Origin of the sequence: Rathayibacter sp. AY1E3 (assembly GCF_002932235.1) — a bacterium.
Lineage (GTDB): Bacteria > Actinomycetota > Actinomycetes > Actinomycetales > Microbacteriaceae > Rathayibacter.
Genome location: NZ_PSVN01000012.1, coordinates 1 through 92,531, shown reverse-complemented (window position 1 = coordinate 92,531; position 92,531 = coordinate 1). Strand labels below are relative to the sequence as shown.

Genomic DNA, 92,531 nt, shown 5'->3' with positions numbered 1-92,531 from the left:
GGGTGGGGAAACACGGGCGTCACACGGGTGGGGTTCACTGGGGGGAGACGCCCGACGGGCGCGGGACGGAGGCGCGGCATGGACCTGAACACGATCCAGCGCGTCCGGGTGGTGCGCGAGCGCTCCGAGCTGGCGGGCCGCGGGCCGCGCTCAGCGGTCATCGGAGGCGGCTCCTGGGTGTTCTCCCTCCCCCACGACCACCTCGACGAGCTCCTCGACCTGCAGGGATTCGCGTGGGAGCCGATCGTGCGCACGGACGCCGGGCTCTCGATCGCGGCGACCTGCACGCTCAGCGAGCTCGCCGCGATGCCCGACGCGGGCGACACCGCCCATCCGCTCTTCTTCCAGTGCTGCACGGCACTGCTGGGCTCCTTCAAGATCTGGAACGTCGCCACTGTCGGCGGCAACATCGCCAACGCCCTGCCCGCAGGACCGATGATCAGCCTCGCCGCCGCGCTCGACGCCACCGCCCTCGTCTGGCGGGCCGACGGCTCGGACGTCGCCGTGCCGGTCGCCGAGCTCGTGACCGGCGACATGACCACTTCCCTGGCCCGGGACGACGTCATCCGCTCGATCGAGTTCCCGCTCTCCTCCCTCCGGGCGCGCACCGCGTTCCGCAAGACGGCGCTCTCCCCTCTCGGACGCTCCGGCGCCGTCGTCATCGGCCGCCTCGACACCGACGGCGCGTTCCTCCTCACGATCACCGCGGCGACCGTCCGGCCGGAGCTGCTCCGCTTCGCCGCCGTTCCCTCCTCGGCCGAGCTCGCCGCGGCCGTCGACGGCGTCGCGACCTGGTTCACCGACCCGCACGGAGCCGCCGACTGGCGCCACGCCGTCGTCCGCGTGCTCGCCGAGGAGATCCGCACCGAGCTGACCGGAGGCGCCCGATGAGGTTCACCGTCAACGGAGAGCCGGTCGATGCCTCCCCCCGCCCCGGCCAGGTGCTGCGCACCCTCCTCCGCGACCACGAGCACTTCGAGGTGAAGAAGGGGTGCGACGCCGGTGACTGCGGCGCCTGCTCCGTCCTCGTCGACGGGACGCCGTTCCACTCCTGCCTCTACCCCGCCCACCGCGTCGAGGGGCGCGAGGTGACGACAGCGGCCGGCCTTGGCACGCCCGAGGAGCCGAGCGCGGTGCAGGAGGCGTTCGTCGAGGCCGGCGCGTTCCAGTGCGGCTTCTGCACGGCCGGCATGGTGGTCACGGCCACGGCGCTCGACGGAGTCCGCGCCGAGGACGTGCCGCGGCTGATGAAGGGCAACCTTTGCCGGTGCACGGGCTACCGTCCCATCCGCGAGGCCGTGACGGGCGCCTGCGCGTCCGGGCACGGCGCGCACGCGGCCGAGCCGTCCGGAGCGGATCGCACGGAGGCCCCGGTCCGCGGACGGCACGCGGCCCCGCCGTCGGGTCTCACCCCCGTCCGCCGCACCGGTCGCCCGTCGGCCGAGGAGTCCCGGGTCGGCCGCTCGCTCGGCGCGCCCGCCGGCCGGCGGATCGTCCAGGGCCGCGAGCCGTTCACCCTCGACGTCGCTGTCCCCGGCCTGCTGCACCTGAAGGTCGTCCAGAGCCCGCACGCCCACGCGCGCATCCGCTCGATCGATACGACCGCCGCCCGCGCGATGCGGGGCGTCGTCGCGGTCCTCACCGCCGAGGACGTCCCGGACGTCCTCTACTCCACCGCCCGCCACGAGTCCCGGCTCGACGACCCGGACGACACCCGCATGCTCGACACGGTCGTCCGGTTCCGCGGGCAGCGCGTGGCCGTGGTGGTCGCGGAGTCGGTGGCCGAGGCGGAGGCGGCCTGCCGCGCCGTCGAGGTCGACTACGAGGTGCTGCCCGCCGTCTTCGACCCGGAGGAGGCGCGCTCGGCCGGCGCGCCGCTCCTGCACGCCGACAAGGATCCGATCGCCTCGCGCATCGCCCGGCCGGAGGCGAACGTCGTCGCGGAGCTCCACGGAGAGTACGGGGACGTGGCCGCCGGACTCGCGGAGGCCGACGTGGTCGTCGAGGGCCGGTACTCGACCTCGCGGGTCGCGCACACGGCGCTCGAGACCCACGGCACCATCGGCTGGCTCGAGGGCGGAGAGCTGGTGCTGCGGACCTCAACGCAGGTGCCCTTCCTCGTGCGCGACGAGATCGCGCGCCTGTTCGACCGCGATCCGTCGACCGTCCGCGTCTTCACGGCACGGGTGGGCGGCGGCTTCGGCGGCAAGCAGGAGATCCTGACGGAGGACGTCGTCGCCCTCGCCGTGCTCGCCACCGGCCGGCCCGTGCAGTTCGAGTTCACCCGGAGCGACGAGTTCACGATGGCCCCCTGCCGACACCCGATGCGGGTCGGCGTCACGCTCGGCGCCCGGCGCGACGGACGGCTGACCGCCCTCGCCGTGGACGTGCTCTCGGACACCGGCGCCTACGGCAACCACGGACCCGGCGTGATGTTCCACGGCACCTCGGAGTCGGTCGCCGTCTACAGCGCGCCCAGCAAGCGCGTCGACGCGCAGGCCGTCTACACGAACAACCTCCCCTCGGGGGCGTTCCGCGGCTACGGCCTCGGGCAGGTGATCTTCGGCATCGAGTCGGCGATGGACGATCTCGCCCGCGAGCTCGGGATCGACCCGTTCGAGCTGCGGCGGATCAACGCGGTGCGCCCGGGCGAGCCGCTGGTGGTCACGCACGTCGAGGGCGACGACATCGGCTTCGCCTCCTACGGGCTCGACCAGTGCCTCGACCTCACCGAGGCGGCACTGGCCGGCGGCGGCGGCTCCCCCGCCCCCGACGGACCGGGGTGGCGGACAGGGCAGGGCACGGCACTGGCGATGATCGCCACCATCCCACCGCGGGGCCACTTCTCGGAGGCGACCGTAACCGTCGACGCCGAGGGAGTGCTGACCATCGGCGTCGGCACGGCCGAGTTCGGCAACGGGACGACCACCGTGCACACGCAGCTGGTCGCGAGCGCCTTCCGCGCCTCGGCCGACCGGGTGCGGATCCGCCAGTCCGACACGGACGCGGCCCGCTACGACACCGGAGCATTCGGCAGCGCCGGCACGGTGGTCGCGGGCAAGGCCGTCCACTCGGCCGCGACGCGCCTCCTCGCCGAGCTGCAGGCGCTCGCGAAGCGGCTGACCGGGCACGACGAGACCTTCGAGCCCGACGACGAGGGCCTGCTCGCTCCGGACGGCACCCGGGTCGCGTTCGCCGATCTGGTCCGCGCGGCCGGCGGACCGGTCACCGCGACCGGGAGCGAGGACGGCGCTCAGCGCTCGCTCGCGTTCAACGTCCAGGGCTTCCGCGTCGCGGTGCACGAGCCGACGGGCGAGGTGCGGATCCTGCAGTCGGTCCAGGCGGCCGACGCCGGCTTCGTGATCAACCCGGCGCAGTGCCGCGGGCAGGTCGAGGGCGGAGTGGCGCAGGCGATCGGCTCGGCGCTGTACGAGGAGGTGATCCTCGACGGCGAGGGCACCGTGACCACGGCGATCCTCCGGAACTACCACATCCCGCAGATGGCGGACGTGCCTGAGACCGAGGTGCTCTTCGCGGACACCGCCGACGAGCTCGGGCCGTTCGGCGCGAAGTCGATGAGCGAGGCGCCCTACAACCCGGTCGCCCCCGCACTCGCCAACGCCGTCCGCGACGCGATCGGCGTGCGGCCGACCGAGCTGCCGCTCTCCCGCGACCGGGTCTGGCGGCTCCTGCACCCGGACGCCGCCCCGGTCGCGTCCGTCGAGGCGGAGGCGCCGCCCGGTTGAACGACGACGGGCTGAGCGCCGATCGGCTGCCGCAGCTCAGACGCGCGACGCCAGCTCCGTGCTCGCCCGGGCGACCTCGCGGGCGATCCTGTCCTCGTCCGCGTTCACCAGCCGTCCCTCCCGCACCGTCGGGCGACCCTGCACCAGGAGCAGGCTCAGCGGGGGCTGCGCTCCGAGCGCGAGGGCCGCGACCGGGTCCGCGATGCCCGCGTGCTCGATCCCGTCGATCCGCCAGAGCGCGAGGTCGGCGAGCTTGCCGACCTCGATCGAGCCGATCTCGTCCTGCCGGCCGAGCACCCGGGCCCCGCCGATGGTGGCGACCGAGAGCGCCTGCCGGGCGCTCATCCGGTCGGCGCCGGCGCGCAGGCGGTTCATCAGCACCGCGGCGCGGATCTCGGAGCCGAGCTGACCGGACTCGTTCGACGCCGCGCCGTCCACGCCGAGGCCGACCGGGGCTCCCGCAGCCAGCAGCTGCGGGATCGGCGCGATGCCCGCCGCGAGCCGGCCGTTCGAGGACGGGCAGTGCGCGACTCCGGTGCCCGTGGCCGCGAACTTCGCGATCGCGTCGGCGTCGAGGTGGACGCAGTGCGCCATCCAGACGTCGTCGCCGAGCCAGCCGAGCGACTCCAGGTGGTCGGTGGGCGAGAGATCGAACGCCTCCCGCGTGTAGGCGTCCTCCTCCACGGTCTCGGAGCCGTGGGTGTGCAGCCGGACCCCGAGCTGACGGGCGAGGACGGCCGACTCGCGCAGCAGGTCGGTGGTCACCGAGAAGGGCGAGCACGGGGCGATCGCGACCCGCACCATCGCGTCGGCGGAGGCGTCGTGGTACCGCTGGACCGTCTCTCCACTGGCCTGGAGCGCGGCCGCCGTGGTCTCGACGGCGAAGTCCGGCGGGAGGCCGCCCCGGGACTCGCCGAGGTCCATCGACCCGCGGGTCGCGTGCAGCCGGAGGCCGAGGGTGCCGGCCGCGTCGACGATGCCGCCGACGATGTCGCCGGAGCCCCGTGGGAAGACGTAGTGGTGGTCGGCGACCGTGCTGCAGCCGGACCGGGCGAGGACGCCCATCGCGCCGAGGGCGGCGGAGCGGGTCAGGTCGGCGTCGATGCGGGACCAGGCGGGGTAGAGCGCGACGAGCCAGTCGAAGAGGATCGAGTCCTGCGCCCAGCCGCGGGTGAGCCACTGGTAGAGGTGGTGGTGCGTGTTGACGAGCCCGGGAGTGAGCAGGTGGCCGCGGCCGTCGACCCGCGTGCGCGCGATCGCCTCCTGCGCCGGCAGGCCCGTCGGGGACCGTCCGTCGAGGGCCCACGCCGGAGGGTCCCCGGCTCCGACGGCGACGATGCGGGAGTCGTCGACGACGACGTGGCCGACGGGGTGCTCGGTCCCGTGCGCGTCGACGGTGGCGACGTGGGCTCCGGTGAGGACGTGGCGCTGCATGCCCCGAGCATGGCAGCGCGGTGTTTCGCGGCCGTTTCCCGCCGGAGTGCGAGCAGGCCGGCGCGATCAGGACGGCGCGCCGTCAGGGGAGGACGTGCGGCTCAGCGCGCCGCGTGGATCGGGCCCGAGCGCCCCGCGAGCGGCTCCCCGGACGTCCCCGTGCGCGCGGCGAGGACCTCCGCGAGGATCGACACGGCCGTCTCCTCCGGCGTCGACGCGCCGATGTCCAGGCCGATCGGCGAGTGCAGGCGGGCGAGCGCCTCCTCCGTCACTCCCGCCTCGCGCAACAGCCGCAGCCGCCGCTCGTGGGTGCGCCGCGATCCCATCGCGCCGACGTAGACGACCGGGAGCGCGAGCGCGGTCTCGAGCAGCGGGATGTCGAACTTCTCGTCGTGCGTGAGCACCGCGATCACGGTGCGCGAGTCGACCTCGGCGCGGGCGAGGTGGTCGGACGGCCACTCGACGAGGACCTCGTCGGCGCCGGGGAAGCGCTCGGCGGTCGCGAACACCGGACGCGCGTCGCAGACGGTCACGCGGTAGCCGAGCAGGGCGCCGGCGGAGCAGAGCGCGGCGGAGAAGTCGACGGCGCCGTAGATCAGCAGGCGCGGCCGCTCGGCGTGCACGATGTAGGCGATCTCGAGCTCGGCGCTCCGGCAGGCGGTCTCGACCGTGGCCGAGCGGCCGGAGGCCAGGCGCGCCTCGCGCTCGGCGAGGATGCGGCGGGCGGTGTCCTCGTCCAGGTGCGGGCCGACGACGTCCTGGAGGCGCGTCGCTCCGGTGAGGACGAGGCCGATCAGCTCCTCCGGGCCGCCGACGACGATCGCCAGCGCGGCCGAGCGGCCGGCGCGGGCGGCGCGCAGCTCGGCGAGGACCGCGGTGGAGCCGGAGTCGACGACCTGGCCGAACACGCGCAGCTGCCCCCCGCAGGACAGGCCCGCGGCGAAGGCCGCCTCGTCGTCGAAGCCGAAGTGCTCGGACGCGCTGCCCGAGGTGCCGAGCACCTCCTGGGCCAGCGCGTACGCCTGCGCCTCGACGCAGCCGCCGGAGATCGAGCCGATCGCGCGCCCCTCCGCGTCCACCGCCATCGAGGAGCCGAGAGCGCGGGGAGCCGAACCGAAGACGTGCGTGACCGTGACGACCGCGACGCTCCCGCCCGCCTCGACGCGCTCGAGCAGGGGGTCGGCGATGTCGAGCACGACGGCCTCCTCTTCTCGGACGGGAGGCGACGGCGCCGGGGCTGCGGGGAGGCCGGGCGGAGCCGCCGACGGGCGCTCACACGCAGGAAACATGCCGAGTATAGGGTCGATCCATGCCTGACGACGCTCCCTTCCTCGACCTCGTGATCCGCGCCTCCGACGTGCTGACCGAGAACGGCCGGCGTCCGGCCAGCATCGCGATCGCCGAGGGCCTGATCGTCGCGGTCGGCGAGCGGGACGCCCCCTGGCGGACCACGGAGGAGATCGTCCTCCCCGAGGGCCAGGTCCTGATCCCGGGGATCGTCGACACCCACGTGCACGTCAACGAGCCCGGCCGCACGGAGTGGGAGGGCTTCGCCTCCGCCACCCGCGCGGCCGCCGCCGGGGGCGTCACCACGATCATCGACATGCCGCTGAACTCGATCCCGCCGACCACGACGGTGGCGGGGCTCGAGGCCAAGCGCGCGGCCGCCGGGCCGCAGGCGCAGGTGGACGTCGGCTTCTGGGGCGGGGCGATCCCCTCGAACCTCGGCACGCTGAGCGAGCTCCACGACGCGGGCGTCTTCGGCTTCAAGTGCTTCCTCTCGCCGAGCGGCGTGGACGAGTTCCCGCACCTGAGCCGGGAGCAGCTCGTCGAGGCGATGCGCGAGATCGCCGCCTTCGACGGACTGCTGATCGTGCACGCCGAGGACCCGGCCGAGCTGGAGGCGAGCGCGCTGGAGCCCGGCGCCTCCTACGGCGCGTTCGTCGACTCCCGCCCGCCCGCCTCCGAGCGCAGCGCGATCCTGCACGTGATCGAGGCCGTCCGCGAGACCGGCTGCCGCGCGCACATCCTGCACCTCTCCTCCGCCGACGCGCTGCCGCTCCTGCGCGAGGCCAAGGCCGAGGGGCTGCCGATCACCGCCGAGACCTGCCCGCACTACCTCACCTTCGACGCCGGCTCGATCCCCGACGGCGGCACGCAGTTCAAGTGCTGCCCGCCGATCCGCGACGAGCGCAATCGCGAGCTGCTCTGGAAGGGGCTGCTCGACGGGACGATCGACATCATCGCCTCGGACCACTCCCCCGCCACCGCCGAGCTGAAGCTCCCCGCCGGCGGCGACTTCGGCGTCGCCTGGGGCGGGATCTCGGGACTCGAGCTGAGCTTCCGCGCGGTCTGGACCGGGGCCCGCGAGCGGGGCATCCCGCTCGAGCAGGTCGTCGTCTGGATGTCCACGGCGACCGCCGCGTTCGCCGGGCTCGGCCAGAAGGGCCTGCTGCACGCGGGGTCCGACGCCGACCTGGTCGCGTTCGACCCGGAGGCGCAGTGGCGCGTAGACGTCGACGCCCTCTCGCACCGGAACCCCGTCTCGGCCTACGAGGGCCGCGTCCTCCGCGGCGCCGTCGCCGCCACCTGGGTCGGCGGCCGACGCGTCACCGCCGCGACGGTCCCGCCCGCCGGGCGCCTCCTCAGCCGCCCCTGACCTCGACCCGCCGATGCCCCGCCTCCCTGACGACACCTCGGGGAGCTCCCCCGCTCACGCCGAGCGCCGCCGTGTCATCGGCAGGTTTCGAGTGTGTGAACGGAGGCGGGTCGGAGCCGCGGAGCGGGCGGATCGCACAAGACTCGGAGTCCCGGCGGCGGCTCCTCGGGATGCTCCGCCGGTGCGCGGAGCCCCCGGCAGGCGCGAGGCTGGCAGACGGGCTCGCAGGAGCCGCGAGCAGGACGGGCACCACCGCGTGACCGGGCCCGGCCGCACGGAACGGACAGGAGCGGACATGTCGATCATCCTCGGGGACCACCAGTACGGGAAGGCCGAGAACCGCGTCGTGCGGATCTACCGCGAGACCCCGCGGCACGAGATCCACGACGTCAACGTCTCCACGGCCCTCCGCGGCGACTTCGAGGCCGCGCACCGAGAGGGCGACCAGTCGGCCGTCCTGCCCACGGACACGCAGAAGCAGACGGCGTACGCCTTCGCCAAGGAGAAGGGCCTGCGCTCGATCGAGCCCTACGGCCTCGAGCTGGCCCGCCACTTCGTCGACGGCTACGAGCCCGTCCACGGCGCCCGCATCGAGATCGAGGAGTTCGCCTGGGAGCGCGTGCTGGTGGACGGGCGCGAGCACGACCACACCTGGGTCCGGAAGGGCCAGGAGACGCGGATCGCGTCGGTCACGGTCGAGGGCTCGGGCGAGGAGCGGCGGATCTGGATCACCGGCGGCTTCAAGGACCTCACGATCCTGAAGTCCACGGGGAGCGAGTTCCACGGCTTCCTCACCGACCCGTACACGGTCCTGCAGCCGACGAACGACCGGGTGATGGCGACCTCGCTGGTCGCGAGGTGGCGCTTCGCCCTGAGCGAGGACGAGATCGCGGCGATGGACTGGGAGGCGGTCTACGCGGGCGTCAAGGCGCTCACGACGAGCCGCTTCGCGACCGTGCACTCCCTCGCCCTCCAGCAGACGCTCTTCGAGATGGGGAAGGCGGTCCTGGAGGAGTACCCGCAGATCGTCGAGATCCGTCTCTCCGCGCCGAACAAGCACCACTTCGTCTACGACCTCTCGCCCTTCGGCGTCGAGAACGACAACGAGGTCTTCCACGCCGCCGACCGCCCCTACGGGCTGATCCAGGCGAGCGTCACCCGCGACGACGCGCCGCCCGCGGGATCCGCCTGGACCGCCTACACGGGCCTGGTGTGACCGGCGCCGGGGGCGTCCACCGGGGGCACGTGCTGCACGTCGCCGGGGGTGCGACGCTCACGACCGCGCGGGAGTCGCTGGTGTCGATCCCGGACGGCGCTCTCGCCGTGGACGAGGACGGCACGATCGCCTGGGTCGGTCCGTACCGCGAGCTGCCGGACCGCTTCGCGCTCCTGCCGGTCTCCGGCGACGCCGCGTCGATCCTGCTGCCCGGCTTCGTCGACGCGCACGTGCACTTCCCCCAGACGTTCTCGACCGACGGCTTCGGCGGCGGCCAGCTGCTCGAGTGGCTCGACCGGACGGTGTTCCCCGCGGAGGCGCGGCTCGCCGACCCGGAGTTCGCCGACGTCGTCGCGCACGCCTTCACCCGGCGGCGGGTGGCCGCGGGCACGACCGCCGCGATGGTCTTCGGCTCCGCGTTCCCGGCCGCGCAGGACGCCCTCTTCGAGCGCAGCCGCGAGGCGGGGCTGCGGATCGTGTCGGGGCGCGGCATCCAGACCACGGGCCCGGCCTCGGCGGCTCCCCTGATCACCTCCGAGGAGAAGGCGCTGACGCTCGCGTCGGAGGAGATCGACCGCTGGCACGGGAGGGACCAGCTCCTGCAGGTCGCGCTCGTCCCGCGGTTCTCGCTGTCCGTCACTCCCCGGACCCTCGGAGCCCTCGGCGACCTCTACGACGACGTCCGCGGACGCGGCGTCTACGTGCACAGCCACCTCAACGAGAACGACCGGCCCGGCGACGGCGAGATCGCCGCCGTGCTCGGCGCGTACGGCACCCGCAGCTACCTCGACACCTACGACGGGCTCTTCCTGCCCGGCTCCGCGCGCGGCGGCTCCTCCCTCCTCGGGCCGCGCACGATCCTCGCTCACGCCGTGCACTGCCAGGACGCGGAGCTGCACCGGATGGAGGAGACCGGCACCTCGATCGCCCACTGCCCGACCTCGCAGCAGTTCCTCGGCTCCGGCACCATGCCCTGGCGCCGGACCGTCGCCTCGGGGGTCACCGTCGCCCTCGGTTCGGACGTGGGCGCGGGCGACGAGTGGCTGCTGGCGCGAGTGGCGAACGACGCCTTCAAGGTGCACCTCTCGGAGCCCGGCGACGCGGCCGTCGCCCTGCATCCGGCCGAGCTCCTGTTCACGGCGACGCTCGCCGGCGCGCGGGCGCTCGACCAGGAGGAGCGGTTCGGCAGCCTCGACCCCGGGAAGGACGCGGACTTCCTCCGCATCGAGCCCGACCGGTGGGAGCCGCTCGCCGACGTCCTCGCCCACGGGATCCGCGCGGACGACGAGGAGGAGGCGACGGCCCAGCTGCTCTTCGCCCTGCTGATGACCCTGCGCGAGCCGGCGATCGCCGCGGTGCACGTCCGGGGCAGGCGGATCGTGGCTCCGGAGTGACGGGGCCGGCCCGGGCGGCGCGGTGCGGACCGCGCGCACCCGGCCGTCAGCGCAGGCGCAGCGCCAGGAACAGGTCGGCGCGGTCCGCGGTGTCCGACAGGTCGCGCTGCGTCAGCTCCTCCACCCTCGCGATGCGGTACCGCACCGTGTTCAGGTGCAGGTGCGTCTGCTCCGCCGTGCGCACCCACGAGCCGCCGCAGTCGAGGAACGCCGCGAGCGTGGCGACCAGCTGCGAGCCGTAGCGCGCGTCGTGCTCGACGAGCCGCCCGAGCACCAGCTCGACGAACACCGAGCGCAGGTGGTCGGGGACCGCGCTCAGCAGCTGCACGGCGGAGGTGACCTCCCCGGAGTCGCTGACCCGCACCGGAGCGTCGTCGCCAGGAGAGCCCGGCAGCAGCATCCCGTAGCGTGCCGAGCGGAGGGCGCCGCCGAGCGCGGGCAGCGGAGTCGCGGCGCTCGTCCCGACGCGCAGCACGGCGCCCGGCCACGCGGCTCCCGCTCGTCGCAGCGCCGAGGTGACGACGGCGAGCGGATCCGCGCCGGTGGGGATCGCATCGGTCGCCTCGGTGGGCAGCACCGCCACCGCGCAGCCCTGGGCGTCGCGTCCGACCACGGCGCGGCCCAGGTGCGCGGCGGCGTCGACCAGGACACGGCGCGCCAGGTCCGGGGGCGCGTCGCCCTCGAACTCGGCGGCGACCAGGGCGCACCGCCCGGCGCCGCCGAGTCCGAGCTGCCGCAGGTACACCGCGGCCTCGGGCTGCTCGCTGTCCTCCTCCACGAGCTCGAGCAGGCGGTCGGCGAGAGCGGAGTCGGCCGAGAGCGCCGCCTCCCGCTGCAGCCGGTAGACCCCCACGACTCCGGCGAGCTCCGTCACGGCGTCGAGTACTGCGGCGGGCCAGTCGTTCCAGTCGCCCCCGACGACGACCAGCCAGGAGGTGGCGCGGTGCTCGCCCGCGCCTGCGACGGTGAGGACCGACAGGGCGCCGCCGCGGGCGTCCGCGACCACGACCGGGCTGCGCCGGGCCGTGAGCGCCGCGTGCACGACCCGCTCGATCTCCCCCAGCCCCAGGGGCGAGGCGGAGGCCGCGGTCCGGCCGGTCGCGGTCAGCACCGACACGGGGAGTCCGAGCTCGCGCGAGGTGCGCGTGACGAGCTCGTCGAGCTGCTGCCCCCGGTAGACCTCGGTCAGCAGCTCCCGCTGGCGGGCGAGGGCGGCCGTCAGCCGGGCCACGCGGTCGCCGGCGAGGGCGTTCGACAGGTGCGCCGTGATCGCGCCGAACGACACATCGGCCGGCACGGCGATCAGCGGGACGTCGTGCTCGCGGCAGGCGACGACGAGGTCGTCCGGCACGAAGCCCAGCAGCCCCTCGCCGGCGAGCAGAGCGCTGGCACCCGAGTCCGCGACCGCGGCGACGAAGGCCGCGCTGTCCTGGGCGTCCCGACGCCAGACCAGACCGGTCAGCACCAGCTGGTCGCGCGAGATGTAGCGGCGCGGATCGAGCAGATCGGTCGTGAAGATGCCGTCGACCGGCCGCGCGAGCGCCCCGTCGCCGGCGACCAGCACGCGCAGCCGCAGCTGCGGCGCGTCGAGGACGTCCTGCAGCTGCATCAGCTGCCCCGGTAGGTCGAGTAGGCGAAGGGACTGAGCAGGAGCGGGATGTGGAAGTGCGCCTCCTCGTCGTCGAGGCGGAAGGCGACGACGACCTCGGGGTAGAACGACTCGGTGCCCGAGGCGGCGAACCAGGCGCCGGTGTCGAAGACGACCCGGTGGACCCCGGAGGCCAGGCGCTCCGGCCCGAAGGCCGCCACGCGGCCGTCGTCGTCGGTGCGGGCCTCGGCGAGGCGCTCCCAGCCGGAGCCGACGCGGGCGTCGAGAGCCACCGGGACCCCGCGCGCGGGGCGGCCGCGGACGGCGTCGAGCACGTGGGTGGTGACGTGGCTGGCGTGCCCGCTCATCGTGCGGCGTCCGCCCGGATGAGGCGCCCGTCGTCGAGGCCGCGGACCCGCAGCACCGTGATCTCCCGCAGCTGCTCCGCGACGATGCGGGCCTCCGTCTCGTCGTCGAGCCCGAGCCTCCGCTCCAGCTCCGCGACGACCTCGGCCCGGTCGCGGCCGGCCGCGCGGAGGAGGAACACGCGCCCGAACCGCTCCTCGTAGGCGCGGTTGCCGGCCAGCAGCCGCCGGGTCAGCTCCTCGTCGCCCGTGCGGCTCGCCGCCTGCTCCGCGGCCGAGAACGCGGAGGAGCGCCCCGCGCCCGCGTGCCGCTCGCCGATCCGGGGGTGGTCGGCCAGCGCCGCCTCCACCTCCTCCTCGGTGAGCGTGCGCGCGGCCCGCTCGGCCGCGTCGGCGAGCGCGTCGGCCGACGGGTAGGGCGCGCCGGAGGCGACCTCGTCGGCCCAGCGGGGGACGGCGAGGCACGCGAGCAGCACGTCGCGGGCGGTCTCGGATCGGGTGTCGGTCATGCGGTCTCCTTCGTCCGGCGGAGCAGGGGCTCGGCCTGCGGCACGATGGTCGGATGGATCTGGTCGGGAGTCGGGACCTCGTCGGGCTGGTGCTCGCGGCGGGTGCGGGGCGCCGGGCGGGCGGCCCGAAGGCGCTGCGGTGCGACGCGGCGGGAGTTCCCTGGGTGGAGCGGGCCGTCGAGAGGCTCCGCGCGGTGGGCTGCGAGCGGGTGCTCGTGGTCCTGGGCGCGGAGGCCGGACGGGCGCGCCTCCTGGTGCCGCCGTCCGCGGACGTGGTCGTCGCGGCGGAGTGGGAGAGCGGCCTCTCGGCGTCGCTCCGCGCGGGTCTCGCCGCGGCCGAGGGCGTCGCCGCGCTGGTCGCCCTGGTCGACCTGCCCGAGGAGCCGCCGAGCGTGGGGGCCCGGCTGCTCGCGGAGGCGCCGGTCGCGCCGGACGTGCTCGCCCGCGCGGTCTTCCGCGGTCGGCCCGGTCATCCGGTGCTGCTGGGACGGGACCACTGGCCGGAGCTCCTCGAGGGCGTGCACGGCGACTCCGGCGCGCGCGACCTGCTCCGCGCGAGGGGCGCGCGCGGGGTGGAGTGCGGCGATCTGTGGTCGGGAGCCGACCGCGACGGGCCGGACTGAGCGGTTCACGCCAGGCCCGCGTCGTCGAGGGCGGCGGCCAGCGCCCGCCAGGCCAGCGTCGCGCAGACGGAGCGGACGGGGTTGCCCGCCACCGCGAGCAGCGCCTGCTCCTCGCCTGCGAGTGCACCCTCCCGGTGCGCCATCGCCGCGAGGAACGCGTCGGTCCGCTCCCGCATGTCCGACGCCGGCAGCCCGTCGAGACCGTCCGCGAGCAGCGACGCGGATCCCCGCGAGACCTCGCACCCCCGCCCGCTCCAGGCGAGGCGCACCTGCTCCGCGCCGCCGTCGACGCGCAGCTCGATCCGGTCGCCGCAGGTGGGGGTGATCAGCTCGGCCCGGCCGAGGGCCGGAGTCGGGTCGGCCTGCCCGACGGGGTCCTTGGCGTGCGCGCGGATCAGCTCCGCCGCCTCGCTCACGGCCGGTCCTCCAGCTCGGCGAGCTCCGCGTAGGCCGTGCTGATCCCGGCGATCCGCTCGCGCGACTCCCTCGGCGACGCCCCGAGCACTCCGGAGGCCACGAGCGCGACCGCGCTCATCGCCGATGCGTAGCTGTCCAGCGCCGTGCCGCTGTCGACCGGGCACTCCAGCCAGACCGCCGCGTGCTCCGCGTAGCGCCGGGCGGGCGGATCCGCGAGGAGCACCACGGGCACCTCGCGCGCGGCGAGCGTCCCGATCAGGGCCGCGAAGGAGGCGGGGCGGCGGCGGAAGCCGACCAGCACCACGACGTCCTCGGCTCCGAGCCCCTCGAGCTCCTCACCGAGCGACTGGCCGGGCTGCGGGGCGATCCGGACGCGTCCGCGCGCCTGCGCGAGCTGCTGGCGCAGGTGCAGCGCCACCGGGTAGCTGTTGCGCAGTCCGATCACGACGACCTCGCGCGCTCCCGCGATCAGCCGCACCGCCTCCTCCAGCCGCCCGTCGCCGAACGCGGCGGCCAGCCGGGCCAGGTTCGCCCGCTCGCTCTCGAGGTGCGCGGCGAGCGGATCCCCCTGCCCCTGCGCGGGACCGACCGGCACACCGGAGGACCGCAGCGCCCGGGCGTGCTCGCGCACCTCCTGCGAGTTCGAGAACCCCAGGCGGCGGAACAGCCGCGAGACCGTGGCCTTGGACACTCCGCTGTGCTGGGCGAGCTCGGTCGCCGTGTAGACGGCCAGGTCGCCGAGGTGGTCGAGGATGAAGTCGGCCGCCCGCTGCTCCTGCCGCGACAGCGCGGCGTAGCCGGCATCGATGCGGTGACCGATGCTCGTCGAGGGGGCCGGGGCGGGGGTCACGCGGTCGGCGTCCCGTCGGCGAGCGCCAGCACGGCCGCCTCGAACGCGTCGAGCGCGGTCGCGACGTCGGCCTCGGTCACGTTCTCGTCCGGGTGGTGGCTGACGCCGCCCTCGCAGCGGAGGAAGAGCATCGCGTACTCGGCGAGGTCGGCGACCGCCATCGCGTCGTGGCCGGCCTTGGAGAACAGCACCATCGGCTCCGCGTCCCCGGTCGCGCGGATGCCCGCGCGCACGACGTCCTGCAGCCGAGAGGAGGCGACGACCGCGGGGGCCGAATGGGTCTCCTCCACCGTCAGCGCGAGACGGCGGCGCGACGCCGACTCCGACATCGCGTGCTCGATGGCGTCCCACGCCGCGTCGCGCTGGGCGTCGGTCTCGGCGCGGAGGTCGAGGCTGAACTCGACCCGGCCGGGGATGACGTTGACCGCGCCCGGGAAGGTCTCGAGCCGGCCGACCGTGGCGATCACGCCCTGCTCCCGCGCGATGCGCTCCACCGCGAGCACGGCCTCGGCCGCTCCGGTGAGCGCGTCGCGGCGGCGGTCGAGCGGAACTCCGCCCGCGTGCCCGGCCTTGCCGGTGAGGGTGAGTGCGAAGCGGCGGGCGCCCGCGATCGAGGAGACCACGGCGAGGGCGCGGTCCGCCTCCTCCAGGTAGGGGCCCTGCTCGATGTGCGCCTCGAGGTAGGCGAGGACGTCCTGCGCGTCGCGCGCGGCGGTGCGGATGCGCGAGGGGTCCAGCCCGAACTCGTGGAACGCCTCGACGAGCGTCGTCCCGTCGGCGTCCTCTAGCTCCCACCAGTGCTCGTCCCAGGTGCCGGCGAGGGCGCGGGAGCCGAGGAGCGCCGTGCCGAAGCGGGTGCCCTCCTCGTCGCCGAACGCGACGACCTCGACGGCGAACGGCAGGCGCCGGCCCGCCCCGTGCAGGCGCGACACCACGGCGATCGCGAGCATCACGCCGAGGATCCCGTCGTAGCGGCCCGCGTCGGGGACCGTGTCGAGGTGGGAGCCGAGCAGGAGCGCCGGGAGTCCCGGAGTCGCGCCCTCGTAGCGGCCGCACTGGTTGCCGGCCGCGTCCTGCCAGGTGCGCATGCCGGCCTCGGTCATCCAGCGCGCGGCCATCGCGTTCACCCGGGCGTGCTCGGGCGAGAGGTAGACCCGCTCGATGCCGTCGCGGCTGGAGGAGACCGCGGCGAGCTCGTCGCAGCGGGCCATGATCGCGGCGGCGTCGAGGGCGGGGGCGGCGGTGGCGGCGGCGGGCGCGGTGGCGGGGTCCGTGGTGGTGCCGGTCATGCGCGTGCCGCCCCGTAGACCTCGTAGGCCCCCGCGACTCCGCCGCCCACCGGCACGGAGGCGCCCGCGCGGCGCAGCACCGCCTCCAGCGCCGCCAGGGTGGTCAGCACCGCGTCCGTCCGGGCGTTGTAGCCCATCGTGCCGATGCGCCAGACCTTCCCGTGCAGCGGCCCGAAGGACGTGCCGATCTCGATGCCGAAGTCGGCGAGCATCTCCCCGCGCACCGCGTCCCCGTTCACGCCCTGCGGAATGCGCACCGCGACGACGTTCGTCATCTTGTGCCCGACGTCGCCGAACACCTCGAGGTCGAGGCCGCGGACTCCGGCGAGCATCGCCGACCCGTGCAGCGCGTGGCGGGCGACCGTCTCGTCCAGGCCCTCCTCGACGACGATGCGGGCGCACTCGCGCGCGCCGTAGAGCATCGTGGTCGCCTCGGTGTGGTGGTTGAGGCGGCGCGGCCCCCAGTAGTCGAAGATCATCCCGAGGTCGAAGTAGTTGGAGCGGACGCGGCGGGCGCTGACAGTGTCGCCCTCGTCGCGGATCCCCGCCTCGATGCTCCTGCGCGACTCGATCACCGCGACGGCCTTCTCCGAGAAGGTGACGGGAGCCGATCCGGACGGGCCGCCCAGGCACTTCTGGAGCCCCGCGGTGACCGCGTCGAGCCCGAGCTCGTCGGTCGCGAAGGCGTTGCCCGCGAGGGAGGCGGTGACATCGGTGTAGAAAAGGGCGCCGTGCTTCTCGCAGAGGGCGCCGAGCTCCTCCAGCGGCTGCGCCATGGTGGTCGACGTGTCGCCGTGGACCACGGCCAGCATCTTCGGCTTCACCCGGGCCAGGGCCTCGGCGATCGCCGAGACGGGGAAGACCTGCCCCCACTCGGCCTCGATCACGTGCACCTCCGCGCCGCAGCGCTCCGCGATCTCCCGGAGGAGGTGCCCGAACCGCCCGAAGACCGGCACGAGCACGCGGTCGCCCGGCTCCAGCATCGAGACCAGCGCCGCCTCGATGCCCGCACGGCTCGTGCCGTCGACGAGCATCGTCTTCTCGTTGCGGGTGCGGAACACCTGCCGGTACAGCTCCTGCGTCTCCGTCATCGTCGCCGTCATGAACGGGTCGTACTGCCCGACCAGCTGCGCCGACATCGCACGCAGGACGCGCGGATCCGCGTTGATCGGGCCCGGCCCCATCAGCAGGCGCGGCGGCGGATCGACGGGGAGGAACGGTGCGGGCGCGGTCATGGGCCACCTCTTCACGAGCGGGAGAGAAACAGTCGTTTCACCCGGAGAGCCTATGCGACGGACGTTTCGCCGGTGTTTCGCGGTGTGGCGGGGGTCGTCGGGGAGGGTCGCGAGGCGCTGGTCGGCAGGAGGGCCGTGAGGGAGGGAAGGGCCTCCGGACGGTGATCGAGGACCGGATCGTCGCCCCCACCTAGGCGTCGATCGCGATCATCTTCGGTGTGGTGTTCATCACTCAGAGCGAGCGGATCTCTGCGCGGGCCCGGGATCAGCTGCGGAAGCACGGGCAACGGGCCCGGCCTTCGGGGCAGTCGCCGTTCCTGACGGCCGCGGGCGGAGCTCTCCTCGTCGTCATCGGCGTCCTCGTGGTCCTGCTGACGGCGACGTCGGACCTGTGCGGATCGTCCTGATCCGGTTGATCGGAGCCGGCTCGACGTCCGCTGGTGCGGCGAGCCTCCTCCACAGGGCCGTCCGGCGAGCGGGTTCTCCCGATCGGACGCACCTGCGGCCCGCATGTCGGTGGTCACTGGTTCAATACGCGTATGGCGGATGGGATGCGGCAGGGACTCGAGGAGGTCCGCGCCCTCGGCGACCGTGCGGCGCTGCTCGCCCGGTCCGCGGCTCCGCTCCACCTCGCCTCCGCCGAGGCGCTGCACGAGGCGTACAGGGCTGCGCTCCGCCGCCCCGAGGCGTTCGCTCGCGGCGGGTCACCCAGCGAGTCGCGCGACCTCGTGGAGCGCTCGGTGCGGGCCGAGCTCGCCGTAGCGCTGGCCGTGTCCGAGCGCGTGGCCGCCCGGGAGCTCGAGCACGCCCGCCTGCTGGTCGCGCACCTCCCGTGCACGCGCGCCGCGCTGGCCGAGGCGCGGCTGCGCTGGGAGGCGGGGCAGATCATCTGCGGAGTCGCCGCGACCCTGCCGCCGGCCTCCCTCCGGGAGTTCGACGAGCGCGCTGCGGGACTCGCCGCCTCGATGACGCCGACCCAGCTGCGGGGACGCCTCGTCCGACTGCGCGACGAACTGCACGACGTGCCCCTCGCCGATCGCCACGCTCGCGCCCGGGAGGACCGGGCCGTCTGGGTCTCACCCGAGCAGGACGGCATGGCCACGCTCTGCGCGACCCTCCCCGCTCCGGCCGCGATGGGCGCGCTCGCGCGGCTCGACCGGATCGCCCGCACCCTCCGCGACGGGAACGGCGACAGGACGGGCGGCGGGAGCGGTCCGGCGCAGGAGCGCACGCTCGCGCAGCTGCGGGCCGACGCGCTCGTCGACCTGCTCTGCGACGGCGACGTGTCCGGTACGGCGCCAGGCGACGAGAGGCCGCGGACGTATGCTCGCGGCATCCGGGCCGAGGTGCGTCTGACCGTGGCCGCGAGCACCGCGGCCGGGCAGGACGAGACGCCGGCAGAACTGGACGGCTACGGCCTCGTCCCGGCCGGCGTCGCGCGCGAGCTCCTCGGACCCTGCTCGGCCGTCACCCCGGTGCTCATCCACCCGGGGTCGGGTGCCGTCGTCTCGGTCGGCAGGACGCACCGCCTCCCTCCCCCGCGGATGCGCCTCGCACTCCAGCTGCGCGACCGGACCTGCCGCTTTCCCGGCTGCACCCGGCCGGCGGCGACGGCCGAGGCCGACCACACGCTGGAGTGGCGCCACGGAGGCGACACCGCACTCCACAACCTGGCGTCGCTCTGCGTCGGCCACCACCACGTCCGCCACGGGGACCGCTGGACCTACACGCTCCACCCCGACGGTTCGGCCGACTGGACCACTCCCACCGGCCGCCGCGTGGTCACCCGTCCCCCCGATCCGCCCGCGCCACCGCGGCCACCGCGCAGGCCGAGCTTCAGCGATGCGCCGCCGCCGTTCTGACCGCGGGACATGCTGCGCTCCTGCGGGCGCGGGATGCCCCCCACCCGCACTCGGAGCGCGCCCTCAGAGCGCGCCGGCCAGCTCCAGGAGCGCGAGGTCCGATCCGCGTGGCCCGACCAGGCAGAGCCCCACCGGAGCACCGTCGACGCTCAGCCGCGGCACCGACAGCGCCGGATACCCGCCGATCCCCGCGACGCAGGTCAGGCCGAGCGTCGCCGACCGTGCCGCGTCGATCGTCTCGGCCGACGCGTCGAGGGTCGGCGCGACCGACGACGCCGACGGCAGGAGCAGCACCCGCCCGTCGAGCGCGCTGTCGAGCGCCTGCCGGAAACCCGCGACCCGCGCCCGCGCGGCCGCCTCCGTCTGCTCGTCGACGAGCGCCGCCGCGTCGAACCGCGCCTGCACGTCCGCCGCCAGCACTCCCGGATGCGCCGCGACCCACGCGCCGCTCGACCGCCACGCCTCCGCGGCCTGCACCAGCCGGAACGCCTCGAGCATCTCCGCCACGGGTGGCAGCTCGACCTCGTCGGCGCTCATCCTCCCGACCGCCGATCGGAACGCCGCCCGAACGGCCGCGTCCACTCCGCCCAGCAGTGCCGGCGCCACCGCGAGACTCCGGACCGGCGGGCCGGACGGCAGGCAGACCTCGGCCACCCTCCTCAGCGTGCCGATTTCCCGCGTCAGCCACCCGACGGTGTCGAAGCTCGGCGCCAGCGGCAGCAGCCCCTCGACGGGCACTGCACCGTGGGTCGTCCTCAGCCCCCACAGGCCCTGGTAGGAGGCGGGTACCCGGATCGATCCCGCGGTGTCGGTCGCCAGCCCGACGGCGGCCTGCCCGAGCGACACGGCAGTCGCCGGTCCGCTCGACGATCCGCCCGGGATCGCTCCGGGCACGGCCGGATTGGGCGGCGTCCCGTAGCCGGAGTTCCGGCCGGCGATGCTGTAGGCGAACTCGTCGGTCTGAGCGATCCCGCGCACCGACGCTCCCGCTGCGAGCAGCTGCGCGACGGCCGGAGCGGTCGCCGCCTCGATCGGCGCGGAAGCGAGGCGGGCCGGCACTCCCGCGCCGATCCGCTGGCCCTCGATCGCGAAGAGGTCCTTGACCGCGACGTCCAGTCCGTCGAGGGTCCCGGAGCCGGCGGCCGGCACGAGCGGCGCGCCGACGGCCCGCCAGACGCGGGGGTCCAGCGCGGGCGAGGGCGCCTGCACCTGCGCGGCGCGCACCCGCCAGGTCCCGCCCTCCCGCGACCACAGCTGCGTGACGAGCCCGCGCCCGCCACGTGCCGGAGCGTTCACGCTGACCACGAGCGCCGTGCCCGCATCGACCGCCCGCACGTGCAGCTCCACCAGCTCCCGCACCGGTGCCCCGCCGCGACGACCCCGGAAGCCGGTGATCACCGCGTGGCCGACGAGCAGCCCGGAGGCGTCGCCGCGGAGCGTCGTCGGCGCGTCGACGAACGCGTCGGCGAGCGCCGCGACGTCGTCAGCCCCGAGCGCCGCCTCGTACGCCAGGACCGCGTCCACCAGCCCGTCCGGCAGGTCGCCCTCGAGCGTCGTCACCCGCGGGTCAGTCATCGAAGTCGGCCGTCCGGACGCGGGCGTGCACGCCCTTCACCAGGTCGACGACCTGCGAGATGTCGAAGTCGGTCGCCGCGCTGAGGTAGGCGTAGGCGTGAGCCGGGTCCATCCCGTAGCGGGCCGCCAGCAGCGCGATGGCCGCGCGGACGCACTTCTGCACGGCGACGTCCAGGTCCTCGTCCATCCCGGTGGGCACGAGGAACTCGCCGGTCTCCCCCATCGGCCCGAGCAGCTCCCCGAACGCCGCGATCGCCTCGGCGCGCGGGACGACCTCCAGGCGCACCCGGACGCGCAGGCTCGCCTCCATCGCCGTCAGCGCCACCTCGCCGTCGCCCTGCGCGAAGTGGGGATCGCCGACGTACGCGAGCGCGCCCGGGACCTGCACGGGAAGGTAGAGGCTGGTTCCGGCGGTCAGCAGTGCGATGTCGATGTTGCCCCCGTGCGCACCGGGCGGCACGGAGTGCGGGCGCTCCTCCCCTGCGACGGCGACGCCCATGATCCCGAGGAACGGCCGGAGCGGGAACCGGGCGGCCCGCTCTCCTCCCGGCACCAGCGGGATCACGCCGCGGAGACCGCCCTGCGCGTCCTCGTCGACGCGCGCGAAGACGCTGAACGGCCCCTCCTGCAGCGGGTACTCGCCCGGCAGCGCCCCGCGGCCGTGCCGGTTCGAGACGACTCCGTACGGCACGCGCGGCTCGGCCTCGAGGAGGGTCATCCGGAGCAGGTCCCCCGGCAGCGCTCCCCGGACGGCGATCGGCCCCGTGACCACGTGCGGCCCGTCCGTCTCGCCGTCGCGGAACGGCCCGTCCGCGGCGAGCGCGACCGCGTCGCGCAGCACCCCCTCCGGAGCGACTCCGTGGCGGCCGAAGAAGGCGACCGGATCGCGGCCCTGATCCTCCAGCACGCCCTCGTGGCTGAGCGTGTCGATGACGACCTCGGCCCCCGAGTCGACGGTGAGCACGGGCGCGTCCGCCGCGCACGGCAGGCGCCCCCACAGCACCGAACCCGGCTCGGCCGGCAGGTAGTCGACCCCCGGCGGCACTCCCTCACCGGGCTGCACCGCCCACTCCGTCCACCGCATGCGCGTCCGCCTCCCGCGCGGCCCGTCCGCGCCGTCCGACCCTAACCGCGCCGTGTTTCGAGCATGTGCACGCGTGTGCCACGATTCTCCAGACCCGCCCCCGACGACAGGACTCCCGTGTTCCGACGCCTGCGCACCCGCTCCGAGGGCGCGACCCTCGGCCTGATGCTCGCCCTCACCTTCTCGACCGGCATCATCGACGCCGTCGGGTACCTCGGGCTCGACCGCGTCTTCGCCGGCAACATGACCGGCAACGTCGTCATCCTCGGCATGGCCCTCTCCGGCGCGGCCGACCTGCCCGTGGTCGGGCCCCTGATCGCGCTGGGCGCCTTCATGATCGGCGCCGTGATCGGCGGCCGGGTGCTCCGCCCGGTGAAGAAGGGCTGGACCTCGCGCTCGACCTGGCTCTTCGCGGTGGTCGGCATCCTGCTCGGCGTCCTGGCGATCGTGCTCGCGGTCGTGCCTGAGCACCCCGAGCCGCTCGCCTTCACCGTCACCGGCGTGCTGGGCGGGGCGATGGGCCTCCAGGCCGCGACCGCCCGCCACCTCGCCGTCAAGGACGTCACGACGGTCGTCGTCACCTCGACGATCACCGGCCTCGCTGCGGACTCCCGCCTGGCGGGTGGTTCCGGTCAGCCGTGGTTCCGCCGCGCGGCGGCGATCGTCCTGATCGCCGCGGGTGCCGGAGTCGGCGCGCTCGCCCTGCTGGTCGGACTCTGGCTCGGCCTGGCGATCGCCGCGGTCATCACGCTCGTCGCGACGCTGCTGGGCGAGCTCGTCGTCCACTCCCGGTACGCTCCGGCGCCCGCCGACGCCGCCGCCTGAGGCGGCGCCTCCCGGCGCGTCAGCGCGGCAGTTGCTGGCAGTGCGGGCAGAGGTGCGAGGAGCGGTTCATGAACGGCACCCGCACGATCGCCGCGCCGCACCGGGCGCAGGGCTTCCCCGTCTGCCCGTAGGCGTGCAGGCTGTGCGAGAAGTAGCCGGAGGCACCGTTCACGTTCACGTACTGCGCATCGAAGCTGGTGCCGCCCTCGGCCAGCGCCCGTTCGAGCACCGAGCGCACCTCGGCGAAGAGGCGGCGGATGCGCGCCTCGCCGAGCGACGAGCTCGGCCGCTCCGGGTGCAGCTCCGCCGCCCACAGCGACTCGTCCGCGTAGATGTTCCCGATGCCGCTCACGAGCGTCTGGTCGAGCAGCGCCCGCTTGATCCCGCTGCTCCTCCTCGCCAGCGACGCGACGACCGAGCCCAGGTCGAAGGAGGGGTCGAGCGGATCGCGGGCGATGTGCGCGACCTGCGAGGGCACGGCGCGCAGCCAGCCGCCTCCGCGGACCTCCTCGCCCGCGTAGCCGCCCGGCTCTCCGTCCGGGGTCGGCACCAGAGCGTCGACCGCCATCGAGCCGAAGATCCGCTGGTCGACGAAGTGCAGGGCGAGCTCGCCGTGCTCGGGGTGCTCGATCCCGATCCGGATGCGCGCCAGCCGCGGCAGCGCCGCATCCGCCGTGCGCAGCAGCACCTGGCCGCTCATGCCGAGGTGCACCAGCAGCGCCTCGTCGCGGCCCGCGGGCAGCCAGAGGAACTTCCCGCGCCGCACCGCCGCTTCGAGCCGGCGTCCGACGAGCAGGCGCTCGAAGGTCCCGTGCGGATGCACGTGCCGCTTCAGCGAGCGCTCGTCGACGATCTCGACGCCGGTCACCAGGGAGCCGGTGACCGCGGGAGCGAGACCCGCCCGCACCACCTCGACCTCGGGCAGCTCGGGCACGGTCAGTCCGAGACCGCGGGAGCGGCGGGTGCGCCGGGGGCCGCCAGACGCGTCCACGCGTCGAGCGCGGCGGCCATCTCGGCCGCCTTCTTGCTCGTCCCCTCGCCGCGGGCGGTGACGAGTCCGCCGACGATCACGGTAGCGACGAACACCTTGTTGTGGTCGGGGCCGGTGGCGGCGATCTCGTAGCGCGGGGCCGGCGCACCGCGCTCGGCGGCCGCCTCCTGGAGGCTCGTCTTCGGGTCCATCGAGACGCCGAAGCGGAGCGGATCGGCCCGGAGGGGGGCGATCAGGCGCAGCACCAGGTCGCGGGCCGCGTCGGGCCCGGTGCCCAGGTAGACGGCGCCGATGATGGCCTCGACGGTGTCGGCGAGGATCGACGCCTTGTCGCGGCCGCCGGTCAGCTCCTCGCCGCGTCCGAGGCGGAGGAACTCGCCCAGGCCGATGCCGCGGGCGATCTCGGCGAGAGCGACGGTCGAGACGAGGCTCGCCCGGCGCTTGGCCAGGTCGCCCTCGCTGAGGGCGGGGTACTCGGTGTAGAGCATGACGGTCACGGCCTGCCCGAGGATCGAGTCGCCGAGGAACTCGAGGCGCTCGTTGTGCGGGATGCCGCCGTGCTCGAAAGCGAACGACCGGTGCGTCAGGGCGAGCTCGAAGAGCTCACCGTCGAGGCTCACGCCGAGCGTGGCCTCCAGACGCGACCGGTCGTCGCTGGAGGGTCGTGCGGAGGTCTGGTTCACCATGGACCGCGGTCCGTTCGTCGAGGGGCGGTGCGCCCCGCGCCGTGCGGACCAGGAGCGGGATCAGACGTCGGCGACCTTGCGGCCCTTGTACTCGAGGAACAGCGCGGTGCCCGCGGAGTCCTCGACGACCTTGGCACGGTGGGGAAGGCTGTAGACGACCTTGCCGTTCTCGATGGTCTTGACGAGGGTGGGGACCTCGGCCTTCCACTGCGAACGACGGGCGTGGGTGTTCGCGCGGGACTTCTTCCTCTTGGGAACAGCCATGATTCTCTCTTCTCTACCTCTAGTCGGATTCGGTGCGGGCGGTCGCGCCCTCACCGCTGTCTGCGGAAGCTCTGTCGGTGGAAGCTCCGGGCGCTGCGGCCCCGCCGTCCCCCTCGCTCAACCCTGCGAGCGCGGCCCACCGGGAGTCGCGCGGCGCCTCGGGTTCGGGCGTGGAGGAATCGGCCAGCCGCTCCCCCGTGACGGGGTCGAGGCCCGGACAGTCCGGCCGGCAGACCGGCTGGAACGGCAGCGACAGAACCACCGCATCCCTGACCAGAGGTTCAAGATCCACGTGGTCGTCGTGAACCTCATAGTCGAAAGCTTCGTCAGAAGAGTACGCGAAAAGTTCCTGGAACTCGACATCGACAGGCAGGGAGATGTCGGTCAGGCACCGGCTGCACTCGCCGTCGGCCCTCGCCGACACCTCGACACTGGCCAGGATCCCCTCGTGCACGGACTCGAGTCGGACGTCGAGATCGACGGCCGATCCCTTGCGGACCGCGACGATCCCCTCGCCGAACTGCTCCGGCGCCTCGAGCTCGAGGCGGTGCTCGCGCATCTCGCCCGGTCGCCTCACGAGGTCGCGCACGTTCACGGTGAACGGCGTCTTCTTGAAAGTAGTCACGGGGGTCCAGCCTACCCCTCCCGGCCCCCTCCGGGGCCGGAGGGGCCGGGAGAAGCCGGGAGGGGCGGAGTCCGGGCTCAGGCGCCGCCGGCCTCCAGCGTCACGTCGATCGGCGCGTAGTCGGCACCGCTCGTGTCCACTCCCTCGTCGGCGAGCTCCGCGAGCGCCTTCTCGACGTACTCGTTCGAGTAGGCGGTGGCGGGCGGGTCCGCGCTGATGATCGTCGCGCCCGTCTCGTTCTCCGTCTCCTTCGCGATGTCGACCGTCTGCTGCCACGCGGCCTCGTCGATCATCCCGACGCCGCTCGTCGAGGGCCAGATCAGCTTGTTGACCTCGTTGGTCATCCAGAGCTGGTGGCTGGTGCCGAGCGTGGATCCGGCCGCGGTGACGATGTCGGCCGCCGCCTGCGGATCGTCCTTCGCGAAGATCCAACCCTTGATCGAGGCCTTGATGAAGGCGACCGTCTGCTCGGCGTACGCGTCGTCGTCGGCGAGCCTGCCCGCGTCCGCCCAGATCGCGTCCTGGAGCATCGCGGTGCCCACGTCGTTCCAGCTGATGACGTTCAGATCGTCCGGCTGGTACAGCTCGCCTGTGGCGGGATTCACGGTCTCCAGGACCTGGGCGTACTCGTTGTAGGTCATCGCCTGGGCCGCGTCGATGTCGCCCGCGAGGAAGCCGTTCATGTCGAACTGCTGCTGCACCAGCGAGATGTCGTCGAGGGAGACGCCGTCCTTCTGCATGCCGGCGAACAGCTCCCACTCGTTGCCGTAGCCCCAGCTGCCCACGCTCTTCCCGGCGAGGTCGGCGGGCGAGGTGATCCCCTTGTCCTTGAAGGAGATCTGCGTGGTGGCGCTGCGCTCGAAGATCTGCGCGACGTCGGTGATCCCGGCCCCCTGCTCGATCGAGCCGAGGACCTTGGGCACCCAGGAGATCGCGTAGTCCGCGTCGCCCGAGGCGAGCACGTCCTGAGGGACGATGTCGCCGCCTCCCTCGGCGATCGTCACGTCGAGGCCTTCGTCCTCGTAGTAGCCCTGGTCGAGCGCGTCGTAGTACCCGGCGAACTGCGCCTGGGCCACCCACTGCAGCTGCAGGGTGACCGGCGTGAGGCCGCCGGAGCCGGAGTCCGACCCCGGGTCGGAGCCGCCGGAGGCGCTGCAGCCGGTGAGCGCGAGGCCCACGGCCGCGAAGGCGGCGGTCGTCGTCAGGGTGATGCGGGTGCGTCTGGTCACGGGTCCTCCTGGTGCGGTCTGCGGGGTCGCCGGTGCGGCGCGCCCCGTGGTGCGGCGGTGCAGGTGGTGCTGTGGTGCAGGTGGCGCTGATGATGCGGGCGGTGCGGATGGTGCGTCGGGTGGAGTCGGGAATCGGGAGTCGGGAATCGGGAGGACCGAGGAGGGTGCGGGGACGCGCGGCGCCGCGCTCAGCGCAGCCGGCTGCGGCGCAGCGCGAACGCCTCGAGCGCGGCCGTCACGCAGTAGAACGCGAGGCCGACGAGCACGGCGCCCAGGACGTAGGCGTAGGCGAGCGCGTAGTCGCTGCCCGAGGACGCCGTCGTGATCGACTTGCCGAGCCCGCCCACGGGTCCGCCGAAGTACTCGGCGACCAGCGCCGAGATCACCGCGAGCGAGGAGGCGATGCGGAGCCCCGTGAAGACGTAGGGCACCGCTCCCGGCAGCGTGATCGTGCGGGCGGTCTGCCAGGGGGTCGCCGCGTAGGCCTTCAGCAGGTCGCGGTGCACCGGAGCGGCCTGCCGCAGCCCGCGCAGCGTCGTCACGTACACCGGCACGAACACGGCGAGCGCCGCGACGAGCTGCCTCGCGGTCTCGGCGTTCGCTCCGAACATCGTGTAGAGCACCGGAGCGAGGGCGACGATCGGCACGACGGCGGCCGCGGCCACGATCGGCGCGACCAGTCCGTCGAAGACCCGCGCGAGCGCCGAGAGTCCGGCGACCACGACCGCCAGCACTGCGCCGACCAGCAGGCCGACCAGCGCGTTGCGGCCGGTCACCGCGCTGCCCTCGGCGACGGAGCCGAGGTTCGTGGCGAACTCCCGTCCGATCGCCAGCGGCGACGGGAGCACGAACGGCTGGATCGCCAGAGCGGTGACCCCGGCCTGCCAGAGCAGGACCGCGGCGATCCCGAGCACGACCGGCGCGAGCACGCTGCGCGCCAGCGCCGTCGTGCTCACCGGTTCTCCACTCCGCGCGGCACGGCGGCGGGATCGCCGTGCAGCAGCTCGCGCACGGCGCTCACGTCGCGGAAGAACGCCGTGTCCTCCCTGACCGCCGCGTCGCGCTCGGATGCTCCGGGGAGTCCGACCGGGAGGACGTCGCGGATCCTTCCCGGCCGCGGCGACATCACCACGACGCGGTCCGAGAGGAACACCGCCTCCGGGATCGAGTGGGTGACGAAGACGACGGCGGCGCCGGTCTCGCGCCGGATCCGCAGCAGCTCCGTCTGCATCCGCTCGCGGGTCATCTCGTCGAGCGCCCCGAACGGCTCGTCCATGAGGAGCAGGCGCGGGCTCTCGGCGAGCGCCCGCGCGATGGCGACGCGCTGCTGCATCCCGCCGGAGAGCTGGTCCGGGTAGGAGTCGGCGAAGTCGCCGAGCCCGACCAGCGCCAGCAGCTCGTCGACGCGCGAGCGCCGGGCGGTCGCGGCGACGCCGTGCAGCTCCAGCGGCAGGGCGATGTTCGCCCGGATCGTGCGCCACGGCAGGAGGCCCGCCTGCTGGAACGCGATCCCGTAGTCCTGGTCGAGCCTCGCCTGCCGGGCCGTCTTGCCGAACACGGCGATCGAGCCGGAGTCCGGCTCGTCGAGGTCGGCGATCAGCCGCAGCAGCGTCGACTTGCCGCAGCCGGACGGGCCGATCAGCGAGACGAACTCCCCCGCGGCCACCTCGAGCGAGACGTCCTGGAGCGCCGTGACGCTCGCGGCGCGAGCGGTGGTGAAGGTCCTCGTGACGGAGTCGACGACGACCGCGGATCCTGCAGGGCTCATGCGGGCTGCTCCCCTCGGCGGTACGGACGGAGGAGGGTGCCGAGCAGAGCGACGGCGCCGGCGGCCGCGAGGCCCACCAGCACCGCCCCGAGGATCGGCGCCCAGGGCTTGGCGGGGTCGCCTCCGGCAGCGGAGGCGAACTCGATGATCATGCGGCCGATCCCGCCGCGCAGGCCGATCGAGACCTCGGCGACGATCGTGCCGACGACGGCGCTGACCGCTCCGAGCCGGAGGGCCGGCAGCAGGTAGGGCACGCTCGCCGGCAGCCTCAGGCGCACCAGCGTCTTCCACCAGCCGACGCCGTAGACGTGCATCAGCTCGACCTGGTGGGCCGTCGGCGAGCCGAGCCCGCGGAGCGCCCCGATCGAGACGGGGAAGAACGCGAGGTAGGAGGCGATCAGGGCCACCGACATCCAGTTCTCCCAGGTCACCGGTCCGAGCTCGAGCTGCGACCCCCAGCGCCGCACCAGTGGGGCGATCGCGATCAGGGGCACCGTCTGGCTCAGCACGATCCAGGGCAGCACCGCCGACTCCGCCGTGCGGAACCGCTGCATCAGGAGAGCCAGGAGCAGCCCCACGACCGTGCCGACGACCCAGCCGACCGCGGCGATCCCGAGCGAGAAGGCGCTCGCCCCCAGGACGGCCGACCAGAGCGCCGGGGCGTTCCGCGCTCCGGTGACCGGCTCGCCGAGCCGGGCCGCGATCTCCCAGAGGTGGGGCATCGCGATGGCGCTCGTGCGCGGGAGCACCGTGACTCCTCCGACGACCACCCCGGCCTCGGGCCCGAGCGCCTTCCAGCCCTCCCACACGAGCGCGAGCAGGAGGAGCCCGCCGGCGCCGAGCACGAGCCCGCGCGCGAGGGCCGGTCTCATGCGCGGGCCACGATGTGCTCGCGCAGCTCCGGGATGACCCGCTCGCCGTACACGCGCAGCGTCTCCTCCTTGTTGTCGTGCTGGAGGTATCCCGCGAACTGCGTCACGCCGATGTCGGCGAGCGCCCGGAGCTTCTCGACGTGCTCGTCCGCCGTGCCCAGCACGCAGAAGCGCTCCACGATCTCGTCCGGCACGAAGGCGGTGTGGCTGTTGCCCGCGCGGCCGTGCTCGTTGTAGTCGTAGCCCTCGCGCCCGGCGATGTAGTCCGTCAGCGCCTGCGGCACCGCTCCGGAGGCGCCGTAGCGGCCCACGATGTCGGCCACGTGGTTGCCGACCATCCCGCCGAACCAGCGGCACTGGTCGCGCATGTGCTCCCGGTCGATGCCGATGTACATCGGCGCCGCGACGCAGAACTGCAGCGACTCGGGATCCCGGCCGGCGTTCGCCGCCGCCTCCTTGACGGCGCCGATCATCCAGCGCGCGATGTCCACGTCGGCCAGCTGCAGGATGAAGCCGTCGCCGACCTCGCCCGCGAGCTTCAGGGCGAGCGGGCCGTAGGCGGCCACCCACATCTCCAGGGACGAGCCCCGGCTCCACGGGAACTGCAGCGTCTGGCCGTTGTACTCGACCGGACGGCTGTTGGCGAGCTCGCGGATGACGTGGATCGACTCCCGCAGCGTCTTGAGCGTCGTCGGAGCTCCTCCGGTCACCCTCACCGCCGAGTCGCCGCGTCCGATCCCGCACACCGTGCGGTTCCCGTACATCTCGTTGAGCGTCGCGTGCAGCGAGGCGATGACCGTCCAGTCGCGCGTGGCGGGGTTGGTGACCATCGGGCCGACCGTGATCCGGTGCGTCCTCTCGAGGATCTGCGAGTAGATCACGTAGGGCTCCTGCCAGAGCAGGTGCGAGTCGAAGGTCCACGCGTAGTCGAAGCCGTGCGTCTCCGCGAGGACGGCGAGCGCGACGGTGCGCGAGGCGGGCGGGTTGGTCTGGAGGACGACTCCGAAGTCCATGGGGTTCCTTCTGCTCGATCAGGTGCTGGCTCGGATCGGGTGCCGGCTCAGATCAGGTACTGGCTCAGACCGCGCGGGATGTACGCCCCGTCGCCCTTCGTGCCGACGTAGGAGCCGTCGTCGACGACGACCCTGCCGCGGGAGATCACCGTGTCGACGTGGCCGTCGATCTCGAAGCCCTCCCAGGCGGAGTAGTCCATGTTCATGTGGTGGCTGCGGCCCTGGCCGATCCCGATCGAGGTGTGCCCGCTCGGGTCGTAGACGACGACGTCGCCGTCGGCCCCGGGCTGGATGACGCCCTTCCTCCCGTACATCCCGAACATCCGCGCCGGGGTGGTCGAGGTCAGCTCGACCCAGCGCGGCAGGGAGATCTGCCCCGACACCACGCCCTGGTACATCAGGTCCATCCGGTGCTCCACCGAGCCGATGCCGTTGGGGATCTTCGAGAAGTCGCCGATCCCCATGTCCTTCTGGCCCTTCATGCAGAAGGGGCAGTGATCGGTCGAGACCATCTGGATGTCGTTGGTGCGCAGCGACTGCCACATGTGGTGCTGATGCCCCTCCGCCTTCGAGCGCAGCGGCGTGGAGCACACCCACTTCGCGCCCTCGAAGCCCGGCGCGCCGAGCTGCTCCTCGAGCGAGAGGTAGAGGTACTGCGGGCAGGTCTCCCCGAAGACGTTCATGCCGCGGTCGCGGGCCTGGGCGATCTGCTCCACCGCCTGCTTCGCGGAGACGTGCACCACGTACAGCGGCGCGCCGGTGAGGTCGGCGATCATGATCGCCCGGTGCGTCGCCTCCTCCTCCGCCTGCCAGGGGCGAGAGGTGCCGTGGAAGTACGGCGCGGTGTTCCCGGCGGCGAGGGTCTGCTTCACCAGTTCGTCGATGAGGGCGCCGTTCTCGGCGTGCATCATCATCATCGCGCCGTTCTCCGCGCCCTTCTGGAACGCCCGGAGGATCTGCCCGTCGTCCGAGAGGAACACGCCCTTGTAGGCCATGAACAGCTTGAAGCTGGTCACCCCCTCGCGCATCAGCTCGTCCATCGCGACGAGCGAGGAGTCCTGCACGTCCGAGAGGATCTGGTGGAAGCCGTAATCGATCGCGCAGTTGCCGGCCGCCTTCTCCTGCCACGCCTGGAACCGGTCGACGACGCTCTCGCCCGGGTACTGCACCACGAAGTCGACGATCGACGTCGTGCCGCCCCAGGCCGCGGCGCGCGTGCCGGTCTCGAAGGTGTCCGAGGCGGAGGTGCCGCCGAACGGCATCTCCATGTGCGTGTGCGCGTCGACCCCGCCCGGGATGACGTACTTGCCGCGCGCGTCGATCACCCGGTCGACGTGGGCCGCCAGGTCGAAGCCCATCAGCGTGGAGCCGGGGGCGAGGACGGCGGCGATGGTCTCGCCGTCGATCAGGACGTCTGCGGCTCCGGTGCCGGTCGCGTTGACGACCGTCCCGCCGGTGATGAGGGTCTTCATCGGTCTTCCCCGTCTCGGTCTGCGGTCACGGCTTCGGGATGCTGGTGTACGACTCCGGCCGGCGGTCCCGGTAGAACTGCCAGTCGTCGCGCATCTCCTGCACCATGTCCATCTCGAGGTCGCGGATCAGGATCTCCTCGGCCTCGCCCGAGCCCCGCTCGCCGACGAACTCCCCGCGCGGATCGATGATCTGGCTGGTGCCGTAGAAGTCGACCGCGAGGTCGCCGTACTCGTTGTCCTCCCGGCCGACGCGGTTGGGCTGCAGCACGAAGTAGCCGTTCGCCACCGCGGCCGCCGGGCCCTCGACCTCCCAGAGGCGGTTCGACAGGCCGGGCTTGGTGGCGTTGGGGTTGAAGACGAGGTGGGCGCCGTTCAGGCCCAGCTCCCGCCAGCCCTCCGGGAAGTGGCGGTCGTAGCAGATGTGGACGCCGACCTTGCCGACGGCGGTGTCGAAGACCGGGTAGCCGAGGTTCCCGGGCCGGAAGTAGAACTTCTCCCAGAAGCGGTCCAGGTGCGGGATGTGGTGCTTGCGGTACTTGCCGAGGATCGTCCCGTCGGCGTCGACCACGACCGCGGTGTTGTAGTAGACGCCGGTCTGCTCCTCCTCGTAGATCGGGAGAATCATCACCACGCCCAGCTCCTTCGCGAGGGCCGCGAAGCGCTGCACGATCGGCCCGTCGGCGGGCTCGGCGTAGCGGTAGTACTTCTTGTCCTGGGTGATGCCGAAGTACGGGCCGTAGAACAGCTCCTGGAAGCAGACGATCTGCGCGCCGTCGGCTGCGGCGTCCCGGGCCATCCGCTCGTGCTTGTCGAGCATCGACTCCTTGTCGCCGGTCCAGGTCGTCTGGGTGATCGCTGCGCGGACGATGGTCATCGGTACCTCCATGCTCGGGCGTCCCTGTCCGGCTCCGGTCGTGCTCCGCCGGGCGGTGCGGAGCCGGGGACGTGGACCCACTGTGGTCCCCGCCGGGCCCGAAGGCAATGACGGACCGTCCGGCTCCGGGGACAGGGCTTCATCGTCGGGGTTCGACGTTTCCCCGGTGTTTCCGGCGCGGATCCGCAGCATTAAGGCTCGCCGGGGGAGGAATCCGTCGGTGCCGCTAGCGTGGGCGGATGCGCATCACGATCCTGGCCGGAGGCGTCGGCGGCGCCCGCTTCACCTCGGCGGTCCGCGAGCACCTCCGCGATCTCGAGGCCGCCGGCGGCGAGGCGAGCGAGATCACCGTCGTCGTCAACACCGGCGACGACATGTGGCTCACCGGCCTCAAGGTCTGCCCCGACCTCGACTCGATCACCTACGCGCTCGGCGGAGTGAACGACACGGAGCGCGGCTGGGGGCGGGCCGGCGAGAGCGAGCGGGTCTCGGCCGAGCTCACCGCCTTCGGCGTCGGCTGGCCGTGGTTCACCCTGGGCGACCTCGACCTCGGCACCCACATCGCCCGCAGCTCGATGCTGCGCGACGGCCTCACCCTCTCGGAGGCGACCGCGCGGATCACCGCCCGCTGGCCGCTGGGGGTCCGCCTGCTGCCGATGTCGGACCAGGACGTCGAGACCCACGTCGAGGTCGACCTTCCCGGCGAGGGCGTGCGGCTCCTCCACTTCGAGGAGTGGTGGGTGCGGCTTCGGGCGTCAGCGCCCGCGCGCCGCTTCGTCCAGCAGGGGGTGGAGAGCGCCCGCCCCGCCCCGGGCGTGCTGGAGGCGATCGCCGACACCGACGCGGTGCTCGTCGCGCCCTCCAATCCCGTCGTCTCGATCGGCACGATCCTCGGAGTGCCCGGGATCGCGGACGCCCTCCGCCGGACCTCCGCACCCGTCGTGGGCGTCTCCCCCGTCATCGGAGGCGCGGTGGTGCGCGGCATGGCCGACGCCTGCCTCGCCGCGATCGGCGTCGAGACCTCCGCCGAGGCCGTCGGCCGGCACTACGGAGCCCGGAGCGGGGGCGGCCTCCTCGACGCCTGGCTCGTCGGCGAGGAGGACGCGGACGCGGTCCCGGCGCTCGAGTCGGCGGGGCTCCGCGCCCGCTCCGTGCCGCTCTGGCTGACCGGCCGGGACGCCTCCGTGCGGCTCGCCGCCGACGCTCTCGCCGCCGCGAGGGGCTGAGCGGAGCCTCCTCCCGGGGCCGCGGACCGCGTGTCGCAGCGCGGATGCGGTCACGCCTCCCACGGGGCGCCCCGTTCCCTTGTACGGTCGGAGGCGGACGAACTCCCCGATTCACCCCCGCACCGGACCCGGAATCCCTCGGTCGCGCCCCCGACCGCGTCCTCACCACGTCTCCGAGCCCTGCGGAACCGCGTGCCGTCCCGTCAGGAGGAAACCATGGAGCCCAGCTCGAGGATCAGCACCGAGCGGATCGAGCCCGACATCGTGGTGATCCGCCCCGTCGGCCGGCTCGACCTGTCCACTGCGTGGGAGCTCGAAGCGGTCCTCCAGCGTGCGCTCGAGGCGGGAGAGGTCCGCGTGGTCGTCGACCTGGCGGCCGTCGAGTTCCTCGACTCGTCCGGGCTCGGCGTCCTCGTCGCCGGACTCAAGGAGGCGCGGAAGGCGGGCGGCGAGCTGCGCGTGGCCGCCGCCGGCGAGCAGCCCGCCATGGTGCTCGGCCTGTCCAACCTCGACCGCCTGCTCGGGAGCGCCGAGACCGTCGAGGAGGCCTATCGTGCCTGAGCGCTCCTTCGTCGTGCGGACGCCGCCCGAGGACGGCGTCACCGCCGTCCACGAGGCGCTCGAGGAGCTGTGGCTCGAGGAGCCGGGCGTCGCGCCGGTCGACCGGATGTCGTTCGAGACCGCGCTGGTCGAGCTGACCTCGAACATCGTCCAGCACGCCCGGTCGTACCGGCACATCATCTGCCTGGTCGAGATCCGCGTCGACGCGACCGAGCTGCGCGCCTCGCTCAACGACTCCGCCGAGGAGGCGCCCGCCGAGGTCGCCGACCCCCGCGACATGCCGGACGAGTGGGACGAGGCAGGCCGCGGGATCCCGTTCATCCACGCCCTCGTCACCGAGTTCTCCTACCGCCGTGTCGACGGGCAGAACCTCTGGGCACTCGCCCGGACCCGCACGTGAGCGAGCCGACCGAGCGCGCCCGCCTCGCCGCGATCGCCGAGCTCGGGATCGGCCTGAGCACCCCCCAGGAGCGCTTCGACAGGATCACCCGCATCGCCCGCCGGCTCCTGCGCGTCCCCCTCGCCGAGATCAACATCCTCGAGGAGTCGACGCAGTTCACGAAGTCGCCCCAGCGCTCGGCGCGGGCGAGCAGGATGCTGCGCGCCGACTCGATGTGCGACGTCACGGTCCAGCAGGGCGACATCCTCGTCGTCGAGGACGCCACCGCCGATCCGCGGTTCGCCGACCGCGGAGTCGTCACCGGATCCCCTCACGTGCGCTTCTACGCGGGCCGCCCGCTCGTCGTCGGGGACGGCCTCCGCGTCGGCACGATCTGCATCATCGACAGCGAGGTGCGCGGCTTCTCGGAGGAGGAGCGCGAGATCCTCGAGGACCTCGGCCGGTGGGCCGAGCGGGAGCTGCGCGAGATCGCCTTCTCCGGACGCGCGAGCGAGACGCAGGAGCGGCTCCGGCCCCAGCGCCTCGACCTCGGCGAGTGGAGCCTCGACTCGCTGACCACGCCGCTGCACGACGTCGCCGGCGACTACACGGCGTGGCGCCGCAGCGGGGACGACCTCTCCCTCGAGCTGGTCGACGTGATGGGCAAGGGGGTCTCGGCGGCGATCGTCGCCTCCGCGATCCGCTCCGCGTTCCAGGCGCGGCCGGAGCTCCCTCCCGCGGCAGCCGTCGAGGCCGTCAACCGCCAGCTCCTGCCCGACCTGACCGCGACCGGGATGTTCGCGACCGCACTGATCGCCCGGGTCGACCTCGCGAGCGGCGCCGTCGCGTTCGTGGACAGCGGCCACGGCCTCACCCTCCTGCTGCGCGCCGACGGCACCTCGGAGCGGCTCGCCTCCACCGGCGTCCCGCTCGGCATCGCCGCCGACGTCTCCTGGGAGGAGGAGCAGCGCGTGCTCGCCCCCGGCGACGCGCTCTTCTCCTGCAGCGACGGCCTGCTCGACGTCTTCGGCGGGCGCCTCGACGCGCTCGACCGTCTCGCCGAGCTGGTGCGGAGCAACGACGACCCCGCTCTCTTCGAGCGTCTGCATGCTCTCGCAGACGACGCGCACGACGATGTGACAGCGTTGGTGCTGCGGCGCTCCGCAGCGCCCGCCCCCTCCTGATCCTGATCGAAAGGACCTCCCCCATGCCTGGTGCACTCGTCCTCGCCGGCGGCGGCCTCGCCGGAATCGCCTGGGAGCTCGGCGTCCTCCGCGGCCTCGCCGACGCCTCCCCCGAGGCGGCCCGCCTCCTACTCGATCCGTCGACGACCTTCATCGGCACCTCCGCGGGCTCCGCGGTCGCCGCGCAGCTGAGCACCGGCACCGGCCTCGACGAGTCGTACGAGGCCCAGCTCCAGGAGGAGTCCGCCGAGATCGGAGCGGACGTCGACGGTGAGCGCCTCCAGGCCCTCTTCGCCGCGGCCGTCGAGGGCGCGACCTCGCCCCAGGACGCGCGGCGCCGCATCGGCACCCTCGCGCTCGAGGCCGAGACGCTCCCCGAGGACACGCGCCGGGCCGTCATCTCGGCCCGCGTGGGCGACGCCGACTGGCCCGAGCAGCGTCTGCTCATCACCGCGGTCGACACGGCCACCGGCGAGCTGCGCGTGTTCGACCGCGAGAGCGGTGTCGGCCTCGTCGACGCGATCTCCGCCAGCTGCGCCGTCCCCGGGGTCTGGCCACCCGTCAGCATCGACGGCGTGCGCTACATGGACGGCGGCGTGCGCTCCGGCAGCAACGCCGACCTCGCCGCGGGAGCCGACTGGGTCCTGATCGTCACTCCGCTGCCGGGAGTCGGCACGCCCGGCGCGGGCCTGATCCCGACCGGCGAGCTCGACGCCCTCGCGGACTCGCGGGTCGAGGTGCTCTACGCCGACGAGGAGTCGGTGCGCGCCTTCGGCCCGAACTCGCTCGACCCGGCCGTCCGCGCCGCCTCCGCCCGCGCCGGACGTGCTCAGGGCGCCCGTCTCGCCTCTCGGATCGCCGCGCTGGTCGGCGCCGAGTAGCCGGTCTCAGCGCCGCACGCTATAGCGCGTGAAGACCGTGCCGTCGGCGAAGCGGTGCTCCTCGCGCAGGTCGAGGCGCGCGTGGAACCCGCACGGGAGGAAGTGGGTCCCGCCGCCCACCGCCACCGGCACCGTGTAGACCTGCACCTCGTCGACGATCCCGGCGAGCAGCGCGTGCCGGGCGAGGGTCGGCCCGCCGATCGAGACGTCGTGGTCGGCGGCGCTGACCTGCGCGGCGACGACGACCGGGTCGAACCCGCCCTCGACGCGGGTGCGGCGGGTCTCGGCCGACTCCAGCGTCGTCGAGTACACGACCTTGTCGGCCGCCCGCCACATCTCCTGGAAGTCGCGGATGAACGCGAACTCCTCCGCCAGTGCCCAGGTCTGCTCCCACGCGCGCATGACCTCGTACATGCGCCGCCCGTACAGGTACGTGCGCACCCGCCCGTCGCGCTCCGTGATGAAGCGGTGCACGGCGGGTCGCGGCTCCGCCCAGGCGAATCCGCCGTCCGCGTCGTTCACGTAGCCGTCGAGCGACGCGATCGAGCTGTAGATGAGCGCGCCCACGTCGGCCTCTCTCCGTGGCCGGCTTCGGGACCGCCCACGGGCGCGACCGTAGGCCTCCCGCCTCCGTCCGGCAATGTCCGCCGGGTCCTCTGGCGCGGATCGACGGACCGATGCCGCTCCCGACGGCGCTCCCGGCGGTCGGCGCCCCCTCCCGGACCGCGTACCGTGGTCGTGCCGCAGGGAGCGGCCGTGAAGGGTTCGGGATGAAGATCAGCCAGCTGCGCCACTTCGTGGCGGTCGCCGAGGAGCTGCACTTCGTGCGCGCCGCCGAGCGCCTCGGCATCTCGCGGCAGAAGCTCGACTCCTCCGTCGCCGCCGTCGAGCTCGACCTCGGCAAGCCGCTCTTCGAGCCCGGTGCCGCCGCCACGACCCTCACCGCGGCCGGGCGGCAGCGCCTCGCCTCGGCCCGCGAGGAGCTCGCCGCGCTCGGCGACGAGCCGGAGGCGGCCCCGAAGTCGGGAGGCAAGGCCAAGGCCTCCAAGGGGACCGGGCGCGCGCCGATCGTCAAGGGCCAGCCCAAGCCCTACAAGCGCCGGCAGTCCCGCTGACGCGCAGTGTCCGATCGCCGGAGGTGGTGGGCCCTACCGGGCTCGAACCGATGACATCCACGGTGTAAACGTGGCGCTCTACCAACTGAGCTAAAGGCCCCCGCCGCGGGCGCACCCGCGGACGATCGACTCGATCCTACGGCAGGCGGAGCGGCCCCCTGCGGGCACTAGCCTCGGCACATGACCGCCGACAGCGACTCCCGGGCGAGGCGGCGCGCCGAGAGCCGCTGGCCCGCCTCCGCCGCGATCCTGGTGGCCGTCGCCCTGAACGTGGCCGGCCACAGCGCCGACACCTCGGTGGTCCGCCTCGTCGCCGCCGGCATCACGCTCGCGCTGCTCGTGCCGCTGTTCGTCGTCAACCCGCACCGGCTCGACAGCGAGACGCGCTGGTCGCGCGGGGTCTCCATCGCCCTGGCGGTCGTGCTCGCCGTGGCGAACCAGGTGAACGTGGTCGCCGTGGTGATCGACCTCGTCGACGGGACGGCCGACGGCCCGCCGCTGCTGCTCACCGCACTCCAGGTCTGGGTCACCAACGTCGTCGCGTACGCGCTGCTGTTCTGGGAGCTCGACCGCGGCGGTCCGGTCGCCCGCGGAACGCTTCCCCGCACCGAGCTGCCGGCGGCCGACTTCGCCTTCCCGCAGGACACCTACCGCGACACCGCGCCCGAGGTCGCCGCGACCTCCTCCGAGCGCGCCGACTGGCGGCCCGGCTTCGTGGACTACCTCTCGGTCTCGACGACGAACACCATGGCGTTCAGCCCGACCGACACGATGCCGCTGTCGAGCCGGATGAAGCTCCTGATGATCGCCGAGGCGTTCACCGGATTCGTCCTGCTGGCCCTCGTGATCTCCCGGGCCGTCAACATCCTCAGCTGACGACCGGGGCGGTCCGCCTCCGGAGGGTCAGACGTGCGCGGGGGCGAGCGCGTCGATGGCGGCGCGGTAGGCGTCGATCGAGCGAGGCTCGCCCGGGGCGGTCATGAACGTGTCCCGGATGACGCCGGCCTTGTCGATGAGGAAGGTCGCGCGGGTCGCGTAGCCCTTCGCCTCGGTGAACACGCCGTACTGCTTGGCGACGTCGCCGTGCGGCCAGAAGTCGGAGAGGAGCGTGAAGTCGTAGCCCTGCTTCTCGCCCCAGGCGCGCAGTGTGTGCTTGGAGTCGACCGAGATGCCGATCAGCTCCACGTCGGCGTGCTCGAAGAGGGAGAGGTTCTCGCGCAGCGCGCAGAACTCGCCCGTGCAGGTGCCGGAGAAGGCGAGGGGGAAGAACACCAGGGCGACGTTGCGCCGCCCGTGGAAGTCGCCCAGCTGGATGCGCTCGCCGTACTGGTTCGCGAGTTCGAAGTCGGGAGCCAGGGTCAGCTTCTCGAGAGCCATCGGTCCGATGTCCTTCCGTGCGCACGAGAGTCGCGCGAGCACGAGGGGCAATGCTAGACCCGCTCCGCGCAGACTCCAAGGAACGGCCCGTCTCCCCCGATCACGGGCCGGTCGACGCGTCCCGTCTGGCGCTCTCCTACAGTCGTCGGCGCCCATTCCTCGTGGATCACCACAGTGCGATTCCAGGTTCGGGGCACAGGAATCGCTAGGCTGACGGAGGTGCCCGCGCGCGGCTCGTCATCCGAGCCCCGGATCCGCGGATCCGCACCGCTTCATGAGAGTGATGTCTCGGGCACGATCTGCCCCCAGAGAGAGGTCGAGGGTGACTGTTAACGATCAGGACCCGTATTCCGTCGGTCACGTGGACTCGGACCCCGAGGAAACGTCGGAGTGGAACGAGTCGCTCGATGCGCTCGTCGAGGAGCGGGGCCGGGGTCGCGGGCGCGACGTCATGCTCAGCCTCCTCAAGCGCTCCAAGGAGCTCCACCTCGGCGTGCCGATGGTGCCCACCACGGACTACATCAACACCATCGCGCCCGAGAACGAGCCCGACTTCCCGGGCGACGAGGACGTCGAGCGCCGCTACCGCGCGTGGATCCGCTGGAACGCGGCCATCCTCGTGCACCGCGCGCAGCGTCCCGGCATCGGGGTCGGCGGCCACATCTCGACGTACGCGTCGAGCGCCTCGCTGTACGAGGTCGGCTTCAACCACTTCTTCCGCGGCCAGGACCACCCGGGCGGCGGCGACCAGATCTTCATCCAGGGCCACGCCTCCCCCGGCCCGTACGCGCGCGCCTTCCTCGAGGGACGCCTGAGCGAGCACCAGCTCGACGGATTCCGCCAGGAGAAGTCGCACCGGGGCGGCGGGCTCTCCAGCTACCCGCACCCGCGGCTCATGCCGGAGTTCTGGCAGTTCCCGACCGTGTCGATGGGCCTCGGCCCGATCAACGCCATCTACCAGGCGCAGGCGAACAAGTACCTCACCAACCGCGGCATCAAGGACGCCTCCGACCAGCAGGTCTGGGCGTTCCTCGGCGACGGCGAGATGGACGAGGTCGAGTCGCGTGGTCAGCTCCAGGTCGCCGCGAACGACGGCCTCGACAACCTGAACTTCATCGTCAACTGCAACCTCCAGCGCCTCGACGGACCCGTCCGCGGCAACGGCAAGATCGTGCAGGAGCTCGAGTCGTACTTCCGCGGCGCAGGCTGGAACGTCATCAAGCTCATCTGGGGCCGCGAGTGGGACGACCTGCTCGCCCGCGACACCGAGGGCGCGCTGCTCGACCTGATGAACAAGACGCCCGACGGCGACTTCCAGACCTACAAGACGGAGGACGGCGCCTACGTCCGCGAGAACTTCTTCGGCCGCGACCCGCGCGCCAAGAAGCTCGTCGAGGGCTACTCCGACGAGCAGATCTGGGGCCTGCGCCGCGGCGGCCACGACTACCGCAAGATCTACGCGGCCATGAAGGCCGCGACGGAGCACAAGGGCCAGCCCACCGTCATCCTCGCCCACACCATCAAGGGCTACGGTCTCGGCCGCAGCTTCGAGGGCCGCAACGCGACCCACCAGATGAAGAAGATGACGCTGGACAACCTCAAGTCGTTCCGCGACACCATGCGCATCCCGATCACGGACGCGCAGCTCGAGGAGAACCCCTACCTCCCGCCGTACTACCACCCCGGTCAGAACGACGAGGCGATCGAGTACCTGCAGGAGCGCCGCCGCGCGCTCGGCGGCTACCTCCCCGAGCGCCGCTCGAAGTACACGCAGCTGAACCTTCCCGAGGACTCGGCCTACGCGGTCGGCAAGAAGGGCTCCGGGACTCAGGAGATCGCCACCACCATGGCGTTCGTCCGCATCCTGAAGGACATCCTCCGCTCGAAGGACTTCGGCAACCGCGTCGTCCCGATCATCCCGGACGAGGCGCGCACCTTCGGCATGGACGCGTTCTTCCCGAACGCGAAGATCTACAACCCGCGCGGCCAGCACTACACGTCGGTCGACCGCGAGCTCCTCCTGGCCTACAAGGAGAGCCCGCAGGGCCAGATCCTCCACGTCGGCATCAACGAGGCGGGCGCCCTCGCGGCGTTCACCGCGATCGGCACCTCGTACTCGACGCAGGGCGAGCCGCTCATCCCGGTCTACGTCTTCTACTCGATGTTCGGGTTCCAGCGCACGGGCGACGCGATCTGGGCGGCCGGCGACATGATGTCGCGCGGCTTCATGATCGGCGCCACCGCGGGACGCACCACGCTGACCGGCGAGGGCCTCCAGCACGCGGACGGGCACTCCCCGATCCTCGCGGCGACCAACCCCGCCGTCGTGAGCTACGACCCGGCCTACGGGTACGAGATCGCGCACATCGTGCAGTCCGGACTCGAGCGCATGTACGGCGGGAAGCACACCGACCCGAACGTCATGTACTACATCACGGTCTACAACGAGCCGATCGTGCAGCCGAAGGAGCCGGAGGACGTCGACGTCGAGGGCATCGTCCGCGGCATCCACCGCATCTCCTGGGGCCAGTGGGACGGGCCGAAGGCCCAGCTCCTCGCCTCGGGCGTCGCGGTGCCGTGGGCGATCGAGGCGCAGAAGCTCCTCGCTGAGGACTGGGGCGTCTCGGCGGACGTCTGGTCGGTCACCTCGTGGAACGAGCTGCGCCGCGACGGCATCAAGGCCGAGCAGCACAACTTCCTCCACCCCGAGGACGCCGAGCAGGTGCCGTACGTGACGCAGAAGCTGGCCGACGCGAAGGGCCCCTTCGTCGCCGTCTCGGACTTCTCGCACCAGGTCCCCGACCAGCTGCGCCAGTTCATCCCGGGCGACTTCGCGACGCTCGGCGCGGACGACTTCGGCTTCTCGGACACCCGTGCGGCGGCGCGGCGCTACTTCCAGATCGACGGCCCCTCGGTCGTCGTGCGGACGCTGCAGCTGCTCGCCAAGCGCGGCGAGGTCGACCCCTCGCTCGCCGTCCAGGCGATCGAGAAGTACCGCCTCCTCGACGTCAACGCCGGCACCACCGGCAACGCGGGCGGCGAGAGCTGACGGACGAGTCCGTGCTCTCGCAGGAACCCGCACCGTCGAGTGCGCGGGGTCCTGCTCCTGCGGCGGAGCGTCCGGCCACCCGGCCGGGCGCTCCCCGCACGAAGGAGCAGACCCTCGCCTGGCTGCGCACCCTCGCCGGTGAGCTCTCGACGCAGACGATCAAGCGACTCGAGGACACGCTGCCCTGGTACGGCAGCATGCCCCCCGGTCGGCGCTCGGCGGTCGGCCTCGTCGCCCAGGCCGGCATCACCTCGTTCATCTCGTGGTTCGACGACCCGTCGGCCACGCCGTGGATCGCGGCGGACGTGTTCGGAGCCGCTCCCCGCGAGCTGCTGCGCTCCGTCTCGCTGACGCAGACGCTGCAGCTGATCAAGGTGACGGTCGAGGTCGTCGAGGACCGGATCAAGAACGGCGGGGAGGACCTCCGCGAGGCGATCCTCCTCTACTCGCGCGAGATCGCCTTCGCCGCGGCCGACGTCTACGCGCGCGCCGCCGAGGCCCGAGGTCTCTGGGACGCGCGCCTGGAGGCGCTGGTCGTCGACTCGATCCTCACGGGCGAGGCCGACGACGAGCTGCCCAGCCGGATCGCCGCCCTCGGCTGGCACGGCCACGGCGAGGTCGCCGTCCTGGTGGGCACCGCCCCCAAGATGCTCGACGTCGACCAGCTGCGCCGCACGGCCCGGCACATGGACGCCGACGTGCTGATCGGCGTGCAGGGCAGCCGGCTCGTCCTGGTCATCGGCCGCGCCGAGCCGAGCGAGAACGCCACGGAGGAGACCGGCCCGCCGGTCGCGTTCCTCGAGATCGCGGAGGCGCTCGAGCCCGGCTTCGGGACGGGCCACCTCGTCCTCGGCCACGAGGTGCCGACCCTGGTCGAGGCGTCCCGCAGCGCCCGCGCGGCCCTCGCCGGCTTCGCGGTCGCCCGCTCCTGGCGGAACGCGCCGCGACCGGTCAACGCCGACGACCTCCTTCCCGAGCGCGCCCTCGCCGGCGACCCGCTCGCCCGGCAGAGCCTCATCACGCAGATCTACCGGCCCCTGCAGAAGCACTCGACCGAGCTTCTGACCACGCTGTGGGCCTACCTCGACAACGGCCGCTCCCTCGAGGCGACCGCCCGCGAGCTGTTCGTGCACCCGAACACGGTGCGCTACCGCCTCAAGCGGGTCGCCGAGGTGATCGGCTGGGACGCGACGGGCGCCCGCGAGGCGCTCATCCTCCAGTCCGCCCTCATCCTCGGCTCCATGAGCGACCCGGACGGCGCCGTCCGCCGGAAGCCGTCCCGACGCTGAGGCCCTCCGCTCGCCGAACCCCTCCCGCCCCTGAACACTTGTAGACCCGCGACAAGCTCTTTGTGCTTTGTCAGTGGCTCCACGCGCCGCACGTGCGAGCGCAGATCGGAAGACTGGATACCGTGATCGTCGTCGTCGCCCCGGGTCAGGGCTCCCAGACCCCCGGATTCCTCGCCCCCTGGCTCGAGATCCCCTCCGTGGCCGAGCAGGTCGCCGCGCACTCGGAGGCGGTCGGCATCGACCTCGCCGCGCACGGCACCGTCTCGGACGCGGACACCATCCGCGACACCGCGGTCGCTCAGCCCCTGATCGTCTCCGCGGGACTCGTGAGCCTCGCCGCCCTCCTCGAGGGTGGACGGCGCGATCGCATCGCGGGCATCGCCGGCCACTCCGTCGGCGAGATCACCGCGGCCGCCGGAGCCGGAGTCCTCACCGAGGCCGACGCGCTGGTGTTCGTCCGCGAGCGCGCCCGTGCCATGGCCGCTGCGGCCGCCGCCGAGCCGACCGCGATGAGCGCGGTCCTCGGCGGCGACGAGCAGGCCCTGATCGCCCGTCTCGACGAGCTCGGCCTCGAGCCGGCCAACTACAACGGCGGCGGTCAGATCGTCGTCGCCGGCGCGGTCGACGCGCTCGAGGCACTCAAGGCGGAGCCGCTCCGCGGGACACGCGTGATCCCCCTGCAGGTGGCCGGCGCCTTCCACACCCGCTACATGGCGCCCGCCCGCGACTCCCTCGCCGGCGTCGCCGCCGGGCTGACCCCCTCCGACCCGACGCTCCGGCTCTGGACGAACCGCGACGGGTCGGTCGTCGACTCCGGTGCCGCGTTCCTCGAACTGCTCGTCGGCCAGGTCGCCTCCCCCGTCCGCTGGGACCTCTGCATGGCGGCCTTCGCCGACGCGGGCGTCACCGGGATCATCGAGCTGGCACCCGCCGGCGCGCTGGTCGGCCTCGCCAAGCGCGGCCTCAAGGGCGTGCCGAGCATCGCCATCACGACCCCCGACGACGTGGACGCCGCCCGCGCCTTCCTCGACGAGCACGCCGCCTAGCAGGAGAGACCCCATGACGACCCCTTCCCTCACCCAGTCCAGCGGCAGCGCGTACACCCGGATCCTCGGCATCGGCGCGGCACGCGGCGACCTCGTCGTCCCGAACGACGACCTGATCGAGCCGATCAACTCCTCCGACGAGTGGATCCGCCAGCGCACCGGCATCATCGAGCGCCGCAGGGCCTCCGCCGACATCCACGCGGTCGACCTCGCGACCACCGCCTCCCTCGAGGCGATCGAGAAGGCGGGCATCCGCCCGGACCAGATCGGCATCGTGCTCGTCTCCACGATCAGCAACACCGTGCAGACCCCGTCGCTGGCCGCGCTCCTCGCCGACCGCATCGGCGCGAACCCCGCCCCGGCGTACGACATCTCGGCCGCCTGCGCCGGCTACACCTACGGCATCGCCCAGGCCGACTCCTTCATCCGCTCCGGCCTGGCCGAGTACGTGCTCGTCGTCGGAGCCGAGAAGCTGTCCGAGCTGGTCAAGTCGACCGACCGCAGCATCTCCTTCCTCCTGGGCGACGGCGCGGGCGCCGCGGTCGTCGGCCCCAGCGACACCGCCGGCATCTCGAAGACCGTCTGGGGATCCGACGGCTCCAAGTGGGACACCGTCGGCATGGACAACCCGCTCGCGGCCTACCGCGACGGCACCGCCGAATGGCCCACCCTCCGCCAGGACGGCCCGTCGGTCTTCCGCTGGGCGGTCTGGGAGATGGCCAAGGTCGCCAAGCAGGCGCTCGCGGAGGCGGGCGTCCAGCCCGAGGACCTCGCCGCGTTCATTCCCCACCAGGCGAACATGCGCATCATCGACGAGCTCGCGAAGCAGCTGAAGCTGCCCGAGACCGTCGCTGTCGGCCGCGACATCGAGACCACCGGCAACACCTCCGCCGCGTCGATCCCGCTCGCCACCCACCGCCTGCTCGAGGAGCACCCGGAGCTGCACGGCGGACTCGCGCTGCAGATCGGCTTCGGCGCCGGACTGGTGTTCGGCGCGCAGGTCGTGGTGCTCCCGTGACCGGCGCGACCCCACCCCTAAACTGACCTACGGTCACTGACGAACACCCGAAGAACCCCCAAGGAGAGAACCATGGCACTGTCCAACGAAGAAGTCCTCGCCGGCCTGGCCGAGCTTGTCAACGACGAGACGGGCATCGCCACCGACTCCGTCGAGATGGACAAGTCGTTCACCGACGACCTCGACATCGACTCCATCTCGATGATGACCATCGTCGTCAACGCCGAGGAGAAGTTCGACGTGAAGATCCCCGACGACGAGGTCAAGAACCTCAAGACGGTCGGCGACGCGGTCCGCTTCATCGTCAAGGCGTCCGAGTAGTCGTCGCCCGCGCACCCCGTCCTCGTGGCGGACACCCCGGCCGGCGATCGTCGGCCGGGGTGAGCCCGGCACCCACCCACACGGAACAGAGAAGCTCGTCATGACCAAGAAGATCGTCGTCACCGGAATCGGTGCCAGCACTCCCCTCGGCGGGACCGCCCGGGAGTCCTGGAACGCACTCCTCGCCGGCGAATCAGGCGTCCGCTCCCTCGAGCAGGACTGGGTCGCCCAGTACGACATCCCGGTCACCTTCGCCGCCCAGGCCAAGGTCCGCCCGGAGGAGGTGCTCTCCCGCCCCGAGGCGAAGCGCCTCGACCCCTCCAGCCAGTTCGCGCTCATCTCGGCCCGCGAGGCCTGGGCCGACTCCGGCATCACCGACGTCGACCCGCTCCGCGTGGGCGTCGACTACTCGACCGGCATCGGCGGCCTCTGGACCCTCGTCGACGCGTGGGACACCCTCCGCGAGCGCGGACCCCGCCGGGTCCTCCCGATGACCATCCCGATGCTCATGCCCAACGCTGCCGCCGCCGCCATCAGCATGGCCATCCCCTCCCGCGCCTACGCCCGCACCGACGTGTCGGCCTGCGCCTCCAGCACCGAGGCCCTCGCCAACGCCTACGAGCACATGCAGCTCGGCCTCGCCGACGTGGTCGTCGCCGGCGGCACGGAGTCGGTCGTCCACCCGCTCCCGATCGCCGCCTTCGCGTCGATGCAGGCCCTCTCGCGCCGCAACGACGACCCGGCGACCGCCTCGCGCCCCTACGACGTCTCCCGCGACGGCTTCGTCCTCGGAGAAGGCGCCGCGACGCTCATCCTCGAGACCGAGGAGCACGCCCTCGCCCGCGGAGCCCGCATCTACGCGGAGCTCGCCGGCGGCGCCGTCACCAGCGACTCGTACCACATCACGGCGCCGGACCCCGAGGGCTCCGCCGCCGCCCGCGCCATGATCGGCGCCCTCGAGCAGGCCGGAGCCGCGCTCACCGACGTCACCCACGTCAACGCCCACGCGACGAGCACCCCGGTCGGCGACATCGCCGAGTACCGCGCCCTGCTGCGCGTCTTCGGCGACCACCTCCCGAACATCGCCGTCTCCGCGACCAAGGCGTCCACCGGCCACCTCCTCGGCGGCACCGGCGCGCTCGAGGCCATCTTCACCGTGCTCGCCCTCCACGAGCGCACCGCACCCCCCACCATCAACCTCTTCGAGCAGGACCCCCAGATCCCCCTCGACGTCGTCACCAGCCCCCGCGCCCTCGGCGACGGACCGCTGGTCGCCATCTCGAACTCGTTCGGGTTCGGGGGGCACAATGCTGTTGCCGCTTTCCGGACGGTGTAGCGGGGCGTAGCCCCGCTCCACCGTCCGGAAAGCGGGCTGCGCCGCTCCTTGCGCGGCGCAGGCGCGTCCGCTGGGGAGGGGGGCGGGGTTCCCGAGGGCCGGTGCGGTGCGGCGACGGTGATCCGCTGGAACGCGGATCCCCGGATACGCCTCGTGCCGCGAGGGATCTGCGCCGCCGTCTGGTGCGGGCTGGTGAGCACGCGGTGCTGGTGGGGAGCGCGGGCTTCGCCGCGGCTCGGGTCGGATGCTCGGATCAACGAAGCTGTCCGGGTGGGAGCGCGGGCTTCGCCGCGACTCGCGTCGGATACTCCGATCGCGGAAGCTGTCCGGGTGGGAGCGCGGGCTTCGCCGCGACTCGGGTCGAAAGCTTCGGTTCAAGCAGCTGTGCTCGAGGGGAGCGCGGGCTTCGCCGCGACTCGGGTCGGATGCTCGGATCAGGGCGGCTGCGCTCGTGGGGAGCGTGCGACTCGCCATTACTCGGGCCGTCGGCGTCGTGCGCGACAGAGGTGCGGGCGGGTCCACGAGTCTTCCGACGCCCTCCGCCGGAACGCGGTGCTCCGCCGACCGTCTGGTCGACGTGCCAGCGAGCGGCAACCGCGAGGTGACGACGCGACTTCGAGGCGGGCCTCTGCCGGAACGGGGGTCCGCTGGCCGCCTGGTTCAGGGAGGCGGGAGCGAGCGGCCCCCGCGAGGCGTATCCGCCGATCCGCGTGCCAGCGGATCGGCGTCGCCGGACGCCGGCCGCTCCACGGAACCCGACCACCTCCCCGAGCCGACTGCGCGACGCCGCGCGAGGAGCGGCGTCGAATGAACTCAGCCGACCCCGTGCATCCAGACGACGGGGGCGAAGTCGCCGCCGTAGCGGAAGGGCTCGAGCTCGTCCTCCCATGCCTGGCCGAGGGCGAGGCGCAGCTCGCGGTGCAGCTCGATGGGGTCGGCGCCGGCGAGCTCCATGGCGGAGCGGATGCGGTCCTCGGGCACGACGGTGTTGCCCGCGCTGTCGGTCTGGGCGTAGAAGATGCCGAGCTCGGGCGTGTGCATCCAGCGGCCGCCGTCGACGCCGGGCGAGGGCTCCTCGGTGACCTCGTAGCGGACGTCGGCCCAGCCGCGGAGAGCGGAGGCGATGACGGCACCGGTTCCGACCGGGCCCTCCCAGGCGAACTCGGCGCGCAGTGTGCTGCGGAGCACGGGCTGCTCGATCCAGGCGAAGTTCACGGCACGACCAAGGGCGCGACCTGTCCCCCACTCGAGGTGGGGGCAGAGCGCGCGGGGGGCGGAGTGCACGAAGAGCACACCCCGAGTCTGCTGCGCCACCATGGTGTCCTCCGTTCGTCCCGGTGCGTCTTCCCCAACGACCCGGACCACGGAACACTCTGCGGTGCGCCTTCTTCGATTATGACGGTGGACGTGCCACCACGCCCGATCATGCAGGAGCGGCGGACCTCCGTCAAGGCGGCTCGCCGCGCCTGCTCGACCGGCCGTAGGCGGCTCCTGCCTATACTCAGGTCGTCCGCGCCGCCGGACGCCGCACACCGCCAGACGCCCGCCGGGAGGAGCACCGTGTCCGTCCGCGACGGCCTGCTCGCCCTGCTCACGCTCGGCCCCGCCTACGGCCTCCAGCTGCACGCCGAGCTCCTCGACCGTGCCGCGCACCGGCCCCGGGTCAACGTCGGCCAGATCTACTCGACGCTCGAGCGCCTGCGCGAGCGGGGCCTCGTCGTCTCGGCCGGGTCCACCGACGACGGCCTCCCCCTGCACGCGCTCACCGACGAGGGCCGCGCGGAGGCGGCCGCCTGGCTGACGGGTGACGGAGCGTCCCCGGAGGAGGACTGGGACGACGTCCTCGACCGGGTGCTGCTGGCCTCGAGCCTGTCCGGTGCCGACCTCGCCGCCGTCCTCGACGCGTACGAGAGCTCGCTGCCCGCCACCGCCGACGAGCAGGCGGAGGAGGAGGACGCGCACCCGCAGCGCCGCCTCGCCGCGATCGCCGCCGGCGTGCGGGAGGAGGCCCTGCGGCGCCTCCTCGAGGCGGCCCGCGACGTGCTCACGGGCGACGGGCCTGGACGGGGCGTCCGCGGATACGCTCTCGAGCGTCCCCGTCGGGGCCGTCGAGCCTCGAGCTAGGACGAGACAGGCGCGGGTGCCGTCGCCTAGGGTGGTTCGCATGTCCCGCACCCCCCTCGGTCTCCGCGTCCCCTCCCGGGCGCGCCGGCGCCTCGTCGCCGCCGGAGCGGGCACGGTCCTCGTCCTGTGCGCCGCCCTCGCCGCTCCGCTCTCCGCGTCCGCCGCCTACGACCCGTCCGACTACCCCTCGTGGTCCGATGTGGAGGCCGCGAAGTCGAGCGAGAGCGCCACCGCCGCCGAGGTCGACCGCATCACCGCCTTCCTCGCCGACCTGCGCGACCAGGCCGCCGCCCTCACCGACGCCGCCATCAGCCGGGCCGCCGAGGCGGACGCCGCGCAGAGCGCTCTCGACGAGGCGACTCAGCGCGTGAGCGCCCTGGAGGAGCGCGCCTCCGCCGCCCGGTCGGACGCCGACGCCGCGAAGGAGCAGGCCGGCCGTCTCGCCGCGCAGCTCTACCGCAACGGCGGGACCGATGCGACGCTCAACCTCCTCATCGGCGGCGATGAGTCGAGCGAGCTGCTCTACCGCCTCGGCACCATGACGCAGCTCACCCAGCAGACCAGCCGGCTCCAGACCGCGGCGCAGTCGACCGAGAACCAGGCCGTCTCCCTCGCCGCGCAGGCCGAGCAGGCCCGGGGCGAGCGCGTCTCCCTCGCCACCGCCGCGGCCGACGCGCTCTCGGCCGCCCGCTCCGCGCAGGCCGAGGCCGACGCCAAGGTCGCCGACCAGGAGAAGTACAGCCAGGAGCTCTACACCCAGCTCGCCTCGCTCAAGAACACCACCGCCGAGATCGAGCGGGAGTACGCCGACGGCCAGGACGCGAAGTCGGCGTTCGAGGAGCAGCAGCGCCTCTCCCGCCTCGCCGCCGAGGCCGAGGCCGCCCGCCAGCGCGCCGCGTCGGCTCCCGCCGCGGCCGCTGCTCCGGCAGCGCCCTCCAACAGCGGAGGTGGCGGAGGCGGCCCGGTCGAGCTCGGCGACGACGACCCGACCGGCGCGCGCAACAGCTCCGCCAAGACCATCGCCGCCCTCGGCACCTACGCCGGACGCACGGACGGCCTCTCCCCCGCGCAGGCCCAGGCCTACGCCCGCACCGCTGTCGGCCGCTTCGGCTGGGGCGCCGACCAGGTCGACCGGTGCCTCATCCCGCTGTGGAACGGCGAGTCGGGGTGGCGCTGGAACGCGCTGAACCGCTCCTCCGGCGCCTACGGCATCCCGCAGGCCCTCCCGGCGAGCAAGATGGCCAACTCGGGAGCCGACTACCAGACGAACGCGGCGACGCAGGTCGACTGGGGGCTCTCGTACATCAAGAGCGCCTACGGCTCGCCCTGCAACGCGTGGTCGAGCTGGAACAACCGCTCGCCGCACTGGTACTGATCCCGCGTCTCACTTCGCCTGGTCGTAGGAGTCGACGACGGCGACGGTGACCGGGAAGTCGACCTCGCCCTCTCCGAAGAGCGAGCGTCCGGCGCGCACCGCCGCCTCGCGGACGATCGCGGCGACCCGCTCGCCGACGTCGGCGGGAGCGTGCACGATCACCTCGTCGTGCAGGAAGTAGACGAGGTGCGCCCGGCCGACCGCGCCGCCCTCGGCGCGCAGTCGCGCCCGCAGCTCGCCCATCCAGCAGAGCGCCCACTCGGCCGCGGTCCCCTGCACCACGAAGTTGCGGGTGAAGCGTCCCCATTCGCGCGCTCGCGCCGCATCCGCCGAGAGCCCCTCGGGGCCGGGAGGCGAGCTGCGCCCGAGCCACGTCGAGACGCTCTCGCCGCGCTCCCCCGCCCGAGCCGCCGCCTCGACGTGCGCGACCGAGCGCGGGTAGGCACGGGCGAGCCTCGGGAGCAGCCGCCCGGCCTCGCCGCTCGTCGCCCCGTACATCGCCCCCAGCATCGCGACCTTCGCCCGCGGCCGATCGGGGACCACGCCGGCATCGACGATGCCCTGGTAGAGGTCGCGGCCCCGCCCGGCGGCGGCCATGGCCGAGTCGCCCGAGAGCGCGGCGAGGATGCGCGGCTCGAGCTGCGCGGCATCCGCGACCACGAGGCTCCAGCCCGGATCCGCGGTGACCGCGGCGCGGATCTGCCGCGGCAGCTGCAGCGCCCCTCCGCCCGAGGTCGCCCAGCGGCCGGTGACGACGCCGCCCACCACGTACTCCGGCCGGAACCGTCCGTCGCGCACCCACGCGTCGAGCCAGGCCCAGCCGTTGGCGGTGAGCAGCCGGGAGAGCTTCTTGTACTCCAGGAGCGGCGGCACCGCGGGGTGCTCGAGGGACTGCAGCTCCCAGGAGCGCGTCGACTCGACCGGCAGACCCGCGCGCCGCAGCGCCTTGAGGAGCTCGGCCGGCGAGTCGGGGTTGAGCTCGGGCGCGCCGAGCTCGTCGCGCAGGCGGTCGGCCAGCGCCTCCAACCGGGCCGGGCGGCCGCCGAAGAGCGGGCGGGGGCCGAGCATCCCGGTGAGCACCCGGTCGTGCACATCGGCGCGCCACGGCAGCCCCGCGTGGGCGATCTCGCGAGCGATCAGGGCGCCGACGGACTCGGCGGCGAGCAGCAGGCGGAGCCGGCCGGCCTCGGCGGCGCCGGAGAGCGCCTCCTCCTGCCGGGCCAGCTCGAGGACGGGGTCGAGCTCGTCGGAGCCGCCCGCCGCCTCCTCGAACCCGATCAGCGTGTCCTGCGCGGCGGGGGCCGCGGCTCCCTCGTCCCACGGGTCGAGGGGCGAGCGCGCGAGAGCCGATGCGGCGGCGGAGACCGAGCGGCGGAGGATCGCGCGGGCCAGCCGGAGGTCGTGGCACCGGGCGACGACCACGCCGGCCGACAGCAGTGCGGGGTACCAGCGCGCGGTGTCGTCCCAGACCCAGCGCGGGCGCTCCGGCTCCCGCTCCCGGACGAACGCCGCCAGCTCGGCCGGGCCCCGGCCGCTCCCGGCCTCGGCGCCGCCGACGGGGTCGATCGCCCGCCACGCCCCCGTGGGGCCGCCGACGAGTGCGAGGAGCATCGGGCCATTCTCCCCCGTGGCGGACACGGAGGCCGCCGTCGCGGGGACGGCCGGGCCCCCTCTCGCTGAAGGAGTCACGGCGACGGCCGCGAGGGCGGGTAGCCGGGGAAGGGCTTCTCCTGCGCCGTCGGCGGCTGATGGGCCCACAGGGCGGCCGCGATGGTGTCCATCGAGCGGGAGTAGCCCACGAGCGTCCGCCTCTCCGGCTCCGCCGCCCACGTCACCGCGCGGAACCAGGTCTCGCGGTACGGGCCGGTCTCGATGCGGCGCACCAGGCCGATCCGGCCGGTGCGCAGGGCGTCGACCATCACCCACTCGTCCTGCCCGCTGCTGCGCAGCATCTGGAGCGGACTCCACTCGATCATCGCGCCTCCCACCGGTCGATCCGCGGCCGTGGCGAGCACGAGCGCCGCGGCGTACACTCGCAGACTATCGAACACATGTTCGAACGGCCAACCGGGTCCGGCGAGTGAACGGGAGCACGACGATGGCGGTGATCGACGAGACGGCGCTGGTCTCGACCGACGGCGAGGGAGTGCCGATCGCGCTCGAGTGGCGGGGCGGGAGCTACCAGGTGACCGACCGGCCGACGGTGTGGACCTGCACGAGCGAGTGGTGGGCTCCCCTCGAGGGGTTCCCGCCGACGTTCGGGCGCACACCGGTGAGCATCGGCGGCTGGCGCTTCCAGGCGACGGACCTCGCGACCGGCGGAGCGTTCGTGCTCGACGTGGTCGCGTCGACGGAGCCGCAGTGGAGCGTGGTGCGGATCTACGAGTAGTGCCGGCGCGAGGCCGGCCGGGCGGCTACTTGTCGGCCGACCAGGGCGCCCGCGTCATGGCGATGAGAGCCGCGACTCCGGAGACGAGGCCGACACCGGCGATGGCGGACACGACGAGCCAGAGAACGAGTTCCATGCCACCAGTCTATCGAGCCCCGGAGCGGATCCTCTCCTCCCCGCTTCCATCCCCCGGCTGTGGAATAGCCTGGGCAGAGTGACCGACGCCCCCACCCGCGCGAGTGTCGGACTGCGCTCGGAGCGCGGCCCGATCCTGCTGTCCCTGATGATCTCGACCGCTCTGGTCGCCCTCGACGCCACGATCCTCTCGACGGCCGTGCCGTCCATCGTCGCCGACCTGGGGGGCTTCGAGCAGTTCCCCTGGCTGTTCTCGATCTACCTGCTGGCCCAGGCGGTCTCGGTCCCCCTCTACGGCAAGCTCGCCGACGTGATCGGGCGCAAGCCCATCATGCTGATCGGCATCGCCCTGTTCCTGGTCGGCTCGCTCCTGTGCGGCCTCGCCTGGAGCATGCCCGCGCTGATCGCGTTCCGAGCCCTGCAGGGCCTGGGTGCCGGTGCGATCCAGCCGATGGGCATCACCATCGCCGGCGACATCTACACGGTCGCCGAGCGTGCGAAGACCCAGGGCTACCTCGCGAGCGTCTGGGGCATCTCCTCGGTCGTCGGGCCGACCCTCGGCGGCGTGCTCTCGGACCTGGGCGCCTGGCGCGGCATCTTCCTCGTCAACATCCCGCTGTGCCTCCTGGCGGCGTTCCTCCTGATCCGCAGCTTCCGCGAGACCACACGGGGCGAGAAGCAGCGGATCGACGTGGCGGGCGCCTCCGTGCTCGCCGTGGGCACCGCGCTGCTCATCCTCGGGCTGCTCGAGGGCGGCAGCGCCTGGCCGTGGCTCTCCCCCGCCGGAGTCGGCGTGTTCGTCGTCTCGGCCCTCGCGTTCGCCGGCTTCGTCGCGATCGAGCGGCGAGCGGCCGCCCCGGTGCTCCCCCTCTGGGTCCTCACGCGGCGCGTGCTGATCTCGACCAGCCTGGTCTCGGTGACCGTCGGCGCGATCACGCTCGGCGTCACCTCGTACTTCCCGACCTTCGCGCAGGGCGTGCTCGGCAGCTCCGCCCTCGGCGCGGGATTCGCCGTCGCGGCGATGACGCTCGGCTGGCCGGTCGCGGCGAGCCTGTCGGGCCGGCTCTACCTGCGCATCGGCTTCCGCAACACGGGCTTCCTCGGAGCGGGGCTCGTCGTGATCGGCACGGCGCTGACCGTCCTGCTCGGCGCCTCCTCGACGCTGTGGGAGATCGCCGGCTTCTGCGTGCTGATCGGCGCCGGCATGGGGCTCGTGGCGACTCCGACGCTGATCCGGGCGCAGTCGAGCGTCGACTGGAACGAGCGCGGAGTGGTCTCCTCGACCAACTTCTTCGCCCGGAACATCGGCAGCGCCGTCGCCGTGGCCGTGTTCGGCGCGATCGTGAACGCGAAGGCGGGCGGCGGCGTCCCCGCACCGGCGGACCTCGCCGAGGGCACCCGCTTCGTCTGCATCGCGCTCACGGTCCTCGCCGTGGGCATGCTCGCCGCGGTCTGGGCGATGCCGAAGGAGGGGCGCACCGCGCCCGGAGAGGATCGGGCGGCGGAGGCCGAGCCCGACGCGGCCCGGCCGGACGCGTCCCAGCCCTAGCCGTCAGGCGGCGCCGTCGGTTCTCGTCGTCAGCCGGAGCGGCGCGCCGCGGCCGTCGCTCGCAGGCGGTCGCGGTGGGTGCGGCGCACCCGGTGCGTCCAGCGCTGCAGGGACGACCCCATCCCGGGGTGCCGCGCCAGCGTGTGCAGAGCGCGGTCGAACCGGCGGAGCATGTCGGCGAAGGCGCCGAAGGGGCGGGCCGAGATGCCGACCTCGAGGTGGCGGTCGAGCACGATCCGGTGCCGGAGTCCCAGGTGCACGCTGATCTCGACGTCGTCGTGCACGTAGGCGTCGTGCCGGTGCATCTCCTCCGCGATCTCCTCCCACGCCGACCGGCGGACGGCGCAGTTGGAGCCGAAGAGCGGCCAGTTGGCCAGCGCCGACCCCATCAGCACGAAGTAGGCGTCCATGTAGGCGACCCGCGCGATCACCCGGGCGATCGGGCCGAGCTCGTCGAAGCGTCCGGGACCGGTCACCGCTCCGACCTCGGGATCGGCGAAGTGGCCGGCCAGGCGCGCCAGCCAGTCGGGTCCCGGGCGGGAGTCGGCGTCGAGCCGTGCGAGGACGTCGCCGTGCGCCTCGTCGAAGCCGTGCGCCGTGCTCGCCGGGATCCCGGCTCCGTCGTGCCGCACCACCCGCGCGCCCGCCGCTCGCGCGACGGCGGCGCTGTCGTCGGTGCTCCCGTCGTCGACGACGACGATCTCGAACGGAGCGAGCGTCTGCTCGCGGAGGAGCTCGAGCAGCTGCTCGAGGTGGCGGGCGTCGTCCTTCACGGGGACGACGACCGAGATGCGCCGGTGATCCATCCGCCCAGTCAACGCGATCGGGGCGCTCAGCGGGGACACCGCCACGCGTCTCGCGCGAGCCCGGACCTGTCAACCGGCTCCCGAGCGCGTCGGATCCCCTGATGGGATCGACCCGTGTCCGCCGGATCGGCGGCCCGATCGAGACAGGAGACGACATGACCCAGGGACCTCGAGACTTCCGGCCCACCCGTGCACTGGTGACCGCCTCTGACTCCGGCATCGGCCGGGCGACCGCGGTGGCACTGGCCGAGGCGGGCATGGACGTCGGCATCACCTGGCACAGCGACGAGGAGGGCGCGCAGGGCACGGCGGAGGAGGTGCGCTCCCTCGGCCGGCGCGCCGAGATCGCGCGCCTCGACACGACGGATCTGGAGGGCGCGGGCGACGTGATCGACGATCTCGCGGATCGACTGGGCGGGCTCGACGTCGCCGTCAGCAATGCGGGCGGAGGCGGGGGCGAGCCCTTCCTCGAGCAGAGCCTCGACAGCTGGCGCTCGACCGTCGCCCTGAACCTCGACGGAGCGTTCGTCTGCCTCCAGTGCGCCGCGCGGCGCATGGCGGCCCAGGGCACGGGCGGCAGGATCATCGCGGTCACCAGCGTCCACGAGCACCAGCCGCGGGTCGGCTCCGTCGCCTACACCGCCGCCAAGCACGGGCTGGGTGGCCTGCTGAAGGTCGCCGCACTCGAGCTCGGCTCCCTCGGCATCACCGTCAACGCCGTCGCCCCCGGAGAGATCGCCACGCCGATGAACGACGCCGAGGACGTGGACCCCGTCACGATCGACCGCCCCGGCATCCCCCTCGGCCGCCCCGGCGACGCCCGCGAGATCGCGGCGGTGGTCGCCTTCCTGGCCTCTCCCGCCGCCTCCTACATCACCGGATCCTCGTACGTCGTGGACGGCGGGATGCTGCAGATGGGGCCGCAGGCCGGCTCCCACCTCCGGCAGGACGACTGGCGCGAGGCCTGAGCCGCCGACCACGGCGCCCGCCCGCCGGGTACTCTCGAAGAGGTGCTCCGGCGGGCGGGGCGCCTGCTCCGGGATGTAGGTGACGCACGTGTGGTTCCGGCGTCGACGCAGGTTCAAGATGGAGCCGTACGACCCCGATGAGAACCCGTCGCGCGAGCCCGCCTCCGTCGAGGAGGCCGCCGAGGAGGGCCTGATGCTCGCGCAGTACGCGAGCCGGATGGCCGTGAAGAACCGGGTGCTGATGGACGGCCTCGGCGCCGACGTCCCCTTCGACTCGGGCCGCTACTCCGTCGTCGCCGCGGAGGAGCTCGAGAAGCTGGCGCGCGAGTCAGAGGCGGCCGCTGAGCGCCTGCGCGGCATCGCCGCCGACGTGACCTCGGTGGGCGGCCGCTCCGACCACGTGCACGACTACCGCTCGGCCGACGTCGACAACCTCGACCACCGCGAGCGGCTCTCGCTCCTCGTCGCCGACTCCCTCCACAGGCGGGCGCAGGACGAGGAGTACCTCGCGACGCTCGTCGACGACGCCCGTCAGGACGCGTGGCGCGAGCTCGCGCAGTCGATCGAGGAGACCCTCGACCGCACCTCGCGGATCGACCCGGACGACGAGGAGTACCGCCGCGACCGCTCGGTCCGGATGGCGCTCGTGGTCGTCGACGACCTGGTCAAGCTGGCGGAGGAGCGCGGCGTCAGCCTCGAGGACTGACGGGCTCGTCGTGGGACGCCGGGACGGGGCTCAGGCCCAGCCGGCGCGGAACGACTCGGTCGCCTCGGCGGAGCGCTCCCGGACCGACTCCAGCAGCTCCTCCATGGTGGAGCTGCGGAGGAACGCGAGGCGGTCGAGCTCGGTGACCGGTGCGACGCCGGCGAGCTGCCAGGCGTGCGCGGCCGGATCCTCGGCGAGCTCGACGACCGCGCCGTAGCGCTGCTCGACGAACTCGCTCGCGACCGCCAGTGCCGTGCGGACCGCCGACTCCGCCGCAGCCAGCGCGGGGGCGTGCTTCTCGTCCCACTCCAGATCGGGCAGCAGGCGGACCTCGGCGCGCGGGTACGGGTCGTCCTCGTACCAGCGGACGACCTCGAAGCGCTCCTCGCCCACGGAGTCGAGCGTGACGAACGACTCCGCCCCGTCGATGTTCAGGATGCGCGCGCGGGCGCCGACCGCGAACCGCTGGTCGCCGCCGCCCACCTCCTGGCCGCGCTCGATGAGCACGACGCCGAACGCGAGGGTCTCGTCCTCGAGGACGTCGCCGAGCATCCGCAGGTACCGCGGCTCGAACAGCCGGAGCGGGAGCGGCATGTGCGGCAGGAGCACGGAGCCGAGCGGGAACATCGGAAGATCAGGCACGGGATCAGGCAATCACGTCGAGCGGGGAGCGGCCAGTACGGGCGCGGCGCGTCGGGACGTGCTAGCGCATCGCGCCACCGTGTCGTCCGCTCGCGGATGCTCGCCACGCCCCGGACGATCTCCGACGGCCCGCCCTCACCCGCGAGGCTCCCACTCAGACTGGGAGCATGGATCTCGCCGAACTCCGAGCCGTCGTCCGCGCGGACCTGGCCGCCAAGGGCCACGCCTCCGACCGGCTCACCGTCCTCGTCCTCCGACTCGGGCAGTACTCGAGCTCTCGGAGGACCCGGCTCCCCCTCCACCTCGTCTACCGCCTGGTCGATCTCGTCTGGACCCGCATGATCGTCGGAGCCGAGCTGCCGCCGGCCGCTCAGGTCGGGCCCGGCCTGCGGCTCCCCCACTGGGGCCGCGGCGTGATCCTGCACCCGCGCACGCTCATCGGGAGGAACGCGTTCATCTACCACGGCGTCACCATCGGCGAGTCGAAGGGTCGGACGCCCGTCATCGGCGACGACGTCTACATCGGCGCCCGCGCGACGATCGTCGGGGACGTGACCGTCGGCGACCGTGTGCGGGTCGGAGCCGGCGCCGTCGTTGTCCGCGGCGTCGCATCCGACTCGTCCGCGGTCGGCGTGCCGGCGAGGACCGCGTCGGCGCCGTCCTGAGGCACGGCCCGTCGGCCTGACGGGGCCGGACCGTCCGCTCCGACGAGAACGACATCAGGTGGAGGCCCGACCCGGCGCTGGAGAGGAGGAACCACCGCGGGTGGAACGGAGTAGGGCGTACGGGACTTGAACCCGTGACCGACGGATTATGAGTCCGCTGCTCTAACCGGCTGAGCTAACGCCCCGCGGCGGCCGTCCGAGCGGCCGTCAGGTGGCGGCGGGTGCGGACGCTGCGTCGGAGGCCGGATCGGCCACCGGCTCCCCACGATACAGGCTCTCGAAGGTGCTGATCGTGCGGTTGATGTCGTGCGCGGCGACGATTTGGAGGGAGGCGCGCTTCATCGCCTCGAGGTCCTCCTGGTCGGCCGTGAGCACGGCGGTGAGGCGGTCGGCGAGGGCCTCGGCGCTGCCCGGCGCGAAAAGGTAGCCGTTCTCGCCGTCGTGGACGAGGTGCGGGAGGGCCATCGCGTCGGCGGCGACGACGGGGAGGGCCGAGGCCATCGCCTCCATCGTCGCGATGCTCTGCAGCTCGGCGATGGACGGCATGGCGAACACGGTGGCGCGGGTGTACGCCTCCTTGAGCTCGGCGTCCGAGACGTAGCCGGTGAAGCGGACGCGGTCGGCGATGCCGAGGGTCGCGGCGAGCTGCTGGAGGTTGCGCATCTGGTCGCCGCCGCCGACGATCTCGAGCTTCGCGTCGAGCGCCGGATCGAGCAGGGCGACGGCGCGGAGCAGGACGTCGATGTGCTTCTCGCCGGTCACGCGGCCGACGAAGAGGATCGAGTCGCCGGCGCGGGCCGAGAAGTCGGGCGTGTAGTTGTCGGCGTCGATGCCGCAGGAGATGGCGTGGACGCCCCGGAGGCCCGTGTACTTCTCGAGGAACTGCGCGGCCTTGCGGGTCGGCGTGGTGACCGCCTCCGCCCGGCCGAAAGTGCGGCGCGCGGCCCGCCACGCCATTGCCACGGCCTTGGCCTGCACGGCCTTCGGCAGGAGGGTGAACTCGAGCATGTTCTCGGGCATGAAGTGGTTCGTGCCGACGATGCGGATGCCGCGCTTGGCCGCCTCGATCCCGAGGCCGCGGCCGACGATGATGTGCGACTGGAAGTGCACGACGTCGGGCTTCACCTCGTCGAGGATGCGCGCGCTGTTCTGCCGGATGCGCCACGGCATCGCGAAGCGCAGCCAGTCGTGCGGGTACCAGCGCCAGCTGTAGAGCCGGTGCACGATGATCCGTTGGCCCTCGTGCGTCTCGACCCGGGTGCCGCTCCAGCCGTCGGCAGAGGGGGCGACGACGTGGACCTCGTGGCCGCGCTGCGCGAGACCGGCGGCGAGGCGCTCGGCGAACTTCGCGGCTCCGTTCACGTCGGGAGCGAAGGTGTCGCAGCCGATCACGACCGTCAGCGGTCGGGAGTCGGGCGATCCCGGTCGGGACGCGTCGCGGGGATCTGACACGGGAGGTCCTATCGGTGTCGTGCCGCTCGGGGAGAGAAGGGAGCGATCGGCGGAGGTCGGTCGGTTTCGTGGCTCTCGGCGCGGAGCCATTGTAGGCAGAGGAGTCCTCACCACTCGGGATCCCGCGCCGTCAGCGCGCCTGCGGGTGGTGCTTGGCGAGGAGGAAGACGCCGTAGATGGCGACGGCACCGGCCGCGATGAAGAGCGGGATCGCCCACGGGGCCGCGTACTGCGCCTCTCCGAGCACGACGATGCCGATCGCGACGGCGACCAGCGGGTCGATGACGGTCAGGCCCGCCACGACGAGGTCCGGCGGGCCGGAGGAGTAGGCGTTCTGAACGAAGTACCCGCCGAGCGCGGTCGCGGCCAGGAGCGCCACGATGCAGACCACCGTCAGCGGGTCGAACTCGCCGTACTTGATGCGGTTGAGCACGACCTTCGCGAGAGTCGCGACGAAGCCGTAGACCACTCCGGCGCCCACGATGTAGAAGATCGCCTTCGCTCCGCGGCGGAAGACGCGGAAGGCGACGACGAAGACCGTGAGCACCACGGCGAGGATCACGAGGATCGTGATGAGCTCGGGCGTCTGGATGGACTTGTCGACCGCGTTGAACGCCGCTACGAGGACGAACGTGCCGACGCCTCCGACGCAGAGCACGATCGCCCGGATCGACGCCGCGTTCAGGCGCACCCGGCTGACCCGCGCGTTGACGACCGCGGTGATCACGAGCGCCACCGCTCCGAGCGGCTGCACCACGATGAGCGGGGAGAAGCCGAGGCTCGTCAGCTGGAAGACGATCGCGAGACCCAGGAGCAGGGTGCCGATCACCCACGAGGGGCGCGAGAGCAGCGCGACCAGCTGGCCGCCGCTGAGCCCGGAGGAGCCGGAGCGCTTCGAGAACCGCTCCACCTTCGCCACTCCCCGGTGCTGGAACTGCGCGCCGAGGGAGAGGAACACCGCGCCCACGAGAGCGATCGGGATGCCGATGAACTTCGCCGGGTCGTTGAGGAGTTCGGCGAGATCGGCGGGCATGGGTCGACCCTACCCAGAACGCCTCCGGGAGTCCTCCGACGCACGGGTGAGGGGCTGAGCCCAGCGGATGATCCTCGCGGACCCGGTCGGCGGCCCCGCGGTACCCTGTCCACCATGGCCGTCCTCCCCATCCGCATCGCCGGCGACCCCGTCCTGCACTCCCTCGCCGCCCCCGTCACCGAGTTCGACGATGCGCTGCGCACCCTCGTCGCCGACATGTTCGAGACGATGGACACCGCCCCCGGAGTCGGCCTCGCCGGCCCGCAGGTCGGCGTCCCGCTGCGCCTGTTCGTCTACGACTACGCCGACGACGACGGCACCCCCCGCCGCGGCGTCGCGATCAACCCCGAGCTGTTCGTCACGCCGACCCCGCTCGGCGAGGCGGACGAGGACACGGAGTCGGAGGGGTGCCTCTCCTTCCCCGGCGAGCGCTTCCCGCTCCGCCGCTCCGAGCGCGCGATCCTCCGCGCGGTCGACCTCGAGCAGGAGCCGTTCGAGATCGTCGCGGACGGCTGGTTCGCCCGCGTGTTCCAGCACGAGTTCGACCACCTCGACGGCGTGCTCTACATCGACCGCCTCGAGCACGACTACCACAAGCCGGTCGCGAAGATCACCCGGAAGCGCGGCTGGGGCGGCCCCGGCGTCTCGTGGCTGCCCGGCGTGGAGCACCTCGAGGACTGACTCAGGCCAGGTCGACCCCGTGCACGCCGTTGTGGTGGCGGATCGCGGGGAACGAGGCGGTGACGCTCCGGCCGACGCCGGGCGTCCGCTTCTCGGTCACGTCACCGCCGAAGAGGGCGGCCCGCTCGCGCAGCTCGGCGAGCGCGGGGCTGTCGATGCGCTCGGTGAGCGAGCGCAGATCCGCCTCGAGAGCGCTGGCGTCCTGCTCCGCAGCGCCGTGCTGCTCGCGGTCGTCGTCGACCTCCACCCGGAGGCCGGTGGTCGTCCATCGGGAGCTGATGCGGACCTCGGTCCCCGCGCCGCCGGTCTCCAGCGCCGAGTCGAAGGCGTACTCGAGCACCCGGAGCACGGCCACCTCGGCGCCGTCCTGCAGCGGGAACGGCTCGCCGAACGACTCCTCGCGGACGCTCAGGCCTCGCTCGCGGGCGCCCTCGATCAGGGGGACGGAGCCGCCGGTGCGCGGCAGCTCCCCCGGATCGACGGAGGCGACGGTCGCGATGCGGCGCAGCTGCGCCAGCGAGGCCTCGGCCGCCCGCACGGCACGCTGCGCCGACCGCGCGGCTGCGGCGGGGTCGCGGTCGATCGTGAGCCTGACGCTCTCGGCCTCCTCGACGACGTGCGCGGCGCTGCGGACCGCGAGCTGCTCGAGCTCGCCGACGATGCGGAGCCTCGCCTCCTGCTCGCCGACCGCCAGCTCGAGGCGGACGACGCGCGCCGCCTCCTCCGCACGGCTCTCGGCGGCACGGCGCTCGGCGCCGACGGCGCGGCGCCACAGCACGACGACCGCGACCAGGGCGATCAGGGCGAGGACGAGGACGACTTCGAGCACGACGGCCTCCGGGGTGACGGGACGGGTTCGGCACAAGAGCGCCGGAGAGAGATCGTACCCGCGCCGCGGACAGCGGACCTGAGGCCGCGGAGGGGGTTGCGGAGCCGTACTCAGCCGTCGGAGCGAACGGAGCGGGTGACGGTGAAGCGGCGGTCGCGCGCCACCACCGTGGTCGGCCCGACCGCACGGCGCAGCTCGGCCGGATGCGCGAGGTGGGAGTTGAAGACCGTCCACAGCACGCCTCCGGGGCGCAGCACGCGGCCGGCCGCGCGCAGCATGCGCCGGGCGACGAGGTCGGTGACGGCTCCGTCGGAGTGGAACGGCGGATTGCAGAGCACGACGTCGACGGAGGACGCCTCCAGAGTCGAGGCGTTGTCGTCGCGGAGGACGCGGACGGCCAGCCCCTTGGCCGCCGCGGTCGCCCGGGCGGACTCGACCGCGGCACGCGAGGTGTCCGTCGCGATCACGGCGAGGTCGGGGCGGGCCCGGGCCACCACGGCGGCGAGCACGCCGGTTCCGCAGCCGAGGTCGAGTGCGGTGCCCGCGGGGAGGGAGTCGAGATCGAGGGCGGCGAGGAGGGCGCGGGTGCCGAGGTCCAGTCGTGCACCTGCGAAGGCTCCCGGCAGTGCGACGACCTCGAGGTCGAGCTCGTCCAGACGGCGCCGCTCGGGCCCTGGCGCGGGCGGCTGGTCGGGGAGCGCGCCGCTCGCGAGCAGGGCGCGCGACTTCTGCCGGGCGAGGGAGACGTCGATCCGCTCGTAGCGCACGGCGAGCACGTCGTTCATCGTGCGGGTCATGTGCTTGATGCGGCCGGCGCCGATCAGGGTCGCCGCCGGGTTCGCGAGTGCAGTCCCGGCCGCGACGGCGGCCAGGGCGTCGAGTGAGCGCGGCAGGCGCAGGAGCACCGCGTCGGCGTCGCGGACGGCCTCCGCGACGGAGTCGACGATCTCGATCGGCGCGAGGTCGACGCCCGACCTCCGCACCGTCTCGAGGTTCTGCGCGAGAGCGCGCTCGGCGGTGATCGAGTCCTGCACGACGCGCACGGCACGGCCGTCGGCGGCGAGGCCGAGGCTCAGCGCCCCGTAGGCGTCCCCGATCACGGCGAGGCGGCCGCGATCGGCGGCGAGGTCGAGCAGCAGGCGGTCGCTGGCGTCGACGGCGACGAGATCCGGCGCTTCGACGTCGGGGCGGCGGCGCAGGAGAGCGAGCACGTCCTCGCGCATCGCCCCTCCGATCGTCGGTCCGAGCGGGTGGGCCCTCGAGGGCGACCGCTCGCGGGCACGAAAAAAGGGCCCGAGAGTGGAGTCCCGGACCCTTCGCTCCCCGACTTGGACTCGAACCAAGAACCTACCGGTTAACAGCCGATTGCTCTGCCAATTGAGCTATCGAGGATCATCCGACCACCCGGAGGCGATCAGCGCGGTACTACTTTAGCAAACTCTCCGCGAACGCAAAATCGGGCGCGCACTCAGTAGCCGGAGCCCGGGTCGACGCGGCCGACGAACGGCCCGCCGGCGGCACAGGCGGCCACGTTGGCGCGCACGCGCTCGGCCAGGAGCGGCGCGGTGATCTCGGGGGTGTCCGCGCTGTGGGGCGTGATCAGGCACCGGGGCTCGCTCCAGAGCGGATGCCCGTCCGGCAGCGGCTCGGGGTCCGTCACGTCGAGCGCGGCGCCCGCGAGACGGCCTTCGGCGAGGGCCGCGACGAGCGCGTCCGTGTCGACGAGGCTCCCCCGGGCGACGTTGACGAGCACGGCGTGGGCGGGGAGCCGCGCGAGCAGACCCGCGTCGACCATCCGCTCCGTGCCCGCGGTGGCGGCGGCGGCCAGGACCAGCACGTCGGCGTCCGCCGCGGCCTCAGCGAGCCGCGACGCCGGCAGGGTGCGGGCCGCGCCCTCCACCGGCTCGTCTCCGCGGCGGACGATCGTCACCCGGCAGTCGAAGACGGCGAGCAGCCGCAGGAGCTCGCGAGCGATCCCTCCTGCTCCGACGATCACCACGGAGGCGCGGTGCAGCGTGACCGCCTTCTTCGGCCCCCACGACACGGCGCGCGCCCGCTCCGGCAGCGAGCGCAGGAGGGCGAGCACCAGCGCGAGCGCGTGCTCCGCCACCGGCTCCGCGTAGGCGCCCTTGGCGCTGGTCCAGACGACGTCCGCGCGGGACGCGGCGAGCACGGGCGCGAAGACGTCGACGCCGGCCCAGGGCAGCTGCACCCAGCGGATCGACGGGTGCTCCTCCAGCACAGCGGCCAGCTCGTCCGTGCGGCCGTAGGACAGCCAGAGCAGCGCGTCCGGACTCTCGTCGAGTCCGACGACCACTCCACCGCCCGACTCCACCGCCTCGGCGAACACCGGCTTCGGCCGCGGGAGCACCGCGACGCGCGGGACGGTCACTGGTCGGCCGCCTCGACGCGCTGCGCTCGGGAGGCGTCGAAGCGCTCGTACTCGGCGAAGGCCGCTCCGAGCTCGCGCACGTAGTGGTGCCGGGCCTCGATCAGAACCTCCAGCAGCGGCCCGTACGCGACGACCTCGCCGCCGACCAGCACTGCGATCCGGTCGGTCGCCCGGCTCAGCACGTCGATGTCGTGGCTGACCACGACGGCGGCGAAGCCCTCCCGGCGCCGCAGGTCGGCGAGGAGGTCCACGATCGACTCGCGCACCGTCGCGTCGATGCCCGAGGTCGGCTCGTCGGCGATCAGCACCTTCGGCCCGAGCACGAGCGAGCGGGCCACGGCCACGCGCTGGCGCTGGCCGCTGGAAAGCTCGTAGGGGTAGCGGTCGAGCAGGAACAGCGGCAGGTGCACGGAGTCGAGCAGCGTCGCCACCCGCACCGCCGCGGCCTTCGGGTCGTAGTGGCGGTCGCGGAGGAAGATCGGCTCGGCGATCAGCTCCGAGACGGTCAGCTCGGGGCGGAGGGCCGCTCCGGCGTCCTGCGCGAGATGCGCGACGTCGACGGTGAAGCGCTTGAGCTCGCGGGCGGGGAGCGAGCGGAGGCGGTGCCCCGCGACCGTCGCGTCCCCTCCGATGATCACCGGGCGCGTGCGGCCGCCGTCGTGCCCCAGGCCGTCGCCGCCGAGCACGCGCGCGAGCGTGGACTTGCCCGAGCCGCTGCCGCCGAGGATCCCGAGCACCTCCCCCGGCTCCACGCGGAGGCTCACTCCCCGCAGTGCTGTCCACCGGCGGCTGATGCCGCGCGGCGGGTACTCGACGCTGAGGTCGTCGACGACGATGGGGGCCTGATCCTCGGCGGTCCGGCTCACGCCCGGCGCTCCGCCTCGACGATGCTGCGCAGGAGCTCGCGCCTCGAGGCCTGCTCGACCGGGTCGGGCACGGGCAGGGAGGCGAGCAGGCGCTGCGTGTAGGGGTGCTTCGGCGCGGCGAGCACCTCGGCCCCCGTCCCCTCCTCGACCAGCTCGCCGCGGTAGAGCACCGCGATGCGGTCGGCGAGCAGGTCGACCACGGCGAGGTCGTGGCTGATGAACAGCGAGGCGAAGCCGAACTCGCGCTGCAGCTCGGCGAACAGCTCGAGCACGCGGGCCTGCACCGACACGTCGAGCGCCGAGGTGGGCTCGTCGGCGATCAGCAGCTTCGGCTCGAGGGCGAGGGCCCGGGCGAGGCTGGCGCGCTGGCGCTGGCCGCCGGAGAGCTCGTGCGGGTAGCGGTCGCCGTAGGAGCGGGGCAGCTGCACCGCCTCCAGGAGCTCGTCGACGCGCGAGCGCGCCCCGGCGGCGTCGCCGGCCCGTCCGTGCACGATCAGCGGCTCGGCGACGCACTCCGCGATGGTGAGCAGCGGGTTGAAGCTCGACGCCGGGTCCTGGAACACGAAGCCGATGTCGCCGCGGACCGGCCGGAAGGCGCGCTCGCGGATGCCGCGCATCTCCTTGCCGAGGACCTTCAGTGACCCGCCGGTCACCGGCGTCAGGCCCGCGATGGCGCGCCCGATGGTGGTCTTGCCCGAGCCGCTCTCGCCGACGAGGCCCAGCACCTCGCCCGCGCGGATGCGCAGCGAGACGCCGTCGACCGCGACGAAGCCGGGACGGCCGAGCCGGCCGGGGTACTGGATCCGCAGGCCCTCGGCGGCGACGAGCGTCTCGGCCTCGGGGGCCTCGGCGCGCTCGACGGCGCGGACGCGGGCGCGCTCGACGCCCTGGCCCACGTGCGGGACGGCGGCGAGGAGTTTCCTCGTGTACTCGGCCTTCGGCGCCGAGAACAGCTCGGAGACCGTCGCCTCCTCGACCAGCTCGCCCTGGTACATCACGGCGACGCGGTCGGCCAGATCGGCGACGACGCCCATGTTGTGGGTGATCAGCACGATCGAGGTGCCGAACTCGTCGCGGCACCGGCGGAGCAGGTCGAGGATCTCGGCCTGCACGGTCACGTCGAGCGCGGTGGTCGGCTCGTCCGCGACGATCAGGCCGGGATCCAGGACCAGGGCCATCGCGATGACGACGCGCTGCTTCTGGCCGCCCGAGAACTGGTGCGGATAATAGTCGACCCGCTTCTCCGGCTCCGGGATGCCGACGGTGCGCAGGACGTCGATCGCGCGCTTGCGCGCCTCCTTCTTCGAGACGGAGCCGTGGGCGCGCAGTCCCTCCGCGATCTGCCAGCCCACCGTGAAGACCGGGTTGAGGGCGGTGCCCGGCTCCTGGAAGACCATGGCGACGTCGGTGCCGCGCAGCTCCCGGAGGCGGGCCTTGGGCACGGAGACGACGTCGGTCGCCGCGCTGCCGTCCTTCTTCGAGAGCAGGACCACTCCGGAGGCGGTGGCCGTCTCGGGCAGGAGGCCGAGGATGGTCTTCGCGGTCACGGTCTTGCCGCTGCCGGACTCGCCGACGATCGCCAGGACCTCGCCGCGCTCGACGCGCAGGCTCACCCCGGCGACGGCGCGGACGGCGCCGCGGTCGCTCGCGAAGGCGACCTCGAGGTCGGTGATGTCCACGATCGGACGCGCTGAGGCGTCCCGGACGATGCGCTGGTCGCTCATCGCGTCTCCTCCACTCCGGCGACGGGGTCGTGCCCCGGCGTCTCCAGGCCGTCGGCGGCGAGGACGCCGCCCGGCACGACGGACGTCGCGGCGACGTCGCCGGCACCGGCGGCCACCGCGCGCCGACCGCGCAGGCGCGGGTCGGCGAGGTCGTTCAGGCTCTCGCCCACGAGGGTGATGCCCAGCACCACGAGCACGATCGCCAGGCCCGGGAAGACCGAGGTCCACCAGATGCCGCTCGTGACGTCCGACAGCGCCTTGTTGAGGTCGTAGCCCCACTCCGCGGCCGACGTCGGCTCGATGCCGAAGCCGAGGAAGCCCAGGCCGGCGAGGGTCAGGATCGCCTCGGAGGAGTTCAGCGTGAAGATCAGCGGCAGCGTGCGCGTCGCGTTCCGCAGGACGTGGCGGAACATGATCCGCGGCGTCGACGCTCCGATGACCTTCGCCGACTCGACGAAGGCGTCGCCCTTGATCCGCACGGTCTCGGCCCGGATCACGCGGAAGTACTGCGGGATGTAGACCACGGTGATCGAGACCGCTGCGGCGAAGATGCCGGCCCAGAGGTTCGACTGCCCGCCGGAGATGACGATCGACATCACGATCGCCAGCAGCAGGGTCGGGAACGCGTAGATCGCGTCGCAGATCACGACGAGCACGCGGTCGAGCCAGCCGCCGAGGTAGCCGGAGACGAGGCCGAGGAAGACGCCGAGGAAGATCGACAGGACCACGGCGACGACGATCACGAGGAACGCGGTCTGCGCTCCCCAGATCACTCGCGAGAGGACGTCGTAGCCGCCGACGGTGGTGCCGAGCAGATGCTCCGCGCTCGGCGGCTCCTGCGCGCCGAACGACTCGCCGCCCGAGCGCAGCTGCGAGTAGCCGTAGGGCGCGATGAGGGGCGCGAACAGGGCCACCAGCAGGAACGCGCCGGTGATGATCAGGCCGGTGACGAGCATCCCCCGCTGGAGGCCGACGCTCTGCCGGAGCTGGTGGACGACCGGCAGGCGGTCGACGAGGCGGCGGCGCGGACGCGCCGGGGAGGTGGTGCTCATGCTCAGTACCTCACTCGCGGGTCGATGAGCGCCGCGATGACGTCGACGATGAAGTTGGTCAGCGCCACGATGACGGCGAGCAGGGCGACGATGCCCTGCACGGCCACGAAGTCGCGGGCCTGGAGGTACTCGGCGAGCTGGAAGCCGAGGCCCTTCCACTCGAAGGTGGTCTCGGTGAGGACGGCGCCGCCGAGCAGCAGGGCGATCTGCAGGCCGATCACGGTGATGATCGGGATGAGCGCCGGCCGGTAGGCGTGGGTGCGGACGAGCCGGAACTCGCTGACGCCGCGCGAGCGCGCCGCGTCCACGTAATCGGTGCCGAGCGTGCCGATCACGTTGGTGCGCACCAGGCGCAGGAAGATGCCCGCGGTGAGCAGGCCCAGTGCGACGGCGGGGAGCACCGCGTGCGAGAGCACGTCCGAGATCGCGGCCGGGTCGCCGGTCTGGATCGCGTCGATCAGGTAGATGCCGGTCTTCTTCTCGAGGAACTGGAGCGAGAGCTCGGTGCTCGTCGAGGCGCGCCCGGCGACGGGGAACCACTTCAGCCAGACGGAGAACACCAGCTTCAGCAGCAGGCCCGCGAAGAACACCGGGGTCGCGTAGCAGAGGATCGCGAAGATGCGCAGCACCGCGTCGGGCGTGCGGTCGCGGTGGTAGGCGGCGAGCATCCCGAGCGGGATGCCGACCAGGAACGCCACGATCAGGGCGTAGAAGGCGAGCTCGACCGTCGCGGCGCCGTAGGTGAGGAGCACCTCGGTGACGGGGCGGTTGTCGCTCAGGGTGGTGCCGAAGTCGCCGGTGAGCAGCTTGCCGAGGTACTCGAGGTACTGCACGATCAGCGGCCGGTCGTAGCCGGCGGCGGCCACACGCTCGGCGAGCTGGTCGGCGGTCAGGCGGCCGCCGAGGGCCGCCGTGATCGGGTCGCCCGTGGAGCGCATGAGGAGGAACACCAGCGTCACGAGGATGAAGACGGTGGGGATGATGAGCAGGAAGCGGACGAGCAGGTAGCGCCCGAGTCCGCCCCCGGAGCCGCGCGGTCGCCGGGTGGGCGCCGTCGCCGCAGCCGTCGTGGCTGTCGTCACGTGATGCCTTTCGTGGAGAACGGCCGGCGCCTCCTGTCGGGGAGGCGCCGGCCGCGAGGGGGTGGATCAGCCCTTGCTGAGTGCCGCGTAGCGGAACTTGAACGAGGCGTCGAGGGTGTCCTCGGCTCCGCTCACGGTGCTGCCGACGACCGCGACCTGCGAGCCCTGCAGGTAGGGGACGGTCGAGAGCTGCGCCGCGACCTTCTCCTGGATCTGCTCGATCAGCGCGGTGCGCGCGTCGGCGTCGGTGGTCGAGACCTGCTGCGCGATCAGGCTCTGCACCTCGGCGTCGTCGAAGTGGTTCGCGAGGAAGTTCTCCTTGATGAAGAACGGCGAGAGGTAGTTGTCGGCGTCGGAGTAGTCGGGGAACCAGCCGAGCTGGTACGCCGGGTAGACGTCGCTCGAGCGGTCCTTCGAGTACTGCACCCACTCCGTGGTCTGCAGGTTCACGGTGAAGAGGCCGGTCGACTCCAGCTGGTCCTTGATCAGCGCGTACTCGTCGCCCGAGGACGGACCGTAGTGGTCGTTCGAGTACTGCAGGTTCAGGGTGACCGGAGCGGTGACGCCGGCGGCCTCGAGGGTCGCCTTCGCCTTGTCCGCGTCGGGCGCGCCGTTGCCGTCGCCGTAGAGCGACTTGAGCGGCTCGACCGCGCCGGTCAGGCCGGCGGGGACGTAGGAGTAGAGGGGGGTGTAGGTGCCCTTGTAGACCTGGTCGGCGATCTCGTCGCGGTCGATCAGGTCGGCGACGGCCTGGCGCACGGCGAGGGCCTTGGCGCTGTCGGCCTCGCCGGTCGTCGCGCCGAAGGGCTGGGTGTCGAAGTTGAAGACGATGTAGCGGATCTCGCCGCCGGGGCCGTCCACGACCTTGACCGTGTCGTTGCCGCGGAGGTCGTCGATGTCCGTCGCCGAGAGGCTGCGGAACGCGACGTCGATGTTCCCCTCCTGGATGTCCAGCTTGAGGTTGGACGAGTCCGCGTAGTACTTGACGTTGACGGTGTCCGTCTTCGCCTCGCCGAGAACGCCCTGGTAGTCCGGGTAGGCCTTGTACTGGATGAGGTTGTTCACGTCGTAGTTCGCGATCGTGTACTGGCCGGCGAAGGCGTCGCCCGAGACGATGTCGGCGTCCGCGGTCAGCTCGTCGGCCGAGAAGACCTCCTCGTCCACGATCGGGCCGGCGGGGCTCGAGAGGATCTGCGGGAAGGTCTGGTCGTTCTCGGACTTCAGCGTGAAGACCACGGTCGTGTCGTCCGGAGCCGCGACGCTGTCGAGGTTCGCCAGGAGCGAGGACGGGCCGTTCTCGGCCGCGATGCCGACCTGGCGGTCGAAGGAGAACTTCACGTCGGAGGAGGTGAGGTCGTGGCCGTTGGCCCACTTCAGTCCCTCCTTCAGCTTCACGGTGTACTCCGTGGGAGCGGTGAACTCCGCCGACTCGGCGATGTCGGGCTCGACGTCCGGGCTGCCGTAGGGGGTGTTCATCAGGAACGGGAACACCTGGTTCATCACGGCGAACGAGCCGTTGTCGTAGGAGCCCGCGGGGTCGAGCGTCGTGATCTTGTCGGTGGTGCCGATGGTCAGGGCCCCTCCGGCGCTTCCGCCGGACGAGTCGTTCCCGCCGGCGGCGCAGCCCGTCAGCACGAGCGCGACCGCGGCGAAGCCTGCGGCGGCGGCCAGTGCACGGGTGCCGCGAGTGGATGCGGAATTCATCTCCGTCTGCCTCTTCCTGTCAAGGATGGGATGCGGGCGCGCTCCGGGCGCGCGGACTCTCGGCACACAGATCTCCTGTGGGCTGTGGCGTCACGACACTGGACGCCCGCATTGCTGTTCCTCATAGGTAACACAGTTGGAAGCGCTCTCCGAACCGGCACGGGCGTGCGGCCGATTTCTTCACACGACCGCAACACGCTCACTCCGTGCGCAGCGCCCGCTTCTCGCGCTCGAGCTCGACCAGGCGCACCTGCACCGCGCGCGCCATCACCGGATCGGCGGACGCGCGCTGGAGCGCCCCGCGCAGCTCGGCGATCTCGCGGAGCAGATCGCGCTCGATGAGCGAGATCGCCACGTCGCGGGAGTAGCGGGCGAGCCCCTCCTCATCGGCGGCCGGGATCGGCGCCACCGCGAGCTGGCGCACCAGCGAGGCGAAGGGACCGGGGACGTCGCCGGCGACGTGCTCGACCCAGTCGCGGTCCTCCGCCCGCTCGAGGTTCGCGACCACGGCGTCGCGGACCACGCGGAGGGTCTCGTTGGTGACCGCCGCGTGCGCCGCCCGGGCCAGGAGCTCCGGACCCATCGCCTGCGGAAGCTGGAGCATCGCCATCAGCGCCTCGCGCTCGATGCGCGTGACGACGTCGACGGGCAGGTCGGCGATGCGCGCGCCGAGGGGCGCCTCGGCCGCGGGTGATCCGCCGCCGCCCCGGCCGCCCTGCTGGTCGCGGCCCTCGGGTCCGGAGGAGCGGGGCCTGGATCCGGCGGAGCGCACGGCGGAGTTGACCTCGGCCATGTCCAGGCCGAGCATCCGGGCGAGCTCGCGGGAGTAGCCGGGCCGCAGCGCCGGGTCGCGGATCTCGGCGACGACCGGGGCGGCCGCGCGCAGGGCCGCGATCCGGCCCTCGACCGTCTCGAGGTCGTAGCGGTCCAGCAGCTGCCTGATAACGAACTCGAACATCGGCTTCTTGTCGTCGATGAGGCGGCGGACGGCGTCGTCTCCGCGGTTCAGGCGCAGGTCGCAGGGGTCCAGGCCCTCGGGCGCGACGGCGACGAAGGTCTGCGCGGCGAAGCGGTGCTCCTCCTGGAACGCGCGCATCGCCGCCTTCTGGCCCGCCGCGTCGGGGTCGAAGGTGAAGACGACCTCGCCGACGCCGCTGTCGTCGCCCAGCACCCGGCGCAGCACCTTGATGTGGTCGACGCCGAAGGAGGTGCCGCAGGTGGCGACCGCGGTGGTGACGCCGGCGAGGTGGCAGGCCATGACGTCCGTGTAGCCCTCGACGACGACCACCCGGTGCCCGCGGGAGATGTCCCGCTTGGCGAGGTCGAGCCCGTAGAGCACCTGGGACTTGTGGTAGACGGGCGTCTCGGGGGTGTTGAGGTACTTGGGGCCCTTGTCCTCCTCGAGGAGGCGGCGGGCGCCGAAGCCGACGGTCTGGCCGGTCACGTCGCGGATCGGCCAGACGAGGCGGCCGCGGAAGCGGTCGTAGACGCCGCCGCGGTTGTTGCTGCTGACCAGGCCGGCCGTGGTCAGCTCCTCCTCCGAGAAGCCGCGGCGCTTGAGCGCGGTCGTGAGCCCGTCCCAGCCGTCGGGTGCGAAGCCGACGCCGAAGCGGTCGGCGGCGGCGCGGTCGAAGCCCCGCTCGCCGAGGAAGCGCCGACCGACGTCGGCGCCCGGGGTCGCGAGCTGCTCGCGGAAGTACTCCTCCGCGGCGTCGTTCGCGGCGAGGAGGCGCGCTCGCCCGCCGGTCTCGGGCGCGCGGCCGTCGCCGTCCTCGTACTGCAGCGGGAAGCCGATCCGCCCGGCGAGGCGCTCGACGGTCTCGCTGAACGAGCTGTGGTCCATCTTCATGATGAAGCTGTAGACGTCGCCCGACTCCTGGCAGCCGAAGCAGTGGTAGAAGCCGGCCTGCGGGCGGACGTGGAAGCTGGGGCTGCGCTCGTCGTGGAAGGGGCAGAGGCCCTTCAGCGAGCCGATGCCGGCCGACTTCAGCGTGACGTACTCGCCGATCACGTCGCCGATGTTCACCCGCGCCTTGACCTCCTCGACATCTGACTGTCGGATCCGAGGCATGGGGTCCATCGTATCGGCCGCCGGGGCCGCCGAGCCGGGGTGGGGAGAACTGCACCAGGGCGGCGCGGATCACCCCGAGACCTGTGATCCACCCGCACCCCGAGATCAGGGTCATCCCTGATCCGCACCCGCCCGCCGTCTCCGAGAATCGACCCATGCCCCCTGCCGCCTCCCGCCCGCCTCTCCTGCGTGCTCTGCTCGTCGCCCTGCTCGGCGGTCTCGTCCTGGGCGGGCTCACCAGCCTGCTGCAGGGCTCCCTCCCGCCGTCGGTGAGCTCGTTCGCCAACTCCTCCGGGGGCTGGTCCATGCTCGTGTTCGCGCTCGTACGCCTCGGCGGCGCCCGACCGGCGGCGGCGACCGCTCTCGGCCTGCTGAGCTTCTGGGCGCTGCTCGAGGGCTACGACCTGGTGACCGCGGCGCGCGGCTTCGGCTACTCGCCTCCCTTCACGGACGTCTTCTGGCTGCTCGCCGTCCCCGCCGGGCCGATCCTGGGCGCCGCCGCCGCACTCACCCTCCACGGCTCGAGGACGTGGCGCGTCCTGGCTGTCGCGCCGCTCTCGGGCGTGCTGATCGGCGAGGGCGTCTGGGCGCTGGGCGTGGTCGCCGACACCACGAGTCCGGTGTACTGGTGGCTCCAGATCGTCCTGGGCGCGGGCTTCCTCGTCCTGGCCGTCGTGCGGAGGAGGCCGCGCGCACTCGTCTCGCTCGCGGCGCTCGGCGTCACCGCGGCGGCCGCCGTCGCCTTCTTCGTCGTCTACTCCGCGCTGTGAACCGTTCGAGAGGGACGTCGCGGACCCTCCGCGCACTCGCGGGTTCCGCCCTCCTCCTGGCCCTCGCCGGGTGCACCACCACGGCGGACACCCCGGTCGCGCCGCCGTCGTCCGCCTCCATGCCGTCGTCGGCGTCCTCCGCCACCCCTCCTCCGATCGACGTCTCCGCCGAGCTGGCCGTGCTCGAGAACGAGTTCGACGCCCGGATCGGCGTCAGCGCCGTCGACACCGGCTCGGGTCGCCGGGTCGATCACCGGGCCGACGAGCGCTTCGGCTTCGCCTCGAGCCTCAAAGCCCTCGCCGCGGCGGAGTTCCTGCGCACCGTCCCCGCCGCCGAGCGGGACGAGGTGGTCACCTGGACCGTGGCCGACGTCGAGGCGGCGGGCTACTCCCCCGTCACGGAGGAGAGCACCGCCACCGGCCTGCCGCTGTCGCAGCTCGCCGAGGCGGCCGTCCGCCGGAGCGACAGCACAGCGCTGAATCTCGTCCTCCGGCGCCTCGGCGGACCCTCCGCCCTCGACCGAGGACTGGAGGCTCTCGGCGACACCACCACCGAGGTGGTGAACGAGGAGCCCGCTCTGAACACGATCGAGCCCGGCAGCATCGACGACACCACCACCCCGGCCGCATTCACGGCGGACCTCGTCGCGGTCGCCACAGGTGACGTGCTGTCCGCGGAGGACCGGGCACTCCTGCTCGACTGGATGAGCGGCAACGCGACCGGCGACACTCTCGTCCGGGCGGGCGCTCCGGCCGGCTGGAGCGTCGCGGACAAGTCCGGGGGCGCCGGCGGGATCCGCAACGACGTCGCCGTGGTGACGCCTCCCGGGCGGGACGCGGTCGTGCTGTCGATCCTCTCGTCGCGCAACGACCCCGAGGCGGACTACGACGACGCGCTGGTCGCCCGAGCCGCGGCCGTCGTGCTGGGAGCCCTGCGGTAGCGTCCGCCCGGCGTCAGCAGTGCCGGTTCACGTAGCCCGGTGCGCCACGGGGGACGACGTCGCGGTCGCGGAGGGTGACCGAGATGCTCCGGCCCTGCGCGGCGCAGGCCTCGGAGTAGGCGGACCGGCCGTTGTCGGTGTACTCGATCTCGTAGACCTGGCGCCCGTAGACGTCCGTGTACGCCGCGCACTCGTCGTAGACCTGGCACTCCTCGACGACGGCGAAGTCGAAGCCGACCGTCCTCTTCCCGGCAGCGGCGAGGTCGGCTCCGTTCTTCTGGCCGATCGCCAGGCCGGAGCGGTGAGCGCGCGCCGTCAGGAGGGTGGCGAACGCCAGCGCCTGCGACTTCGTCAGCCTCCCGCCCGAGCGGGTGTAGCTGTCCAGATTGTCGGCCTCGACGGCGTCGAAGCCGTCCTCGGCGCAGCCGTCGATCCAGGCGCCGACGATCGCGAGCAGAGCGGTCCGCTTCGCGGAGGTCGAGACGTCGAAGAGGTACTCGTCCGGCCAGCCCGGATCGGCGAGGGGCTTCCCGTCCGCTCGCCTCACCAGGAGCTCGGGGTGCCGCTTCGCGAAGGCGGCGCTCTCGCCGGGCTGGGTCTGGAAGGCGTTCACGTAGCAGATGCTGTAGCGGCCGGCGGCGGGCGCGTCCGTGCGGTCGCGGTCGACGATGGTGACGCTCGACGCCGGAGCGTAGGCGCCTCCCAGCTGGTAGTCGAGGACGCCGTTCGCGGGAGGGAGCAGCGGTGCCGCCGAGGCCGCGGCGGGCTGGATCAGCAGCAGCCCCGCGACGACCAGGGCGAGGAGGCCGAGCCGGGGCCGACGCGGCCTCATCCGGGAGCTCCCGGCGTGCGCCCTGCGGCTCGCACGCCCGTGGCCGCCGGCAGCGCGCCGAGTGCGAGCTCGCCGATGACCGCGATGCGGTCCGCCGGTGCTCCGTCGCGGGCCTGCGTCGACATCCCGCTGAGCACGGCGACGACGAAGGCGGCGACGGATCCGGCGTCCGTCTCCGGCGGCACGTCGCCCTCCTCTATCCCGCGCTCGACTCGTGCGGCGACGAGCGCCTCCATCTCACGGCGACGGGCCTCGAGCCGCGGCTCGCTCAGCACGAAGCAGCCGGCAGGAGTGCCGGGCGCGGAGTACCCCTCCGCACTGACGCGGACGACAGCGGCGACGGCCTCGCGCGCCGTCGGCCGGTGCGAGTACAGCATCGGCTTGCTCATCCCCGACCGTGCCGCGATGCGGTCGACCCGCGCTCCCGCCAGCCCGTGCGCCGCGAACTCCTCCGTCGCCGCCTCGAGGATCCGCTGCCGTGTCCGCTCCGCTCCCACGCCCTCACCGTACCCGCCGCCCCGCGCCCCTCCGCGCCTCGCGGTGCGGTGCCCTCCCCGCCCTCCGAGCCGACCGGCCGACCCGCACACCAGCACATCGCCTCAGACGACGCACCCGGCTCCCTGGAACCCACCACCCCGACAAGCCGACCGCGGTGACGCCTGGCGGTGACCGGCGTGCCCCGGCACCGCTGAACGGCCGATCCGCGTGCCACCGGCACCGCCGAACGGGTGATCCGCGTAACAGCGGATCGCCCTAGGCGGACGCACCCCGCTCCCTGGAACGCACCACCTCGGCAAGCCGACCGCGGTGACGCCGGGCAGGATCGGCGGCACAGCTGAGCCGGGCGCCGCCCGGCTCAGCGCATCAGCACAGCCTCTCGAACCAGGCGAGGGCGCTCTGGTCGGTGAGGTTGGCGACCTGGTCGACGACGACGCGGCGGCGGGCGTCGTCGTCGGGGGCGGCGTGCCAGTCCTCGGCGAAGCCGGGCTCGAGGGTTCCCGGGCCGCGGTCGAGGAGCGTGTCGGCGAGGCGGGTGAGGACTTCGCGCTGCTGGGCGTAGATGGGCTGGCGGGTGTTCCGCGACATCACGAACGTCGCGACGATCCCCTTGAGCACGGCGATCTCGGCCTGCTGCTCGCGGGGGACGACGACGTGGCCGCCGAAGCGGACGAGGTCGGGGTGCTGGTACGCCTCGCGGGTGGCCTCGGTGGCGGCGGCGGCGAAGCGGCCGATGAGCTGGCTGGTGAGGTTCTTGAGCCGGGCCTGGTCGCGGCGGGAGCCGTCCCAGGAGGAGACCCACACGTCGAGCGAGTCGAGACGGTCGAAAGCGGCGACGAGCTCGTCGTGTCCGACCTCCCCACCGACCCAGGAGTGCATCGACTGCACGAGGTCCTCGTGGTCGGCGCGGGAGCCGAGTGCTTCGACGTCGATGTAGCCGGAGACCACCGCGTCCTCGAAGTCGTGCACGGAGTACGCGATGTCGTCCGAGAGGTCCATCACCTCGGCCTCGATGCAGCGCACCCCCTCGGGGGCGCCCTCGCGCATCCAGGCGAACGCGGGAGCGTCGTCGGCGTAGAACCCGAACTTGGCTCGCCCCGACGGGTCCGCGACCGAGCGCGTGTCGGGCCAGGGGTACTTGCAGCTCGCGTCGATGCTGGCGCGGGTGAGGTTCAGCCCGTAGGGGCGGGCGTCGTCGCCGAACACCTTCGGCTCGAGCCGCGTGAGCAGCCGGAAGGTCTGCGCGTTGCCCTCGAAGCCGCCGATCCCCTCGGCCCAGGTGTTGAGCGCGCGCTCGCCGTTGTGCCCGAACGGCGGATGCCCGATGTCGTGCGCGAGGCAGGCCGTGTCGACGACGTCGGGGTCGAGGTCGAGGCTCGTGGCGAGCTCCCGGCCGATCTGCGCCACCTCGAGCGAGTGGGTCAGGCGGTTGCGCGCGAAGTCGACGCCCGCCGTGGGGCTGAGCACCTGGGTCTTCGCGGCCAGGCGGCGGAGCGCGCTGGAGTGGAAGAGCCGGGCGCGGTCGCGGGCGAAGTCGGAGCGGCGGGTCGAGTGGTCCTCCGGCAGGAATCGCTCGGTGTCGACGAGCGAGTACCCCCAGAGCGCGCGGTCATCCACCGCTGTTGTGGATCTCGGCGGCCGAGACCGCGTCGCGCTGCCCGGCGTCGAGCTCGCGGGACTCGAGCCAGCGGTCCGGGAGGGAGGGGACCTTGGGCGAGCCGGCGCGGCCCCGCTGCCCCTCGGCCGCCTCGCCCGGATAGGGCTGCGTCCAGTCGAGCGTCGCCAGGAGCTCGTCGAGCTGCGCGAGCGACTCGACGGTGGCCAGGCGGGCGCGGAGGTCGCCGCCGACGGCGTAGCCCTTGAAGTACCAGGCGACGTGCTTGCGGATGTCGCGGCAGCCGCGCTCCTCGCTCTCGAAGAAGTCGACGAGCAGCTCCGCGTGGCGGCGGAACGCCTCGGCGACCTGTCCGAGCGAAGGGCGGAACCGCTCGTCGGAGCCGGCGAACGCGGCGGCGAGGTCGCCGAAGAGCCAGGGGCGCCCGAGGCAGCCGCGACCGACGACGACTCCGTCGCAGCCCGTCTCGGCCATCATCCGCAGCGCGTCCTCGGCCGACCAGATGTCGCCGTTGCCCAGCACGGGCACGCTCGTGACCGTCTCCTTGAGCATGGCGATCGCCGACCAGTCGGCGTGCCCGCTGTAGAACTCGGAGGCGGTGCGCGCGTGCAGCGCGATCGACGCGACTCCGGCGCCCTCGGCGGCACGGGCGGCCTCGAGGTAGGTGAGGTGGTCCGGGTCGATGCCCTTGCGCATCTTGACGGTGAGCGGGACGTCGCCGGCGGCCTTCACGGCGCCCTCGACGATCTGCCGGAACAGCGGGAGCTTCCACGGCAGGGCCGCTCCCCCGCCCTTCCGGGTGACCTTGGGCACGGGGCAGCCGAAGTTGAGGTCGATGTGGTCGGCCCGGTCCTCGGCGACGAGCATGGTGACCGCCTCGGCTACCGTGACCGGGTCCACTCCGTAGAGCTGGATCGAGCGCACCGACTCGCTGGGGTGGTGGCGGATGAGGCGCATCGACTCCGGCGTGCGCTCGACGAGCGCGCGGGAGGTGATCATCTCGCTCACGTAGAGGCCGTTGCCGAACTCGCGGCAGAGGCGGCGGAACGCCGTGTTGGTGATGCCCGCCATGGGGGCGAGCACCACCGGCGCGTCGAGTTCGAGGGGGCCGATCCGGAGCGCCGGCGCGGTGCGCGCGGGCGGGGCGGCCGTGAGAGTGGAGGACATCGGTATCGATTCTCCCAGATCCTGTGTTGGGGAAGGCGGAGTGACGAGCAGAGAGGCGGAGAGATGAACGGGAGCACACCTGTGGAGGACGGTTCGCAGCGGCTGGAGGCGGACGCGTCCGCCCGCGGCCTGGCGGTCGAGATCGTGGAGAGGCCCGCTGCCGGCAGCCTGCACGAGGCGGCCGCGCTGCTCGGCATCGAGCCCGGCGACATCGTGAAGTCGCTCGTGGTGAAGCGCCACGACGGCGGCTACCTGTTCGCCCTCGTCCCCGGCGGGCGGCAGATCGCGTGGCCGAAGCTGCGCGCGGTGGTCGGAGTGAACAAGCTCCGCCTCCCGGACGAGACGGCCGCCCTCGAGGCGACCGGCTACCGGCGCGGCACCATCACCCCGATCGGCTCCAAGACGGCCTGGCCGGTCTACGCCGACGAGCGGATCCTCGGCCGCCGCGTGGCGATGGGAGCCGGCGCCGACGGGCGCAGCGCCTTCGTCGACGCGGACGCCCTCGTGGCCGCCTACGGCGCGACCGTGGCCGACATCACCGTGGAGGAGCCTCCGCGCTGATCGGCGGCACCTCGGCCTGCGGTTCCGCGGCCTGCGGCACGGCGCAGACGCCGTCCTCGCACAGCGGCCCGCCGGAGTCGCCGAGCATCTCGAACGGCCCGCTCACGCGACGGCCGCCCGCTGCTCCAGCACGTGCTCGAGGACCTCGGTGAACGCCGCCGGCTCCTGGGCGCCGGAGACGCCGAAGCGCCCGTCGAGGACGAAGAACGGCACCCCCGAGATCCCGTACTCGCGGGCCTGGGCGATGTCGGACTGCACCCGCCCGAGGTAGCGCCGGTCCTCGAGAGCGCGGCGCGTCTCCGCCGGGTCGAGCCCGACCTCGCCGGCGAGCGAGGCGAGCACCTCCGGATCGGCCAGGTCGCGGCCCTCGACGAAGTACGCGCTCAGGAGACGCTCGACGAGCTCGAGCTGCAGTCCGTTCTCCTTGGCGTGGTGGAGCGCCTGGTGGGCGGTGACCGTCTTGACGTGGCGCACCGACTCGAAGTGGTAGTCGAGGCCGACGCTCGCCGCGATCGCCGTGACGGAGTCGAGCATCTGCTGCGCCTGCGCCTCCGGGATGCCCTTGTGCTCGGCGAGGAACGCCGCCTCTCCCCCGCGGTAGTCCTCCGGCGTGTCCGGCGAGAGCTCGAAGCTGCGGTACTCCACGACGACCTCCGGAGCCTCGGGGTGCGCGGCGCGGAAGGCCTCGAGCCCGCGCTCGAACCGGCGCTTCCCGATGTAGCACCAGGGGCAGGCGATGTCGGACCAGACGTCGACGGACAGGGGGCTCGGCTCAGCACTCACCCCCAGGACAACGGAGGGGGCGCCCCGCTATTCCCGCAGCACGCGGACGAGCTCGTCCACGTCGGACTCGTCGTTCCAGAGGTGGAAGGCGATGCGGAGCCGGCCGCCGCGGCCCGAGACGCGCAGACCCGCGGCCTGCAGCAGCTCCAGGTCCGCTCCCCCCTCGTCCGGCCAGGACACGAGCGCCCGGTGCTGAGGCTCCCGGTCCAGCCGCTCGCACAGCAGGTCGCCGAGGCCGCAGGCGTGCGCCCAGACCGCGTCGAGGTCGAGCGAGCGGAACAGAGCGAGCGACGCCTCGGCGCCGGCGAACGCCTGCCAGGCCGGCGAGACGTCGAAGCGGCGGGCGTTCTCGGCCAGGTGCATGGCCGGTCCGTAGCAGGACGACCACACGTCCTCCCCCGAGTACCAGCCCGCCTGCACGGGGACGAGCTCGGCCGCATAGTCGGGCGAGACGGTGAGGAACGCCACTCCGCGCGGCGAGCACAGCCACTTGTAGGCGTGGGTGAGGGTCGCGTCGAAGCGGGAGGCGTCGACCGGCAGGACGCCGGCCGCCTGCGTGAGGTCGCACGCGGTCCGCACTCCGTGGCGCGCGGCCGCCTCGAGGACGGCGTCGAGATCGGCGAGCGCTCCGCTGCTGGACTGCACGGCGGAGAAGACGACGAGGTCGTCCCCGTCGTCGACGGAGTCGGCCAGCGCCTCGAGCGCGACGGAGCGCACGGTCACTCCGCGGTGCGCCTGGGCGAGGAAGGGGAACACGATGGAGGAGAAGTCGCCGTCCACGCAGAGCACGCGGGCCCCGTCGGGCAGCGAGGCGGCGAGCACGGCGGCCATGGCGGAGGTCTGCGAGCCGATGGCGACCCGGTCGACCGGAACGCCGGAGATCGCGGCGAACGAGGCACGCGCGCGCTCGGCGACAGCGCCGTAGGCGGCGGCCGTGCTCTCCCCGGACGACCAGCCGTCGAGGTCCGCCCGCAGCGCCTCGACGGTCTCCCGCGGCGGCAGGCCGAGGGTGCAGGCGTTGTGGTAGCCGCGGGCACCGGCGAAGCGCGCGCGCAGGTCGGCGGAGTTCGGCAGTGCGGTGCTCACCTCTCGAGGATGACGCTCCGTAGCCGGATCGCCAAGACCGGGGAGCGACCGGGCGCGTCGGCGGCGGGCCCGGTCAGCGGGCGGCGAGGGCGTGCGCCTGCTCGAGCACGGCGACGACCTCGCGGGCCTCGCGGACGTCGACCGGCGAGGGAGCGCCGTCCAGGAGCGACCGCGCGACCTGCTCGAGGAACGCGGCGTATCGTCCCCACTCACTCGGCACGGGGTGTGCGCCGGAGTCGTCGACGAGGACGCCCCATCCCTCCGGCGCTACCTCGCCGAAGCCGTCGTCGTCCGGTCGGGCGCCGCCGGTGCGGAGCGCGGTCTCCTGCGGATCGAGACCGTCGACGCTGAAGGCGGCGCGGGTGCCGAGCACGCGGAAGCGGGGGCCGGTCGCCCGGGCGACGCGGCTCATGGTGAGGTGGGAGCGGACGCCGCTGTGATGCAGGAGCGAGACGAACGCATCGTCCTCGCTCGCCGAGCCCTCGTGGACGGTCCGGGTCTCGGCCGCCGTGACGACCGCCGGGCCGAACAGCAGCAGCGCCTGGTCGACCAGGTGGCTGCCGAGATCGAAGAGGATCCCGCCGCCCGCGGCCGAGCCCGTCTCGCTCTGCCACCGGCCCGTCTTCGGCGCGCTCCAGCGCTCGAAGGTCGACTCGAAGCGGAGGACCTCGCCGAGGACCCCTTCGCCCAGGAGGCGGCGGAGCGTGAGCAGATCGGCGTCCCAGCGCCGGTTCTGGAAGACGAAGACGGGCGCACCGCTCCGCTCGGAGGCGGCGATGATCGCGTCCGCGTCGGCCGTGCTCGGTGCGAAGGGCTTGTCGATCACGACGGCGACCCCGGCCTCGAGCACCCGGACGGCCTGCTCCCGGTGCACCGACGGCGGCGAGGCGAGCACGACCAGCTCCGGCCGCTCGGCGAGCACCGCGTCGAGGTCGGGCACGATCCGGGCCTCCGGATGCGCGGCGGAGGCCGCGGCCCTCCGACCGGCGTCGCGGGTGGAGACGGCGACGACCTCGAAAGCCGGGTCGGCCGCGAGGAACGGACCGTGGAAGACGCTGCCGGCGAGCCCGAAGCCGACGATCCCGGCCCGGATCACGAGGAGGCCCCCGGCACGTCGACCGCGCCGCCGAAGCGGCGGGAGCGGCCGGAGTAGTGCTCGATCGCGTCCCAGAGGTCGGTCCGCGTGAAGTCCGGCCAGAGCCGGTCGAGGAACACCATCTCGGCGTAGGCGCTCTGCCAGAGCAGGAAGTTGCTGGTGCGCTGCTCGCCGGAGGAGCGCACGAAGAGGTCGACGTCCGGCATCTCCGGCACGTAGAGCGCCTTGGCGATGGTCTTCTCGGAGATGCCGGAGGGCTTGAGCCGCCCCGCCTGGACCTCGGCGGCGAGCCGCTGCACCGCGTCGGCGATCTCGGTGCGCCCGCCGTAGTTGACGCACATGGTGAGGGTGAGCACGTCGTTGTCCGCGGTCATCCGCTCGGCGAACTGCAGCTCGTTGATCACCGACGCCCACAGGCGCGGCTTCCGGCCGGCCCAGCGGATGCGCACGCCCCACTCGTTGAGCTGATCGCGGCGGCGGTGCAGCACGTCGCGGTTGAAGCCCATCAGGAAGCGCACCTCCTCGGGCGAGCGCTTCCAGTTCTCGGTCGAGAACGCGTAGACGCTGAGGTGCTTCACGCCGATCTGGATCGCTCCGGCCACGACGTCCAGCAGCGCCGTCTCGCCGCGCTTGTGCCCCTCGATCCTCGTCAGGCCGCGGGAGTTCGCCCAGCGGCCGTTCCCGTCCATCACGATGGCGACGTGCCCTGGGACGGCCTTCCGCGGGATCGCGGGCGGGTGGATCCCGGTCCAGTCGAGGGGGCGGTACGGCTCGGCGTCCTTGTGGGTGAAGGGCTTCATCGGGTGACGTGCTCCAGGGATCTCAGACCGCGTTCGAGGTGGAACTGCGTGTAGGCGGCGACCACTCCGCTCGCCCGCGACCGCGTGGTCGGCTCGGTGGTCTCGGCGTGGGCCCAGTCTCCCGTGAGCAGTGCGCCCAGCAGGACCACGACCTCCGGAGCGACCCGCGGTGCTCCGGGCGGCGTGCAGTCGGCGCAGACGACGCCTCCGAGCTGCACCACGACCGCGCCGTGGGGCCCGGGAGCGCCGCAGCGCGCGCAGTCCTCGAAGCTGGGCGCCCAGCCCGCGATCGAGAGCGCCCGCAGGAGGTAGGAGTCGAGCGTCAGCACCGGCTCGTGCTCGTGCTTCGAGAGCGAGCGCAGGGCCCCGACGAGCAGCAGGTACTGCTGCAGGGAGGCGTCCGCGTCGGTGAGGCGGTCCGCCGTCTCGACCATCGCGCTCGCCGCCGTGTAGCTGTCGTAGTCGGCGGCGATCAGCGCACCGTAGGCGCCGAGCGACTCGGCCTGCGTGACGATGTCGAGGCTCCGGCCCTCGTAGAGCTGGAGGTCGGCGACCATGAACGGCTCGAGCCGCGAGCCGAACTTGGAGCCGGTCTTGCGCACGCCCTTCGCCACCGCGCGGATCTTGCCGTGGCTGCGCGAGAGCAGCGTCACGATGCGGTCGGCCTCGCCCAGCTTGTGCGTGCGGAGCACCACGGCTTCGTCGCGATAGGTGGGCATCCTCCGATTATCCCCCCGACCCCCGACACCCGGCTGGCAGCCCGGCCGGAGCAGGGCCCGCGCCGTGGAACGATGTCCGGGTGGCAGCCTCCCTCTTCGAGATCCCGGCCTGGGCCGACCTGCTCGCGATCGCCATCGGCTGCCTCCAGGGCGCGATGTTCGCGGGCGAGTTCCGCGACCGCCGGATCGACCTGCTCGGCGTCACGATCATCGGCACGGCCACCGGCCTCGGCGGCGGCGTGCTCCGCGATCTGCTGCTCCAGACGCCCCTGGTGGCCCTGCACACCGACGCGTACCTGATCGTCGCGGTGACCGCCTCGCTGCTCGGGATGCTGCTCCAGCACCTGCTGAACCGGGTCGACGGGACGATCACCGCCCTCGACGCGCTGACCCTCGGGCTCTTCGGCGCGATCGGCACCACGAAGGCCCTGTCGCTCGGCGTGCCGGAGGTGCCGGCCGTGTTCGTCGGCACCGTCTCGGCCGTCGGCGGATCCGTCGTCCGCGACATCCTGCTGAATCGGCCGATCGCGCTGATGCACGTCGGCTCGCTCTACGCGGTCGCGGCCTCGGTGGGCACGGGCGTCCTGGTCCTCGCGCTGCGCTTCGGAGTGACGATCGACTTCGCCGCGCCGCTCGCGGTGGGCGTGACCACGGTCATCCGCCTGCTCGCGGTCCGCTACGGCTGGAGCCTGCCCGAGCAGCGCGCGCTCAGCGGGGTGCCGCGCCTGCGCTGGCGCCGCCGGACCTAGCGGCGGCCGACTCGGACGCAGGGAGCGGAGTCCCGCGCGGTCCGCGCACGGGAACGCCGGGGGAGCCGCGACGCGTCACGGCTCCCCCGGCGGGGATCGGGCCCGATCAGGCGGAGGCGCCGGCCAGCTCGCGGACCGGGACCTCCTCGCGCAGGGCGCGGTTGACGGCCGAGACGATGGCCTTGAGGGAGGCGGTCGAGATGTCGGCGTCCACGCCCACGCCCCACAAGGTGCGGCCGTTCACCGTGCACTCGACGTACGAGGCGGCCAGCGCGTCGCCGCCGGCGCTGAGCGCGTGCTCGACGTAGTCGAGGACCCGGACCTCGACGCCCTGCTGCTCCAGCACGGCCTCGAAGGCGTTGATCGGGCCGTTGCCCCGCGAGCTGGCCGAGACGCGCTCGTCGCCCACCCGGAGGACCGCGTCCAGCGCGATGCTGCCGCCCAGATCGCTCGACGTGTTCGTGCGCAGCAGCTCGAAGCGGCCCCACTTCTCGTCGGCGCGCTCGGCGGGCGCGGGCAGGTACTCGTCCTGGAACACCGTCCAGATCTGCTCGCTCGTGACCTCGCCGCCCTCGGCGTCGGTCTTGGCCTGCACGACGCCCGAGAACTCGATCTGCAGTCGGCGCGGCAGGTCGAGCGCGTGGTCCGTCTTCAGCAGATACGCGACTCCGCCCTTGCCGGACTGCGAGTTGACGCGGATGACCGCCTCGTAGGAGCGGCCCAGGTCCTTCGGGTCCACCGGCAGGTAGGGCACGGCCCAGGTGAGCTCGTCGACGCTGCGGCCGGTCCGCTCGGCCTCGGCCTGCATCGCCTCGAAGCCCTTCTTGATGGCGTCCTGGTGCGAGCCGCTGAAGGCGGTGAAGACCAGGTCGCCCGCCCAGGGGCTGCGCTCGGGCACGGGCAGCTGGTTGCAGTACTCGGCGGTGCGCTTGATGCCGTCCATGTCGCTGAAGTCGATCTGCGGGTCGATCCCCTGGGTGAACAGGTTCACGCCCAGCGCGACCAGATCGACGTTGCCGGTGCGCTCGCCGTTGCCGAAGAGGCAGCCCTCGATCCGGTCCGCGCCGGCCAGGTAACCCAGCTCGGCGGCCGCCACGGCCGTGCCGCGGTCGTTGTGGGGGTGCAGCGACAGCACGATGTTCTCGCGCTGCGCGAGGTTGCGGCTCATCCACTCGATCGAGTCGGCGTAGACGTTCGGGGTGGCCATCTCGACGGTGGCGGGCAGGTTCAGGATGACCTTGCGCTCGGGAGTCGGCTCGAAGACCTCGACGACGCGATCGCAGATCTCGCGGGCGAAGTCGAGCTCGGTGCCGGTGTAGCTCTCGGGCGAGTACTCGTAGTAGACGGCCGTGCCGGGGACGGTCGACTCCATCTCGCGGCACTTGCGGGCGCCGGCCAGCGCGATGTCGATGATGCCCTGACGGTCCTTGCGGAACACGACCTCGCGCTGCAGCACGCTCGTGGAGTTGTAGAGGTGCACGATCGCCTGGCGCGCGCCGCGGATCGACTCGTAGGTGCGCTCGATCAGGTGGTCGCGGGCCTGGGTCAGCACCTGGATGGTGACGTCCTCGGGGATCGCGCCCTCCTCGATGAGGCTGCGCACGAAGTCGAAGTCGGTCTGGCTCGCGCTCGGGAACCCGACCTCGATCTCCTTGTAGCCCATCCGGACCAGCAGATCGAACATGATGCGCTTGCGCTCGGGGCTCATCGGGTCGATGAGCGCCTGGTTGCCGTCGCGGAGGTCCACGGCGCACCAGCGGGGCGCGGCGGTGATGCGGTTCGACGGCCAGGTGCGGTCGGGCAGGTCCACGGCGATCAGCTCGTGGAAGGGACGGTACTTGCCGATCGGCATGGGCGACGGCTTCTGGTTGTTCAGCATGAGGTGCTCTCCCGGCGCAGTGGTGCGCACGTGTCTGTTCTCGCTCGTGACCGATCCCGCTCGCGTGCGGCTCCGCTGGTGGGCGGTGCCGGTCGGGCGGTCTCGCGGGGATCCGGATGCGGATCGACCTCGCGGGCGAGGGATGGTTCAGCCGACGACGGACTCCGCGACGAGGATGGCCTGAGGATCAGATCTCGTCGCGGCGGAGAAGGAGGAGCTGTCCGAAGCGCACCCGGTCAGGGTAGCACCGCCCCCGCGGCGCGTCACCCCGGCGCCCCGCTCTAGGAGACCAGGCCGTTCTCGTAGGCGTAGACCACCAGCTGCACGCGGTCGCGCAGGCCGAGCTTGCCGAGGGTGCGGCTGATGTGCGTCTTCACCGTCGCCTCGCTCAGGAACTCGGCGCGCGCGATCTCGGTGTTGCTCATCCCCCGCGCGGCCAGGTGGAAGATCTCGCGCTCGCGGTCGGTGAGGGTCGCGAAGGCGGGCGGGGTCTCGCGTCCGCTGCCCGCCGCTCCGAAGTGCTCGAAGAGCTCGCGGGTCGCGGAGGCGGCGACCACGGCGGTCCCCGCATGCACGGTGCGGACGGAGGCGAGGAGGAAGCCGGGCTCCGTGTCCTTCAGGAGGAAGCCGCTCGCGCCCGCCCGGATGGCGCGCGCGGCCGCCTCGTCGAGGTCGAAGGTGGTCAGCACGAGGATGCGCGGAGGCTCGACCCGCCGCTCCTGCGCGTCCGCGAGGATCCGCCGGGTCGACTCGATCCCGTCGACGCCCGGCATCCGGATGTCCATCAGCACGACGTCGGGGGCCAGCCGCGCGACCAGCTCCGCGCCCTCCGCCCCGTCCGAGGCCTCCCCGACCACCTCGAGGTCGGGCTGCGAGCCGAGCAGCATGCGGATGCCGGCGCGGAAGAGGGCCTGGTCGTCGACGAGGACGAGGCGGATGGTGTCGGTCATGCGGGGCTGCCTCCGGAGGCGAGGGGTGGGGCGGTGCGGGCGAGGGACGGGGAGGAGGGGAGGCGCGCGTCGACGACGAAGTCGTCCCCGACCGGGCCGGCGGCGAGCACTCCCCCGACGAGCGCGGCGCGCTCGCGCATGCCGACCAGGCCGTGGCCCTCGCCCGGCAGGGAGTCGCGCTCGACGTCGGCGCACCGGGCGTTGCGCACGGTCAGGGCGAGCTCGCCGCCGTCCTGGCGCAGGGCGATGTCGAGCGGCGAGCCCGGGCGGCCGTGGCGGAGAGCGTTCGTGGTCGCCTCCTGGGCGATGCGGTACAGTGCCAGACCGACGGCGCGCGGCACCGCCTCCAGGTCGACGGCGAGCTCGGCGCGGACGGGGGCTCCGGCTCCGCCCACGCTGTCGAGGAGGGCCGGCAGGTCGCGGGCGCCGGGCTGCGGGCCGTCGCTCTGCGAGTGCCGCAGCTGGGCGAGGAGCACGCGCACGTCGCCGAGGGCGTCCCGGGCGACGGAGGAGATGGTGAGCAGCGCGGTGTCGGTCTGCTCGGGGCTGGTGGCGCCGAGGTAGCGCGCGCCGTCGGCCTGCGCGATCACGACGGCGAGGGAGTGGGCGACGACGTCGTGCATGTCGCGGGCGATCCGGTTGCGCTCCTCCACGGTGTCGAGCTCGCGCTGCGCCCGGGCGCGCTCCTGCTCGGCCTGCGCGCGCAGGGTCTGGCCCTCACGCGCCCGGCGGACCGACCGGGAGAGCAGTCCGATGGTCCAGGAGAGGCCGAGCGTCGCGAGGATCCCGCCGAAGGTGGCTCCGGCCGACAGGAGGCCGTCGTAGGCGCTCGCGACGAGGTCGAAGACGAGGACGAGGTAGACGACGGCGACCACAGCGCCGAGGACGGCCGACACCGCGCCCGCGATCCGCACCCGCCGCGACTCCGACGCGCCGGCGCCGAAGAGGACGGCCAGGATGGCCAGATCCGCGGGTCCGGGAGCGAGGCTCGCGCTCATCTGCAGGGCGGCGCCGGCCCAGGCGATCGAGAGGGCGAGGACCGGGGACCGCCGGTGCAGCACCAGCGCGACCGCGAGCACGCCCGCGACCAGCAGCTGCATCGCGCCGTCCACCCCGGCGAACGGGAGGCCGGCGACGAGGAGGAGCACCAGCGCCTGACCACCGGCGACCCCCACCGCGAAGGGGTCCTGCGGACCGGCGACCCGGGTCAGCAGCGCGTCGATCCGATCGCCCGCGAGGACCGGCGCCCGCAGCGCGTTGAGGTACACGAGGACCTTCGCCGCACCGAGCACGGAGGCGACCGCGAGGGCGACCAGGGCGAGGACCACGAACTCCACGCGCGCCGGGAGCCCGGACGGATCGAGCGGGCCGGAGAGGCCGAGCGCGACGGTGACGCCGCCGATCCCGGCGAGGATCAGGCCGCCCGCGAGCGCCAGGGCACGGGTCCAGGGGCCCACCCGGCGGGTCGTCTGCCAGAGGACGACCAGGCCGACGAGCACCCCGTCGACGGGGACGCCGCCGAGCAGGACGCCTCCGTCGGCGAGCGCGCCGACCGCGACGAGCGAGGGGGCGAGCGCGGGCAGGAATCCCGCGACCGCGAGGGCCAGCGCGAGCACGAGGCCGCCGGCGATCCGCTCGGTCGGAGTGACCCCGGTGAGCCCGAGCAGCAGGTGGAGGGCGGCGAGCAGCGCCCCGGCGATCGGCAGGGCCGCCGGTCGGTCGAGGAGGGCGCGCATGAGGATCACGCTACGGGTCCGCGCGCCCGGGGGCGTCGTCCTGGAGGGTGACCGCCGTCGTCCTCCGGCGTCAGAAGCCCAGGCGCCCCAGCAGCTTCGGGTCGCGCTGCCACTCCTTGGCGACCTTCACCCGGATGGAGAGGAACACGCGGCGGCCCAGCAGGCGCTCGATCTGCTCGCGGGAGACGGCTCCCACCTCGCGCAGGCGCTGGCCGCCCTTGCCGATGATGATGCCCTTCTGGCTGTCGCGCTCCACGAAGACGTTGGCGTAGATGTCGATCAGCGAGCCGTCCTCGCGCTCGACCATGTCATCGAGCGTCACGGCGAGGGAGTGCGGCAGCTCGTCCGACACGCCCTCGAGGGCGGCCTCGCGGATGAACTCGGCGATCCGCGAGGACAGGTCCTCGTCGGTCACCGCCTCCTCCGGGTAGAGGGCGGGCGAGACCGGCATCAGGCGCAGGAGCTCGACGGCCAGGACGTCCAGCTGCTCCTCGGTCACGGCCGAGATCGGCACGATCGTGTCCCACTCGCGCAGCTCCGAGACGGCGAGCAGCTGCTTCGCCACGGACTTCTTCGAGGAGAGGTCGACCTTCGAGACGATCGCGACCTTCCGAGCGCGCGGGAAGGAGTCGAGCTGCTCGTTGATGAAGCGGTCTCCCGGGCCGATCGGCTCGTCCGCGGGGAACAGCATCCCGATCACGTCGACGTCGCCGAGGGTCGAGGTGACGAGCGAGTTCAGCCGCTCTCCGAGGAGCGTGCGCGGCCGGTGGATGCCGGGGGTGTCGACGACGATCAGCTGGCCGTCGGTGCGGTGCACCACGCCGCGGATAGCGCGCCGCGTGGTCTGGGGCTTCGAGCTCGTGATGGCGATCTTCTCGCCGACGAGGGCGTTCGTGAGCGTCGACTTGCCCACGTTCGGGCGGCCGACGAAGGACACGAAGCCCGCCCGGTAGGGTGCGGCGGCGGGAGTGGTGTCGGTCATCGTGCGTCCTCGTGCTGATCGCCCGTGGCTCCGCGGGTGGGAGCCGTGCTCGGGCTGGGGGTGGTGGTGCCGCCGTCCGCGATGATCGCGACGGGGCCGGTGCCGGGCTCGCCGGCGGTGTCCAGATCGGGATCGCGGCGGACGATCACCGTGGAGATGGTCCCACGGCGCGGGTCCGCCTGCTCGGCCTCGAGCAGCACTCCGCCGATCCGCGCCGTCGCGCCGCGCTCGGGGAGGCGCCCGTAGGCCTTGGTCAGCAGTCCGCCGACCGAGTCGACGTCGTCGTCCTCGAGGTCGAGCTCGAACAGCTCGCCGAGCTCGTCCACCGGCAGGCGCGCCGAGACGCGGTAGACCCCGGGCGCCGTCTCCTCGAAGAGGTCGACCTCGCGGTCGTACTCGTCGGAGATGTCGCCGACGAGCTCCTCGATGAGGTCCTCCAGCGTCACCAGGCCCGCGATGCCGCCGTACTCGTCGACCACCATCGCGAGGTGGTTGGACTCGAGCTGCATCTGGCGGAGCAGCTCGTCGGCCTTCTTCGACTCGGGCACGAACAGCGCGGGGCGCGCGAGATCGGCGACCGTGTCGTCGTCGTCCGGCCGCTCGTAGGTGTGCCGGGCCACGTCGCGCAGGTAGAGCACGCCGAGGACGTCGTCGACGCCGTCGCCGATGACGGGGAGCCGGGAGATGCCGCGGCTCAGCAGGAGCCCCATGCCGGCGCCGACGGAGGAGGTCGCCTCGATCGTCACCATGTCGGTGCGGGGCACCATCACCTCGCGCACGAAGGTGTCGTTGAACTCGAAGATCGAGTGGATCAGCTCGCGGTCGTCCTGCTCGAGCACGTCCTGCTCCGTCGCCTCGTCGACCATGCTGAGCAGCTGCTCCTCGGAGGAGAACCCCGCCGAGCGCCCGGTCCCCGGCGTCACCCGGTTGCCGAGAGCCACGAGCCCGTGCGCGACCGGACCCAGCGCGAGCCGGAGCACGTGCACGAGCGAGGCGCTGGTGGACAGGACCGCACGCGCGTTCGCGCGCCCGACGCTGCGGGGGCTGGAGCCGACCAGGACGAACGAGACCGCCGCCATGATCAGGACCGCCAGCAGGAGCGCGAGCCAGAGCTGCGGGACCTCGACGACCAGCACCGTGGTGACGAACACCGCGGCCGTCGTCTCGGCCGCGATCCGCGAGAAGTTGACGACGTTGACGTGGGCGCTCATGTCGCCCGCGATCGCGCGGAGAGCGCGGGCGCTGCGGGAGTGCTGGGCCATGTCGAGCAGGTCGCTGCGCGAGAGGACGCCGAGTGCGGCGTCGGTCGCGGCGAACCAGCCGCCGACGGCGACGAGCGCGAGGGCGGCGATGAGGAGCTGGAGAGTGGGCACGGCGCGCTCTAGCGGCGTCGCTCGCTGATGTGGAAGCCGACCAGGATGTCGCGCTGGATGCCGAACATCTCGCGCTCCTCCTCCGGCTCGGCGTGATCGAAGCCGAGCAGGTGCAGGAGCCCGTGGGCGGTCAGCAGCTGCAGCTCGTCGAGCACGGAGTGGCCGGCCGACTCGGCCTGGGACTGCGCGACCTGCGGGCAGAGCACGATGTCGCCGAGGAGCCCCGCGGGGGTCTGCTCGTCCTCGGTCCCGGGACGCAGCTCGTCCATCGGGAAGCTGAGCACGTCGGTCGGCCCCGGCTCGTCCATCCACTGCACGTGCAGCTGCTCCATCGCGCCCTCGTCGACCAGCACGATCGCGAGCTCGGCGTCGGGGTGCACGTGGAGCGAGTCGAGCGCGTAGCCGGCGAGGCGCAGCAGGGCGGCCTCGTCGACGGGGACGCTCGACTCGTTGTTGATCTCGATGCTCACGGGGGCGGGTCTTCCTTCGGTTCGGGAGGGGC

88 protein-coding genes and 3 tRNA genes are annotated in these 92,531 nt (G+C 73.1%); 33 read left to right on the top strand and 58 right to left on the bottom strand.

Annotation, left to right across the window (positions count from 1 at the left end; all coding sequences use genetic code 11):
- Window positions 1–78 precede the first annotated feature (78 nt).
- Both C5C53_RS11555 and C5C53_RS11550 read left to right on the top strand, forming a co-directional pair.
- The gene (locus tag C5C53_RS11555) at window positions 79–891 is read left to right on the top strand and encodes an FAD binding domain-containing protein (protein WP_104267591.1); all 813 of its coding nucleotides are present in this window, start codon (window positions 79–81) and stop codon (window positions 889–891) included.
- Window positions 888–3,746: a molybdopterin cofactor-binding domain-containing protein gene (locus C5C53_RS11550; RefSeq protein WP_104267590.1), complete on the top strand. Its 2,859-nt coding sequence runs from the start codon at window positions 888–890 to the stop codon at window positions 3,744–3,746. The genes C5C53_RS11555 and C5C53_RS11550 overlap by 4 nt, the downstream gene beginning before the upstream one ends.
- Before the next feature lie 36 nt (window positions 3,747–3,782).
- On the opposite strand, the gene C5C53_RS11545 is transcribed toward C5C53_RS11550, so the two are convergent.
- Complete coding sequence (locus C5C53_RS11545) at window positions 3,783–5,180, bottom strand: 8-oxoguanine deaminase (protein ID WP_104267589.1); 1,398 nt, start codon at window positions 5,178–5,180, stop codon at window positions 3,783–3,785.
- A gap of 101 nt (window positions 5,181–5,281) precedes the next feature.
- Window positions 5,282–6,376, bottom strand: a complete 1,095-nt coding sequence (locus tag C5C53_RS11540) for an XdhC family protein (RefSeq protein WP_104267588.1) — start codon at window positions 6,374–6,376, stop codon at window positions 5,282–5,284.
- A gap of 113 nt (window positions 6,377–6,489) precedes the next feature.
- Between C5C53_RS11540 and allB the strand changes: the two genes are divergently transcribed.
- From allB to C5C53_RS11525, 3 genes are all read left to right on the top strand, one after another.
- Entirely contained in the window at window positions 6,490–7,839 is a 1,350-nt protein-coding gene (allB, locus tag C5C53_RS11535; protein ID WP_104267587.1) for an allantoinase AllB, read from the top strand.
- A 295-nt stretch (window positions 7,840–8,134) separates the two neighbouring features.
- Entirely contained in the window at window positions 8,135–9,055 is a 921-nt protein-coding gene (pucL, locus tag C5C53_RS11530) for a factor-independent urate hydroxylase (RefSeq protein WP_104267586.1), read from the top strand.
- Complete coding sequence (locus C5C53_RS11525; RefSeq protein WP_104267585.1) at window positions 9,052–10,449, top strand: amidohydrolase family protein; 1,398 nt, start codon at window positions 9,052–9,054, stop codon at window positions 10,447–10,449. Before pucL ends, C5C53_RS11525 begins: the two co-directional genes overlap by 4 nt.
- Window positions 10,450–10,495: 46 nt before the next feature.
- On the opposite strand, the gene C5C53_RS11520 is transcribed toward C5C53_RS11525, so the two are convergent.
- The 3 genes from C5C53_RS11520 to uraD are packed head-to-tail and all read right to left on the bottom strand — an operon-like array spanning window position 10,496 to window position 12,911.
- The gene (locus C5C53_RS11520) at window positions 10,496–12,058 is read right to left on the bottom strand and encodes a PucR family transcriptional regulator (protein WP_104267584.1); all 1,563 of its coding nucleotides are present in this window, start codon (window positions 12,056–12,058) and stop codon (window positions 10,496–10,498) included.
- Window positions 12,058–12,405: a hydroxyisourate hydrolase gene (uraH, locus tag C5C53_RS11515; protein ID WP_104267583.1), complete on the bottom strand. Its 348-nt coding sequence runs from the start codon at window positions 12,403–12,405 to the stop codon at window positions 12,058–12,060. Before uraH ends, C5C53_RS11520 begins: the two co-directional genes overlap by 1 nt.
- Window positions 12,402–12,911 carry a 2-oxo-4-hydroxy-4-carboxy-5-ureidoimidazoline decarboxylase gene (uraD, locus tag C5C53_RS11510; RefSeq protein ID WP_104267582.1) on the bottom strand — a complete coding sequence of 170 codons (510 nt, stop codon included), beginning with the start codon at window positions 12,909–12,911 and terminating at the stop codon, window positions 12,402–12,404. Before uraD ends, uraH begins: the two co-directional genes overlap by 4 nt.
- A gap of 53 nt (window positions 12,912–12,964) precedes the next feature.
- On the opposite strand from uraD, the gene C5C53_RS11505 reads away from it, so the two are divergent.
- Entirely contained in the window at window positions 12,965–13,534 is a 570-nt protein-coding gene (locus C5C53_RS11505) for an NTP transferase domain-containing protein (protein WP_104234583.1), read from the top strand.
- A 5-nt stretch (window positions 13,535–13,539) separates the two neighbouring features.
- Here the strand turns inward: C5C53_RS11505 and C5C53_RS11500 are convergent, their stop codons facing one another.
- Genes C5C53_RS11500 through C5C53_RS11485 form a run of 4 tightly spaced genes read right to left on the bottom strand, consistent with a single transcriptional unit; the run spans window position 13,540 to window position 17,325 of the window.
- The gene (locus C5C53_RS11500) at window positions 13,540–13,950 is read right to left on the bottom strand and encodes an iron-sulfur cluster assembly scaffold protein (RefSeq protein ID WP_104267581.1); all 411 of its coding nucleotides are present in this window, start codon (window positions 13,948–13,950) and stop codon (window positions 13,540–13,542) included.
- A complete protein-coding gene (locus tag C5C53_RS11495) occupies window positions 13,947–14,801 on the bottom strand; it encodes a MurR/RpiR family transcriptional regulator (protein WP_219813973.1) in 855 nt (284 codons plus the stop codon). Before C5C53_RS11495 ends, C5C53_RS11500 begins: the two co-directional genes overlap by 4 nt.
- Entirely contained in the window at window positions 14,798–16,090 is a 1,293-nt protein-coding gene (locus tag C5C53_RS11490; protein ID WP_104267580.1) for an allantoate amidohydrolase, read from the bottom strand. The genes C5C53_RS11495 and C5C53_RS11490 overlap by 4 nt, the downstream gene beginning before the upstream one ends.
- Window positions 16,087–17,325, bottom strand: a complete 1,239-nt coding sequence (locus tag C5C53_RS11485) for an alanine--glyoxylate aminotransferase family protein (protein WP_244229434.1) — start codon at window positions 17,323–17,325, stop codon at window positions 16,087–16,089. Before C5C53_RS11485 ends, C5C53_RS11490 begins: the two co-directional genes overlap by 4 nt.
- A gap of 551 nt (window positions 17,326–17,876) precedes the next feature.
- Here C5C53_RS11485 and C5C53_RS11475 point away from each other — a divergent pair.
- A complete protein-coding gene (locus C5C53_RS11475; protein WP_181127759.1) occupies window positions 17,877–19,187 on the top strand; it encodes an HNH endonuclease signature motif containing protein in 1,311 nt (436 codons plus the stop codon).
- Between the two features lie 63 nt (window positions 19,188–19,250).
- Here the strand turns inward: C5C53_RS11475 and C5C53_RS11470 are convergent, their stop codons facing one another.
- Together C5C53_RS11470 and C5C53_RS11465 are read right to left on the bottom strand one after the other, a co-directional pair.
- Complete coding sequence (locus tag C5C53_RS11470; protein WP_104267577.1) at window positions 19,251–20,762, bottom strand: AtzH-like domain-containing protein; 1,512 nt, start codon at window positions 20,760–20,762, stop codon at window positions 19,251–19,253.
- On the bottom strand, window positions 20,755–21,846 hold the full coding sequence (locus C5C53_RS11465) for an acetamidase/formamidase family protein (RefSeq protein ID WP_104247529.1): 1,092 nt from the start codon (window positions 21,844–21,846) through the stop codon (window positions 20,755–20,757). The genes C5C53_RS11470 and C5C53_RS11465 overlap by 8 nt, the downstream gene beginning before the upstream one ends.
- A 117-nt stretch (window positions 21,847–21,963) precedes the next feature.
- On the opposite strand from C5C53_RS11465, the gene C5C53_RS11460 reads away from it, so the two are divergent.
- Window positions 21,964–22,671 carry a YoaK family protein gene (locus C5C53_RS11460; RefSeq protein WP_308470741.1) on the top strand — a complete coding sequence of 236 codons (708 nt, stop codon included), beginning with the start codon at window positions 21,964–21,966 and terminating at the stop codon, window positions 22,669–22,671.
- 19 nt (window positions 22,672–22,690) lie between these two features.
- Here C5C53_RS11460 and mutM read toward each other — a convergent pair whose 3' ends face one another.
- The 11 genes from mutM to C5C53_RS11405 form a co-directional block, all read right to left on the bottom strand.
- Window positions 22,691–23,605 (bottom strand): bifunctional DNA-formamidopyrimidine glycosylase/DNA-(apurinic or apyrimidinic site) lyase, encoded by a 915-nt coding sequence (gene mutM, locus C5C53_RS11455; RefSeq protein WP_104267597.1) that lies wholly within the window; start codon window positions 23,603–23,605, stop codon window positions 22,691–22,693.
- A gap of 2 nt (window positions 23,606–23,607) precedes the next feature.
- Window positions 23,608–24,348 carry a ribonuclease III gene (rnc, locus tag C5C53_RS11450; RefSeq protein WP_104250952.1) on the bottom strand — a complete coding sequence of 247 codons (741 nt, stop codon included), beginning with the start codon at window positions 24,346–24,348 and terminating at the stop codon, window positions 23,608–23,610.
- Between the two features lie 60 nt (window positions 24,349–24,408).
- Entirely contained in the window at window positions 24,409–24,612 is a 204-nt protein-coding gene (rpmF, locus tag C5C53_RS11445; protein WP_104223482.1) for a 50S ribosomal protein L32, read from the bottom strand.
- 19 nt (window positions 24,613–24,631) lie between these two features.
- Window positions 24,632–25,171 carry a DUF177 domain-containing protein gene (locus C5C53_RS11440; RefSeq protein WP_104226701.1) on the bottom strand — a complete coding sequence of 180 codons (540 nt, stop codon included), beginning with the start codon at window positions 25,169–25,171 and terminating at the stop codon, window positions 24,632–24,634.
- Between the two features lie 143 nt (window positions 25,172–25,314).
- Entirely contained in the window at window positions 25,315–26,466 is a 1,152-nt protein-coding gene (locus tag C5C53_RS11435; RefSeq protein ID WP_258075413.1) for an ABC transporter substrate-binding protein, read from the bottom strand.
- Between the two features lie 188 nt (window positions 26,467–26,654).
- On the bottom strand, window positions 26,655–27,422 hold the full coding sequence (locus C5C53_RS11430; protein WP_104267576.1) for an ABC transporter permease: 768 nt from the start codon (window positions 27,420–27,422) through the stop codon (window positions 26,655–26,657).
- Complete coding sequence (locus C5C53_RS11425; RefSeq protein WP_104226661.1) at window positions 27,419–28,234, bottom strand: ABC transporter ATP-binding protein; 816 nt, start codon at window positions 28,232–28,234, stop codon at window positions 27,419–27,421. Before C5C53_RS11425 ends, C5C53_RS11430 begins: the two co-directional genes overlap by 4 nt.
- Complete coding sequence (locus tag C5C53_RS11420) at window positions 28,231–29,106, bottom strand: ABC transporter permease (RefSeq protein ID WP_104223479.1); 876 nt, start codon at window positions 29,104–29,106, stop codon at window positions 28,231–28,233. Before C5C53_RS11420 ends, C5C53_RS11425 begins: the two co-directional genes overlap by 4 nt.
- A complete protein-coding gene (locus C5C53_RS11415) occupies window positions 29,103–30,119 on the bottom strand; it encodes a TIGR03842 family LLM class F420-dependent oxidoreductase (RefSeq protein WP_104267575.1) in 1,017 nt (338 codons plus the stop codon). The genes C5C53_RS11420 and C5C53_RS11415 overlap by 4 nt, the downstream gene beginning before the upstream one ends.
- A gap of 47 nt (window positions 30,120–30,166) precedes the next feature.
- Window positions 30,167–31,591: a dihydropyrimidinase gene (gene hydA, locus C5C53_RS11410; RefSeq protein WP_104267574.1), complete on the bottom strand. Its 1,425-nt coding sequence runs from the start codon at window positions 31,589–31,591 to the stop codon at window positions 30,167–30,169.
- A 25-nt stretch (window positions 31,592–31,616) separates the two neighbouring features.
- On the bottom strand, window positions 31,617–32,465 hold the full coding sequence (locus tag C5C53_RS11405; protein WP_104238196.1) for a nitrilase-related carbon-nitrogen hydrolase: 849 nt from the start codon (window positions 32,463–32,465) through the stop codon (window positions 31,617–31,619).
- Between the two features lie 239 nt (window positions 32,466–32,704).
- On the opposite strand from C5C53_RS11405, the gene cofD reads away from it, so the two are divergent.
- From cofD to C5C53_RS11380, 5 genes are all read left to right on the top strand, one after another.
- A complete protein-coding gene (gene cofD, locus C5C53_RS11400) occupies window positions 32,705–33,691 on the top strand; it encodes a 2-phospho-L-lactate transferase (protein WP_104234201.1) in 987 nt (328 codons plus the stop codon).
- A gap of 216 nt (window positions 33,692–33,907) precedes the next feature.
- On the top strand, window positions 33,908–34,252 hold the full coding sequence (locus C5C53_RS11395) for an STAS domain-containing protein (RefSeq protein ID WP_104223474.1): 345 nt from the start codon (window positions 33,908–33,910) through the stop codon (window positions 34,250–34,252).
- Window positions 34,245–34,652 carry an ATP-binding protein gene (locus C5C53_RS17155; protein ID WP_104223473.1) on the top strand — a complete coding sequence of 136 codons (408 nt, stop codon included), beginning with the start codon at window positions 34,245–34,247 and terminating at the stop codon, window positions 34,650–34,652. Before C5C53_RS11395 ends, C5C53_RS17155 begins: the two co-directional genes overlap by 8 nt.
- Window positions 34,649–35,815: a PP2C family protein-serine/threonine phosphatase gene (locus tag C5C53_RS11385; protein WP_181065545.1), complete on the top strand. Its 1,167-nt coding sequence runs from the start codon at window positions 34,649–34,651 to the stop codon at window positions 35,813–35,815. The genes C5C53_RS17155 and C5C53_RS11385 overlap by 4 nt, the downstream gene beginning before the upstream one ends.
- A gap of 23 nt (window positions 35,816–35,838) precedes the next feature.
- Entirely contained in the window at window positions 35,839–36,696 is an 858-nt protein-coding gene (locus C5C53_RS11380) for a patatin-like phospholipase family protein (protein WP_104238200.1), read from the top strand.
- A gap of 6 nt (window positions 36,697–36,702) precedes the next feature.
- Here the strand turns inward: C5C53_RS11380 and C5C53_RS11375 are convergent, their stop codons facing one another.
- Window positions 36,703–37,263 (bottom strand): dihydrofolate reductase family protein, encoded by a 561-nt coding sequence (locus C5C53_RS11375; RefSeq protein ID WP_104267572.1) that lies wholly within the window; start codon window positions 37,261–37,263, stop codon window positions 36,703–36,705.
- A gap of 203 nt (window positions 37,264–37,466) precedes the next feature.
- Between C5C53_RS11375 and C5C53_RS11370 the strand changes: the two genes are divergently transcribed.
- Window positions 37,467–37,811 carry a LysR family transcriptional regulator gene (locus C5C53_RS11370; protein ID WP_104223469.1) on the top strand — a complete coding sequence of 115 codons (345 nt, stop codon included), beginning with the start codon at window positions 37,467–37,469 and terminating at the stop codon, window positions 37,809–37,811.
- A gap of 24 nt (window positions 37,812–37,835) precedes the next feature.
- On the opposite strand, the gene C5C53_RS11365 is transcribed toward C5C53_RS11370, so the two are convergent.
- Window positions 37,836–37,911: transfer RNA gene (locus tag C5C53_RS11365), tRNA-Val, on the bottom strand.
- 80 nt (window positions 37,912–37,991) lie between these two features.
- On the opposite strand from C5C53_RS11365, the gene C5C53_RS11360 reads away from it, so the two are divergent.
- Entirely contained in the window at window positions 37,992–38,687 is a 696-nt protein-coding gene (locus C5C53_RS11360; RefSeq protein ID WP_104226669.1) for a hypothetical protein, read from the top strand.
- A 27-nt stretch (window positions 38,688–38,714) separates the two neighbouring features.
- Here C5C53_RS11360 and C5C53_RS11355 read toward each other — a convergent pair whose 3' ends face one another.
- Complete coding sequence (locus C5C53_RS11355; protein ID WP_104238203.1) at window positions 38,715–39,188, bottom strand: peroxiredoxin; 474 nt, start codon at window positions 39,186–39,188, stop codon at window positions 38,715–38,717.
- Window positions 39,189–39,510: 322 nt separating this feature from the next.
- On the opposite strand from C5C53_RS11355, the gene aceE reads away from it, so the two are divergent.
- The 6 genes from aceE to C5C53_RS11325 all read left to right on the top strand — a co-directional run bounded on the left by aceE (window position 39,511) and on the right by C5C53_RS11325 (window position 47,247).
- Entirely contained in the window at window positions 39,511–42,237 is a 2,727-nt protein-coding gene (gene aceE, locus C5C53_RS11350) for a pyruvate dehydrogenase (acetyl-transferring), homodimeric type (RefSeq protein WP_104223467.1), read from the top strand.
- A gap of 122 nt (window positions 42,238–42,359) precedes the next feature.
- Entirely contained in the window at window positions 42,360–43,526 is a 1,167-nt protein-coding gene (locus C5C53_RS11345) for a CdaR family transcriptional regulator (RefSeq protein ID WP_181027189.1), read from the top strand.
- A gap of 122 nt (window positions 43,527–43,648) precedes the next feature.
- Window positions 43,649–44,572, top strand: coding sequence for an ACP S-malonyltransferase (locus C5C53_RS11340; RefSeq protein WP_104250961.1), 924 nt, complete (start codon window positions 43,649–43,651; stop codon window positions 44,570–44,572).
- A gap of 13 nt (window positions 44,573–44,585) precedes the next feature.
- Window positions 44,586–45,590, top strand: coding sequence for a beta-ketoacyl-ACP synthase III (locus tag C5C53_RS11335; protein ID WP_104267571.1), 1,005 nt, complete (start codon window positions 44,586–44,588; stop codon window positions 45,588–45,590).
- Between the two features lie 72 nt (window positions 45,591–45,662).
- Entirely contained in the window at window positions 45,663–45,911 is a 249-nt protein-coding gene (locus tag C5C53_RS11330; RefSeq protein ID WP_104223463.1) for an acyl carrier protein, read from the top strand.
- 100 nt (window positions 45,912–46,011) lie between these two features.
- Window positions 46,012–47,247, top strand: a complete 1,236-nt coding sequence (locus tag C5C53_RS11325) for a beta-ketoacyl synthase (RefSeq protein WP_104226673.1) — start codon at window positions 46,012–46,014, stop codon at window positions 47,245–47,247.
- 813 nt (window positions 47,248–48,060) lie between these two features.
- On the opposite strand, the gene C5C53_RS11320 is transcribed toward C5C53_RS11325, so the two are convergent.
- Window positions 48,061–48,564: a DUF3145 domain-containing protein gene (locus C5C53_RS11320; protein WP_104226674.1), complete on the bottom strand. Its 504-nt coding sequence runs from the start codon at window positions 48,562–48,564 to the stop codon at window positions 48,061–48,063.
- Between the two features lie 243 nt (window positions 48,565–48,807).
- On the opposite strand from C5C53_RS11320, the gene C5C53_RS11315 reads away from it, so the two are divergent.
- Both C5C53_RS11315 and C5C53_RS11310 read left to right on the top strand, forming a co-directional pair.
- Window positions 48,808–49,371 carry a PadR family transcriptional regulator gene (locus tag C5C53_RS11315; protein WP_181127758.1) on the top strand — a complete coding sequence of 188 codons (564 nt, stop codon included), beginning with the start codon at window positions 48,808–48,810 and terminating at the stop codon, window positions 49,369–49,371.
- 40 nt (window positions 49,372–49,411) lie between these two features.
- On the top strand, window positions 49,412–50,746 hold the full coding sequence (locus tag C5C53_RS11310) for a hypothetical protein (RefSeq protein ID WP_104267569.1): 1,335 nt from the start codon (window positions 49,412–49,414) through the stop codon (window positions 50,744–50,746).
- 9 nt (window positions 50,747–50,755) lie between these two features.
- On the opposite strand, the gene C5C53_RS11305 is transcribed toward C5C53_RS11310, so the two are convergent.
- The gene (locus C5C53_RS11305; protein WP_104267568.1) at window positions 50,756–52,357 is read right to left on the bottom strand and encodes a bifunctional 3'-5' exonuclease/DNA polymerase; all 1,602 of its coding nucleotides are present in this window, start codon (window positions 52,355–52,357) and stop codon (window positions 50,756–50,758) included.
- Between the two features lie 74 nt (window positions 52,358–52,431).
- Window positions 52,432–52,722 carry a hypothetical protein gene (locus C5C53_RS11300; protein WP_146076962.1) on the bottom strand — a complete coding sequence of 97 codons (291 nt, stop codon included), beginning with the start codon at window positions 52,720–52,722 and terminating at the stop codon, window positions 52,432–52,434.
- A 104-nt stretch (window positions 52,723–52,826) separates the two neighbouring features.
- On the opposite strand from C5C53_RS11300, the gene C5C53_RS11295 reads away from it, so the two are divergent.
- Window positions 52,827–53,135 (top strand): hypothetical protein, encoded by a 309-nt coding sequence (locus tag C5C53_RS11295; RefSeq protein ID WP_146084670.1) that lies wholly within the window; start codon window positions 52,827–52,829, stop codon window positions 53,133–53,135.
- Window positions 53,136–53,418: 283 nt separating this feature from the next.
- The gene (locus C5C53_RS11290; protein ID WP_104267595.1) at window positions 53,419–54,819 is read left to right on the top strand and encodes an MDR family MFS transporter; all 1,401 of its coding nucleotides are present in this window, start codon (window positions 53,419–53,421) and stop codon (window positions 54,817–54,819) included.
- A 29-nt stretch (window positions 54,820–54,848) separates the two neighbouring features.
- Here the strand turns inward: C5C53_RS11290 and C5C53_RS11285 are convergent, their stop codons facing one another.
- The gene (locus tag C5C53_RS11285; protein ID WP_104223456.1) at window positions 54,849–55,625 is read right to left on the bottom strand and encodes a glycosyltransferase family 2 protein; all 777 of its coding nucleotides are present in this window, start codon (window positions 55,623–55,625) and stop codon (window positions 54,849–54,851) included.
- A 155-nt stretch (window positions 55,626–55,780) separates the two neighbouring features.
- Here C5C53_RS11285 and C5C53_RS11280 point away from each other — a divergent pair, with 155 nt between their 5' ends.
- Both C5C53_RS11280 and C5C53_RS11275 read left to right on the top strand, forming a co-directional pair.
- A complete protein-coding gene (locus C5C53_RS11280; protein ID WP_104267594.1) occupies window positions 55,781–56,593 on the top strand; it encodes an SDR family oxidoreductase in 813 nt (270 codons plus the stop codon).
- Window positions 56,594–56,711: 118 nt separating this feature from the next.
- Window positions 56,712–57,299: a hypothetical protein gene (locus tag C5C53_RS11275; protein WP_104223455.1), complete on the top strand. Its 588-nt coding sequence runs from the start codon at window positions 56,712–56,714 to the stop codon at window positions 57,297–57,299.
- Window positions 57,300–57,329: 30 nt separating this feature from the next.
- Here C5C53_RS11275 and C5C53_RS11270 read toward each other — a convergent pair whose 3' ends face one another.
- Window positions 57,330–57,941, bottom strand: a complete 612-nt coding sequence (locus C5C53_RS11270; protein WP_244229436.1) for an LON peptidase substrate-binding domain-containing protein — start codon at window positions 57,939–57,941, stop codon at window positions 57,330–57,332.
- Between the two features lie 167 nt (window positions 57,942–58,108).
- Here C5C53_RS11270 and C5C53_RS11265 point away from each other — a divergent pair, with 167 nt between their 5' ends.
- Window positions 58,109–58,606, top strand: a complete 498-nt coding sequence (locus C5C53_RS11265) for a DapH/DapD/GlmU-related protein (protein ID WP_104267566.1) — start codon at window positions 58,109–58,111, stop codon at window positions 58,604–58,606.
- Between the two features lie 111 nt (window positions 58,607–58,717).
- On the opposite strand, the gene C5C53_RS11260 is transcribed toward C5C53_RS11265, so the two are convergent.
- The 3 genes from C5C53_RS11260 to C5C53_RS11250 form a co-directional block, all read right to left on the bottom strand.
- Window positions 58,718–58,791 (bottom strand) — tRNA-Ile (locus C5C53_RS11260).
- Window positions 58,792–58,813: 22 nt separating this feature from the next.
- The gene (locus tag C5C53_RS11255) at window positions 58,814–60,058 is read right to left on the bottom strand and encodes a glycosyltransferase (RefSeq protein WP_258063521.1); all 1,245 of its coding nucleotides are present in this window, start codon (window positions 60,056–60,058) and stop codon (window positions 58,814–58,816) included.
- 130 nt (window positions 60,059–60,188) lie between these two features.
- Window positions 60,189–61,091 carry a DMT family transporter gene (locus tag C5C53_RS11250; RefSeq protein WP_104234188.1) on the bottom strand — a complete coding sequence of 301 codons (903 nt, stop codon included), beginning with the start codon at window positions 61,089–61,091 and terminating at the stop codon, window positions 60,189–60,191.
- A gap of 114 nt (window positions 61,092–61,205) precedes the next feature.
- On the opposite strand from C5C53_RS11250, the gene def reads away from it, so the two are divergent.
- Complete coding sequence (gene def / locus C5C53_RS11245) at window positions 61,206–61,772, top strand: peptide deformylase (protein WP_104267564.1); 567 nt, start codon at window positions 61,206–61,208, stop codon at window positions 61,770–61,772.
- Between the two features lies 1 nt (window position 61,773).
- On the opposite strand, the gene C5C53_RS11240 is transcribed toward def, so the two are convergent.
- The 10 genes from C5C53_RS11240 to dnaG form a co-directional block, all read right to left on the bottom strand.
- Window positions 61,774–62,601 carry a hypothetical protein gene (locus C5C53_RS11240; protein ID WP_104223449.1) on the bottom strand — a complete coding sequence of 276 codons (828 nt, stop codon included), beginning with the start codon at window positions 62,599–62,601 and terminating at the stop codon, window positions 61,774–61,776.
- Between the two features lie 110 nt (window positions 62,602–62,711).
- Complete coding sequence (locus C5C53_RS11235) at window positions 62,712–63,824, bottom strand: class I SAM-dependent methyltransferase (RefSeq protein WP_104267563.1); 1,113 nt, start codon at window positions 63,822–63,824, stop codon at window positions 62,712–62,714.
- A gap of 96 nt (window positions 63,825–63,920) precedes the next feature.
- A tRNA-Asn gene (locus tag C5C53_RS11230) sits at window positions 63,921–63,993 on the bottom strand.
- A gap of 76 nt (window positions 63,994–64,069) precedes the next feature.
- Window positions 64,070–64,993, bottom strand: coding sequence for an NAD(P)-dependent oxidoreductase (locus C5C53_RS11225; RefSeq protein ID WP_258063520.1), 924 nt, complete (start codon window positions 64,991–64,993; stop codon window positions 64,070–64,072).
- Entirely contained in the window at window positions 64,990–65,859 is an 870-nt protein-coding gene (locus tag C5C53_RS11220; protein ID WP_258075412.1) for an ATP-binding cassette domain-containing protein, read from the bottom strand. The genes C5C53_RS11225 and C5C53_RS11220 overlap by 4 nt, the downstream gene beginning before the upstream one ends.
- Complete coding sequence (locus C5C53_RS11215; RefSeq protein WP_104226684.1) at window positions 65,856–67,583, bottom strand: ABC transporter ATP-binding protein; 1,728 nt, start codon at window positions 67,581–67,583, stop codon at window positions 65,856–65,858. The genes C5C53_RS11220 and C5C53_RS11215 overlap by 4 nt, the downstream gene beginning before the upstream one ends.
- On the bottom strand, window positions 67,580–68,635 hold the full coding sequence (locus C5C53_RS11210; protein WP_104226685.1) for an ABC transporter permease: 1,056 nt from the start codon (window positions 68,633–68,635) through the stop codon (window positions 67,580–67,582). The genes C5C53_RS11215 and C5C53_RS11210 overlap by 4 nt, the downstream gene beginning before the upstream one ends.
- Before the next feature lie 2 nt (window positions 68,636–68,637).
- The gene (locus C5C53_RS11205; RefSeq protein WP_104267562.1) at window positions 68,638–69,717 is read right to left on the bottom strand and encodes an ABC transporter permease; all 1,080 of its coding nucleotides are present in this window, start codon (window positions 69,715–69,717) and stop codon (window positions 68,638–68,640) included.
- Between the two features lie 66 nt (window positions 69,718–69,783).
- On the bottom strand, window positions 69,784–71,421 hold the full coding sequence (locus tag C5C53_RS11200; protein WP_104223443.1) for an ABC transporter substrate-binding protein: 1,638 nt from the start codon (window positions 71,419–71,421) through the stop codon (window positions 69,784–69,786).
- 199 nt (window positions 71,422–71,620) lie between these two features.
- Window positions 71,621–73,492 carry a DNA primase gene (gene dnaG / locus C5C53_RS11195; RefSeq protein WP_104267561.1) on the bottom strand — a complete coding sequence of 624 codons (1,872 nt, stop codon included), beginning with the start codon at window positions 73,490–73,492 and terminating at the stop codon, window positions 71,621–71,623.
- 155 nt (window positions 73,493–73,647) lie between these two features.
- Here dnaG and C5C53_RS11190 point away from each other — a divergent pair, with 155 nt between their 5' ends.
- Window positions 73,648–74,262 (top strand): DUF6518 family protein, encoded by a 615-nt coding sequence (locus C5C53_RS11190; protein WP_181127757.1) that lies wholly within the window; start codon window positions 73,648–73,650, stop codon window positions 74,260–74,262.
- Entirely contained in the window at window positions 74,259–75,203 is a 945-nt protein-coding gene (bla, locus tag C5C53_RS11185; RefSeq protein WP_181127756.1) for a class A beta-lactamase, read from the top strand. The genes C5C53_RS11190 and bla overlap by 4 nt, the downstream gene beginning before the upstream one ends.
- A gap of 13 nt (window positions 75,204–75,216) precedes the next feature.
- Here bla and C5C53_RS11180 read toward each other — a convergent pair whose 3' ends face one another.
- The 4 genes from C5C53_RS11180 to dusB all read right to left on the bottom strand — a co-directional run bounded on the left by C5C53_RS11180 (window position 75,217) and on the right by dusB (window position 79,315).
- Window positions 75,217–76,035 (bottom strand): endo alpha-1,4 polygalactosaminidase, encoded by an 819-nt coding sequence (locus C5C53_RS11180; protein ID WP_104267559.1) that lies wholly within the window; start codon window positions 76,033–76,035, stop codon window positions 75,217–75,219.
- Complete coding sequence (locus C5C53_RS17470) at window positions 76,032–76,532, bottom strand: TetR family transcriptional regulator (protein ID WP_104226690.1); 501 nt, start codon at window positions 76,530–76,532, stop codon at window positions 76,032–76,034. The genes C5C53_RS11180 and C5C53_RS17470 overlap by 4 nt, the downstream gene beginning before the upstream one ends.
- A 367-nt stretch (window positions 76,533–76,899) precedes the next feature.
- Entirely contained in the window at window positions 76,900–78,150 is a 1,251-nt protein-coding gene (locus C5C53_RS11170) for a deoxyguanosinetriphosphate triphosphohydrolase (protein ID WP_104223438.1), read from the bottom strand.
- A complete protein-coding gene (gene dusB / locus C5C53_RS11165; RefSeq protein WP_104247508.1) occupies window positions 78,143–79,315 on the bottom strand; it encodes a tRNA dihydrouridine synthase DusB in 1,173 nt (390 codons plus the stop codon). The genes C5C53_RS11170 and dusB overlap by 8 nt, the downstream gene beginning before the upstream one ends.
- Before the next feature lie 63 nt (window positions 79,316–79,378).
- On the opposite strand from dusB, the gene C5C53_RS11160 reads away from it, so the two are divergent.
- The gene (locus C5C53_RS11160) at window positions 79,379–79,876 is read left to right on the top strand and encodes an aminoacyl-tRNA deacylase (RefSeq protein WP_104267558.1); all 498 of its coding nucleotides are present in this window, start codon (window positions 79,379–79,381) and stop codon (window positions 79,874–79,876) included.
- 102 nt (window positions 79,877–79,978) lie between these two features.
- Here C5C53_RS11160 and C5C53_RS11155 read toward each other — a convergent pair whose 3' ends face one another.
- From C5C53_RS11155 to recO, 5 genes are all read right to left on the bottom strand, one after another.
- Window positions 79,979–80,659 carry a DsbA family protein gene (locus C5C53_RS11155; RefSeq protein WP_104238217.1) on the bottom strand — a complete coding sequence of 227 codons (681 nt, stop codon included), beginning with the start codon at window positions 80,657–80,659 and terminating at the stop codon, window positions 79,979–79,981.
- A gap of 27 nt (window positions 80,660–80,686) precedes the next feature.
- Window positions 80,687–81,745, bottom strand: coding sequence for an aminotransferase class V-fold PLP-dependent enzyme (locus C5C53_RS11150; RefSeq protein ID WP_104267557.1), 1,059 nt, complete (start codon window positions 81,743–81,745; stop codon window positions 80,687–80,689).
- Between the two features lie 73 nt (window positions 81,746–81,818).
- On the bottom strand, window positions 81,819–82,841 hold the full coding sequence (locus C5C53_RS11145; RefSeq protein ID WP_104267556.1) for a Gfo/Idh/MocA family oxidoreductase: 1,023 nt from the start codon (window positions 82,839–82,841) through the stop codon (window positions 81,819–81,821).
- Window positions 82,838–83,641, bottom strand: a complete 804-nt coding sequence (locus C5C53_RS11140; protein ID WP_104234456.1) for an isoprenyl transferase — start codon at window positions 83,639–83,641, stop codon at window positions 82,838–82,840. Before C5C53_RS11140 ends, C5C53_RS11145 begins: the two co-directional genes overlap by 4 nt.
- A complete protein-coding gene (gene recO, locus C5C53_RS11135) occupies window positions 83,638–84,360 on the bottom strand; it encodes a DNA repair protein RecO (RefSeq protein ID WP_104223431.1) in 723 nt (240 codons plus the stop codon). The genes C5C53_RS11140 and recO overlap by 4 nt, the downstream gene beginning before the upstream one ends.
- An 80-nt stretch (window positions 84,361–84,440) precedes the next feature.
- On the opposite strand from recO, the gene C5C53_RS11130 reads away from it, so the two are divergent.
- Window positions 84,441–85,109, top strand: coding sequence for a trimeric intracellular cation channel family protein (locus tag C5C53_RS11130; protein ID WP_104223430.1), 669 nt, complete (start codon window positions 84,441–84,443; stop codon window positions 85,107–85,109).
- Window positions 85,110–85,215: 106 nt separating this feature from the next.
- On the opposite strand, the gene leuA is transcribed toward C5C53_RS11130, so the two are convergent.
- The 6 genes from leuA to ybeY form a co-directional block, all read right to left on the bottom strand.
- Entirely contained in the window at window positions 85,216–86,988 is a 1,773-nt protein-coding gene (leuA, locus tag C5C53_RS11125) for a 2-isopropylmalate synthase (protein WP_104267555.1), read from the bottom strand.
- Window positions 86,989–87,269: 281 nt separating this feature from the next.
- Complete coding sequence (locus C5C53_RS11120; protein WP_104234459.1) at window positions 87,270–87,938, bottom strand: response regulator transcription factor; 669 nt, start codon at window positions 87,936–87,938, stop codon at window positions 87,270–87,272.
- Window positions 87,935–89,674, bottom strand: coding sequence for a sensor histidine kinase (locus C5C53_RS11115; protein ID WP_146084669.1), 1,740 nt, complete (start codon window positions 89,672–89,674; stop codon window positions 87,935–87,937). The genes C5C53_RS11120 and C5C53_RS11115 overlap by 4 nt, the downstream gene beginning before the upstream one ends.
- Before the next feature lie 70 nt (window positions 89,675–89,744).
- The gene (gene era, locus C5C53_RS11110; RefSeq protein WP_104223426.1) at window positions 89,745–90,656 is read right to left on the bottom strand and encodes a GTPase Era; all 912 of its coding nucleotides are present in this window, start codon (window positions 90,654–90,656) and stop codon (window positions 89,745–89,747) included.
- Window positions 90,653–92,029 carry a hemolysin family protein gene (locus tag C5C53_RS11105; RefSeq protein WP_104223425.1) on the bottom strand — a complete coding sequence of 459 codons (1,377 nt, stop codon included), beginning with the start codon at window positions 92,027–92,029 and terminating at the stop codon, window positions 90,653–90,655. Before C5C53_RS11105 ends, era begins: the two co-directional genes overlap by 4 nt.
- Before the next feature lie 8 nt (window positions 92,030–92,037).
- On the bottom strand, window positions 92,038–92,499 hold the full coding sequence (gene ybeY, locus C5C53_RS11100) for an rRNA maturation RNase YbeY (RefSeq protein WP_104223424.1): 462 nt from the start codon (window positions 92,497–92,499) through the stop codon (window positions 92,038–92,040).
- Window positions 92,500–92,531: the final 32 nt, after the last annotated feature.

Excerpts from the sequence above, each read along its gene's own strand:
- C5C53_RS11275 (WP_104223455.1), top strand. The coding sequence starts at position 56,712 with ATGGAGCCGTACGACCCCGATGAGAACCCGTCGCGCGAGCCCGCCTCC.
- C5C53_RS11545 (WP_104267589.1), bottom strand. The coding sequence starts at position 5,180 with ATGCAGCGCCACGTCCTCACCGGAGCCCACGTCGCCACCGTCGACGCG.
- C5C53_RS11305 (WP_104267568.1), bottom strand. The coding sequence starts at position 52,357 with ATGCTCCTCGCACTCGTCGGCGGCCCCACGGGGGCGTGGCGGGCGATC.
- C5C53_RS11325 (WP_104226673.1), top strand. The coding sequence starts at position 46,012 with ATGACCAAGAAGATCGTCGTCACCGGAATCGGTGCCAGCACTCCCCTC.
- C5C53_RS11290 (WP_104267595.1), top strand. The coding sequence starts at position 53,419 with ATGATCTCGACCGCTCTGGTCGCCCTCGACGCCACGATCCTCTCGACG.
- C5C53_RS11520 (WP_104267584.1), bottom strand. The coding sequence starts at position 12,058 with ATGCAGCTGCAGGACGTCCTCGACGCGCCGCAGCTGCGGCTGCGCGTG.
- C5C53_RS11280 (WP_104267594.1), top strand. The coding sequence starts at position 55,781 with ATGACCCAGGGACCTCGAGACTTCCGGCCCACCCGTGCACTGGTGACC.
- C5C53_RS11235 (WP_104267563.1), bottom strand. The coding sequence starts at position 63,824 with ATGCGCGAGGACGTGCTCGCTCTCCTGCGCCGCCGCCCCGACGTCGAA.
- C5C53_RS11425 (WP_104226661.1), bottom strand. The coding sequence starts at position 28,234 with ATGAGCCCTGCAGGATCCGCGGTCGTCGTCGACTCCGTCACGAGGACC.
- C5C53_RS11140 (WP_104234456.1), bottom strand. The coding sequence starts at position 83,641 with ATGAAGCCCTTCACCCACAAGGACGCCGAGCCGTACCGCCCCCTCGAC.
- C5C53_RS11465 (WP_104247529.1), bottom strand. The coding sequence starts at position 21,846 with ATGCGGTGGACGGAGTGGGCGGTGCAGCCCGGTGAGGGAGTGCCGCCG.
- C5C53_RS11310 (WP_104267569.1), top strand. The coding sequence starts at position 49,412 with ATGTCCCGCACCCCCCTCGGTCTCCGCGTCCCCTCCCGGGCGCGCCGG.
- C5C53_RS11200 (WP_104223443.1), bottom strand. The coding sequence starts at position 71,421 with ATGAATTCCGCATCCACTCGCGGCACCCGTGCACTGGCCGCCGCCGCA.
- C5C53_RS11250 (WP_104234188.1), bottom strand. The coding sequence starts at position 61,091 with ATGCCCGCCGATCTCGCCGAACTCCTCAACGACCCGGCGAAGTTCATC.
- C5C53_RS11160 (WP_104267558.1), top strand. The coding sequence starts at position 79,379 with ATGAACGGGAGCACACCTGTGGAGGACGGTTCGCAGCGGCTGGAGGCG.
- era (WP_104223426.1), bottom strand. The coding sequence starts at position 90,656 with ATGACCGACACCACTCCCGCCGCCGCACCCTACCGGGCGGGCTTCGTG.
- def (WP_104267564.1), top strand. The coding sequence starts at position 61,206 with ATGGCCGTCCTCCCCATCCGCATCGCCGGCGACCCCGTCCTGCACTCC.
- pucL (WP_104267586.1), top strand. The coding sequence starts at position 8,135 with ATGTCGATCATCCTCGGGGACCACCAGTACGGGAAGGCCGAGAACCGC.
- C5C53_RS11380 (WP_104238200.1), top strand. The coding sequence starts at position 35,839 with ATGCCTGGTGCACTCGTCCTCGCCGGCGGCGGCCTCGCCGGAATCGCC.
- C5C53_RS11300 (WP_146076962.1), bottom strand. The coding sequence starts at position 52,722 with ATGATCGAGTGGAGTCCGCTCCAGATGCTGCGCAGCAGCGGGCAGGAC.
- C5C53_RS11475 (WP_181127759.1), top strand. The coding sequence starts at position 17,877 with ATGCGGCAGGGACTCGAGGAGGTCCGCGCCCTCGGCGACCGTGCGGCG.
- C5C53_RS11420 (WP_104223479.1), bottom strand. The coding sequence starts at position 29,106 with ATGAGACCGGCCCTCGCGCGCGGGCTCGTGCTCGGCGCCGGCGGGCTC.
- C5C53_RS11370 (WP_104223469.1), top strand. The coding sequence starts at position 37,467 with ATGAAGATCAGCCAGCTGCGCCACTTCGTGGCGGTCGCCGAGGAGCTG.
- C5C53_RS11405 (WP_104238196.1), bottom strand. The coding sequence starts at position 32,465 with ATGACCATCGTCCGCGCAGCGATCACCCAGACGACCTGGACCGGCGAC.
- C5C53_RS11550 (WP_104267590.1), top strand. The coding sequence starts at position 888 with ATGAGGTTCACCGTCAACGGAGAGCCGGTCGATGCCTCCCCCCGCCCC.
- rnc (WP_104250952.1), bottom strand. The coding sequence starts at position 24,348 with ATGGTGAACCAGACCTCCGCACGACCCTCCAGCGACGACCGGTCGCGT.
- C5C53_RS11355 (WP_104238203.1), bottom strand. The coding sequence starts at position 39,188 with ATGGCTCTCGAGAAGCTGACCCTGGCTCCCGACTTCGAACTCGCGAAC.
- allB (WP_104267587.1), top strand. The coding sequence starts at position 6,490 with ATGCCTGACGACGCTCCCTTCCTCGACCTCGTGATCCGCGCCTCCGAC.
- C5C53_RS11330 (WP_104223463.1), top strand. The coding sequence starts at position 45,663 with ATGGCACTGTCCAACGAAGAAGTCCTCGCCGGCCTGGCCGAGCTTGTC.
- C5C53_RS11395 (WP_104223474.1), top strand. The coding sequence starts at position 33,908 with ATGGAGCCCAGCTCGAGGATCAGCACCGAGCGGATCGAGCCCGACATC.
- C5C53_RS11415 (WP_104267575.1), bottom strand. The coding sequence starts at position 30,119 with ATGGACTTCGGAGTCGTCCTCCAGACCAACCCGCCCGCCTCGCGCACC.
- C5C53_RS11360 (WP_104226669.1), top strand. The coding sequence starts at position 37,992 with ATGACCGCCGACAGCGACTCCCGGGCGAGGCGGCGCGCCGAGAGCCGC.
- C5C53_RS11320 (WP_104226674.1), bottom strand. The coding sequence starts at position 48,564 with ATGGTGGCGCAGCAGACTCGGGGTGTGCTCTTCGTGCACTCCGCCCCC.
- rpmF (WP_104223482.1), bottom strand. The coding sequence starts at position 24,612 with ATGGCTGTTCCCAAGAGGAAGAAGTCCCGCGCGAACACCCACGCCCGT.
- recO (WP_104223431.1), bottom strand. The coding sequence starts at position 84,360 with ATGCCCACCTATCGCGACGAAGCCGTGGTGCTCCGCACGCACAAGCTG.
- C5C53_RS11120 (WP_104234459.1), bottom strand. The coding sequence starts at position 87,938 with ATGACCGACACCATCCGCCTCGTCCTCGTCGACGACCAGGCCCTCTTC.
- leuA (WP_104267555.1), bottom strand. The coding sequence starts at position 86,988 with ATGCTGAACAACCAGAAGCCGTCGCCCATGCCGATCGGCAAGTACCGT.
- uraH (WP_104267583.1), bottom strand. The coding sequence starts at position 12,405 with ATGAGCGGGCACGCCAGCCACGTCACCACCCACGTGCTCGACGCCGTC.
- C5C53_RS11470 (WP_104267577.1), bottom strand. The coding sequence starts at position 20,762 with ATGACTGACCCGCGGGTGACGACGCTCGAGGGCGACCTGCCGGACGGG.
- C5C53_RS11555 (WP_104267591.1), top strand. The coding sequence starts at position 79 with ATGGACCTGAACACGATCCAGCGCGTCCGGGTGGTGCGCGAGCGCTCC.
- C5C53_RS11335 (WP_104267571.1), top strand. The coding sequence starts at position 44,586 with ATGACGACCCCTTCCCTCACCCAGTCCAGCGGCAGCGCGTACACCCGG.
- C5C53_RS11485 (WP_244229434.1), bottom strand. The coding sequence starts at position 17,325 with ATGACCGCGCCCGCACCGTTCCTCCCCGTCGATCCGCCGCCGCGCCTG.
- hydA (WP_104267574.1), bottom strand. The coding sequence starts at position 31,591 with ATGAAGACCCTCATCACCGGCGGGACGGTCGTCAACGCGACCGGCACC.
- C5C53_RS11180 (WP_104267559.1), bottom strand. The coding sequence starts at position 76,035 with ATGAGGCCGCGTCGGCCCCGGCTCGGCCTCCTCGCCCTGGTCGTCGCG.
- dusB (WP_104247508.1), bottom strand. The coding sequence starts at position 79,315 with ATGTCCTCCACTCTCACGGCCGCCCCGCCCGCGCGCACCGCGCCGGCG.
- C5C53_RS11490 (WP_104267580.1), bottom strand. The coding sequence starts at position 16,090 with ATGACCGGCACCACCACGGACCCCGCCACCGCGCCCGCCGCCGCCACC.
- dnaG (WP_104267561.1), bottom strand. The coding sequence starts at position 73,492 with ATGCCTCGGATCCGACAGTCAGATGTCGAGGAGGTCAAGGCGCGGGTG.
- C5C53_RS11215 (WP_104226684.1), bottom strand. The coding sequence starts at position 67,583 with ATGAGCGACCAGCGCATCGTCCGGGACGCCTCAGCGCGTCCGATCGTG.
- C5C53_RS11505 (WP_104234583.1), top strand. The coding sequence starts at position 12,965 with ATGGATCTGGTCGGGAGTCGGGACCTCGTCGGGCTGGTGCTCGCGGCG.
- C5C53_RS11440 (WP_104226701.1), bottom strand. The coding sequence starts at position 25,171 with ATGCGCGAGCACCGCCTCGAGCTCGAGGCGCCGGAGCAGTTCGGCGAG.
- C5C53_RS11115 (WP_146084669.1), bottom strand. The coding sequence starts at position 89,674 with ATGCGCGCCCTCCTCGACCGACCGGCGGCCCTGCCGATCGCCGGGGCG.
- C5C53_RS11190 (WP_181127757.1), top strand. The coding sequence starts at position 73,648 with ATGCCCCCTGCCGCCTCCCGCCCGCCTCTCCTGCGTGCTCTGCTCGTC.
- C5C53_RS11265 (WP_104267566.1), top strand. The coding sequence starts at position 58,109 with ATGGATCTCGCCGAACTCCGAGCCGTCGTCCGCGCGGACCTGGCCGCC.
- C5C53_RS11285 (WP_104223456.1), bottom strand. The coding sequence starts at position 55,625 with ATGGATCACCGGCGCATCTCGGTCGTCGTCCCCGTGAAGGACGACGCC.
- cofD (WP_104234201.1), top strand. The coding sequence starts at position 32,705 with ATGCGCATCACGATCCTGGCCGGAGGCGTCGGCGGCGCCCGCTTCACC.
- uraD (WP_104267582.1), bottom strand. The coding sequence starts at position 12,911 with ATGACCGACACCCGATCCGAGACCGCCCGCGACGTGCTGCTCGCGTGC.
- C5C53_RS11210 (WP_104226685.1), bottom strand. The coding sequence starts at position 68,635 with ATGAGCACCACCTCCCCGGCGCGTCCGCGCCGCCGCCTCGTCGACCGC.